This window comes from Segatella albensis DSM 11370 = JCM 12258, from assembly GCF_000426565.1.
Taxonomy (GTDB): Bacteria; Bacteroidota; Bacteroidia; order Bacteroidales; family Bacteroidaceae; genus Prevotella; species Prevotella albensis.
In genome coordinates this window covers 1-111,188 of the sequence record NZ_AUFP01000010.1, presented here as the reverse complement: position 1 = coordinate 111,188, position 111,188 = coordinate 1, and the positions used below count along the sequence as shown (strand labels likewise).

The window sequence follows — 111,188 nt, the reverse complement described above, 5'->3', positions numbered from 1 at the left end:
GACGTCAAAGCCGAGCACTACTAATTGCCCGAAACTTTCTAAAGAGTTTATGCTTTTTGTTGTTGAGTAGAAAGTAGATACAGGTTATTTTATAAGCTGCTTGTGTGCAAGGATGTCATAAGCCATATCAGGTGGTTATTGTGGTGGGGTCCCACCTCTTCCCATTCCGAACAGAGAAGTTAAGCCCACTTACGCCGATGGTACTGCAATGCAATGCGGGAGAGTAGGTAGCCGCCTCCTTTTAAATCAAGCCTCGATTACGAAAGTATTCGGGGCTTTTTTCGTTTCATATAACTCGGGATATTGCTGGGGTGGCTGGTGGCGTTTGTTTTTGGGGCGTTACTGCAATATCTCTCAGGCTTTTTCGTTTTCTCTATATGATGCAGGGGATTGATAAAAGTCATAAAATAAAAATCTTACTTGTGGCATCTGCGATTGCTATTGCCATAGTGTCTTTGATAGTCTCTCATTTCTTAGTTCGCGATTTGGCTAGAGAGGAGAAAAGTCGTGTCCAGATGTGGGCACAGGCTATGCGTTCGTTGAATTCTGCTGATGAACATACAGACCTTAATCTTGTCCTTACTGTTATTAATGAGAATCATACGATTCCTGTAATTGTCTTAGATGCTAATAACCGTGCTCAGATTTTTAGAAATATAGACCTTTGGGGTAATAGTCGTAAGGATAGCTTGGATTATGCTTCTTCGTTAGGGATTCTTTGGAAATCGAATGGTAAATGTATTCATATAGCTCTTAATGATTCTACACGTGATTTCGTCCAAGTGTGTTATGATGATTCTGTTATGATCAAGCGCCTTGAAGTTTATCCTTACATCCAGTTGGCTGTAGTTTTTCTTTTTGTGGTCTTTGCAATATTCTTTTTGACAACATCGAAAAAGTCGGAGCAAAATAGTCTTTGGGTTGGATTGTCTAAGGAAACAGCTCATCAACTTGGAACTCCTATTTCTAGTATGATGGCATGGATCGAAATTCTTAAAGATAAATATCCTCAAGATGATATGATTTTAGAGATGGACTATGATGTAAATCGATTGCAGTTGATTGCTGATCGCTTCTCTAAAATAGGTTCTTTGCCTGAGTCTCAGAAGGCGAGTCTTAAAATTTTAATCGCCGATGTAGTGGATTATATGAATCGTAGGACATCTCGTAATATTGTTATAAAAAAAGATTTTCCGGATGCAGATGTTTTCATCAATATGAATGCTAATTTGTTCGGATGGGTGCTCGAGAATCTGCTAAAAAATTCCATAGATGCTATAGGTGCTGCTAATGGTTGCATTACAATATCTCTACATGAGCAGGATCAAACTGTGATAATTGATGTTACAGATTCGGGCAAAGGAATTCCCGCTAAGGATTTCAAACATGTTTTTGTTCCTGGATTTACTACAAAAAGCAGAGGATGGGGGCTTGGATTAAGTCTGGTTAAAAGAATCGTTGAAGAATATCATCATGGGAAGATATTTGTAAAATCATCAGAAATTGGTTTAGGGACAACATTTAGAATCGAGCTAAAAAAATACTAAAAGTGAGTTTTTTTGCTTTAAAATTATCTTTTATCAAAAAATATTCGTAACTTTGCAACCCGAAAACTGTATATGAATAGTTTAGAGCCATTCAAAATCGACTTAAAGGCTTTGCCTCAGGGAGTTAGTTCTTTTAGGTTTAAGCTGGACGATGAATACTTTAAGGCTATCGATGCCCCAGAGATTCAGAAGGGAAATCTTGTGTCTTCTCTGTCAATCAGTAAGATGGAAGATTTCTATGAATTGAATTTCCATACAGAGGGTGTTGTTACAGTGCAATGTGACTTATGTCTGGATGATATGGAACAGCCAATTTGTTCGGATGATAGATTAGTCGCTAAATTTGGAGAAGAAAGCTCAGAAGATGATGACCTGGTAATTGTGGCCGAGGACGAAGGAATACTCGATGTTGCTTGGTTCATCTATGAATTTATAGTAGTTAATATTCCTATCAAGCATGTGCATGCTCCTGGTAAATGCAACACGGCTATGATTGAATTGTTAGAAGAACATTCGGCCGCCCGAAGCGGTAAGGAAGATGACACAGAAACTATAGATCCTCGCTGGGATGCTTTGAAAAAATTGAAATTAAAAGATTAAAATTAAAAATTAAAAATTATGGCACATCCTAAAAGAAGACAGTCTAAGACTCGTACACTTAAGAGAAGAACTCATGATAAAGCTGTAGTTCCTACATTGGCAGTTTGCCCTAACTGTGGTGCTTACTATGTTTATCATACAGTATGTCCAACTTGTGGTTACTACCGCGGTAAGGTTGCTATTGTAAAGGAAGCAGCTGAATAATGGGAAAAATTAACGCTATCATCACTGGTGTCGCTGGATATGTACCAGACTATGTCCTGAATAATGAGGAATTGTCTCGTATGGTCGATACCAATGATGAGTGGATAGTTACTCGTACCGGAATTAAGGAGCGCCGAATCCTTACTGAAGAAGGATTGGGCACTTCTTATATGGCACGTAAGGCAGCCAAACTCTTATTAAAGAAGACTGGTATTGATCCCGATAGCATTGATGCCCTAATGGTTGCGACAACCACACCTGATTATGTTCATCCATCTACTGCATCTATCGTATTAGGTAAGCTTGGATTGAAAAATGCTTTTGCTTTTGATTTCTCTGCTGCTTGTTGCGGTTTTATGTATGCACTCGATGTTGCTTGTAATATGATTCAGAGTGGACGCCATAAACATATTATTGTTATTGGCGCTGATAAAATGTCGTCGATTACTGACTATCAAGATCGTTCTACATGTCCATTGTTTGGTGATGGCGCAGGTGCTGTCTTGGTAGAAGGAACAGAAGAAGAAAATATTGGTTTGATAGATTCTTTTCATCGTACAGATGGCAAGGGTCTTCCTTTCCTTCATATTAAAGCTGGTGGCTCTGTATTCCCGTCTTCTCATTTCTCTGTTGATCATCGTATGCATTACACATATCAGGAAGGACGCTTTGTGTTCCGTTATGCTGTAACAGCCATGGGTGATGATTGTGAAGAGATATTGAAGCGTAACAATTTAACCATTGATGATGTAGACCATATCGTTACTCATCAAGCCAACTTGCGAATCATCGAGGCTGTAGCCAAGAGAATTGGTGCGCCGATGGATAAGTTGTTGGTTAATATTCAGCGTTATGGAAATACTAGTGCTGCTTGTATGCCTCTTGTTCTTTGGGATTATGAAAAGGAACTTAAGAAGGGTGACAATATCATTCTGACAGCATTTGGTGCTGGTTTCGTAAATGGTGCCTCTTATTTAAGATGGGCTTACGATGGTGCCAAGGCCGCGTTGGTGAAATAGATATTATATCAATAAAGACAGAAAGACGCATCCTTCTTTTTGATAAGATGATGCGTTTTTTTTATTTTGAATATCAATCAATTCTTTTATGCATAAAGCAGGTTTTGTAAATATTGTAGGCAACCCAAATGTGGGTAAGTCGACTCTGATGAATCAATTAGTCGGAGAGCGAATCAGTATTGCGACTTTCAAGGCTCAGACAACTAGACATCGTATCATGGGTATTGTCAATGATGAAGATTGTCAGATTGTCTTTTCGGATACTCCTGGTGTCTTGAAACCGAATTATAAGATGCAAGAGATGATGCTTGCATTTTCTGAATCGGCTTTGGCAGATGCTGATATCTTGCTTTATGTCACCGATGTTGTGGAAAATCCAGAAAAAAATATGGATTTTTTGGACAAGGTGAAGAAGATGAGTATTCCTGTTCTCCTTTTGATAAATAAAATAGATGAGAGCAATCAGGAGACATTGGGAACTATTGTTGAAAAATGGCATGGACTGCTTCCTAATGCGGAGATTCTTCCAATCTCAGCTAAGAATAAGTTTGGTACAGATATTCTAATGAAGCGTATTAAGGAACTGCTTCCTGAATCGCCAGCTTATTTTGATAAGGAACAGCTTACAGATAAACCTGCAAAATTCTTTGTCAGTGAAATTGTTCGTGAGAAAATTCTCCGTTATTATGACAAGGAAATACCTTATTCTGTGGAAGTTGCTGTAGAGCGTTTCAAGGAGGATGATAAACATATCCATATTAATGTTGTTATCTACGTAGAGCGCGACAGTCAGAAAGGTATTATCATAGGCCATCAAGGTATGGCATTGAAGAAAGTTTCTTCAGAGGCACGAAAGAGTCTCGAGAAGTTCTTTGATAAGAAGATCTATTTGGAAACTTTTGTAAAAGTGGACAAAGATTGGCGTAATTCCGAAAGAGAGCTCAATCATTTCGGATATAATCCAGAATAAATTAGGCTAGGAGTTTTCTTTGAGAAGAAACCCCGAGTTTTGCTCTGAATGTATTGAGAGCATACTCTCCCGATAAGGAGGGCCGAAGAATGTATAACTTCAGAAATTAAACAGAAATGGCAAATTTAGTAGCTATTGTTGGCCGCCCAAATGTGGGTAAGTCAACGCTTTTTAATCGTTTGACCCAGTCTCGTCGTGCTATCGTTAGTGATACTGCTGGTACGACTCGTGATCGTCAGTATGGAAAATGTCAATGGAATGGCCGTGAATTTTCAGTTGTTGATACCGGCGGTTGGGTTGTAAAGTCAGACGATATCTTTGAGGATGCTATTCGTGAGCAAGTAATGATTGCAACAGAAGAAGCTGATTTGGTGTTATTCCTCGTTGACAATGAAACAGGTGTAACCGACTGGGATGAAGATGTTGCAATGATTCTGCGCAGAACGAAACTTCCTGTAATCCTTGTAGCAAATAAAGTTGATAACAGTGCAAGTTATTATGAGGCAGCAGAATTCTACAAGTTAGGACTGGGCGATCCTGTATGTATCAGTGCAGCTACAGGTGGTGGTACAGGTGACTTGTTGGATATGCTTTTGGATAAGTTGAAGGATAATCCTGAGGAGACTATCGAAGAAGACATTCCACGTTTTGCAGTTGTAGGTCGTCCAAATGCAGGAAAAAGTAGTATTATCAATGCCTTTATTGGTGAAGAGAGAAACATTGTAACCGAAATAGCTGGTACAACTCGCGATAGTATCTATACACGTTATGACAAGTTTGGTTTTGATTTTTATTTGGTAGATACTGCAGGAATTCGTCGTAAGAATAAGGTTACGGAGGATTTGGAGTTCTATTCTGTGATGCGTAGTATCAGAGCTATTGAGAATAGTGATGTTTGTATTCTGATGATCGATGCCACTCGTGGTATTGAGACACAGGATATGAATATCTTCCAGTTGATTCAGAAGAATAACAAGAGTTTGGTCGTTGTTGTAAACAAGTGGGACTTGGTAGAGAATAAGGACCAGAAGGTGATAGCAACTTTCGAAGCAGCTATTCGCAAGCGTATGGCACCTTTTGTTGACTTCCCGATAATTTTTGCTTCAGCACTTACGAAACAGCGTATCTTCAAGGTTTTAGAGACAGCTAAGCAAGTCTATCTAAATCGTAAGGCGCATGTGGGAACTTCGAAGTTGAACGAAGTTATGCTCCCAATTATCGAAGCATATCCTCCACAGAGTGTGAAAGGAAAGTATATCAAGATCAAGTATTGTACACAGTTACCAAATACACAGATTCCTTCTTTTGTATTCTATGCTAATCTTCCACAGTATGTAAAGGAGAATTATCGTAGATTCCTCGAGAACAAGATACGAGAGAACTGGTCTATGCATGGTTGTCCAATAAATATTTTTATACGCCAGAAGTAAATGAAAAAAGTTGTATCTTTCATTATTCTATCGATATTAATCATTTCTGGATGTGGCAAGGAAGCTCCAGATCAAGGCGAGTTGGCAGCTATTGCAGCCAAGGGCTATTATGATTTGTTGCTTGAAAACAAATATTCAGAGTTTGTGAAAGGGATGAATCAGCCAGATAGCATACCTGCAGGTTATCGCGAACAATTAGAAACAAATGCCAAGATGTTTGTATACCAGCAAAAAGAAGAACATCAAGGTATTAGCAACGTAAAGATAGCAGATGCAAAGGCTGATACCGCTCATCATACAGCCATGGCTTTTCTCGTTCTCGACTATGGAGATAAAACGAGCGAAGAAATCGTTGTGCCAATGATTGAAGTGAAAGGAAAATGGAAAATGCAATAAATTGAAAATAGAGGCGATATTTTTTTTATCACCTCTATTTTTTGTCTTGTTCCAGTTCTATTTCTTTTACTTTCCTAAACAGATCAGAAGCAAATACCAAATCATTAAGTTTGCTATTGTTACTATTGATGACCTGATCCTTATTACCCTGCCATTCCTTGTGTCCTTTGTAGATAAAACAGATATTTTCTCCGATACCCATCACAGAATTCATGTCGTGAGTATTAATGATAGTCGTTATTCCGAATTCGTGTGTGATTCCGGAAAGAAGTTCATCGATGACGAGAGAAGTCTTAGGGTCCAGACCGGAATTTGGTTCATCGCAAAACAAATATTTTGGATTTTGTACTATAGCCCGAGCGATAGCAGCACGCTTCTGCATACCTCCCGATATTTCACTTGGATACTTATCCTGTGCCTCCAGTAGATTTACACGAGCCAAACAGTCTTGCGCCTTTTTTACGCGATCCCGATAGTTTTCATTAGAAAACATATCGAGAGGAAACATAACATTCTCCAAGACTGTAAGCGAATCGAAAAGTGCAGCACCTTGAAAAACCATTCCCATTTCACGGCGCATCATAGCCTTTTCCTTTTTGTTCATGCTAATGAAATCACGTCCGTCGTAAAGAATTTCACCTTGTGTCGGTTCGAATAGTCCAATCAAGTTTTTCATTAAAACAGTCTTTCCCGAACCACTTTGACCGATAATCAAGTTGGTCTTCCCTGTTTCAAATACTGTGTTTATATTGAAAAGCACAGTTTTGTCTTCAAAAGATTTTGTAAGATTCTTAACTTCTATCATAATGAAATTTTACTTTATGAGAGTAGTTGTGTAAGGAACACATCCGAGAATAAGATAAGCACACTAGAACATACGACAGCATCAGTACTGGCTTTTCCGACCTCTACAGAACCACCCTCCACGGTATATCCGAAAAAGGAAGATACACTGGCGATGATAAACGCAAAGAACAAACTCTTGATAATACTCATCCAGATAAACCATACATTAAAAGCATGCTGTATACCCGATGTAAGGTCTTCTGGAGAAATGATATGTCCTATATATGCCGTAGCATAAGCACCGATAATACCAAGTGTGGAAGAGAAAATCACAAGGAAAGGCATGATGGTGATCAATCCTAGTATTTTAGGCAGAATCAGATAACTCGCAGAGTTTACACCCATGATGTCGAGAGCATCAATTTGCTGTGTTACACGCATAGTACCCAGTTCAGATGCAATGTTGGAACCAACCTTACCAGAGAGGATAAGACACATGATAGAAGAAGAAAACTCCAAAAGCATGATCTCGCGGGTCGTATATCCTGCCACCCAGTGAGGCATCCAAGGACTTTGGATGTTTATTTTCATCTGAATACAGATCACAGCGCCGATAAAGAAAGAAATCAGCATGACGATGCCAATAGAGTCGACACCCAACTGCTCCATCTCTTTCGCATATCTTTTAAGGAACATGCGCATACGATCTGGACGCGATAAAGATCGGCCCATCAATATCAGATAACTGCCGAAAGTATTAAGCCATTTATAAATCAACATGTATTTTTGCCGTTATATCGTTGCAAAAGTAACCAAAATCCACTAAAAAACTGCAATATTTTCAAGAGTTTTTGATTTTATCAATGATATTAGCTTGTTTTTTAGTAATTTTGCACACAAATATTCCGAGAATGAGTGAGACGAAAGAAAGCTTAGAGAATTTGGATCCGGAAAGATCTATTCTTAGAACCGAAGGATTAGTGAAACGTTATGGCAAACGTACCGTTGCCAATGGCGTGACGATAAACGTAAAGCAAGGCGAAATCGTTGGATTGCTAGGACCAAATGGTGCTGGTAAGACCACTTCTTTTTATATGACGACAGGTCTTGTCGTACCTAACGAAGGACATGTGTATATAGACGACCATGAAATTACCGATTTCCCAGTGTATAAACGTGCTCGTGCAGGTATTGGATATCTTCCACAGGAAGCAAGCGTATTTCGTAAGATGAGTGTGGAAGACAATATCATGTCGGTTCTTGAGATGACAGGTAAACCTCGCCAGTATCAGTTGGATAAGTTGGAAAGTTTGATCAAAGAATTTCGATTGACCAAAGTAAGGAAGAACAAGGGAGACCAACTGTCTGGAGGAGAGCGTCGTCGTTGCGAGATAGCCCGTTGCCTGGCCATAGATCCAAAATTCATTATGCTTGATGAACCGTTTGCCGGTGTCGACCCTATTGCAGTAGAGGATATTCAGCATATAGTATGGCGTTTGAAATATCGGAATATAGGTATTTTGATTACCGACCATAACGTGCAAGAAACCCTTTCTATTACAGATAGAGCCTATCTGTTGTTTGAAGGTCGAATACTGTTCCAAGGTTCTCCGGAGAGTCTTGCCCAGAACCCTGTGGTACGAAAGAATTACCTGAGTGAGAATTTCGTCTATCGCAAGTTTAAACCAAACGAAGAAGACGAGAAAGCAGAGGAAAATGCACTGTAAACTAAGGGGATAAAACAGAATATTTGGTTAAAAAAACAAATTTTTCTCTTATATATTAGGTATATTCACTAAATATGAGTAATTTTGCCACTCGTTTGAAAACAATAATAACAAAATAAAACAAAAAATCAAAGATGAAAATTTCATTTGAGAATCCTGACAAGATTAATGGTCTGATGACTATTGTTGTCGAAGAAAGTGATTTCCAGAGCGAAGTCGAGAAGACTTTGAAAGACTATCGTAAAAAGGCTAACGTACCAGGTTTCCGTCCAGGACAGGTGCCAATGGGTATGATCAAGCGCCAGTTTGGTACATCTGTAAAGATGGATGTTATCAACAAATTCGTTGGTCAGCAAATTTACAAATATGTACAGGACAACAAGATCCAGATGTTAGGTGAGCCATTAGCTTCAGAGAAGCAGACTCCAATTGATCTAGAGAAGGATGCTCCTTATACATTCCTTTTTGATATTGCAGTAGCTCCAGAGTTCAAGGTAACTTTGACCGGTCGTGATAAGGTAGATCACTACACAATCAAGGTAGATGACGCTTTGATCGATAAGCAGGTAGATATGTTCACCTCTCGTATGGGTAGCTATGAGAAAGCTGAGGAATATCAGGAGAATGATATGCTGAAGGGTGACCTTCGTGAACTTGATGAGAAGGGTAATACTAAGGAAGATGGTATCACCGTAGAGGGCGCAATCCTTATGCCTAGCTACATCAAGGTTGATGATCAGAAGAAACTTTTCGATGGCGCAAAACTTGGTGATGTAATTACATTCAATCCAAAGAAGGCTTATCCAGATAATGATACAGAAGTATCTTCACTTTTGAAGGTAGAGCGTGAAAAAGTTAAGGATTTGACAGCAGACTTCAGCTTCCAGGTAACAGAGATTCAGCGCTTCAATAAGCACGCTGTAGATCAGGAACTTTTCGATCAGACATTCGGTAAGGATGCTGTAAAGAGCGAAAAAGAGTTCCGTGAGAAGATCGCTGAAGGCTTGAAAGAGCAGTTGGCTGCAGATGCAGACTTCAAGTTTATCCAGGACGTACGTGCACACTGCGAGAAGAAGGTTGGCAAGTTGGCATATCCTGATGAGCTCTTGAAGAAGATCATGCTTAACAACAACAAGGATAAGGGTGCAGAGTTCGTAGAGAAGAACTATGAGAATAGCATCAAGGAGTTGACATGGCACTTGATCAAGGAGCAGTTGGTTGCTGCTAACGATATCAAGATCGAAGATAATGATATTAAGGAAACAGCTAAGGAAGCAGCTCGTGCTCAGTTCGCTCAGTATGGTATGACAAATATTCCAGAGGAGTATATTGAGAACTATGCAGAAGAGATCCTCAAGAAGGGTAATTCTACAGATGCACTCGTAGATCGCTCTATCGATCGTAAGTTGACAGAGATCCTTAAGAATGTTGTTAAGTTGAACGAGAAAGAGGTAACACTCGACGAGTTTAACAAAATGATGGAATAATATAGTTTTTTGAAAAAAAACCTTCTTTTGTAAGAGGTTATCAACTTTTTTTATTATCTTTGTTCCTACGAACGAGAAATAATAAGTTGATAACCTCTTTTTCTTGTTTATAAAAGAAAGGATAATATAAAGATTATGAACAGCGATTTTAGAAAATTTGCTACTAAGCATTATGGAATGAATGGCATGGTCCTGGACGATGTCGTTAAGGCTCAGCAACAGTATCTGAATCCTTATATCTTGGAAGAACGTCAGTTGAATGTTACTCAGATGGATGTCTTCTCAAGATTGATGATGGACCGTATTATATTCTTAGGTACAGAGATTGATGATTATACAGCAAATACATTGCAGGCACAGTTACTATATCTAGACTCAACAGATCCAGGTAAGGATATCTCTATTTATATCAATAGTCCTGGTGGTAGCGTAACAGCAGGTTTGGGTATTTATGATACCATGCAGTTTATCACGAGCGATGTGTCTACCATCTGTACAGGCATGGCCGCTTCTATGGCCGCAGTTTTGCTTGTTGCAGGTCAGGAAGGCAAGCGTTCAGCACTTCCTCATAGCCGTGTCATGATACATCAGCCTCTGGGTGGAGTTCAGGGACAGGCTTCAGATATTGAGATAGAGGCAAAAGAGATTCAGAAATTCAAGAAAGAATTATATACCATCATATCAAATCATTCTCATACCCCATTTGAGAAAGTATGGAACGATAGCGACCGTAACTATTGGATGACAGCGGAAGAAGCTCGTGAATATGGTATGATTGATTCTGTGTTGACAAGAAAGAAATAATATGCCAAAGAAAGTATGTAGTTTCTGTGGAAGAAGCGAGAAAGAAACAAAGCTTCTGATAACGGGCTTAAATGGATATATTTGTGAAAATTGTGCTCAGCAAGCCTACGAAATTGCTTTGTCTGCAGGCGTCTTGAATCCACTTCCTTACGAAGCAAAGGAAGATGCTAATAAGAAATATGAAATCAAGAAAGTTCCTAAGCCAAAGGAGATAAAAAAATATCTTGATCAATATGTTATAGGACAGGATGATGCAAAGAAAACATTGGCAGTTTCCGTATATAACCATTACAAACGTCTGCAACAGTCTGTAGAGGATGATGGTGTCGAGATTGAAAAGAGCAACATCATCATGGTTGGAAGCACAGGTACGGGTAAAACCCTGTTGGCTCGTACTATTGCCAAAATGCTAGAGGTACCTTTTACCATCGTAGACGCAACGGTGTTTACCGAAGCCGGATATGTAGGAGAAGATGTAGAAAGTATCTTGAGTCGATTATTACAAGTGGCAAACTTTGATGTAGCGGCAGCAGAAAAAGGAATAGTGTTTGTAGATGAAATCGACAAGATTGCCCGTAAGAGCGATAACCCATCGATCACAAGAGATGTCAGCGGTGAAGGCGTTCAGCAGAGTCTGTTGAAGTTGCTAGAAGGAACTATTGTGAACGTTCCACCTCAGGGAGGCCGAAAGCATCCGGATCAGGAATATATCCATGTAGATACTAAAAATATACTTTTCATCTGTGGAGGAGCCTTTGACGGAATAGAGAGCAAGATTGCTCAGCGTCTGAATACTCATGTTGTCGGATATAACTCAGTTCAGAATGTGAGAAGACTCAATAAGAATGAGATGATGCAGTACGTGTTGCCTCAGGACTTGAAGAGTTTCGGACTTATCCCAGAGTTGATAGGTCGTCTCCCGGTTCTTACATATCTCAATCCATTGGATAAACCAGCCTTGAGAAGAATATTGGTAGAACCGAAGAACTCTATTGTAAAGCAATACATCAAATTGTTTGAAATAGACGGCATAGAACTAACCTTTACAGAAGAGAGCCTAGACTTTATTGTTGATAAGGCCATGGAATACAAATTAGGCGCGCGCGGTCTGCGTTCTATCGTTGAGGCCGTAATGATGGATGCTATGTTTGAGAAGCCTTCAAGTAGAACTAAGAAATTTGAGGTGACACAAGAGTATGCCAAGACACAGATTGAAAAAGCACATTTGCAGAAATTAGAATCTGCATAAACTATAAGTTGACAGGGAATATCCCTGTCAACCCAATTCGAAAAACGACACCTAATAAATGAAGGAATAAGGAGCTATTTGTTATATGACAGAAAACGTTGATCTTACCCAACAACTTAAACATTATTTCGGCTTTGATAAATTCAAGGGCGACCAGGAAGCTATTATCCGTAATCTTATGGACGGAAACGATACTTTTGTATTGATGCCTACTGGTGGAGGAAAAAGTTTGTGTTATCAGTTACCTTCGCTATTCATGGATGGTATGTCTATAGTTATTTCGCCACTGATTGCTCTCATGAAGAATCAGGTAGACGTTATCAATGGATTAAGTGAAGAGGAAGGAGTTGCTCATTATCTGAACTCTTCCTTGAATAAATCAGAAATAGAACGTGTGAAGACAGATGTCTTGAGTGGGAAGACTAAACTTTTGTATGTTGCTCCTGAATCATTGTTAAAGGAAGAAGAGGAAAAAACAGAGAGTGGCTCAACTGTTGTTGTAAAGAAAGTAAAGTTCTCCTTCCTTGAAGATGTAAAAATCTCATTCTATGCTATCGATGAGGCCCATTGTATTTCAGAATGGGGACATGATTTCCGTCCGGAATACAGAAATATCCGTAAGGCCATAGACATCTTAGGAAGAGCTCCTATCATGGCCCTTACTGCTACAGCGACGGATAAGGTGCGTTCTGATATTAAGAAAACATTGGGTATCAATGATGCCAATGAGTATAAGAGTTCTTTCAATCGCCCGAATCTGTATTATGAGGTTCGTGCCAAGTCTAAGGATATAGACACACAAATCGTCAAGTTTATAAAACAGCATCCCGGAAAGAGTGGTATCGTCTATTGTTTGTCAAGAAAGAAGGTAGAGGAACTCGCCGAGGTGTTGAAGGTAAACGAGATAAAGGCTGCTCCTTACCATGCAGGACTTGATTCTGCAACTCGTTCGCAGACACAAGATGACTTCCTGATGGAACGTATTGATGTCATCGTGGCAACAATAGCGTTTGGAATGGGTATTGACAAACCTGATGTGCGATTTGTAATCCATTATGACATACCAAAGAGTCTGGAAGGATACTATCAGGAAACTGGTAGGGCAGGTCGTGATGGAGGAGAGGGCATCTGTATCGCCTTTTATGCTCCTAAGGATTTGAAGAAACTCGAGAAATTTATGGAAGGCAAACCTGTCGCTGAGCAAGACATTGGTAGACAGTTGCTGCAGGAAACTCAGGCCTATGCCGAATCTTCTGTTTGTCGACGCAAGATGCTACTTCATTATTTCGGTGAGGAGTATCCTAAGGATAATTGTGGAAATTGTGACAACTGTCTCCATCCAAAGAAGAAGATCGAAGCCCATGAGGCACTCGTCGTTGTCTTGAAGGCTATTGCCGCTGTAAAGGAAAATTTCCGTCAGGATTATATCATCGATTTCGTCAAAGGTCGTGCAACGGACAACATCGTTTCTCATAAGCATAATCAACTGGACGAGTTTGGCTCTGGTGAAGATATGGATGATAATCTGTGGAATCCTACCATACGTCAGGCGATGATAGCAGGCTATATCAAAAAAGATGTCGAGAATTATGGCTTGTTGAAACTGACAGCAGCAGGAAAGAAATTTATCAAGTCTCCGGAATCATTCATGATTGTTGAAGACAATGAATATAAAGATGACTATGAAGAAGATAGCGAAGGGGGAACATCAGCCTTAGACCCAGCATTGTTCTCAATGTTGAAGGATCTTCGTAGAAAAGTTGCGCAGAAGCATAACCTCCCTCCTTATGTAATCTTCCAAGATGTCTCTCTGGAACAGATGGCAACGATGTATCCAATAACGATGGAAGAACTACAGCAGATACAAGGTGTAGGCGCAGGTAAGGCACATCGTTATGGTAAGGAATTCATTGCCCTTATCAAGAGCCATTGTGAGGAAAATCACATCGAACGTCCGGAGGAACTTCGCGTCCGTACCGTTGCTAAGAAAAGTATGCTTAAGGTGAGCATCATCCAGAGTATTGACCGACAGATCGCTTTGGACGACATCGCTGATGCCAAGGGACTCGACTTTGATGTCTTGTTGGATGAAGTAGAGGCAATAGTATATAGTGGTACCAAATTAAATATCGACTATTTCATAGAAGAAGTCGTAGATGATGACCATATTGATGATATCTATGATTATTTCATGGAAAGTGAAACCGATGATTTGGATACGGCTATGGATGAACTGGGCGAAGACTATACAGAAGACGAGATCAGACTTGTAAGGATCAAGTTCCTTTCAGAACAAGCCAACTGATATTCTCTTGCTGACAGAATATAGATGAATAGAGGAACTCTGTGATATTTGTAACTTCTTGATTGTTATGCTGTTGCAAATATCGTAGAGTTCCTTTTCTTATGTTTTGAAATTCCCATGTCCTGGTATGTCATTATATGCAGTTAACTTCATAGCCTTGTGTAGTTAACAGCATCGCCTTATGCAGTTAACTCTATAGCCTTACACAGTTAACATCATCAGCTTACGCAGTTAACTTCGTAAATCATACGTATAATATAAGGTAAAAGCGATATGCCAGAGTAATTTCAGAATCCTCGTACTTACGATTAAATAATCGCGTTAAATTGAATTAATTCAGAGAGAAAAACCAAAAAAGGAGGCTGTATATGGAAAATTATTGGTATATTTGCACGCAATAAATTTTTAAAGTTACAATATGTCATCATTTGTTGCAGATAAAATTGTAATGGACGGTCTCACTTTTGACGACGTCCTCTTAATCCCTGCTTATTCAGAGGTACTACCAAAAGAGGTAGAGTTGAAAACCAAGTTTACTCGTAACATCGAGTTAAATGTTCCTTTCGTAACGGCCGCAATGGATACAGTTACAGAGTCTTCTATGGCTATAGCAATAGCCAGAGAGGGTGGTATTGGTGTTATTCATAAGAATATGACCATCGAGGAACAGGCTCGTCAGGTTGCTATCGTAAAGCGTGCCGAAAACGGTATGATTTATGATCCTGTTACGATTCGTCGTGGACGTACCGTAAAGGATGCTCTTGATATGATGCACGACTATCATATTGGCGGTATTCCTGTCGTAGATGACGAAAACCATTTGGTTGGTATCGTTACAAATCGTGATCTTCGTTTCGAGCGTCACATGGACCGCTTGATCGATGATGTTATGACGAGTGAAAATTTGGTTACAACACATCAGCAAACTGACTTGACCGCTGCCGCTACTATTCTTCAGGAGAATAAGATAGAGAAATTACCTGTTGTAGATTCTCAGAACCACTTGGTAGGTCTTATTACCTACAAGGATATCACCAAGGCTAAGGATAAGCCAATGGCTTGTAAAGATGACAAAGGTCGTCTTCGCGTTGCAGCAGGTGTAGGTGTAACAAATGATACAATGGATCGCGCTCAGGCTTTGGTAAATGCTGGCGTTGATGCTATCGTAATTGATACAGCACATGGACATTCAAAGGGTGTCGTAGAGAAATTGCATGCTGTGAAAGCTGCATTCCCTGATCTTGATGTTGTCGTTGGTAATATAGCAACTGGTGCTGCTGCAAAATATTTGGTAGAAAATGGTGCTGATGCCGTTAAGGTTGGTATTGGTCCGGGCTCTATTTGTACAACGCGTGTCGTTGCAGGTGTAGGTGTACCTCAGTTGAGCGCTGTCTACGATGTATATTCTGCATTGAAGGGTACCGATGTACCTTTGATTGCAGACGGTGGTCTTCGCTATTCCGGTGATATCGTGAAAGCATTGGTTGCCGGTGGTAGCTGTGTGATGATCGGTTCTCTTGTAGCAGGTACTGAAGAGTCTCCAGGCGAAACAATCATCTTCAACGGTCGTAAGTTCAAGAGCTATCGTGGTATGGGTTCTCTTGAGGCCATGGAACAGAAGAATGGCTCTCGCGACCGCTATTTCCAGAATGACATCAGAGATGCCAAGAAGTTGGTTCCTGAAGGTATCGCTGGTCGTGTTCCTTACAAAGGTACTGTCCAGGAAGTTATCTATCAGTTGGTTGGTGGCTTGCGTTCTGGTATGGGATATTGCGGTGCCCCTTCTATAGACAAACTGCACGATGCTAAGTTTACTCGTATCACAAATGCTGGTGTCCTGGAAAGTCATCCACATGATATCACAATCACCAGTGAGGCGCCAAACTATAGTCGTCCTGAGTAAAAGAAAATATGAAAATTAAAATATTGTTGATGACCATGCTCCTTTGCGGGAGCATGGTTTATGCTCAAAATAATCCGATTATTATGCGTGTCAACGGTCATCCGGTGACTCGTTCGGAGTTTGAGTATTCATACAACAATAATAATGGTGGAAAAGCTGACAAGAAAAGTATCAAAGCATATGTTACTGCCTTTGTTGACTATAAACTGAAGGTACAGGCAGCCCTTGATGCAAAACTTGATACGATTTCTTCATTGAACTGGAGGAATCTCCTGACCAAGAAGAATCCACAACAATCATCATATATTTTGAATGCAGATGCAGAAAAACAAGCATTGAAGATGTATGAGAATCAACGAAGATATGTGGTATCCCATGGTGGTATGCGCAAACTTTCACATATCTTGTTGACTGTTAACCAGAGAGCATCATATACAGAGGAAAATAAAGTAAAGGAAAAAATATATTCCCTATATAGAGCTATAAAGAAAGGGGCAGATTTTGGTGAGATGGCAAAGAAATATTCTCAGGATATGATGTCTGCTCAACATGGTGGCGCCTTACCTTGGATGTGTAAGGGGACGACCTTCAAGGAATTTGAGGATGTCGCATGGAATTTAAAGAAAGGGGAGATGAGTTCACCTTTTCAGTCTCCAGCAGGCTATCATATTATACTCATGAATGACGCTTGTGACTTCTTACCTTTCGACTCTGTGAAAAGTGATCTCTCAGAAATCATAGAATATCAAAATGCCCGAGAGCGTGTGATGGCCGAGATGCAGGATCGTTTACCTTTGGACATGAAAAAGAATAATGAGGCTTCCCATGTGAACGGTATCGGTTCAACGACCGAGGAAACAGAGAAAACAAAATATTTGCTTAAAGAATATCAAGAGGGTATACTTCTGACAGAAATGAGTAATCGTATCTTCAGAGACCGGATTTCTAAAGACGGAAGTCAAATAGAAAAGTTCTTTTTAAAGCATCGGAAACAATATAAATGGGATAGTCCTCGTTTTAAAGGTGTTGCTTTCAGATGTAAAAGTCGTAAAGACGAACGTAAGTTAAGCAAAATATTGAAGAATACACCTTATAATAAATGGGGAGATAAGATAAGATCCTTGAACCATGACTCCTTGTATTATGCAGATGTAAGAGTCGGTATTTTTAAGATGGGTGACAATTCCATTGTCGACCATGAGTTCTTCAAGAAGAATTGCCAACAGGTAAAGAATAAACAATATCCATATGAATATGTATATGGAAATAAGCTGAAGAAATACCCTGAGACGTATCAGGATGTCAGGGATTTAGTTTTAGCTGATTATCAGGAAGAAATCGAAAAGGAATGGGTTAAGCAACTGCGAAAACTCTATTCTGTCAAAATATACGAAAACGTGCTTAGCACAGTTAATAACCATGAATAATTGAATTATGAAAATTGGATATAAAACATTTTTGGGCTTCGTAGCTCTTCTCTTGATAGCAGGCATGAGCGCTAATGCTATGAAAACTGGTGCAGTGAAAGCTATGCAGCAGAAATCAATGCAAGCAGACAGCGACTCTATAAAGACAGAAAAGATAAAAGCTGAAGTTCCAGCAGATCCTAACAGTATTATCGATGAAGTAATCTGGATAGTAGGTGATGAACCAATCCTTAAATCGGATGTGGAGAATCTTCGTCTGCAAAGTGAAATGGAAGGAATAAAGTTCTCGGGAGATCCAGATTGTAGAATCCCGGAGCAGATAGCTGTGCAGAAACTGTTCTTGCATCAGGCCCAACTAGATAGTATCAATGTCACGGAGTCTGAGGTTATGCAGCGTGTGGATCAGCAGATCAACGGTTGGATTCAGTTGATTGGCTCAAAGGAGAAACTGGAGGAATATCGTAAGATGACAATTTCACAACTCCGTTCTCAGTTGCATGATGATTTCAAGGACAGACTCCTTATCGATAAGATGCAAAGACAACTGGAAGAAAATGTAAAGGTTTCCCCATCTCAGGTACGTGCATATTTCAAGAACCTTCCGGAAGATAGTATACCTTTCGTTCCTACAGAGGTAGAAGTGGAGATTATCACACGACAGCCTAAGATTTCTCAGGAAGAGATAAATCGTGTAAAGGAAGAACTCCGAAATTATACAGACCGAATCAATAAGGGTGAAACAACCTTTGCTACATTGGCTCGTTTCTATTCTGAAGATCCCGGTTCAGCCCGTCAAGGTGGTGAGTTGGATTATATGGGACGTGGTATGCTAGATCCTGCGTTTGCAAATGTAGCCTTCAACTTGACAGATCCTAGTAAGATTTCAAAGATTGTAGAGAGTGAGTTCGGTTACCATATTATCCAATTGATAGATAAACGTGGAGACAAAATCAAGGTTCGCCATATTCTGCGTAAGCCTCGCGTCTCTCAGGAAGAAATAGATGAAGCCTTCCTCCGGATGGATTCCATCGGTAATGATATCAAGAAAAAGAAATTGTCTTTCGAACTTGCAGCATCATATTTCTCTGATGACAAAGATACAAGAAGCAATCATGGTTTGATGGCAAACACATCGGAAGGTACGCGTACCTCACGATTCCAGATGAAGGATTTACCAACAGAGGTAGCTCGTGTCGTTGACACATTGAAGGTGGATGAAATCTCTGCTCCATTTCAGATGGTAAATTCCAAGGGCAAGACCGTTGTCGCTATCGTCAAACTGAAGAATCGAATAGAGGGACATCGTGCGAAGATAACAGAAGATTTCCAGGTGATGCAGGATGTCGTCTTACAGCATGAGAAAAAGAAGAAAATCCACGATTGGGTGGTCAATAAGATAAAGAACACCTATGTGAAGGTGAATGACAGGTATAAGAATTGTGACTTCGAATACGAAGGATGGGTTAAATGAAAAAAATAACATATAATAATATATTTGGGCATAGAATACTCTTCATGATTATTCTATGCCTATTTGGGCTATATTTGGTAAGTGCTGTAGCAGGACCAAGAAAACATCGCAAAAAGGTAGACGAACGTGTTTATCTGTTGCATGCTGATGTTCTGAAATTCGATCAGTATGGACCTAACCCTGGTGCTCAGATCGTAAAAGGTCATGTCGCTTTCAAGCATATGGGAGCGTCTTTGCGATGTGATAGTGCTTATTTCTACCAGGAATCCAATTCCGTAAAAGCTTTCGGTCATGTATTTTTCAAACAAGGAGATACTTTGTCGTTGAGTTGTGAACGGGCTTTCTATGACGGACAATGGCAGAAAATGGAGGCTCGAAAGAATGTTGTGCTGCACCATAGACATCAGGTGCTGAAAACGGATAGCTTGGATTTCGACCGCTTGTATAATATTGCCAACTTTATGGATGGTGGTACCCTTATTGACGGAAAGGAACGCCTTGTCGCTGATTGGGGAGAATACAATACGGATACCCGTCAGGCGGCCTTCTATTATAATGTGAAGTTGAAGAGCCCTAGACAGACAATCACAACAGATACCTTATATTATGATGTCGCCAAATCCAAGGCCCATATCGTCGGTCCCGGATCGAAGATCAAATCAAAGCAATCTGTTGTTACAACGCAGAATGCCTATTATGATACAAAGAGAGACAAGGCCGAACTGTTTGGGCGCTCTACAATAGTTGATGGCGATAAAACCATAACTGCCGATACCCTCTATTATGTGAAGGATGGAAATAATCGAGCTTATGGTAATGTCATCTATAAGGACTTGAGAAATAAGAATTCTCTTACATGTGGTTATCTGAGATATAACGAGAAAAAAGGTTATGGATTTGCCACGAAGACTCCAGTTGCCAAAGAGTATTCTCGCAAAGATACGCTCTATATGCATTCGGATTCTATGAAGATATACACCTTTAATATAAATACGGATTCTGTGTATCGTAAGGTACATGCCTTTCCACATGTGAGGGTGTTCAGAAATGATGTGCAGGCAGTTTGCGACTCTTTGGTCTTTAATACTTCAGATTCTTGTATGACAATGTATAAGGATCCAATTACCTGGAACGGAAAGAATCGGCAGTTGCTGGGTGAACAGATTAATGTTTACATGAATGATTCGACAGTTCGGAAGGCTGATGTTCTGGGACAGGCTCTCTCCGTGGAACTTCTGTCTGATGGTGAGCATTATAACCAGATTACATCTAAAGTGATGCATGCATATTTTGACCATGGAAAGATTAAGGAAGGTGAGTCTATAGGTAATGTGCAGTCTATTTATTATCCGATAAACGATAAGGATAGTTCCTTGATGATGCTCAATTATCTGGAGACAGACACCATGCGAGTCTTCATGTCTCCAGAACAAAAAGTGCAGAAGATATGGACTTCTAAGTTCTCGGGAGTAGGATATCCGATGACCCAGATTCCTCCGACAAGGTCGAAACTGCCCAACTTTGCTTGGTATGACTATATCAGACCAATAAACAAAGATGATATTTATGAATGGCGCGGTAAACGGGATGGTAACCTTAAGATTGTACAACGACATGCTGCACCATTACAAAAGATAGAAAGTTCCGAAGAAAAACCTAAAGAGAAAGGAAATAATAATGAGTGATATCATTCAGCTCTTACCAGATTCTGTTGCAAATCAGATTGCTGCAGGCGAAGTTATCCAGAGACCAGCTTCCGTTATTAAGGAGTTGGTGGAAAATGCTGTCGATGCGGGAGCTAAATCTATCCATGTCTTTGTCGTGGATGCCGGAAAGACTTCCATACAAGTTATTGACGATGGCAAGGGAATGTCAGAAACTGATGCCCGACTTTCTTTTGAACGTCATGCCACATCGAAGATACGAAAGGCCGAGGATTTGTTTGCTCTGCATACCATGGGATTCCGTGGCGAGGCCTTGGCTTCTATTGCTGCTGTTGCACAAGTGGAGTTGAAAACTCGTCAGGAAAAAGATGAGGTTGGCACACTTTTGACTATCTCGGGTTCTAAGGTTATGGGACAGGAACCATGTTCGTGCCCGGTAGGAAGTAATTTCAAGGTTGAAAACCTGTTCTTCAATGTCCCTGCCAGAAGAAAGTTCCTGAAGTCTAATACTACGGAACTTAATAACATCCTGACAACTTTTGAGCGAATCGCATTGGTTTATCCGGAAATCTGTTTTTCCGTTCATAATAATGATGTCGAACTTTTCAATCTTCGTGCAGGAAGTGTTAAACAACGAATTATCGATATCTTCGGTAAAAAATTAAATCAAGATCTACTTCCAGTAAAAGTTGATACCACCTTATGCAAAATCTCAGGTTTTGTAGGTAAACCGGAATCATCCCGTAAGAAGGGTGCCCATCAATTTTTCTTTGTTAACGGACGATATATGAAGCATCCTTATTTTCATAAGGCTGTCATGAATGCTTTCGATCGTCTCGTACCAGAAGGAGAACAAATTCCATACTTTATATATTTTGATGTCGCACCAGAAGATATAGATGTCAATATTCATCCTACAAAGACTGAAATTAAGTTTGAGAATGAACAGGCCATCTGGCAAATCTTGTCGGCATCAGTGAAGGAATCCATCGGAATGTTCAATGATGTTCCGTCGATTGATTTTGATACCGCAGGAAAACCTGATATCCCAGTGTATAACCCCGGCCAGCATATGACAAGCAGTCCCAAGGTGGAATATAATCCACAGTATAATCCATTCCAGCAGACTACCTCTGATATCAAGAATTCCCATCAGGTGTCACAACAATGGGAGAAATTATATGAAGGATTGGGAGAAGGAGAACTGCAAAATGCGCCAAAGAATCTATTTGATGATACTCAGGAATTTGATTATGGAGAAATAGAAAGTTCTGTAGAAACATCGCATGAGATTATAGACGAGAAATCTCCTAGTCATTATCAATATAAGGGCAAATATATCATGACGGCTGTAAAGTCTGGCTTGATGATCATCGACCAGCACCGTGCACATATCAGAATCCTGTTTGATATGTATCTGGAACAACTAAAAGAGAAAAAGATAGAATCTCAGAAAGTACTGTTCCCAGAGGTCGTTCAGTTTTGTGCTTCCGATCAAGTCATGTTGCAGCATATCCTACCAGAGTTGCAGGAGATGGGGTTCGAATTGACCGATCTGGGTGGTAACAGTTATGCAGTTAATGCAGTACCGACAGGATTAGATGGCATAAAAATCATGAACCTTGTCAGTGATATGGTTCAGGCAGCTATAGAAAAGGGAGCTACCGTGAAGGAAGAAATCTGTAAGTCATTGGCTCTGTCGTTGGCCAGATATGCCGCAATCCCTCAAGGTCAGGTGTTAAGCAATAGTGAGATGGAAAATATTGTAAATCAACTCTTTGCTTGTAATAATGTAAATTATACTCCTGACGGGAAAAATATACTGTGTATATTAAAACAGCAGGAAATAGAACATTTATTAGGATAAAAGTAACAAAGAAAAGGAAAATTTTATGTTTTTAATACTTTTGTTGTCATTTTCTTTCTAAAAAAAGATGTTTTATGAAAATAATTATTAACTTTGCAGCGAACTATAGGGTAAATAGGTAGAATTTTTTTTTGATTTAAACAAATAAGGTTATGAAAAAATTATTGATCGTAATGGCAATGGTCGGTCTTACTTTGAGCGCAAACGCTCAGGAAGACGCAACACCAGAATTGAAGTACAGTGTTGCTACTAATTCATTCTGGAGCAACTGGTTTGTCGAGGTAGGTGCAGATTGGAATGCATGGTATTCTAACGAGGAGCACGGACAGGATTTAAGAAGATTACCTCTTCGCAAGTTCCGTTCTAATCCAGGTGCTGCACTTGCTATTGGTAAGTGGTTCACTCCAGGTCTTGGTCTTCGTACAAAGGCTCAGGGTATTTGGGGTAAAGCAGTTGTTGATGGTGATAACTATGGTAACTGCAACAAGTATTGGACTTTGAACGAGCAGGTAATGTTCAACTTGAGCAACCTGTTCTGTGGTTACAATGAGAACCGTGTATGGAATGTTATCCCATTCGCTGGTGCTGGTGTTTCTCGTTCAATGACTTATAACAGATATGGTTTCGTAGCTAGCGTTGGTGTTCAGTCTTCTTGGAAGGTTGCTAAGCACCTTAATGTATATGCTGAAGGTGGTTGGAACCTTATGAGTGGTGATGCTGACGGTGTTGCTGCTGCTCCACGTCATCGTGGTTGGGACAACCAGGACAACCAGCTTTATGCAGAGGTTGGTCTTCAGTTCAACCTTGGTAAGTCTACTTGGAACAAGGTTCCTGATGTAGATGCTTTGAACGCACTTCATCAGTCACAGATCGATGCTCTGAAGAACCAGCTTAACGATGCTAATGCAGAGAACGAGCGTCTTAAGACTCTTCTTGCTAACCAGAAGGCAGCTGAAACAACTAAGGAGTTCGTTAACACTCCAATCTCTGTATTCTTCAACCTTGGTAAGTCAACAATCGCTTCTCAGAAGGATCTCGTAAACGTACAGGCTCTTGCTAAGTATGCAAAGGACAATGGTTCTAAGCTTGTTGTTAACGGTTATGCTGATAAGGCAACTGGTTCTGCTGAGTTCAACAAGAAGTTGTCTGAGGCTCGTGCTAACACTGTAGCTAAGGAACTTGTTAAGATGGGTGTTGATAACGCTAACATCGAGGCTAAGGGTAACGGTGGTGTTGAGGAGCTTTCTCCAATCTCTTTCAACCGTCGTGCTACTGTACAGGTTGCTGAGTAATATTGATATTATCAACTCAACTAATATAAGAGAGTGGTTCTTCCGAATCACTCTCTTTTTTGATAAAAAAGTATCTGAAAAATTTGGTAATTCCAAATAAAATCAATACCTTTGCAATCGCCTTACAAAAGTAAGGGGCGTTTAGCTCAGTTGGTTTAGAGCATCTGCCTTACAAGCAGAGGGTCGGCGGTTCGAATCCGTCAACGCCCACTAGGGGTGAGCCTTGTAATTCTTCGGAATTGCAGGGTTTTTTTGTTTTTTCTGAGTGTGTATATTTGCTGAGCCCAGAGAGAACATCTGTTGTGATTGTATGGAGCCTAAATCGTGTTAAGTATTAAAATATGTAAAAATATAGACGACGATTTGGTAATTTCAAATAAAATCAATACCTTTGCAATCGCTTTACAAAAGTAAGGGCGTTTAGCTCAGTTGGTTTAGAGCATCTGCCTTACAAGCAGAGGGTCGGCGGTTCGAATCCGTCAACGCCCACTAGAAGAGTCTTACTGATGTGAGACTCTTTTTTTATGTTTTTAGTTTAACAGAATTCTATTTTTAATTTTATTTATCATTATTAATAAGGCAATTCTCGTTTTAAATGGTTATATTTGCAGTCTATTAATAATACGTATTAGTTATGACCCTTGATCAATTAACAGCCGTATCTCCGATTGACGGACGTTACAGAAGTAAAACGGAACCACTTGCGAACTACTTTTCAGAGTATGCACTTATTAAGTATCGTGTTCGTGTAGAAATTGAGTATTTTATCACATTATGTGAATTACCATTGCCGCAACTAGCAGAATTCGACCATGCTTTATTTGATCGTCTTCGTGATATTTATCGCCATTTCGACGAGAAAGATGCAGCTCGCGTAAAAGATATAGAGAAAACCACAAATCATGATGTAAAAGCCGTAGAGTATTTTATTAAAGAAGAATTTGATAAAATTGGAGGACTTGAAGCATTCAAGGAATTTATCCATTTCGGTCTTACATCACAGGATATCAATAATACCAGTGTACCTCTTTCTATTAAGGAAGCTCTTGAGCAGGTTTATTATCCTCAGATTCAAGAGTTGATCGATCAGTTGCAACAGTATGCAGAAGAATGGAAAGAAGTACCAATGCTTGCCAAGACCCATGGTCAGCCAGCATCACCTACTCGTTTGGGTAAGGAAATCGAGGTCTTTGTTTATCGACTTACAGAGCAGTTGGACCTGTTGAAATCATGCCGTTTCACTGCCAAGTTTGGTGGAGCGACGGGCAACTACAATGCACATCATGTAGCATATCCAACTTATAACTGGAGAGAGTTTGGAAATAAGTTCGTTTCAGAAAAGTTAGGTTTGGAGCGTGAACAATGGACAACCCAGATTAGCAATTATGATCATTTAGGTTCTATCTTCGATGCTATTCGTAGAATCAATACCATAATCATCGATATGGATAGAGATTTCTGGATGTACATCTCTATGGAATATTTCAAGCAGAAGATTAAGGCCGGAGAAGTAGGTTCAAGCGCTATGCCACATAAGGTAAACCCTATCGACTTTGAGAATAGTGAAGGCAATCTCGGTATTGCAAATGCAATTCTACAGTTCTTGGCAATGAAGTTACCAGTGAGCAGATTACAGCGTGACCTTACCGACTCTACAGTTCTTCGAAATATAGGAGTACCACTCGGCCATAGTGTTATTGCCATCCAGAGTACCTTGAAAGGATTAAGGAAATTAATCCTTAACGAAGCAAAGATAGAAGAAGATCTGGACAATACATGGGCAGTCGTTGCAGAAGCTATCCAGACCATCTTACGTCGTGAAGCTTATCCGCATCCTTACGAAGCCTTGAAGGCTTTGACGAGAACGAACAAGACCATGACAGAGGAGACTATTCATGAATTTATCCAAGGATTGAATGTCAGTGAAGAGGTAAAGGCCGAACTTATGGCCATCACCCCTCATAATTATACGGGAATGTAGTATTCTACAAATATAAACATTAAACTAATAAATAGTACAATTTAATTATCAACAGGCCGTGAGGCTAAAAAGAGAAAAGAAAATGGATACAGAATTTGAAAACAAACCTCAGGATTCGTCTGCAGCAGACAATAATGAGAGCAGCCGTGAAGGCTACAACCCAGCAGGCGGTTATCAACGAAATTACCGTGGAAATGGGCGTCCATTGCGTCCACGTATTCACAGTCAGCGCACATACAGTTCATCAAGAAGTATGAGCAACGACGAAGGTGGTTTCCGTCCAGAAGGCTTTGGAGCAGGTCTCCAGAGTGGTAATGAGCGCCCACAGCGTAGTTTCCAGCCAAGAGGCGGATACAACAACAATCGTGGTGGTGGCTATCAGTCAAGGGGTGGCTACAATAATAACCGCGGTGGTTATCAGTCTCGTCAGCAGGGAGGTTATCGTCCTCGTTACAACAATAACGAAGAGGAAGGTGGCTACCAGCCAAGGGGTGGATATAATAACCATGGTGGTTATCAGTCACGTGGCGGTTATAACAACAGCAATCGTGGTGGCTATAACAACAACCGTTCAGGTTATGGAAACAATCGTGGCGGCTATCAGTCACGCGGTGGTTACAACAGCAATCGTGGAGGTTACAACAATAATCGTGGCTATCGTCCGCATTCAGCAGATTACGATCCAAATGCTAAGTATAGCATGAAGAAGCGTATCGAATATAAGGAAGAGAATATCGATCCAAATGAGCCAATTCGTTTGAACAAATATCTTGCCAATGCAGGTGTTTGCTCACGTCGTGAGGCAGATGAATACATCCAGGCAGGAGTTGTTTCTGTAAATGGCGAAGTCGTTACAGAACTTGGTACAAAGGTTGTTCGTACCGATGAAGTTAAGTTCCATGATCAGACCGTTTCTCTGGAGAAGAAAGTTTATGTATTGTTGAACAAGCCAAAGGATTATGTTACTACAAGTGACGATCCACAGCAGCGCAAGACCGTTATGGACCTTGTCAAGGATGCATGCCCAGAGCGTATCTATCCAGTAGGTCGTCTCGACCGTAACACCACAGGTGTACTTCTTCTTACCAACGATGGCGACTTAGCAAGTAAGTTGACACATCCAAAGTTCTTGAAGAAGAAAGTCTACCACGTACATCTCGATAAGAATGTTACAGCTCATGATCTTCAGCAGATTCGTGATGGTATCACATTGGAGGATGGAGAAATCCAGGCAGACGCAGTAGATTACGCAGATGAGCGCGACAAGAGCCAGGTAGGTATCGAGATTCATAGCGGCAAGAACCGTATCGTTCGTCGTATTTTCGAGAGCCTAGGCTATCGTGTAGTAAAATTGGATCGTGTACAGTTCGCAGGACTTACCAAGAAGAATCTTCGCCGTGGCGATTGGCGCTTCCTCACAGAGAAGGAAGTAGATATGCTTCGCATGGGAGCCTTTGAATAAACAAACACAAACAGATACAAATGAAAAGAACAAAAGTTGTTGATGCTCTTCAGAGTACCGACTTTGGTAAAGACATTAATGTAAAGGGATGGGTACGTTCCCATCGAAGCAGCAAAGCTGTCGACTTCATAGCTTTGAATGATGGCTCTACAATAAAGAATATCCAGATTGTAGTAGATCCTGCTACAATGGACGCAGACGCTTTAAAGAGCATAACCACAGGCGCTTGTATCAGCGTAGTAGGTACACTCGTAGAGAGTCAGGGTAAGGGCCAAGCATCAGAGATACAGAGCAAGGAGATAGAAATCTATGGACTTTGTCCTAACGACTATCCAATGCAGAAGAAAGGCCAGAGTTTCGAGTATATGCGTAAATATGCTCATCTCCGCCTTCGTACAAATACCTTTGGAGCAGTTTTCCGTATTCGTCATAATATGGCAATTGCTATCCATAAGTATTTCCACGAGCATGGATTCTATTATTTCAACACCCCACTGATCACAGCAAGTGATGCCGAAGGTGCCGGTGAGATGTTCCAGGTAACAACACTAGACTTGAACCGTACCGGTAAGGATGGTGAAGTTGCTTACGACCGCGATTTCTTCGGTAAGAAGACCAACCTTACCGTAAGTGGTCAGCTTGAAGGCGAGCTTGGCGCTACAGCCTTAGGAGCTATCTACACCTTTGGTCCAACCTTCCGTGCAGAGAATTCCAATACACCTCGCCACTTGGCAGAGTTTTGGATGATTGAGCCAGAGGTAGCCTTCCTTGATCAGGAAGGACTGATGGATCTCGAGGAAGACTTTATTAAATACTGTGTACGTTGGGCACTTGATAACTGCAAGGACGATCTTGAGTTCCTGAACAAGATGATCGATAAGACCCTTCTTCAGACACTGGAGTCAGTAGTCAAAGAAGACTTTGTACGTCTTCCTTACACAGAAGGAATCAAGATTCTTGAGGAAGCAGTAAAGAACGGTCACAAGTTCGAGTTCCCTATCACCGGTTGGGGTATGGATCTGAGCAGTGAGCACGAGCGCTATCTCGTAGAGGAGCACTTCAAGCGTCCTGTTATCATGACCGATTATCCTAGTGAGATCAAGGCCTTCTATATGAAGAAGAATCCAGATGGCAAGACCATGCAAGGAACAGACGTACTGTTCCCACGTATTGGTGAGATCATCGGTGGATCAGTTCGTGAAGAGAGCTATGATAAGTTGATTGGTGAAATCGAGTCACGTGGAATGGAGAAAGAAAGCTACAGTTGGTATCTCGATACCCGCAAGTACGGTTCTTGTCCACATGCAGGATTCGGTCTTGGTTTCGAACGACTTATCCTGTTTGTTACGGGAATGCAAAACATCCGCGATGTTATACCTTTCCCTCGTACTCCGAAGAATGCAGAATTCTAAACATAACAAAAAACCTTTCCTCGAGAAGAGGAAAGGTTTTTCTTTATAAGATAATGGTTCTGAACCAGTCTTTTAATATTCCTTTATATTGGTCTTGACTGTCCGCACATAAGATAACCACCTGTCTTCCATCCTTAAGTTTCGGACCGAGACACATACCTTCATAGTTTGCCAGATTATACGATGTGAAATTAATTCGCGTCTTCCATCTTGCCACGAATTGCTTCCTGTGATGTCCGGGCAATATACGATACACCTTGTTTTGCACCCAACTGCCCACCTTAAGGTCAGTTACATAAAACTCCCTTTCCAGTACGAGTAGAGTACCATCACCGAGAGCCAGCAATTCCGACACCCCATAAGCATGCTCGTTTACCGGTTTGTTATCCTCTATTTCAGGAGTATCCATGCGATAACTGTATTCCTTCACCTCATTCAAGTCCTCATCCAGTTCCTTCAGTCTCAACAGATATTTCTGGTCACCCTTCAGTGTACTCTCATTGATGGTATAGAAATGTCTTTTGTTCGCATCAAAACACAAACTTTCGATGATACGGTTATGCTCACCATACTTCTTGAAGTCCTCAATCGTTACAGTCTTCAACACCTTATCCCCTTCAACCTCCTGGATTGTCGAGTTCTCCTCGTTGCCGATATACAGATGCTTGTTGAACGGATTGAAAGCGATAGCCTCCTCGTCCATGTTCTTATCACCAGTTTTGGTGAACCCCATATTCCTGACATTCACGATCTGCCCCTCCTTATCAAAGGTGATATCAAAGATATAATATCCGGCACTAGGAAATTTATCAGTGATCAGCGCATACCTACTTCCCTTGATATGCGTGATACCGCTATAATTTCCCGGTGGAATACTCGGAAAATATTTCTGTTTGTTCACCTTTACCGACTTAGAGATATCAGCATCCTGTATTGTACCATTCCATACGATCGTGTCCACTTTGTTCGACCTGTTCGCATAAACGATAATCTGAGGCAATTGCACATTAAGTTCAATCTCCTTGTTTTGTGCAAAAGTCGTGAGAGGTAATAATGTTAATCCTAAAAATACTAATCTTTTGAACATAACCTATTGAATTCTAAATTGGCTACAAAGATATATAAAAATGTAACAAATACCATTAGAAATACCATAAATTTAAAAAAACTTCTATTTATTTTGTATTCCGGTCAAATTGCCGTATCTTTGCAATTCAAGAAGAAAAAGGAAAAATAAAACAATAATGGGAAAGATAATTTTGACGGGCGACCGTCCAACTGGTAAACTTCACTTAGGTCATTATGTAGGAAGTCTTCGCCGCCGCGTAGAACTCCAGAACGCGGGTGATTACGACCGCATGTTCGTATTCATGGCTGATGTGCAAGCCCTTACCGATAATGCAGATAATCCAGAGAAGATACGCCAGAATATCATAGAGGTAGCTCTCGATTACCTGTCAGCAGGACTTGATCCTACCAAGTGTACGCTTTATATCCAGAGTCAGATACCAGAGCTTGCCGAACTTACCACCTATCTGATGAATATCGTTAGTGTGAGTCGAGTACAGCGTAATCCTACCGTCAAGACAGAAGTAAAGATGCGTGGTTTCGAAGGTGATTCCATCCCATTGGGCTTCTTCTGTTATCCAGTATCTCAGGCCGCGGATATCGCAGCATTCAAGGCAACGACGATTCCTGCCGGTGAGGATCAGAACCCAATGATTGAACTTTGTCGCGAACTTGTTCGCCGTTTCAATGAAACCTATGCACCTGTATTGGTAGAACCTAAAATCATGTTGCCGGAGAACGCCACAGCACGTCGTCTTCCGGGTACTGATGGAAAGGAAAAGATGAGTAAGAGTCTTGGCAACTGCATCTATCTTAGCGATGACAAGGACACCGTATGGCAGAAGATTCGTGGTATGTATACCGATCCAACCCATCTGAATGTCAGCGACCCAGGTCATGTAGAAGGAAATGCCGTATTTACATATCTCGACGCCTTCTCTACCGATCAGGATTTTGCCGACTTCTGGCCGGAATTCAAGAATCTTGATGAACTGAAGGCTGCCTATACAGCCGGTGGCATTGGTGATATGAAATGCAAGAAGATGCTTAATAATGTCATCAACCGCATGCTTGATCCTATCCGTGAGCGTCGTCATGAGTACGAGCAGGATATTCCGGAAATCTATAACATCCTGAAGAAGGGTAGTATCGAAGCTCGTGAGACCGCTGCACAGACTATGGACGAAGTTCGCAAGGCTATGCAGATTGACTATTTCAACGATGCAGCTTTGATTCAGCAACAAGCAGAAAAGTTCAGAGCAAAGTAAATAAAAACTGAAGATATCGAGAAAGTGGATTCTACTGTTAGAATCCACTTTTTTATGATAAGAATCCTTTCTGATAAGATATTTTAAGAATTCAATACATTATTGTTAAAAAAACAAATAGCTAACAGGGTAGTAGTATTTCTGTTAGGAAAGTAATAATTTTGTATTTACTAAAAGAACATACATCGTTTTCTACGATATAAAGATTAATCCACAATAAATTATAACATGAAGACAAAGTTTATACAAGTTGCCACCTTTTTATCCATGTTCCTCGCTATTCCCGCTTATGGTCAGACAAACAAGCATGAAATTCGCGCCAACTTTGGAATGGGAGTAGATTCACATGTCAAGGACGTATGTAATCAATACATAGAAAACTTTGATATGGAAAATTCATCACCATTCGGTTTGAGAGGTTTACAAGCGGCAGGCACCCTAGAGTACTTCTACCATCTAAATAAACATTGGGCGATAGGAGCCAACCTTGGTATAGCAGAGTCCGAAGCCGAAGCCCGAGTAAAGTGGGGTGACAAGGCAAAGGATGGCGATACCTTCTCATATGTCTTTGGTGGTATAATATATTGTTTATTTCCAACATCGGATATACAAATCCACACCAATTCCCAGTTCTTGATGCCCTCTGTGAAATATTCATGGATAGCCAGCAACCATTTCCGATTATACACAAAAGCAGCCTTAGGAATTCAACATTATAAGTTGGATGCAATAGGAAAAAGCAACTCCTATCCCGAGACCCATGAGAACAATTGCAAAGTAGCTTATCAGTTCTCACCGGTCGGAATAGAAGTTGGTGGAGAGCGCATGCGCGGATTTCTCGAATTAGGTTATGGTAAGCAGGGACTATACAATATCGGTATATTAGTGAACCTATAACAGCGAAGACATCTTCTGCGCATCGCGATACTTCGATCAGAAGAGAGTGACCGTGAACAATCTCCTATTCCGTGACATTTGTCTAGAAGTGTTCCGAAGATCATAAAAAGTAATTGGAAGAAGATTTTGAGGAACAATATCTCGAGGCATTAAGAGTATAGTTTTTATGCAGTTAACTTCATCTGCTTATGTAGTTAACAGCATCGCTTTACGCAATTAATTGCGTAGCCTTACGAAGTTAACTGCATCAGCTTGCGCAGTTAACTACGTCAACAAAGACATTAAGACAGGTTATATCATCTTGATAGCCTTTTCGAGTAATTCGATGATTTGTTGCACCTCCAGGTTAGGTTCGAGGAAGATGACGCTCCATCCCGTAAGTTGAAAATCAGTTCCCAGTCGTAAGTCATTAATCTTACCACTTCTCAGAAACATTCGAGCCTGTTCCCGGTTTCTATTATAATAGAATTCAATATAATACTCCTGGTTATCAGCCTTACCAAACATTTTATCATCGAGGATAGAATCATGTTTAGCAAAATACACATTTACCGAGAAGCGTTCCGGGTTGATACAGAAATTATTATTTTCGAATCTACTCTTTGCCCCCTCCTGCTGCCATACAGCATATTTACGAACCTCCTCTTTGAGGATTCTCACAAAATCGCGAGCACTATTCTTATTGAATTCCAAGAAAGCCCGTTTATCATAGTCGAGCGAATACACCTCCATATAGATTCTACAAGGATATTTTTGTGCTTTAATATCTTTCCCTTCATATTCCGCATATTTAGCATCCGTACCAATCTTGAACGCCTTGTCAAACGCTTTAGATTGATATTCGCCAATAACCTGTTGTGCATAGAAGTTTGTGCAGACCAGCAATAAAGATAGTAATAATGCGATACGTTTCATGATATTTGTTTTTATATGGCAAATATAATGTTTTTATACTAATTATTTTATAAACACAGCATTATTTTACTTTTTGATTTCAATTTAATGAATAGCCATGTTCAGAAGTTTAAGTTCCTCATTATTCATGCGGATTCATTTCTCCCAGTCTTCATCTAATACGAAGTTTATTGATATCATTTTTAGTGCATCCTAATAAATAATACGAAGACAATACAAACACACAATATCTTTTTCATCTTCTTATAAGATGTTGAAATTATAGATATTATTTGGGCAATGTCTTTGTTTTCCTACATCAAACCGCAACCTCATTGCATCACATATCATTGAACAACTGTTGTATATCTTTGTTTTCCTACATCAAACCGCAACTCATGAAGTTGGTGAGAAGATAGGTAGCTGTTTAATTATTAAGATTTCGTAAAATTATCATTATTTTTTGGAAATTCCAAATTTATTTCTCATATTTGCAATCAGATAAGTATTTTTCCTACATCTTATCGCAATAAGGCAGTAATTGCCGAAGGATGTTATCCTATACTCCCGCTTTGGTGGGAGTTTTTTTATGTATTTTTGTATCACATGAATACGAGAGATTCTCAAATACTTCGTTTGGCATTGCCTTCAATCATTTCCAACATCACAGTACCTCTTCTGGGATTGGTAGATGTTGCTATCGTTGGACATATCGGTAATGCACGTTATATCGGTGCTATTGCAATAGGATCGATGCTCTTTAATGTTATCTACTGGATATTCGGCTTCCTGCGCATGGGTACGGGAGGTATGACCTCGCAGGCTTATGGGCGTAGAGATCTCGGGGAGGTGTTGCGTACTCTTATCCGTACATTGACCATCGGCTTTGCTATCGGAACTCTGTTCGTCCTTTTACAATGGCCTATACTTCATGTGGGTATGTTGGCGATGAAGCCGGAAGCGAATATGCTCAGTTTGGCTTATGATTATTGTCGTATCGTGATATGGGGCGCTCCCGCTATGCTCAGCCTTTATGGACTTACCGGTTGGTATGTCGGTATGCAGAATACTCGTATACCGATGGTGGTGTCTATCATCCAAAATGTGGTGAATATCATAGCTAGTGTGTGCTTCGTCTTTGTCCTTCATTTGGATATCCAAGGGGTGGCCTTGGGAACGGTGATAGCACAATGGAGTGGGGTGCTCCTGGGACTCTTGTTGTTGTGGAGAATCTATGGGCGACGTCTGCGACCGTATCTGTATCAGAATACGGATGGGGATGGTATAGCGATATTCTCGAGAGTCGCTTTGTCGCGTTTCTTCTCCGTGAACCGTGACATCTTTGTGCGCACCTTGTTCTTGGTGGCCGTATTCCTGTTCTTTACGGCAGCCGGTTCTCGGCAGGGGACAATGGTATTGGCGGTAAATACGTTACTTATGGAGTTCTTTACCATATTTTCTTATTTCAGCGATGGCTTTGCTTATGCCGGTGAAGCTCTTGCCGGAAAATATTATGGAGCACGAAACGAGAAGGCTTTTCATGAGGTAGTGCGCCGACTGCTCAGAATCGGTTTTATCATCACGATATTCTTTACCTTATTATATGCTATAGGTGGCCGACAATTTCTGTCACTCCTTACGAGTGACACCGCTGTCGTAGAGTCTTCTATGGAATTCTTTGGTTGGGCTGTTGCTATTCCACTGGCCGGAATAACAGCATTTATGTTGGATGGTGTGTTTGTTGGTATCACCGATACCAAGGCCTTATTGTCATCATCAGTCTTGGCATCGGTAATATTCTTTATCGTTTATTTCTCTTGTCGCAGTATGTTGGGCAACCATGCGCTTTGGTTAGCTTTTATCCTCTATCTTGCCACAAGAGGAATCGTTGAGGCTGTTGTGTACCGTAGGTATTAGACGAGTTTGATGCTCATCGGACTTACGGTAATCAAGTGTCGCTTGTACAGGTCTCCAACGGCACGTTTAAACACTTTCTTACTTACGTGAAAACGTTCGTAGATATCATCGGCTTCGCTCTTGTCACCTAAGTCGCATACACCCTCGTTATCCTTCAGATATTGTAGGAGCTCCTCCGAGAAGTTTTTGGTCTGTGCCATTCCGGTCTGTTGCAGGGCAACATCGAGTTTGCCATCCAGACGTACTCTGCTGATGTATCCCTTCACTTTATCACCCGTATGGATGTATTGGAATATCTGGTCTTTGTAGAGTAGACCGCTGAACTTGTTGTCGACGATGACCTTGAAGCCCAGATCGGTTTTCTGCCATACCAGTAGGTCAACGGCATCACCATGCTTGTATTGTGGACGTTCCTTTGATAGGTAGCGTTCTATCTTTGCCGATGCAACGATGCGATAGCTCTCTTCATCGATATGGATGTGTACGATGTAGCTATTGTCGATTTCCATCTTCTTCTTCATCTCGCGGAAAGGACAGAACAAGTCTTTCAGTACACCCCAGTTGAGAAAAGCACCATACTCGTTGACCCAACTGCATTCTAGATAGGCAAAGTCGCCTACCTTTGCGAGTGGTTGCTCGGTGGTGGCGATAGGTCGCTCCTCCTGATCGAGATATACAAAGCATTCTATCTCATCGCCTGGTTTTACTCCTTCGGGAACATATTTCTGTGGCATGAGGATGTCTCCTTCATCGCCTCCTTCCAGATAGAGTCCGAAAACTTCTCCGAATCCTTCTCGTAATGCCTTTTCCTTGACTTTGAGTGTGTTGTAGTCGCCTATCTTTACTTTTTTCATATTATATCTCGTTTATCTCGTCATTGTTATGTTCACGATCTCCATCCTTTGTGGTCTCCCCGATGATGAGGCCATCCTTCAGGTGGATGGTGCGGTCGGTGGTCTTCGCAAGTTCTTCGTCATGTGTCACGATGACAAAGGTTTGTCCGAACTTATCTCTCAGGTCGAAGAAGAGTTGGTGCAGTTCTGCCTTGTTTTTCGTGTCCAGACTTCCAGACGGTTCATCAGCCAAGATCACGGCTGGATGGTTTACCAATGCACGGGCTACGGCGACGCGCTGCTTCTCACCACCCGAGAGTTCCGCCGGTTTATGGTTGGCTCTCTCTGATAGGTTCATGAAGTCGAGCAACTCTTCGGCACGGGCTTTCGCTTCGCTTCGGCTCTGTCCGCTGATGAAGGCTGGAATCATGATGTTTTCCAGAGCTGTGAACTCTGGCAGAAGTTGATGAAACTGAAATACGAAACCAAGATGTTGGTTGCGGAAGTCGCTCAGCTTCTTGGTAGACAGTTGGCTTACGTCGATGCCATCGATGGTGATGTCGCCGGAGTCAGGCTTGTCTAGTGTACCGATGATCTGCAGTAAAGTAGTTTTGCCGGCACCAGAAGGTCCGACGATACTTACCACCTCACCTTTATTTATATGTAGGTCGATGCCTTTCAGCACTTCCAATTTTCCAAAACTTTTGGTTATACCCTTAATGTCTATCATATTTATAGTATTAATGTATTCTGTTTATATTGAATCGTTTCCTCAGCCAAGCAATCAACAGCTCATAAGCACTTTGCTGCTCCTGATGTTGTGACTCAGCGAAGCTCATGGTGTCGTTGGCCTTTCCATATTGGTCAGGGAAAAGTATGATGAGATTCTTCCCGGAGAAATATCTGGTGAGTTCATCCGGTAGTCGTTCCAAGGCAGACTTATACGACACGGTGCCTTTGCGCGCTGTTATGACAACGAAGAGATGATCTTCGGCAATACTACTTGCCAGTTTAGGCATCTCGTTCCAGTGTTCCATCTCGCGATATTCCGCTCTAGTCTCTGCATATTGGTTCTGAACAAATTCATTGATGAGAGCCAGCGTATCCCTTCTTCCATGAAATAGAATTCTGCAATCAAGGTTTCTTGCCAGTCTTACCAGTCGTTCTATCCATCGGTAGAATCCTGGTTCGAATTCTGCCCTTGATGGTACAGCCACCTGTATTCTGCGAATCGTATTCAAAGGTTGGTTGAGGCGGGCCATGATGATCTGTCTGCTTAGTCCGTTGAACAGACTCTGATGGAATTCTCCCCAGAACCTTCTCGAAACTTCCTTGTGCATGTGCATTCCGATGATGATCTCACTCGCCTGGAATTCCTTGAAGGCATGCTTGATGCCATTGGCGATGTTGGCGGCGATTCTCACCTGCGTCTGCATCTTCACATCGGCTGATGCTGCATGTTTCACGCATTGCTCCAGTAGTTGTCGCCCTTGCTGTTGGTTGTATCTCATATCCTTGTCGTCATATACGACATTGAGAGCTACAAGTCCCCTGTTCAGTTTCTGGTTTCTCATCAATATCGCCAGACTGATCAAGTTGTCGGCATATTCCTCATATCGAACAGGTATGAGAATCTTCTCATCGTCCGATTTCTTGTCATCTTCTCCGGGAAGTGTCTTGTCGTGAAGTATGATCTGGCGAGATGACCAGTCGGTGACGAGTGACGAAAGAATACAAGTTACTAGAATCATTCCCACAACACCGTTGAGCATATCGTTGTCGACGAGATATTTTCCGTTGCCGACGGGCAGTTTCATTCCTACCATTACGATGGCGATGGCTCCGGCGGCATGGGCCGAGGTGAGTCCGAACATCATGTGGCCTGAAGATAAGGGCATGCGGAAGCCGATACAGGCTATATAGGATGCTAACCATTTGCCTAAGGTACCGAAAACGACGATACAGAACATCACCCAAAGAATATGACTGCCCGTGAATAACAAGCGGACATTGATGAGCATGCCTACACCGATAAGAAAATAGGGGATGAAGAGTGCACTACCGATGAACTCCAGTCGATTCATGAGTGGAGACACGTGTGGGATGAAACGGTTTAGAATGAGACCGGCAAAGAATGCTCCGAAGATGCCTTCTACTCCTGCTAATTGAGACAGTGATGCACTCATGAAGAGCATGGCCATCACGAAGATGAATTGCATCACGGCATCGCTATATTTGCGCAGGAAGCGGCGCGTAAACCTCGGTATCAAGAAGATCATTGCCGCACAATATATCGCAAACTTCAATACGAAGATGGCCCAAAAGGCGATTCCGTCTTCATTTTTGAAGGAGGCCACGATGGAGGCTAGTGTTACCAGTGATAGTAAAAGGGAAAGCATGCTGGAACCCACGCTGAGGGATACACATAACTTGTTTTGCAGTCCGTATCTTGTCACGATGGGGTAGCTTACTAAGGTGTTCGAGGCCATGATACATCCCAGTAGCAGGGCGGCAGTAGGAAGGTAGCCGAGAAGGAATGTCCCCATCCAGTAGGTGAGGGCAATGGGAATCAAGAATGTGAGTAGTCCGAAAACAAGCATCTGATATTTAGAACGCTTGATACCTTCCATGTCCATCTCCAGAGCCGCCAGAAACATGATATAATACAATCCCACTTTTCCGAAGAGTTCAAAGGAATTGTCTCTCTCCAGAATGTTGAGACCATATTTTCCCACCAATATTCCTGCCAATACCATACCGATAAGATGCGGAATCCTCAACTTACCCATGATGATAGGTGAGAAAAGGATGATGAGCATCACGACAAAGAAGATGAGTGTCGGGTCGGTGATTGGAAAATATTGTGATATGTTAAGCATTTATTGTCTTTTGTTTGCAAAGATACTCTTTTTTTTTATCAGTATCGCTTTTCCTCTTAAGTTTTTTATGTGTGCGCGCGAAGATATGACTTGTGTTACATAAGAATATTATGGTTAAATATGCAATTTGATAGAGATTCATACAAAAAACTGACAAAGTATTGCTTTTATTCATTTAATTTGTTTATTTTTGCAACCGATATACTTCAAACAACTAAAAATAAAGATTATGAAAGTAGCAATTGTTGGAGCAAGTGGAGCTGTAGGACAGGAGTTCCTACGTATCCTTGCAGAGAGAAACTTCCCGATGGACGACTTGGTATTGTTTGGCTCTAAGCGTAGTGCTGGCCGAAAATATACCTTCAAGGGAAAGGAGTATGAGGTAAAACTTTTGCAGCATAATGATGATTTCAAGGATATCGATATAGCATTTACATCAGCTGGTGGCGGTACTTCGGCAGAGTTTGCCGATACAATCACTAAGTATGGTGCTGTAATGATTGATAATAGTAGTCAGTTCCGTATGGATGCTGATGTTCCTTTGGTGGTTCCGGAGATCAATCCGGAGGATGCATTGAATCGTCCAAGGGGTATCATTGCCAACCCTAACTGTACCACAATTATGATGGTTGTAGTGCTCAATCCTATTGAGAAACTCAGTCATATTAAGAAAATCCATATCTCTTCTTATCAGAGTGCTTCTGGTGCCGGTGCCGTAGCAATGGCCGAATTGCAGCAGCAGTATAAAGAGATGGTAGAACTAGGTGAGGTGAAAACTATCGAGAAGTTCCCTCATCAGTTGGCTTACAATGTCATTCCTCAGATTGATAAGATGACGGAAAATGACTATACCAAAGAGGAGATGAAGATGTTCAACGAGACTCGCAAGATTATGCACAGTGATGTTCGTACCAGTGCTACCTGTGTTCGCGTTTCTTCACTTCGCTCACATTCTGAGAGTGTATGGTTCGAAACCGAGAAACCACTTTCTGTAGAAGAGATTCGTGATGCGCTCGGGAAGGCTCCGGGTGTCACCCTTGTTGATGACCCTCAGAATTATATCTATCCAATGCCTCTGGAGAGTGCTGGTAAGGATGATGTCTTCGTGGGTCGTGTGCGCAAGGATCTTGCCGACGACAATAGCAATACTTTATGGCTCACCGGTGATCAGATTCGTAAGGGTGCTGCCCTTAATGCCGTTCAGATTGCAGAATACCTCATCAAGGTGGGTAATGTAAAGTAGGCGATTATAGCTTTTCAGTATAAGAAAAGGTCGGGATTCTTTTTAGATTCTCGGCCTTTCTCTTTGTATTGGTCTGTGCTTACAGCATCTTCTCCAGTTCATCGACAGCGCTGGCGATATCCTGTGCGAAGGTCTGATGGTTGCGAAGGAAATGCTCGTTGCCGTGCGCAAGTAGACGATAGAGTTCTTGGTTCATCTCTATGGTATATTGGTCGATGGCATATTCTATATCATCTTTCTGCCAGTTTATGGATGACTTGGCATAAATATTCCATTTTTGGTGGAAGAAGCAGTAAGCTGATTCTATACTGTCTTTACTAATCATTTTTCTGTTTGTCTTGAAATCTATTGTTGCGCAAAGATACGAAAAAACTGCTTATTCAGAAACTTTGTGTCGATATTATTTTGTATCTTTGCGCCTATGATGAAAACCAGAATCCAGAATCTCCTCACAGAGATGAATAAGAGTATCTATGAGAAGAATAACGAGATAGCACTTTCTCTGTTGGCCGCTTTGGCAGGCGAAAGCATTATATTGTTGGGACCTCCGGGTGTCGCCAAGTCTATGGTGGCTCGTCGCCTGAAGGTTGCTTTCTCTGATGCCAGATCTTTCGAATATCTCATGTCGCGTTTCTCAACCCCTGATGAGATCTTCGGACCGGTGAGTATCTCTAAATTAAAGTCCTCTGACCGGTATGAACGTGCTGTCGACGGATATCTTCCTACCGCCGATGTGGTCTTTCTTGATGAAATATGGAAAGCTGGTCCGGCTATCCAGAATACATTGCTTACCGTGATCAATGAGAAACTCTTCCGTAATGGATCTGCTGAGATGCATCTTCCGTTGAAACTCTTGGTAGCGGCAAGTAATGAGTTGCCTGCTAAGGGCGAGGGACTTGAGGCTTTATGGGATCGTTTCATCATTCGACTGGAATGTCGACCGATCCTTCGGGAACAAAATTTTATCGATATGCTCACGGATGGAACTTCGGAGGTGAAAACTGGTGATACTCAGAAACCTGATGATGCCGTTTCCTTTGAGGCTATCACCAATGATGAATATGCAACGTGGAGCAGTATGATAGATAAAGTTATTCTTGCTCCTGTTGTCATCGATGCAATTCTAAGTATTCGACGGGCTTTGCACAATGTGAATATTGACGATGCAGAGGAACGACGCGATATCTATATTAGTGACCGAAGATGGAAAAATATCGTACGACTGATGCGAACTTCTGCGTTCATACATGACCGTGAACAGTGTGACCTCACGGATGTTATCCCGATGTATCATTGTCTGTGGCAGGAACCAGAGGAGCGTGATGCTGTGCGTAATATTGTTATCCGCGTCGTCTTTGCGCCTTTGGCACAGAAACTTGCAGATTTAAAACAGCAGGTAAACGAGGATATCACTTATCATCGTCAAGAGCATGTGCGTAGTTTCGAGGATGTTATCGAGCAAATTGGTGACGATGTGCGCCATCTGGATGAATCTATCTCTGATAATCTTTTCGTGAGTGAGGATGACTGCTCAGAGATTCGTTCATATCTGAAAGACTTTTACAAAGAGATAGCTTTTACACGCCAAGACCTTGCCAAACTCTACTAATATATATCTTAAGGTTCTGTTGGATTACTGTCAGCATGGTGTAATCCCTTCGTCTCAGAATACAGCTTTCCTGCGTGCGCCGTGGGATAAGCAACGTGATAGACTGATGGATTATCTGTTGGAGTTGATGCGGGATGAACATTATCATACACAGGTGATGACGAGTGCCTTGCGTGGTAAGATGTTCTACTCACAGGTGGGCCATTTTATAACCGACTGCGCTAATCATCAGAAGTTTCAACAGCAACGGGCGTGGACAGAACACCATCGCATAGAGAAAATGTTGGCGATGAGTGAGGTGGAACGTATGGATAAATCTCGTTTCTATGCGCTCCTCGCAGAACTGGACGATAAGCATAGTGAGGATGGCTTTGATAAGGTCTTCTTTGAGGAATTATACCATACTTCCAATCCTTTGGATGAGGCTCTTTGGCAGCGCTTGGCGCATGATTGGCAGGAGTGTATTGACCGGCATGTTGACCGTAAGCTCTCTGAATATATCGCTATCCGTAAGGCTAACTTTGAAACTGCATTACATCGGGTTATGGATCAAGTGTCGCATTATATGAAGCGCAACAATGTAACAGAGGCACAGGCGGCACAAGCATGGGACTTGATGGATGGAATGTGGACGGAGACGGAGTTTGAGCGGCAACTTCGTACGGTGAAGATACAAGACCGTTATCCGGCTATAGGTGAAATCGTGGCCCGTATGGGACGTGTGGCTGATGCTAAAGGAAAGTCGAGACTTACGGTTTCCTCGGGGTTGAGCATGAAGATGGAACATTCCAGTGGCAGTGATATCGAAGGCATCACTATTGGTGATGACTTGAACAGTCTGTTGCCTTCGGAGTTGGCTCAATATACCGATGATGATATGGAGGATATCTTCATCTACAAATATCGTACGCGCCGGTTGCAGACTTTCCGCTATAAGTCGGAGATGAGTAAGCCTTCGCGTAAACTCGGTTTTACGCATGCTTCGCGACGAGGCCCTATGATCGTTTGTATCGATACCTCGGCAAGTATGTATGGTGTTCCTCAGCGTATCACTTCTTCTTTGCTGTCGTTGGTCGAGGAGACAGCAGAACGACTGAACAGGGATTGCTTTCTAATAGACTTCTCGGTATCTGTAAGGGCCATCGACCTGATGCAGCGCCGCAAGGAGAAGCGTATGATGAAAGTAGGCTTTAAGGAGGAAACTGCCAACTTTGAACGTGGCAAGATGCCGTTTATCGGTGGAGGAACGAGTGCTGTCCGCATGATGGAGGTGATGTTTGATTTGTTGGATGATGACAAGCGACATTATGTGAATGCTGATGTACTATGGGTGACGGATTTCATGATACCGATGCCACCGTCACATTATATCCATAAGTTGCACGAATATCGTGAGACGGGTACTAAGTTCTATGGCTTGAAAATCTTATCTCGGGAGGATGAGGAAAGTCATGACTGGGAGCAGTTCTTCGCCCATATCGATACGATTACTTATCATCGGATACGAAGATATTAAGATATTAAGTATAAAGAAACATAAGGGATTATGCAATTTAGATATAAACAGTTTACAATACAACAGGATTATGCCGCTATGAAGGTGGGAACGGATGCCGATCTGTTGGGTACACTTTCTGAGGGTGGAAGAAAGATCCTTGACATCGGCACGGGTACGGGTGTACTTTCATTGATGCTGGCACAGCGTTATCCGCAGTCGGAGATTACGGCCATAGAGATAGACGATCAGGCTATACGCGATGCCGAGGTGAACTTTCGAAACTCTCCGATGGGACAGCGTATCACTCTGCATCATCAATCGTTCCAGGATTTCTATGCTTCGAAGAAAGCCTGTGGAGAATTGGGTATCTTTGATAGTGTCGTGTGCAATCCGCCGTATTTTGACAAAAGTCTGGAGTGTGACAACTTGAGCAAGACGCGAGCACGTCACACCTCGAGTCTTCCTTTTGCCGTTCTCATTCGTGGAGCCTATGAATTATTGCAAGATGGTGGCGTATTCTCCGTATGTATTCCAGGTGAGGTATTGAGCGACTTTTCTGCCGAATGTCTGTTGCAAGGTTTCAGATTGCAGAATCTCTACAAGATCAAGACCGTGCCGCGCAAGGAACCTAAACGATTTGTCCTAGTGCATAAGAAAGGTTGGGTGGATAATCCACAGGAATACGTCTATTGTATGCGGAATGCCGATGGCACCCGTTCGGATTGGTATCTCAATCTGATGAGTGATTTCCACGATGTAAAAGGATAACTATCGATAGATAAAATAGCTGCCACCGTCAGACTGACAATATTTGCGGATTAGAGTCTGTATATATTCAGCATTGGCTCTTACCTGCTCTTCATTGCCGTCGTATCCATTGATAAGTACTACGAAATGTGTAGTGTCGATAGTCATCTTCGTGCGCTCGTTGTCACTTGTTGGTGTTCCGACACCACCTTTCCTGTCACGATATACCGGTAGTCCTTCGATGTTGATCATTCCTCTGCCGATGCCTTCATAAGGTTCGCCGGCTTTTCCAATGCCCAAGGTAAGTGTGTCGCCCTCAAATTTGTCAGCATCAAATCCACCGATACTATATCCATAGGCGATAGAGGCCAAGTTTACCAAGTCGACAAGTGTATCGATTTGATAAAGTTCTTTGTCCTTGAGCATTCTTCGAATGAGCGCCTCGGCAGCAGGGCGATAACGTGAAGGATCTTTACCACAGGCACGATATACACGTCGGGTAGCGGCGATACCCGAAATCTCTTTTAGACTCTCAGTCGTGAGCGTAGCTTTAAACTTTTCACCTAAAGCATGGATTTCATCCCAAAGAGGCTGACAGTATTTACTGTTTACGACCTTTGCCTCAAGACAGGCTCCCACGAAATCAGGACATACAGATTCTATCTCATTAGATACTATTATCTTCATGGTTATATGTGATATGTGTTATCGTAAAAACAAAAAATGCTAAGTGTTGAGAACAACAGCTTAGCATTTGACTCGTGCGCCTGATAGGACTCGAACCTACACGGCGTTCACCACTAGATCCTAAGTCTAGCGCGTCTACCAATTCCGCCACAGGCGCGAGATTCGTTTGCAAAGGTACAAAAATATTTTATACTGAGAAATTTATTGGCGATAAATTTGCATTTTAAGCTAAAAAAGCTTCTTTTCTTGATAGTTTTCTCTATATTTGCACGTGTAAATCTGGTATTTTGAAGAGTTCAATAATAAAATTATAGAATATGAAGAAACATACCGTATTAACCTTAGTGTTTGCAGCCTTTGCGATGTTGACAGCGAAAGCTCAGTCAGAAAAAGTATCAACGACTCTTCCTGTGGAGGGTACCATCGTGAAGGCCAGTGACCCGAATATCCAGTATATGGGACGTGTGCGGATGGAAGATGGCAAGGCCATGTTCAATTTCCCGGGTGTCACGATCCTGTCTAATTTCGAAGGTACGTCTATCAAGATGCTTTGTCGACCGAAGACAGGTTATTTCATGGTCACGATAGATAATAGCAAACCCTTTAAGGTGGGATTCAATGCCCAACGGGATTCTCTCGTGACACTTGCGGTAGCCTTGCCTCAGGGGAAACATACGGTAAGAGCTATGTATTGTATGGAAGGCTTGTTCACTCACCCGGAGTTCAAGGGTTTCGTACTTGATGAGGGTGCCCGTCTGTTACCTCCTCCTGCAATTCCTGAACGTAAGATTGAGTTTATCGGTAATTCGATAACCTGTGGATATGGAGCAGAGAGTGTTGAGAAGACCGATCCTTTCGAAGATGAGACAGAGAATCACTATCTCACGTATGCTAACATTGTGAGTGACTCACTTCATGCCTGGCACACCAGTATCTCAAGAAGTGGAATAGGGGCTTATCGTAATTATGATGGTCCGAAGGAAGGGTCATCAGACAATATGCCTTGGCAATATGAATACACGTTGTTTAATGATCATTCGGAGAAATGGGATTTCTCGAAATATCGTCCACAGTTGGTATGCATCAATTTAGGTACTAATGACCTGTCTACACCTAATTATGATGTCAAACTCTTCGAGAAAAGTTATCGCTCTTTCTTGACTTTGGTGAGAAGTAAATATCCGGAAGCGAAGATCGTTCTCCTTACCGGTTCCATGCTTGAAGACAAGGAAGCAAATATACAGAAGGACGTCTTGAATAGAATCTGCAGAGACTTTAACAAGAAAGGTGATAAGCAAATCTATCGCTTTGATATGAGTCATCAGATGGGTGATTTGGGCTATGGCGCAAGTTGGCATCCGAGTAAGGCGCAACATCAGAAGATGGCCAGTGAACTACTGCCTTATCTCAAGAAACTGATGAACTGGTAAATCGTGTAAGTGGCACGGTGGAAAATAAAAAGAGAAATGACATCCGTCATTTCTCTTTTTATTGTATATGATATCTTTCGTTTTATTTCGTCTCAGGGTCAAAGTCCTTGTCGGAGAAAAGTTCCGTCTGACCGGTAATCTCATCGGCAACCTCGCGCTCCGTCTTTCCCTTATCGGGATCAAGGTTTTCCACCTCTTCGTCCTCAGTATCCTCTTCAGGTTGCTGTTCTTCAGCAGGAGGTTCAGGGAAGCGCAAAGGTTCTAACTCCTTGATTTCTTCAATCTTGTAAGTGGTTAGACGTTTTCCTTTCGCCTTGAAACTCTTCTGAGTAATAAACTGTTCTGCATCAATTTCCTCGGCCGGACGTACAGCATCATCACCTCCGAATGTCATCTGGATGCGAGGATAAACGGTATCCGTGAGCAGAATCAACTGAGAGTTCGCATTGTCGCCCAAGAAATTTTGATGACGCTTGGTAGCATCCATCGTGAAGCGCTTGATGTATGGATACCCTTCGTTGTCAGCATCATAGAGTACGGCTGTCCACAACTTGTGCATATCCCACTTCTCCAGACGTAGGATGTTGTCCTCGTAGTGGTTGTTGGCATCAAAGTTGCTCACATAGAACTCACCATTGTCTAATACAACGAGAATCTGGTCATCATCAGCGAATTCACCCAAGAATCGACCATGTTCATCGTAATTGAGTCGTTTGATATCAGGATCGAACCAAACCTTTCTACCACCGAGAGTAGAGTGACCGTGACTCTTCAGACCGATGCGGTGGATACCCTTCTTCGTGAGCAAGTTACCTTTGGCGGCACGTCCCTTGATAAGGATATCAGCAAAGTCGCGTTCCATGAAGATATTCTGCTTCTTTTTCTTAGGATCAGGGTTGAGAGTAATCTTGATGACCTCAGCTTCTCCGTTTGGATTAGCTGTGAAGTAGATGATACGAGAACCAGGAGTACCCTGAGTGATATCATATTCCTTATCACGGGTCATAGAAGTGACATTGAAGCGCTTGATGAAATAACTACCGAGTTTACCATCACGATAAACACAGTTGTATATGGTACGTTTGTCGTTCTTCTTGAAGACCTGAACCCATAGGATATTCTTGCCTACGAAAATCTTGTCAGCCACCTTGATGACTTTAAACTTACCATCTCGGTAGAAGATGATGATATCATCGAGGTCGGAACAGTTACATACAAACTCGTCCTTTTTGAGACCCATACCGATGAAACCCTCAGAACGGTTAATATATAGCTTCTGGTTAGCCTCTACAACCTTTGTCGTATCTATAGTGTCGAAACTACGAATCTCAGTAAGGCGCTGATGATCTTTACCATATTTCTGTTTGAGATATTCAAACCAGTTTATGGTAACATCAGTCATGTGAGCCAAGTCGTGCTTGATATCCTTGATTTCCGCCTTGATTTTGGCAAGCAGTTCATCAGCCTTATCCTTGTTGTATCTCAAGATACGTTGCATCTTGATTTCCAACAGTTTGAGATAATCCTCACGCAGAATCTCGCGAATCATATCCTTCTTGTAAGGTTCGAATTTCGTGTCGAGGAATGCAACAACCTCGTCTTGGTTCTTGGCCTGTTCGAATTTCTTCTCCTTATACATGCGCTCCTCGATGAAGATACGCTCGAGCGAATTATAGAAAAGTTGCTCGTTGAGTTCGTTCATGCGGATCTGCAGTTCCTTGCGGAGCAGTCCCATTGTGCGGTCGACACTATGTTTCAGTACCTCGCTGACGGTAAGGAACTGCGGTTTGTTGTCTTCGATGACACAGCAGTTAGGTGAAATGTTGACCTCACAATCGGTGAAAGCATATAAGGCATCAATGGTCTTGTCAGATGAAGTTCCCGGAGTAAGTTGTACTTGGATCTCCACCTCTCGTGCAGTCATGTCTATTACCTTTCGGGCTTTGATCTTACCCTTCTCGATAGCCCTCGTGATAGAATCCTGAAGGGAACTCGCCGTCTTCCCGAACGGGATCTCACGGATCACGAGCGTCTTATTGTCGAGTTTCTCAATCTTAGCTCTTATCCTTAGCACACCACCGCGCTGACCATCGTTGTATTTGGCCACGTCGATAGCGCCACCGGTAGGAAAGTCAGGATAAAGATGAAACTCCTCACCCTTGAGATAATGAACGGCAGCATCGCATAGTTCGTTAAAATTGTGTGGAAGAATCTTTGACGACAGACCCACGGCGATACCTTCGGCACCCTGAGCCAACAGCAACGGGAATTTTACAGGGAGCGTGATCGGCTCCTTGTTTCTTCCATCGTAAGAAAGTTGCCATTCTGTAGTCTTAGGATTGAATACCGTCTCGAGGGCAAACTTACTAAGTCGGGCTTCTATATATCGAGGTGCAGCAGCACGGTCACCTGTAAGAATGTTTCCCCAGTTACCCTGTGTGTCGATCAATAAGTCTTTCTGTCCCAACTGCACAAGAGCATCTCCGATAGAAGCATCACCGTGAGGATGGAACTGCATGGTATGTCCTACGATGTTGGCCACCTTGTTGTAGCGTCCATCGTCCATTCTTTTCATAGAATGGAGGATACGTCTCTGCACAGGTTTCAGGCCATCCTCGATGTGCGGAACGGCACGTTCAAGGATAACGTATGAGGCATAGTCAAGAAACCAGTTCTTGTACATACCCGAAAGGTGATGAACGGCAGAAGCGTCGAATCTGTCGGCAGGCTTATAATCGGAATGAGTATCCGTGGATAATTCCTCCTCGAGTTCTTCCTCTTCCCCGTTGAGTTTGTTTTTCTTATCGTCGTCCATAGATGTCTTTCAAAATTTTATGCAAAGATAAGAAAAAAAATCGAAACGGCAAAATTCAGGGTATAGATGAACTTAATTGATGTTAACACATACATTAAATAAGGAAATTCGCTCGTCCTTCCGGAAAAAATTTGTATCTTTGCGCCTAAATTATTAAAATATATAAAGTCATGGCAGAAGATGTTTTCAAGAAGATAGTAAGCCATTGTAAGGAATATGGTTTCGTCTTTCCAAGTTCAGAAATTTATGGTGGTCTCTCAGCCGTTTACGACTATGGTCAGAATGGTGTCGAGCTCAAGAATAATATCAAACAGTACTGGTGGCAGAGTATGGTATTGCTGCACAGCAATATCGTAGGTATCGATGCCAGTATCTTCATGGACCCTACCGTATGGAAGGCCAGTGGTCACGTTGACGCGTTCAATGACCCATTGATCGATAACCGTGACTCTAAGAAGCGTTATCGTGCTGATAACTTGATAGAAGATCAGATCGGTAAGTATGAGGAGAAAATCGAGAAGGAAGTCAAGAAGGCTGCCAAGCGATTTGGTGAGAGCTTTGATGAGGCTCAGTTCCGTGCTACTAATCCTCGTGTTCTTGATTATCAGAAGAAGCGTGATGACTTGCACGCCCGCTACACTCAGGCTATGCAGGGACCAGACTTGGTTGCTCTGAAGCAGATCATCGAGGATGAGGGCATCGTTTGTCCAATCTCTGGAACAAAGAACTGGACAGATGTTCGTCAGTTCAACTTGATGTTCTCTACCGAGGTGGGTTCTACAGCAGAGGCTGCCAGCAAAATCTATCTTCGTCCAGAGACCGCACAGGGTATCTTCGTGAACTATCTGAATGTTCAGAAGACCGGTCGTATGAAGTTGCCTTTCGGTATCGCTCAGATTGGTAAGGCATTCCGTAACGAGATTGTTGCTCGTCAGTTCGTCTTCCGTATGCGTGAGTTTGAGCAGATGGAGATGCAGTTCTTCTGCCAGCCGGGTACAGAGATGAAGTGGTTCGAGTACTGGAAGAAAGTACGTTTGGCATGGCATGAGGCTCTCGGCATGGGTGACGAGAACTATCGTTATCACGATCACGAGAAGTTGGCTCACTATGCTAATGCAGCTACCGATATCGAATTCAAGATGCCTTTCGGTTTCAAGGAAGTAGAGGGTATCCATTCTCGTACAGATTTCGACCTCTCTCAGCATGAGAAGTATTCTAAGACCAATATCAAGTACTTCGATCCTGAGAAGAACGAAAGCTATACTCCATACGATGTAGAGACCTCAATTGGTGTAGATCGTATGTTCCTTTCTGTTCTCTGTCATTCTTATACCGAGGAGAAACTGGAAAATGGTGATACCCGTATCGTATTGAAGTTGCCAGAGGCATTGGCACCAGTGAAGTGTGCTGTGTTCCCATTGGATAAGAAGGACGGTCTGCCAGAGTTGGCACAGAGCATCGTGAACGATCTGAAGTTCCACTTCAATACTCACTATGGCGATCCTAAGGATTCTATCGGTAAGCGTTATCGTCGTCAGGATGCAGTAGGTACACCTTTCTGTGTCACCGTAGACCATGATACTCCAAACGATCATAAGGTAACATTACGTTATCGTGATACGATGAAGCAGGAGCGTGTAGACATCGATCAGTTGCGCTCTATCATCGAAGACCGTGTAAGTATCACTTCTGTATTGAAGAAACTAGGTAAGAAAATCGAAGGATTAGATAAGTGATGAATCTTAAGAACCTAAAATATTATATGTTCGCAGGCATGATGGCAATGGTATCATTGACATCATGTAGCGAGGATACCGATGAGGACACGACTTATGCCAATTGGCAGGAGCGTAATGTGAAGGCTTTCAGTGATACGCTGAAGATAGCCAGAAACAATACGGCTGACTGGAAAGTCTTGCTGAAGTATTCATATGTTGGACAGACCTCAAACAGTACTAACAAACTCGTTTATAATGATGAGGATTATATCGCTGCGAGGGTGCTGAAGAGTGGAACGGATACGATGCGTGTGATGTCGACAGATTCCGTGGTTGTCCACTATGCCGGTTATCTGATCAATGGCCATTGCTTTAATAAGTCGTGGACAGGAAAGTTCAGTGAGCTGACAGCACGTCCTAGTAAGAACTCAGTATTAGGATTTATTGATGGCTTCTCTACAGCCTTGTTGAGTATGCACAAAGGTGACGAATGGGAAGTCTATATTCCTTATTCGTTGGCTTATGGTACAAGCGATCAAGGTACCAAGGGCACGTCCGCATATATTCCAGCTTATTCTACACTGAAGTTTAATATCAAACTTGTAGGTATTTTCAGAGCAGGAGAGAAGGTATATATTAAATAAGGTATAATATCACATATAATATAGATATAGTATAAGGGTATGCCATTACGGCATACCCTTATTTTTATTTGCAACCCGAACGAGTCCACTTCGGCTTCACAATTTTTAAACTTTATCGCGGAACTGTTAAAGAAAAAATGTTCCGAATTTTGCTTCATCTAGAGCATATAACTGCATTTTCACTCTCAAAAAGCATCGAAAACAATCCTCAAAAGGTTGTGTTTTTGAACGAAGTTAACTTCATCAGCTTACGCAGTTAACTTCGTAAACTTACGCGAATAGATTTGTAGCCTTATGCAGTTAACTAAGAAATGCTACAAATCCGGTATTTTCCGAGAATAAAATCAAATGCCGAAATCTCAACTCGCTGATAATCAGTCAAATACATTTTGTTCATATTTTAAATATTCATGATAAACCCGTTATTATTTCTGAATTTGCGAATTATGAGCCTCTTTCTTCGGTTGAATGTTAAGGAATAGAAAGGTTTGTTAACTTGAGCAGGGCTTGCAAAATACAATATATGGGCAGTAAGTAATTGAACTTAATATAAGATTAGGGCATCTAGAAAGTCTAACATAATCAGTAAACTATAGAAAATGCCCACAACTACTAATTGCATTAATACATTTTGAATATCTGCTGCCACAGCGTTTTGTCGCTGACAACGATACGGGCAGAGACCTTCAATCCAGGCTGTACGTTGCTTCCATTAGAACGGATGTAAGTCTTAGCGGTAAAATAATGGTTTCCGTCTACGACGAGCAGCTTGTCGTTGTGGTTGGTGATGGAACACACGATTGGGGCAACGTCATCGTCCTGTCCTTCAAGGGTAATGCGTGCCGTGCGCGGCTCATCAAAGAGATAGAGGTATTTGTAAGGAACAAGGACTTCTACAGTATCGTTGGTGGTGACTTTGCCCTGCGCCTCTATCGTGATGGGATAGCGGATGGTGTAGAAAGCGATGGCAAGGGCGATGACGACAAGGGAAATGATCAACGTTCCGGTTCGTACAAGGGCTGGAGGCACCTGCCCGATGATGTGGCGCACCTTCTCACTCCGCAGTTCTATGTTGTCTATGTCATTCTTGTTGTTGTCCATATTTCAAAGTCTTGTTGCGGTTGGTTGTATCTTTTTTCGTTTGCTCTTCTGCTAAGCGATAGCAGATGACTTTCGTCAGTTTCCCAACTCTAACTGATTCTTGACAAGATTGTAGTATGCACCACGTTTTGCTGTCAGCGTCTCGTGGTTGCCCGTCTCGACGACCTTTCCATGGTCGATGACGACAATCTGGTCAGCATTCCTGACCGTGCTCAGGCGGTGGGCGACGATGACGACGGTCTTGCCACGATAGAACGTGTCGAGGTTCTCCACGATAGCCCGCTCGTTGTTGGCATCGAGCGAGTTGGTGGCCTCGTCGAGGAAGATGTAGTCGGGATTCTTGTACACCGCACAGGCGATAAGGATGCGCTGCCGCTGTCCCTGGCTCAGTCCCACGCCGTCACGTCCTATCTTCGTGTTGTACTTCAGTGGCAATGACATAACATAGTCGTGGATGCACGCTATCCGTGCGGCCTTCAACAATACTTTCCATTGATTTTAAAATTTTCTTTTCCATTTTTTTTAAGGATTAGAGTTATATGCTTACTCTTTTATAGATTTTCAGCTACCTCTATTTTTATATTTAAAATGCGCATAAATTAAATATCTAATCAATCATAGCTATACCTTCTATTTGCTTCCTGACAAAATGCCAGAATTGGTATCACTATTATTTATTCGTTTGTTTACATTGTTCTTGTGTTTACCGAAGTCTACGTTGATATATGCTTCAAGCATGAATATTCTGTTCAGGTCATGCGAAAAAGCATCCTGCCTGTTAGGAGCCAGCTTTGACCAGTTTTCTACATACTGACTATACCTGCTACTGAAAGGATTCAACATCTGAGCTTGTATACCCCAGTTATCCTTATTATAGCCGACAGATATCGAATGTAGAGTTTCCTCCTTGGTTAAAGTCTCTCCCCATAGTATTTTATGCCCTTTGCTGGCATTAGCCATCAGGAACCAATTACCTTTTAGAAAGGTAACAGAACCATTTACACCGAAATCAGAATAGGTGTGGGTATAATTATTCCCCTCACTTATGTATCTGTTGAAGTATGTGCTGACATTAATCTGAAAATTTTCACCGAAAGGAATCAGCTTCAAATTTAAATTATTCTGCAATCGATGAAACCCCCTCTGATTTTCCATTGTACGTATATACTTGTTATTCTCGAACAATGTCGTCTCCATCAAAGGCTTGTCATCAAAGCTGTATCTGATAAGATAATCCAGATCCAACCATTTATACTTCCAGTTGATGGTCAAATCATTAGAGAAGAACATCACGGTCTTAAGATTAGGATTACCTCGTCTAACTTGATAATTATCTATATTCTGGCTCACATCATTCATATCTGATAATGATGGAGAATAACCTGAAATATAGCCAGTGTATCTAACAAGTAAATTCTTGGTCAGATTGTATGACAATTTAAGTGTTGGCCGAAAAATAATTTTACTCTGGCTTACATCTCCCTGACTGTTATATGTTCTCATTACACCACTACCCATGGTGTATACCAATTTCCCTACCTTAGACATAAATTCCACATACCCATAGGTCTCAGCTGTTCGCATGCTTATATTCGCATTGATGGTTCCACCGTAATTATTGGAAACGAAGGCCTGATTATGTTTTATGCCAAGTGATAACATGGAATTTTTAATCTTTTGCTCATAGATAGCCTCAGCGATGAGCGAATATTTATTACCTTTCGTCTGCGATGCATATTCCTCAACAGAATTTACTCCTCTTTGAGCAAAATGCCTATTGTCCTTAGTATTGATATAGGTTCCTACCACATCAATAAATAGATTCTTACCTTTAGCCAATTCTGTCTGGTAATAAATATCTAATGAAGGTATATTTTCCCTCGAATTCTCATGATCGGATATTCTATATTCCTGTCCAGCACTTGTAAGCTCGGATTCTCTGTCTGATATGGAATAGGGCATATCCATATATGACTGTCTGTAGTTGATACTTAGTAGATTGTTGTTTTTACTATAGTCATAACCTAACAGGAAATTCATCCTGTCATACTTTACCTTTGTAGGCAAGCCTGTTTCCACATTGTATAGTGAAGTCGCTGTTCCATTAAAGGTTTCAACATTCTCGCGTATCCATTTCAAATCTCTGCGTTCCCAATTAGACATAAACTTGAAAGACGAACTTCCAAAATGATAATTAGCGGAAACATTATAATCTCCTGTTCCGATTTTATTTATGCCATTGGTTAAATCGACTGAGAAATTTCCACCTGAGTTCCTCCGTTTCAGAATAATATTAATGACAGCTCCCACATTTCCATAACGCAATCCCGGATTATCATGGTATTCCACCTTTGCTATATCGTCAGGTCTTAGAGATTTCACCTCAGGAAGCTTTGCCTTTACTCCATTAATTTGTAATTCAACTGTCCCTCCTGTAGTCATCTCTATGCTATTGTTAATAGAATTGATCTCAATGCGTGGAAGACTTAAATTCTGCAGTAACAAAAGTCCATTACTGGATGCCTTCCGTTGCAGACTGCTAGGAATAAGTATCTGTCTGTCAATTTTCTGAATTTTATTACTACCAATGACTTTTACCTCACCTAAAGTCTTTGGTAATACCATCAGTTTGATCTTTCCCATATCAACATCATCCGATGCATTTTTACAGGTAATATATTGGTCTTCATAGCCTACATATGACAGATGAACGATAAAGTTATTCGATTCTATACCTTTAATATGGAATTCACCCACATCATTTGTTACGCCACCAAATAAGAATGTTGAATCTGACGACAGAATTCTGACAGAACATCCAAATACTTCCTTGTCGTTCTCATCTACAATGTTTCCTTTTACACTCATTTGAGAGTATGCTCCTTTGGAAAACATCAGAAACAGGAGCATCATAAAAAAATGCTTCATTATTTTATAACATTTAAATAATTTCCCTCATCATATTACATTTATATCTTTAGCCCTTGTACATCTGGAATCTGGCATAGAAAAAGATTTTCTTCTGCTATCTTTGCAATGTCTAGATAATAGGCTTATTTTCTGTTGCAAATATATTTATATCTCCAAATTATATCGTTACACTTTTGTGTAATTCTGAATTTGTTGTCTGAAATATTACACAAAAGTGTAATCATGCAGCCTTGCAAAGTTCACCATATTTGGAAAAGAATCCCTTGATACCTCTTTTACTGGAACATACAGGAACAGTCTCCGATGTCAGGTAGTCTATGGATTCCCCTATTTGACGTGTGCCAAATCCCAATACCTTCATTACTTTCAGTAGTTTGCTGTCAATCTCTGCTATCATATAACTGTACTTGTCCTCAACTATCGGCTTTACTGCCAATGCCATCAACCGCTTGAACAATGTCAATGTAGATATTCCCGAATCCTTTGCAACGGCAAAGCGTCCGATATGCCAATAGTTATATTTTGCTTCCTTATGTATAGCAGATAAAGGGTTTATACCATATACCTTTTCTATTGGAAGAATCTTGTGCTTATCCCAATGGAAACTCCTGATGCAGCCAATCATTTTCCCAAAGGAATCTCTTGCAATATAAATGTGAGACTTGTCTTCATACAGATATTCCTCTTCTTCAAGCACGGATTTAATATCTTTGTTTATATCTTCCCCTGTAAATGAAGACATGTGGTGGGAGTAATTCTCCCTGACTACGAAATTGGCGATTTCATTCAGACTGGATTTATCTGCCATGAATATCTCATACTCGTTGAATGACGCGACTTTCTTTTCCATAATAATCCTTTTATAGTTATTTTATACGGCAAAAATAGTGGCTCTTCAAATATGGGATACTACACTTTTGGGTAATTTTCCTTTTTCTGCTTTACTTTTTACACTTTAGTGTAGTCTTTTGATGTCATTCCGAAAAAAACATATATCTTTGCTAACAGCTTAGAGTAAAGCTTCTAATATTATTCATCATATGACAGATGTAAAAGACTTCTTTATCGCATCGAATACCGTACGTAATGCACCGGATTATGATTCAAAAGTGCTTTCCACTTTGATTCATACAGTAGAGGCTTTTGCGCGTGTAACCTATCAGAGTGTTTACTTGATAGACTATTATAAGCAGGAGTTTCTTTATGTATCAGATAATCCTTTGTTCCTTTGTGGTCATACGGCAAAGGAAGTTAAGGAACTGGGGTATAGTTTTTATTCGAAGCACGTGCCAGAGGAAGAGCAGAAAATGCTCGTGGAGTTGAACAGCAGTGGCTTTAAGTTCTTTGATACCTTCGATGATGTTGACAAATACCAGTGCTCTATGTCATATCATTTTCATCTGAACAGTGGGGCAAAGAGCAAACTAATCAACCACCAACTTACTCCTATTCTATTGACCGATGAGGGCAAAATATGGATTGGAATGTGTGTCGTATCGCTGTCTTCGTATAAAACTGTCGGGCATGTTGAATTTCATAAAAAAGGGCTCTGCAACTATTGGAGATATTCTTTTGAAAGTCATTGGTGGAAAGAATGTAAGGGTGTATTGCTCAAAGAAGAAGAGATTGAAGTGCTACGGTTGTCGGCAGCAGGACTTACCATGACGGAAATTTCGGATAGGATGTGCCGTTCATTGGACACTATTAAATTCTATAAACGCCACGCCTTTGAAAAATTAGTCGTGGCGAATATTACAGAAGCTATTTCAAGGGCAACTTTAAACAAATTGTTCTAAAACGATATTTCACTTTACTGCAAAAGTGAGGAGAAATAGAATTTTGGAAAATAGTTCACAGGTTTTCCAGTGGCAAGATTGTACATTGCCGTTGTACATAATCCCGCTGCAATCCATGATGCTATGGACAGTTGCGGAGGTGGGAGCGTTTCGCTTTCTTCCCTGTATTGAGTAACGATTTTATCCAACCATTCTTTTGGCTGATTCCAGAAAGCCCCGTGCCCGATTACATACTCAGCCACCTTTAGCTCAAATCCCTTAGGCTCGTCTGCCAGTTCGGATAAAGAATGTCCCAATGGGTCAACGACCGTAACAAAACCTGCCCACCCAAAATTATATGGATGGAGTACGGGGATTTTTCTTTCCTTGCAGATTTTGTCAAAAACAAAAGGCGTATCGTCCTTGAAGTCCAATGCATTGATGGCTACATTATGGCCATTCAACATTTCTTTTATGTTATCAGGGGTAAGGAACTCCGTATAGTAATCTATCTGCGCATTTGGATTGATACTTAGCAAACGCTCAGCCAAACACTCTGCCTTGTATCTGCCAATGTCATTCTCCGTATAGTTCTGCCTGTTTAGGTTGCTTTTCTCAACCTTATCACCGTCGACAATTGTAATATGCTCAAAACCAAACCGCAAGGCACATTCAGCCACGATACAGCCTATACCTGCACCACCAAGGAATATTTTGTAATCCTTGATCAAACTTTGTTCTTTCTCGCTCACATAGAGCCTGTTTCTACTGTATCTTTGTTCCATAACTAAATAATTGTTTGTGGCAAAAGTAAATGCTATAATACATACATGCACTACACAAAAGTGTAAAAAACTCTCATCCCACGGATTTTTTAGATTTTATAACATATTCAGAAGGTAAAGTAACTATTCAGCGATAGATACGACCGTGCTGTCCGTGGCACTAAATAGTGCTCGGATTGCCTCAAATGGTATCTGCTTATGTTTCTTCGCCGTTTCTATGATGGAATGTAGGTCAAAGAAAGCATCTGCACCTAAGTCTGATCTAGAAGTACCAGAGTTCTTCAATTTAATCTTCAACTTCCTTATGCCGCGTTCGCTTGCATTGTTGTCAGAAGGAATCAAAGGATCTTCCAGAAAGTTGAAAAATGTAATCCCTGCATTTTATAAGGCCGTTCTTGAGACGTTGAAACTGTTCCTTAAATCCTTCCAATTTCTTTTTGAGCAGAGCGTCATGCCTTTTGAGCCACTGTTCTTTTTCGATACACTAGTCTGGCCTTGTATTCCTTTCGTGGATTGCCTCCTTCAAAAGCTGCTCAACTTCTCCGGACCATTGCTGCGTTGTGTCAAGCTTGTCCAGATATTGCAGTTCCCTAAATATAGATACAAGACAAACCTGATGATTCAATAAGTGTAAGGCAAAATAGGCACTGTGTCGATCTGTTACTGCTATCATCCTCTCAAGGCTTTCACCAAAGCGGTTTTCCAACTCCTTCGAACTTCTCCATCCTGCACGGAACAAGAGACCGGGGTAGTTTAACGTTTTTGGTTGACTACTTTAAGCCTTATTTTTAATGTTGGTTGACCCGGTTAAACATTACTTTTATATTTGGTTGATACATGTGCGGCTTAGTCACGTTAATGGTTGATACAGCTGCTGCGTTAGCAAAATACATAACAGAACAAGAGAGGGATTAAAAGCGGAGACCTCACCTCCTGCTCTCGTTCCGGTCTCGCATAAAGCAAGACATTTTTCTTGGGTCACCCCAAAGTTACGGATTTTTCCACAAGAACAAGCACTATGGGAAAGAAAAGCGAAACACAACTTAACAGTTCGGGCGGCAGCGTTGTCAACGTAAGTCTGCGGTAGGAGTTCTATCGTCCGCGGTAGGTGGCTGAACTGCTCGGCATCAGCCTGAGAACTTATTATACGATGGTCAGTCGGGGAAAGCTACACCCGGTCAAACTCTCGGAGCGAGTGACAGTCGTCGCACGGAAAGAGATTCTTAGCATGATAGAGACGGCACTTGGCGCGACGCTTTCGCAGTCGATATTCTCAAAAGACAAAGAGAATGATTGTAAGGGGAAGGACTGCAAGGGAAAGGCGAATGAGGTCGCCCATGAGTTTGGTGTCGAAGAACGACATCGGCAGTTTCAACAACTTGATGAAGAAGTCGCTCACCAGCGAGATGTTGACCCTCATGGAGATATGCAGCAACAGCCACCGGCGGATGAAGCCGATGCTCTGGTTCTTGATGCCCACGTCGACGATGGGCTGGGTGAGGAAAGGCAGGACAAGCTGCAACAAACTGCCCAAAACCATGCCTAAGACGACCTGTCCGAAATAGCGCTTGTACTTCTTCACATAGCCGAAGAGAAAACGGAACGACCGTGGATTCTTATTCTTTTCACCATCTCCGTCCTCCTTACGGGAATAGAAAGCGGGTGTAGGCTCCAAGAACATCGCTATGCCTGTCTCCTCACCATTAGACCGTGTACTGATCCAATGACTCTTGAACTCCTTAAGATTATATTTTACAAGTCCCTTGCCAGGGTCTGCGACATAGAATTTTTTGTTTTTTTTTACTTTATACAAAACCACGAAATGATTTTGGTTCCAATGGAGGATGCATGGAGTTTGAACTTCGCAGAAATCACTCAATGAAAGTTTGTAACAAATTGGTGTTAAACCGATTTTTTTTTGCTGTTTCAGATATACTAAGTAAAGATGTTCCTTCATTTGTACAACCGCACATATTGGAAAGAAAGCTAAAAGACACTTCCTTTCCAAAATTTTGGCATATCATTTTTAGACAAGCTATGCCACACTGCATAGAGTCATGTTGAAGAATAATCTCCATAGTTCTAAAATCCTAACCTGTCATTCACAATTGTCTTCCTTTCTTTTGCCTTATATCCATTGAATATGTAACGTAGCCTAAGACTGAAAATGCGACTATCCCCATAACTACGGAAAGAAAAACTCTGTTGGGGTACATTCGATTGAACTCGACTTCTGAGCGTATTAAACATATCGTCGACCTTTATGGAAACCGACATTCCTTTGATAGGAGTTTTCCAGCTTACTTTTGATGTTATATTCCACATAGCCTTAACGTCATAAAGTCCTTGAATAACCGGTAGCTGCACCCATCCATCAATCTCTGCCATCAATTTGTTGCCTAATAAATTGATAGTATTAGAAATGCTCGCCCTTCCAGAGACCTTTGTTTTATCCAATGTAATTTCATCAATGCTTCCTTCTTGATGCATATAAAACCCCATTAAAGTAAACTTGCTTTCAAAGCCATGTATCAAATTTAGCGGAACTATTGCCATCACCCCAAACCGTTGACTCTTATGTATGTTGTAATATTTGTAGGCTGCTGCTATCTCATCGTTTTTCAGTTTCAACAGTTGAGTGAAGTAGTTCTGATGGCTTTCACCAAACAGACCAATGATATACTTACCTCTCAAAATATAGTTTACGTTGAGCGCATATTTTCTTGATGGATTCAGTTGAGGATTACCTTCTATCCTACTGTAATTATCAATGTACGAACTATAGCTTGCATTGGCCCAATAAGAAGGATAGTATTTAGTGGAAGACAGGCTGGCTTGGATAATGTGCAGGGGAGTGAACCTATACATCAACATGAATGTGGGATATATGTCAAAATCTCGCCATAATTTCTCCTTATATCCATTATTTCGCTTATATGTAGAATTGATAAACTCACCCTGTATGGATGTATTGATGAATCCCTTCTTACCAAGTGGAATTCGAATTCCCAGATAAGCTGTCGTTTCAAGTTCTTTTTGTTTCATCAACGATTCTGAACTCCCGTTTTCGCCTACGTAGTTGGTGGTATTTCTCAGTGTTCCGTCAATACCATATTCTATTGTATGATTGAACAACTCAGACTCACCATTGAAATATACATTTAACCCTCTATACGATTGGTTGTGGTCATTGTCTATTTTTTGTTTTTTGTCGAGCATAACAATTTGGTCCGCATCTTCTTTGAAGTGCTCATATTCTCCACCGATCTCTATATCTTTATACGTCAAGGCTACTCTGACATTGTGAGTATCCGAACCATACCGACTAAACGTATTACCATTAATAGATTGCTGATCTATCAATGAATTAAAATCAATGGTATTTCGCGGTGACTTATGCAAGAAAACATAATCAACATCCACCCCCACATTATCATTTGGACTAGCTGTCAGATTCATAACAACCGTTTTATCTTTTGATATGGACGATGTTTGGGTTGTCTGCAAAACATGATGTTCCACACCATCAAGTGTACGCACTGTCTCGAGAGTTTGATTACGAAGCTTGGCAGTATTGCTTTCAGTATATCCAGCATTCAGCGACCATTTCTTGGATGACAAACTAAAGTTGGTGCCCTCATCAAATTTCATACTGTTACCATAATTGGCAGACACGAACCCTTCGCCACGAAAATGCAAGTCTTCATGTTTCGGAGCAGACATAACAATGTTGACCGAAGCACCTCGCACACCGAACTTAGGAGGCGTGCTATAGTACACATCAAGTGACTTAACCTCTGATACAGGTATGGTTTTCAAGTAGTTTGCTAATTGCTCATCAGACAATATTTTTTTCTTCCCATTTATAAGAATTGAAGTTTCAGTCGCCCCCATAAGCATCAGACTTTCTCCACTTTTCATCATCATAGGAAGTGCCTCTATCATATCAAGGGCTGTTTCGACCGGTCTGCGCTGCCTGATTTGCTCGCCCGAAAATGCAATTCCGCCATCACTTGTTGTTTTCACCATAGGACGGTTGGCTTTAACAACGACCTCACCTAAAGTGTTGTCCTTCTCCTTTAATACGACACGTACATTTGACAAACTATCCTTCACATATGAATCTGAATACGACATATGCTGAATGGTAAGTTGATATGGAGAAGGAACGGAATGGAAGAGAAATTTTCCATCCACATCAGTTACAGTAATCTGTACATTACGCTCAGCTGTATTACTTGACTGAATAATCACAGATGCTGACATAACAGGCTGCCCGTTGGTGTCAACGACAAGACCCGATAATTGTTTTTGAGCCTTGCCACCGACAGCAATGAACATAGAAAGAGCCAATAGGATTAATTTTATTGATAATTGGCTACTAAGAATTTTTAATCTGCGTCGTTCCATAAGTCATATACTATAATCTCTTGTAGCGTTCCACCATCATAGGTTTTTGTTGCTTGACGCTTTCCGCCCAACACGGACTCAAGCTCAGAAGAGTTGAGTACTTGTTTTTTAAAAACTTGGCTTTTTGTTTTCATCATTGTTATGTTAATGTTAATACTAAACCGCTCAAACTTTTCGAGCTTACTGCAAAGTTATGCGATATTTTTTTTCCATTACTATATAATTTTGCTTGTTGTGTGAAATCTATGCTTGGTTTTATAAAAGGCTTATATTCGCTAAAATAAAAGGAAAAATTGGAGAGAAACAAATCTATAAATAACATTACGTAAAATAATCCACTCATTTCGCAAAAAACAGGAATTTGAATAAACGATTTAACTAATAAATATTGTATCTTTGCATTGAACAAATTTATTCAATGAGACAACATAACATCATTATATCAAATACAAGTCAGATGGCTAAAATTCCATTAGATTGTTTATTATGTGTAACGTCTGATGGCAGCTACTCCAACTTCAATCTCATTGATGGTACTAAATATACTTTTTCTTTCAATCTTCATACTTTTGAGAAAATGTTAGAGTCTCAATTGGGATTGGAAGCGGAAAGATTTATAAGGGTTGGAAAAAGCTTAATTATTAATCGTGATTTTATCTTCATGATAGACATTCAACGAAAAGAAATCACCTTGGCTGATAGTGAACTAAGATGCAAAATCACAATTGGGGCATCTAAGGATGCAGTGAAGAGTCTAAAGGACATCATGGAGAGATACTTTAACTTTAAACGTATAAAGATATGATTCATAAGGTAGACAACGAAGATCGTGTGTACATCATTGGACAACACACTAAGTATACAAAGAATGTGTTGCTTTTTATAGCATTTATTGTAGCGGGAATATTAAGCGTGATAGCAGGTGTATATTTATATAACAAACAGACTTGCCCCCAAAAAACTTCACAGGGAAAATCGTTAGAAGAAGTTGAGGTAATTTCAAGGGATGCTACTGCCCCTAAATTTATGGGTAATAAAAATTTTCAACAGTTTCTCGTATGGGTTGGCAAAAACCTGAAATATCCACATGGGCATGAGAATGAAAATGCCGAAGTAATAGTAGCGTTCACTATTAGCAAAGAGGGAACCATCACCGATATACAGATATTGCTAGAGCCACAAAATAAGGCTTTCGGGCAACAGGTGGTTAGTCTCTTGAAACAATGTCCACGGTGGTCTCCGGGCCGATTGGCGAATGGTACAGCTACCGACATCAGATACACATTACCTGTAAGATTCAGTAAAACCAGAAAATGAACCATATTTATGAGATATTTTACCGTCATCATCTTTTGGCTATTCACCATTGGTGTTCAAGGCCAAATCAAGAGTCTTCACGTTGCCGATAGTCTTTTCTCGGCCTTCAACTACTCGGCAGCAGCATCGCTATACACCCGGTTGCAATGTGGCTACGATTCTGTTGCCGTGTTTAGGCGTTTGGCTCAGTGCTACCACAAACAGGGCGATTACCAGTCAGAGGGCCGCACTTTATTGCGTATACCAGCAGACAGCTTGACGCACAACGATATGCGACAGCTCTACTATGCTCACTCCTATACACAAGATTCAATGGCCATGGAAATATGGGGGCGACGAATTCTTCAGCAGTATCCTTATGATGCTGACATCATTACATCGGTTGCAGCAGACCTGATGCAGAAGAACAAAATAGATTCGGCTCGACAACTTACAATGCGTTATTTAGAGACTGATACTACCAACTTAAATGTATGGCGACAATACGCCTATTCGAGCTACTTGTTAGGCGATTACGCCGAGGCGCAACGTTCTTATCTCAAGCTCTACCGTAAAGGATGGAAGGGTTTGGAGGTAAGCTTCATACTTGGCGTTTGCTATGGCGAAATGAATGATGCCAACAATGCATACGACCATCTTGTAAGAGCCAACCAAATAAAGAATGGCAGAGACATACTTATACTCAAGTTGCTGGCCAAAAATTGTATGAAAATAGGAATGCCAAAGGAAAGTGCAGAATACATGGAGCAAGCCATCGAACTTTCCGTTCCCGATAGCCTAACATTGTTCGGCATGTATAATGATTTGGCTGAGGCCTACTTCTATCTTCATGACTATGAACATGCCATCTCTGCTTTTCAGAAAGCCTCGAAATGTCAGCCAACAAAAGCCATTACCTATTATAACATAGCCCAGATGTACAGCGGTCTGAAAGATTCTGTCGGTATGACGAACTACTACAAACTCTTTCTGAAACACTCTTCAACTTTAAAAGATACAGAAAGCAATCGTGAAATGATAGAAAAGGCCAAAGCTTTCGTGAAAAAATCGAAATAGCGTTTTGTATTTACGATTGTCAAATTCTCAGTACGCCTTGGATTCAAGTTAATAACGCAACAAATGTATGAAAGGCGTTAGTAAACGAATGTATGAAAGGCGTTAGTAAACGAAGAAAATGCAAAAGGGTACTGCGATGCATCGTTAACGACCAAAATGGTATCTTATGTTGCTATTCGCGCTTTATTCTAAGTCCGAAAAAGTGTTATGGCGTGTAGAATAGTTACGATACACTATGGAACTGCAAAACTGTCTTCAAGTGAACAATCGCAATACTTACAATAAAAGGTTTAAAAACAAAATCATGAGTGAGGATATTAAATTATTGCACTTAAAGCCGAAGAGTATGACAAAGCGGAGCGCCCCAAGAAATTTAATGATACCTATGAGATTTGTCTACAAAGTCCTCAGATATTCGGTGACAATGAGACACATCGCATGAAATGGTATATTAGCGTTTCCGGTCATATATACGATGCATGTCAGTGAGGTGTTGAAGGTCAAAAGATTTGTTGAAGAAATATGCTATATAACACGTTGTGTGCGGGCACATCACTTGATTTATATCAAGTAATAAGAGCTTTTACGTATAATATTTGTAAAAAACGATGGCCGTTTGCAGAAGTTGCCGTATCTTTGCAGTGTCAAAAGGTTAATAGAGGTATTAGATCAGGTAAATATAGATTGTTAGTTAGTTTTTAGTTTATAAGGTAATTAGGATTGTAAGAGAAGGTGTTAGTTGAGGTAAAATAAAGATTGTTTAGGATCAGGGTATTAGGATAAGGTAAAGATTGCAGGACTAACGATGAGGTTATAAGAATTTGAGAGTAGTTGAAGTTATTATATGGCGATTCCTTTGCGGAACCGCCTTTTTTGTTTATTTTTGTGCAGAGAAAGAAAATTAGGCATGAGTAAGAAATCAGACAGTTTGTTGGAGCGTATTCGTAATGGTATGGAACTTACGAATACAGAAAAGTTGAATCTGATTGTAGGGTTGAGTATTCCGAGTATTCTGGCCCAAGTTACCTCTGTGCTTATGTTTTTCATTGATGCCTCCATGGTAGGACATCTTGGTGCGAAAGCATCAGCAAGTATTGGACTGATAGAATCCACCACATGGTTGATGGGATCATTGATGGGAGCCTTTGCGACAGGTTTTTCCGTTCAGGTGGCACATTTCATCGGAGCAAATGACTTCCAGAAAGCCCGACAAGTCTTTCGTCATGCCTTGATATGCGGCGTGTTCTTCAGTATACTCCTTGTCACTATTGGTATCGGCATACACCATTCCTTACCATATTGGTTAGGTGGAGGAGCAGATATCGCCAGCGACAGTTCCAAATATTTTCTGATATTCTCTCTCACCCTACCATTCATCCTACTTTTCCACATCTCGGCAAGTATGCTGAAATGCGCAGGAGATATGAAGACCCCATCCATGATGAGCATCATCAACTGCATCTTTGATATCGTCTTCAACTACCTATTTATATATATACTCCATTTAGGAGTTGTGGGAGCAGCCATCGGCACATCCTTATCCTTTATCATCACCTCCGGTGTGATGGCCTATCTTGCCATCTTCAAGAGCAAGATCCTTGCCCTCCGTATCGACCATATCCCCTTTGTATGGGTGTGGGGATATCTTCGTAATGCACTGAAGATATCAGCACCAATAGCAGTACAGAACGTACTGATGAGTGGAGCCCAGATCGTGAGCACCCTCATCGTGGCACCTTTGGGAAATATAGCCATCGCCTCTAACAGTTTCGCCATAACCGTGGAGAGTCTCTGCTATATGCCAGGATATGGTATTGGTGATGCAGCGACAACATTGGTAGGACAGACCCATGGGGCAGGGCGTATGGACCTTTGTCGGAACTTCGCCCATCTTACCGTGAGATTAGGTATGCTTGTTATGGCCTTCATGGGACTGGTGATGTATATCTTCGCCCCAGAACTGATGAGTCTGTTAAGTCCCATTGACAGCATCTGCGAGTTGGGTACTACCGTCTTACGTATAGAGGCTTTTGCCGAACCATTCTTTGCTGCAGCCATCATTACAGCCTCAGTATGTGTCGGTGCTGGTGACACCTTGAAGCCCGCCATCATCAATCTGTGCTCGATGTGGTTTGTGCGTCTAACCTTAGCCTATTGGTTATCGCAGAGTATGGGATTGAAGGGGGTATGGATAGCAATGGCTATAGAGTTGACTTTCAGAGGAGGGATGTTCCTAATACGCTTGTATTGGGGAAATTGGTTGAAGGGATTCCGGATACAGAAGATTTAAAACCTAATACGCCCAATACATATAGGTGTGCTATCAAAGTAGTACACTAATTCTTAAAAAGTATTTCATTTCTCGCTTTTGTATGACTTTATTTCTAAAATAAAGTTAATATACAGCATACTTTTACTCAAAAAACTTGGAGGATAACAAAGTAGTATATATCTTTGCAGTGTCATACAACAGTAGTACACTGCTACAGAAATGACAACAGAGAATAATAAACCATAAAGACTCACCCCTGGCTGAATTAAATCAGCCGCTAAAAACTAAAGAAAATGGAAGTAATTATCACAGCAGCAACAGTAGCATCAATGTTTTTCAACATGGCGAATGCTCCGGAGCAGAGTGGCTTTGCCTATAATGCTCAGATGAATGGCAACAAGGTGGAGACTGTACGTGTACTAAAGTCTACAGATGAAGGTCTCTTCAATAAGTTGCAGTATGCTTATGATTATGATTCTGAGAATCGCTTAGTGAAGAAGACTGTTAAGAGATGGAATTCAGTCGCTAACACTTGGGAGAATGCTTACGAACTCAAATATACCTATGCGCCTGACGGATATATACTTGTAAGGCGCGATTGGAATAAGAAGACACAGAAGTTTGACGATGCAAAACAGATGATGAACTATAAAATGATTATGAACAACGTTATGGCTGTGAATACTTACGAACTTAATAAAAATAACGACTATGTCATGGTAAACAATGTCTTGATCATGAATCCGCAAGAAGATTTACATTATGCCGTGACAGGAAACTTGGGAAAATAAGAACTCTATCTTACATACTTTGACCACTTACATTTATCATTAGTAACTAGACGATTATGATTGAAACAAGAAATTTGACATTTGGGTATAAGGGACAAGACCGGAAAGTCTTTGTACATCTTGACCTGGAAATCGCGGAAAACAGCATCTATGGATTGCTTGGGCAGAATGGAGCCGGTAAGACCACACTTCTTGCTCTGATGAATGGACTTTATCGCCCGACAGTCGATGACTTAGGAAATGTAGGTGAGGTGCTTATCGATGGTGAGAATATAGCCGAGCGTCAAATATCTACACTGGAGAAGATATACTTCTTGCCAGATGAATTCGAACTACCCGAAGTTTCTTTGAAGCAATATCTCGGGATGCGTTCGGGATTCTATCGGGATTTCTCTTATGAGATGATGCAAAACAATCTGCGTGAGTTCGGTATCTCGGAAGGTGTGGTGCTCAACCGTTTGTCGTTGGGACAGAGAAAGAAGGTGATGATAAGCTTCGCTTTAGCCACCCGCTGTAAGATTCTGATGATGGATGAACCGACAAATGGTTTGGATATACCTTCAAAGAGCATCTTCCGAAAGATGGTGGCACGCTGTATGGGCGAAGATCAGACCATCATCATCTCTACCCATCTGGTACATGATGTAGAAGGCCTTTTCGACCATGTCGTTATCCTCGATGACAATAGATGTGTGGTCAATGCATCGATGGCAGATATTGCAGAAAAGTATACATTTGAATATCGCAGTCTTGGAGATGTAGACGATAATGTGATCTATACAGAACCATCTTTACAAGGCAATGCAACGATCTCTCTCAATAAAAAATGCGCTGAAGAGACTCCGGTTAATCTGGAGCTCTTCTTTAACGCTGTAATCAACAAAAAAATCAAATAAGATACCGCTATGACACAATTCAACAGAAATAGATTCCTGAGACTCCTCAAAAATGATTTCTTACTCAATAAAAAGAAAATCCTAATCATCCTCGGAGTCATCACAGGTCTTGTCTTTGCTATTTATACGCTTGTTGGTTTTGGATTTGTCGGTGCCGATAGTATAGCAGGCTTAAACACGGATATTACGAAAGCTCCGGAGAGTCTCAAGAAGTTCTTGGCCTTCTTTACTCATGAAAACGTGATGGCCGTATTGACAGCAGCATCGTATGCTTCGTATGTCTGGGGAATAGCCTCTTTCGTTATCATGACCCGTGTGTTTGCAAATCTCCAAGACAGAAAACAGGAGATCGACTTCCTTACCCTTCCTGCTACTAATCTGGAGAAGTGGAGTAGTCGTGTCGCCTATGTCTCACTGATAAGTTTAGCAGGCCTGGTAGCCCATAGTCTAGGCTATGCCATCAGTTTACTCGTCATCTATCCTTTTAATAGTGGTTTTGTAAACGAAAGTCTCGCCTTGTATGGTTCTTCCGGTGTGTTGGAAGAATTGGGAGTCACAGGATTTTGCAAAAATATGTACCTACCGATGGTTTATATCAGTTATGTTGGTTTAGGTATGATATTGATTTGGGCCGGAACCCGTTTCCGTCGCAATGCATGGTTGTATACAGCATTATGGGGCTTAGGCATATATTGTGCCTTATTCGTGTTTGGAGCCTTGGGTATGGGAATTTACATAGCAACTTCAGGTGTATTCGATCATGTCAGCGATTCCGGAATCATATTTACTGAGATTGTGAATAGCGTCATGAGAATAAGTGTTGTGCTTATGGGATTGTCTTTCGTCGTCGGATTGGTACTTCTTCCACGTTCGTATAAGAGGTTCTGTCGTCGTCAACTGGAAATGAACAAATAATCCTAAAAGCAAAGAATCAGGAAACGTCTCTTAAAAATAGTATATAGTATATGAATTTTAGTAGTGACAAAGCAATATATATTCAGATGGCCGAGCGCCTTTGCGATGACATCATCGCGGGCACGTATAAAGCCGATGATCGTATCCCCAGTGTGAGGGAATATGCGGTGACACTAGAGGTTAATACCAACACCGCCGTGAAGGCATACGATTTACTGGCTCGGAATGAAATTATCTATAACAAGCGAGGACTGGGATACTTCGTGAGTCCGGGTGCCCATGACCAGATACTCGTGTCACGTAAGAAAGATTTCATCAACAACACGTTGCCGGAGCTCTTTCGCCAGATGAAGTTGCTTCATGTAGATATCAAGGATATCGAAGAAGCATGGAATAAACAAAAGTAAAAAACTTACATTCGTAAAAAAATATGATAGAGATTAATCACGTAGCTTTTAATTATCCTGGTAGCAGTCATCACGTATATGATGACCTGACATTGAACTTACAGGAAAATTGTATTTATGGCTTACTGGGTAAGAACGGTATGGGTAAAAGTACATTACTTTATCTTATTGCCGGTTTGTTGAGAACGAAAGGTGGAAATATCATAGTAGATGGTAAGGATATGAAGAACCGTGATCCGGAGGCTCTTCGCGATATCTTTATCGTACCGGAGGAATATGAGATGCCTAACGTGTCGATGAAGCAACTCGTATCTATGCATAAGATGTTTTATCCGAATTTCAGCGAAGATGTACTCTATAAGTGTCTGATGGATTTTGAGATAAGTCGCAACGTCAACCTCAAGGAGTTGTCTATGGGACAGAAGAAGAAGGTATATATGAGTGTTGCCCTGGCCTCTGGAACCCGTTATCTTTTGATGGATGAGCCTACCAACGGACTCGATATTCCTTCAAAGAGTTTGTTCCGTAAGGTTATCGCACAGAATATGCGCGAAGATCAAACCATTATCATCTCTACTCATCAGGTGCATGATGTAGAATCCATGCTCGACCATATCATCGTCTTGGACAATGGACAGATCCTTCTCGATACATCAACGGTGAATATCACAGACCATTACTGTTTCTCATATCGCCAGCCAGGTGAACTGGATGGAGTTGTCTATAAGGAATCGTCCTTGCAAGGTTATATAACGATGAGTGAGCGCAAGAGTGGTGATGAGGAAACCCAACTCAACTTAGAGTTGCTCTTCAATGCATTGACACGTGAAAGAATTACATTAAAATTATAAGAACGTCATGATAGATTTCAATATACATAGATTCAGAAATGTGGCCGAATGGTCGTTGATAAATAGTAAAGGTACATTGATAAAGAAGTTCTTCGGTATCTATTTTACCCTCTTCTTTTTTATGATGTTCTTTAGCAGAGTAGGTGGAGATGGGGATGTCGTACCAGTGCTTACTACTGTTATGGGATCGGTATTTTTGGTCATCAGCGGTGGCGCTATTGTAGGAAATATGAAGACCAAGCAACAGCGTATCAGTTATATGATGCTTCCAGGTAGTACCTTGGAGAAGTTTGCCGCCAACTATCTGATGGTGACGGTAGGAAGTATACTTCTTCTTGCAGTTGGAATCGTGGCAGCCGATGTTAGTCAATGGCTATTGAACTCTGCTATCGACAGAACCGTTTCCAACAGTTATATCATAGACGCTTTGTGGCATTCAAATAGTAATCTGGTCATTAAAGGCGATAGAATGACATTAGGGGAAGCTATCCTAATCCTCTACTTCTGGGGTCATTCTCTGTATATGGTAGGAGGTGCCTTGATACGTAAGCATGCTTGTCTTGTTACCACGGCGATTATCTTTGCTGTAACAACATGTTTAAGTATTGTTGCCGTATGGATAGGAGGAAAACTCTGTGATTATGGGTATGCAGTATACTTCTATGATAGTGCATTGACCAATATACTTACCGACCTCGGTTTCTTTGTGGTAATACTTTTCAATTATTATCTGTCTTACCGCATCATGGGTCGTATACAAGTAATCAATAATAAATGGATTAACCTTTAAATAAATAGAGAGATGAAGAAATTTTATTTTATAGCCATGATAGGAATGGTTTTGGCTTTGACATCATGTCGTATAGAATGTAGTGCAGATACGGATAAGAGTCCTAAGGTTACGAAGGTAATTGATGTCGCTGATTTCAATGCTCTAAGAACTTATGGTGCCTTTGATGTAGAGTATGCATATGGTGAGAAACCACAGGTGAAGATCGTTGCTAGTCAGAAATCAATTGAACAAGTTGAAGTAGAAAACGAGAACGGAACAATTGTCGTCAAAAGAAAAGAGCGTTCTTCGAAGTTTGATAGAAAAGGTAGCTGGGTGAAGATCATTGGCAACGAATACTGTAGTGGTACAATCTATATAATAGGTCCACATCTATCTAGTGTAAGTTTGTCAGGAAGTGGTAACTTTGTATCCAAATCCCAGATGAAAGGTGATAAAGCTTACTTCTCAATAGAAGGTTCCGGAGACATCACCGTCCCATCAGTTGTTTGTAAGAATCTAGAAAACTCTATAGCCGGCAGTGGCAGTATAACCATGAAACGTATCAAAGCAGAGAATGTGGAGAACTCCATAGCAGGAAGTGGAGACCTCGATTTGTTTATGGATCATGTAGGTTATGTACAAAACTCCGTTGCAGGCTCTGGCGATATCACCCTCAAAGGAACCTGTAAGAGTGTTAATAATAGTGTTGCCGGTTCCGGTGACATCGAAGATAAAACCACGAAGTGGTAACAATAAAAGGATAAACCATCCGTTTTTTGATTATGTAAGTTTTCAGGGTTGATGCTATATAGCATAGCCCTGATTTCTGTGTGAGTAATGAGAGAAAAAAATAAGAATACCTAATTTTAATTATTATTTATGAGATTAAAACGTTTATTTGTTGCCGCCGTAGTATTGCTCGGCGCAGGCAATCTGATGGCACAGCAGATGCCATTGATTCCTGTTGACAAGAATGTGAAGATCGGTCGATTGGATAATGGACTTACCTATTACATTCGTCACAATGCTTATCCTGAACATGTCGCTAGTTTCTACATCGCTCAGAAAGTAGGCTCTATCAATGAGAATGATGACCAGCGTGGTCTTGCCCATCTTTTGGAGCATCTTGCCTTTAATGGTACCGACCATTTCAAGGATAATGATCTGCAGGAGTATCTGCAGAGTATCGGTGTAGAGTATGGTCGTAATCTGAATGCTTATACCAGCATCGACCAGACCGTCTATTACTTTACCGATGTACCTACCGTTCGTCCTACAGCAGTAGACTCATGTATGTTGATTCTGAAAGACTGGTCTAATGGAATCTCCCTCACCAAGAAGGCTATTGATGATGAGCGTGATGTGGTACATAACGAGTATCGTATGCGCATGGTAGGACAGCAGCGCATGCTTGAGCGCTCACTCCCAGCACTCTATGCCGGTAACAAATACGGCTATCGTATGCCAATCGGACTGATGAGTATCATTGACGGATGCAATCCGGAAACCCTTCGTGCTTATTATCGTAAATGGTATCGTCCGGACAACCAAGCTATCATTGTCGTAGGTGATGTCGATGTGAATAAGATAGAAGCCAAGATCAAGGAACTCTTTGGTGGTATCAAGGTGCCAGCCAATGCAGCTAAGGTAATCCCTGTGATGGTACCGGACAATGACAAACCTATCTATGTAGTAGATAAGGATAAGGAGATGCAGTTTGATGTTATCCTTACCATGATGAAGAACGAAGTTCGTCCAGACTCATTGAAGGGTACTGTCGACTATCTCATAGAGAACTATATCAAGGATGTTCTTAGCAGTATGATCAATGCCCGCTTTGCAGAAAAGGCAAACGAGCCAAATTGTCCATTCCTTCAGGCAAGTGCCGGTGAGGGTGATTTCCTGATATCTCGTACCAAAGGCGCTTTCCAGTTGCAGACAGTTGCTAAGTCGGGTCTTACCAAGGAAGCCCTTGAGGCAGCATTGCTCGAACTGAAACGTCTGCACGACTATGGCTTCACAGCTACAGAATATGCCCGTGCCAAGGCCGACTATCTAAGTTCTTTGGAGAAGGCTTATACCAATCGTGACAAGATGAAGAACGAACAGTTCACCAGTCAGTATGTTGCCAACTTCATCGCCAACGAACCAATCCCTTCTGTAGAGGATGAGTATAAGTTGATGAACATGATAGTGCCAAACATTCCTGTTGAGGCTGTCAACGAATATGCTAAGAATTATATCTCAGAGAGCGACACCAATCTCGTAACCTTTGCTATGCTTCAGGAGAAAGATGGTAATACCTATCCTACAGAGAAGGAACTTGCCGATGTTGTCGCTAAGGTTCGCAATGCCAAGGTAGAAGCTTATGTGGACAACGTAAAGCAAGAACCACTGGTGGCACAGATGCCAAAGGCCGGCAAAATCGTCAAGACCTCAGAGAATCAGAAGTTGGGTTATAAGCAATACGTTCTTTCTAATGGTGCAAAAGTAATTCTGAAGAAGACCGACTTCAAGGATGACGAAGTTCGCTTCATGGCAGTCGATAAGGGTGGTGCTGTAAATTATCCGGAGAAAGATGCTGCCAACTTAACCTTTGCTTCGATGGCCTTAAGAGCCAGTGGACTTGGTAATTTCTCTAATACCGAACTCGACAAGGCTCTTGCCGGTAAGCAGGCTTCTGCTAATATCTTCATGAATAACTATAACCACGGCCTTTCTGGTGCTTCTACTCCAAAGGATCTGGAGACCCTCTTCCAACTCATCTATCAGAAGTTTAATGCTGTCAGCAAGGACGAGAAGAGTTTCGAGAATCTGAAGAATACCTATGTAACTTATCTGGCCAATCAGAGCGAGAACCCAGATATGGTATATCAGGATTCTGTCAACAGTACAATCTATAAGGGCAATAAGTTCTTCCGTACTCCAAAGAGCGAGGATGTGAAGAAACTCGACTACGATTTTATCATGAAGGCTTACAAGGCATTCTTCAATAATGCCAAGGACTTCACCTTCTATTTCGTCGGAAACTTTGATGAGGCTGTTATCAAACCATTCATCGAGCAATATATCGCATCGCTGCCTACTTCTAAGAGTAAGTTTGCTGTGAAAGAGTTCCAGACCTATAAGGGTGAGCTGAAGAATAATTTCACCAAGGAGATGGCTAATCCACAGAGCCAGGCTACCGAAGAGTGGCGTTCTAACAAGGTAGATTATACCCTGCAGAACAATGTAGTCGTAGATATTGCAGGTCGTCTGCTCGAGATGAAATACAATCGTAGCATCCGTGAGAACCTGAGTGCAGCTTATCATGCAGGTGCTTCTAGTGATTATGATGTAGATCCTAATGCCAACAAGGCCGTATATACTATTACCGGTAGTGCTCAACTCAATCCGGATAAGCAGAAAGAGGCCGTACCATGCTTCTTCACAGGTATGGACGAGACTATCGCTAATCCTGATGCTGCCGACTTGGTTAAGGCTCAGCAGATTCTCCTGAAGCAAGCTGATGTAGATGCCAAGACTAATGGCTATTGGTTAGGTGTCCTCCGCACTTTCGTGGAGCGTGGCATCGACATGCATACCGATTACAAGAAGACCGTAAGTGCTACAGATGCTAAGGCAATATCAGCATTCCTCAAGAATGTGATCCTCGCCGGTGGCAATCATGCAGAGATCATTATGACCGCAACTCAGAAGAAATAAGTCGTTGTCATATATTTTAATACAAAAATCGAGTTGAGGCCGTAAGGATTCAACTCGATTCTTTTATGTGCCGGTATCTTCTGTTGCCGGCACTTCTTATATTTCAGAAAAATTACTTCAAGAGTTGATTCTTCTCTATCGTCCATTTCTCTCGCTTCAATATCTCAGGTTTATCACCGGTGAACATCTTGGCAGCCTGCTTATCACCTTTCAGTTGCCAGTTAAGCCAAGCGATGGCAGGGAAACGGAACTCTCCACCATGAGCCTCACGGTAAGTACCACCATGTCCCACAGGATAGTTTACGGCTACGGCAGGTTGATGCAAGATGCGATGGAAGTCATCCATACCATTTTTGTATGCGATATCAGTTTCGCCACCCAAGATATAGATGATAGGTCCGTGTACCTTCTTCAGTTGTTCCTTGCCCGGCATGGGCATGTTAGGCATGGCAATGGAAGGATCGATGAACAGACCACTGTTGCAGATCATATAGCATGAGATGCGAGGATCACCGCAGTTGAACAGAGTCTGTAGGCCACCGCATGACATCCCCGACGCACAGATAGCCTTTGTGTTGATCTTATGATATAAAGGACTCTTCTTATCATTGTTCTGGCTGATAGCCCAGTCGATAGACTGCATCTGCTGGTCAGGTGTCGACATCTCACCCTCGTAAGGTGTATCGTCTTTAGGAATAAAACCAGTAGCAATGACGAGATAGCCCTGTGAAGCAATATCATTGAGGAAACGGTAATGCTCCCAAGGAGAGTTCGTACAAGCACCATTTCCCCAGACAAGGACAGGCAGAGGATTCTTGGCATTAAACTTAGAGAGGTCTTGTGGTACGAAGACGGTGTGGGCATCAAAGCCTTTCACTTCTTCCATGATAGCCTTGTAGTTACCCGTTCCGCCATCTTCTACGATACGTGAATAATTGATTTCGCATTGGGCCTGCATAGATAGGGCAGAGGCCACTCCCATGATCGTTGATAAAATGAGTTTTTTCATGTTTTGTTAGATTATAATAAATTCGTAGCAAAAATACAAATTTATTCTGCTATCCCCAAATCATGAATGTAAAATTATTGCAAAATCGACATGAGATCTCTTTCCAGTTGTTGAGCATCCTTGAAGACGATACCTTTCATACCAATATTTTTGGCTCCCTCGATATTCTTCGGTTTGTCATCAATGAAGACACATTCATCGGCTTTGATACCAAACTTTTGGATAAACGACTGATAGATTTCCGGTGCGGGTTTCAGTTGATGTACCATATAAGATACGAGATATCCATCGAGCAATCGGAAACAATCAGGAAACTTCTTCATCACATCATTCACCTTCGACGACCAGTTGGAGAGGCCCAGCAGTTGATATCCCTGTGCTTTCAGTTTCTCCATCAACACCTTCATGCCCACGACTTCACCTGTGAAAATATCCGTATAATGTAAGTTGAAAAAATCCAGTTCGTGGGCATATTCAGGCCATCTTGCCTTCCACTCCTCGATATATTCACCGAACGGTTTCAACTGCATATCCAGTTTATTGTTCATCTCCTCAGTGAACACATTATCGAGGAACCACGTAGCCCTCTCCTCACTACCCAGAAGATGAGCGAAGAAATTCTTGAAATTATAATCTACGAGGACACCCCCGAAATCTAAAACAACATATTTAATCATACATATTCGTCTTTGCTGCAAAGGTACGAATAATCTTTGAGAAACAAGAAGTCCATTAACAACTATCCTATTCATGATATTTTTGTATCTTTGTCAGCAAAACAAACCATCATGAGTAGGATCAACTTAGAAGAGTTTCGTCAGTCCGTTTACGACATTGTGGCAGTGATACCCTCAGGTCGCGTGATGACATACGGTCAGATAGCCCTGTTGGCAGGTTATCCCGACTACGCCCGACAGGTAGGGCACGTACTTCATGGCTCCGGTCATCTCAACTTGCCATGTCATCGTGTCGTGAACGTCCAAGGACGTCCAGCTCCTGGATGGCTCGAACAGCGCAAGTTTCTCGAAGCCGAAGGCGTCCAGTTTAAGAGTAATGGATGTGTGGATATGAAGAAATACCAATGGAAATTTGAGGAAGAAATTAAGATGGATATATGATAAATTGTAAATGATACGGTAAAAGAGAAAGAGTTGGTGAAGAAGTACCCCAAAAATGCAGAAAAAGCATTTTTTATAGGTACAAATAAATTATTGAGCCAACTCTTGTTACAGCAAAGTAATGCAAAAAAACTCATAATTGTATAACTCAACATCGCACGAAATGCGACTAACTCCACATTCGAGATTCCTTTAGGATGCCTTTAGGATTCGTTTAGGATGAATTACCTTTTTACTCTTTTACCCTTTTTACCCCTTTACCCTTTTACTTTTTTTATTATCTTTGCAGATATGAATATAAGCAGCATTTTCAGCAAGTATCATTTGGTTCGGCATTGTTCCTTGGCATAATAGCCACCTTTGGCGCCTGTGGTTCATCGGGTGTTGCAGGAGGTTCGTTGCTGCTCATACCAATGGCTTGTGCATTTTTCAACATTGGCAACGATATTGCTATGCAGGCTGTTGCTGTGGGATTCATTATCGGTGTGATACAAGACAGCGTGGAGACAGCTCTCAACTCAAGCAGCGATGTGTTCTTCACGGCTACGGCAGAGTATCATGAAGCCTCACATAAGAAAACAGCAGCACGTGACAAAAGAAAAAAAAATGTTTTCATCAACACCCTAAAAAACAGTAAACAGAAGTAATGGAAACATAAATAAAAAATGGGTTCAAAATACTACTATTTCGAACCCATTTAATTTATCTCCTAACAGAGATGCTTTACTCATTTACCGAGCTACTTATCTCTCTAACTTTTTAAAACTTGAATCTCTCTGGTATTTCTGGCATAGCACCATTCTGAGTACATACATAGGCACTCACATTAACCGCTAACTTATGAGCCTCTTCAACCGATTTTCCATTAAGAATAGCAGCACAGAATGTTCCTGTAAAAGAATCTCCTGCACCAACAGTATCAGCAACCTCAACCTTTGGAGTAGGCTGATAATACACCTTACCAGGGGTGAACACATAACTACCATTGACACCACATGTGAGCACAAGCATATCAAGATTATACTTACCCAAAATCAAGAAACACTTGTTTTCAATATCCAAACCAGGATAGCCAAACATTCTGCCTATAAGGATAAGTTCCTCATCATTAATCTTTAGGATATTGCAACGCTTCAACGATTCCTGGATAACTTCCTTGGTATAGAACTGCTGACGCAAGTTGATATCGAAAATCTTAATACAATCAGATGGAGTGTGATCGAGGAACTTCGATATTGTTTCTCTGCTTACCACATTGCGCTGAGCAAGCGAACCAAAGCATACTGCACGACTATTACGAGCAATACCCTCAATAGACTTAGAGAAAGGAATATTGTCCCATGCTACATTCTCTTTAATATCATAGGTAGGAACACCCTCGGTGTCAAGCTCAACCTGCACAGTTCCTGTTGGATAAGGAACGTGAGGCATCTCATATCTCAGCTTTTTCTCTTCTAACTGCTGGATTGTTTCCTCAGCCAAAGCATCGTCTCCAAGAGCACTAACAGCAATGGTATTCAAACCATACTGTCCTGCATGATATGCAAAATTAGCTGGGGCACCACCCAATTTCTTTCCTTCAGGAAGCACATCCCAAAGTGCTTCACCTAAACCGACTACATAACGATTATCTTTTTCCATAATCTCGTATTTTTTTTCTCAACTGTGAGAATTTATTTTTTTCACTTGTGGAATATAGCAGAAAAGATAAGCCACACCAACTGCCATAACTATTACCGCACCAACCTGTCCGATAGCATCACTTGCAAGTCCCATCAGGAGTGGGAAAATTGTACCGCCAAAGAGACCGATAATCATCAAACCACTCACCTCATTCTTCTTCTCGGGTACACTCAGAATTGCCTGAGAGAATATTATTGAGAATACATTTGAATTGCCATATCCAACAAGGGCGATAGCAATATAAAGAACAACCTTGTTGTCGCCAATAAAAAGTCCCACCATTGACAATGCCATCATTATGACAGAGATAATGAGGAAACTCTTTGAACTGAGCACACGCAAAAAGAAACTACCTGTGAGGCAACCTATTGTACGGAAAATAAAATAAAGAGATGTTGCAAAAGCTGCATCATTAAGAGTCATGCCCAAACGCTCCATCAAAATCTTAGGAGCTGTGGTGTTGGTACCAACATCGATACCCACATGACACATTATACCGAGGAAGCTAAGCAACACGATTGGTTTAGCAAGAAGCTTGAAACAGTCGGCAAACTCCTTGAGAACACCACCATTGCTCTCTGCTTTTTCAGCTATTTCTTCATTAATAGTTGATGCACCAAGCAACAATGTTGCCAACACACCAATTACCATATAAATTGGGAACAACACACGCCATCCAAGACCAAAGGTAGGAATTGAAGCCATTGCACCCCACATTGCTATATAAGGAGCCATAAATGAAGCTATGGCCTTAACAAACTGACCAAATGTTAATGTTGACGCCAAATTAGCATCGCCACTAACCTGAGAAACCAATGGATTAAGCGATGTCTGCATCAAAGCATTACCAATACCCAACAATGAGAACGAGATAAGCATTAATGTGAAGTTCTCACCCAAAATAGGAAGAAGTAATGAAACAACAGTAACAATAAGTGACAGCATAACCGTCTTCTTACGCCCAATCTTATTCATCAACACACCAGTAGGCACGCTGAAAATAAGGAACCAGAAGAATACCAAAGAAGGAAAAATATTGGCAACAGTATCTGTTAAATTTAAATCCTCCTTTACATAATTAGAGGCTATTCCAACCAAATCAACGAATCCCATCGCAAAGAAACATAACATCACAGGGATTATCGTCAGTTTTAGATTTTTACTCATAGGTATTTTAAAATTTTTAGTTATCGTTGACAAAGATAGTTAATACTATTAAAACTATAGCCCTAATTTTGTTACAAAGAAAGCAACTTTTCGTTCATGTAACAAAATTAGAGCTATACTTTACAATTATTTAGCCAAATTGAACACTTTGGCCTTTCCGCCCTTAACCTTAACTATATTGTAAGGCTCTGTTGGGAACACTATATTAGTCATTGCAACCTTACCTGCTGCATCGAAAATCTCAATACTTGAGCTATCGATGAAGATTTGCAAAGTCTTTATCTTACCATAAGTTGGTGATGTAGTAACCACTGGGAATTCAGCGCTAAAACCAACTTCACCACTCTTGGTGCGATCCATTGATATCTTTTCGTTCTTAGCATTATAGCTGATAACAACCTGCTCGCCTTTACTATTTGAAAGAGTTATTGTGGCATTACCCTTTAACTGCACATCAACTCGACAAGCATTTGAAAGGTGTCCTGTTGCCTTCTTTGAAAAAGCTGCATATACCTCCTTACTTGGTTTTACTGACAAATAGGTTTCACCCTTATAATCGAATGAACTAAGGTCACGAGGAATACCGTTAGCCGAGCGATACTGCTTTGTTGGAACCTGAGCAGCATACTGCCAGTTGCTCATCCAAGGAATAACAACAATTCTGCCATCAGGCGCATTGTTGAACGAAACTGTAGCATAGTGATCCCTACCATAGTCGAGCCACTTTGTTTCGGTTGGTTCATCTTCGCAAGTGAACTTATGTCCATCGAAATCACCAACAAAATATTGAGTTGCAGAACCACCGAAAGGACCTCCGGGGTTAATATTCAGCAATATAAACCACTTACCATTGATTTCAAAAATATCTGGACACTCCCAAACACCATCATGATTACCATATTCTTCACCAAAATTGCTCTCAAATGTCCAATTCTTCAAATCGGTAGAAGAATAGAACTTAACATGAGTTTTCTCAGCAAGGATAAGAATCCAGCGCTTTGTTGCTTCATGCCAGATAATTTTTGGGTCACGGAAATCAGGAATCTCTGAGGTGAGCACAGGATTAGCAGCATACTTTGTGAATGTTTTACCATTATCAGTAGAATAAGCCATGCTCTGTGTCTGCGACTGACCAGCTGATGTATAATAAGAAATTATAGCACCCTTACCAAAGCCAGCAGTGTTGCTTGTGTCAACAACAGAAGAACCAGAGAAGATTGTACCAAAAGCATCACGCTCTATTGCTTCACCCTCGTAGTTCCAATGAATAAGATCCTTTGAGGTTGAATGTCCCCATGTCATATTCTCCCACTGTGAGCCATAAGGATTAAACTGGAAGAAAAGATGCCAAATGCCATCTTTGTAGAACATTCCGTTAGGATCATTCATCCAACCATAATTAGGTGTGTGATGATAAACAGGACGCCATTTCTCACGATTGGTAATATCAAATGTGTTTGAAACCTTTGTTCCTTTCCAACATGCAAAGTTTCTTATTGGCATCCTACCACCAGGATTACCTGTGCTACGATTGAAAGTGATGTCAATAACTATTTCGCCCTTTGCATCCTCACTACCCTTTTCTTCTTTAATAACGCGAGCAAGATTCAAAGGAACAGTATAGTCAATCTTGTTGACTGCAAGTTTACAGTTAAGTTCTTTAACCAACTTGTTATCAACCGAAACACGGATATAATCATACTCCTGACTTTCCTCAACAGGCATCAATAGGTATTTATGTCCTGCAGGAATACGCAGCATAGCATGGTTTTCGCTTAGAACTAATAGTTCTTGAGCATTGGCTGCAGAGAATACAGCCAATGCACAGATTGTAAAGAATAGTTTTAGATATTTCATTTTAATACTGACTTACAGTAAGATCGGTTACATCAATATTTCCACCATAATTATTGATGCTCCAGCAGTTCTTTGCCATACCATAGATGCGCTGGGTGTAAGCACAAACATCATTAATATACATGGTGAGCACAGAGTTATCTGTATAGATTGTCACATTGTAAACATTGTTGGCAGGACGCGCAAACCAATAACCATCAATACCCTCGATAAAGCCCTTGCCTTCGGCACCTTCTTCCTCGAAATTAATTTTACGGTTATTTTCATCCTCTGGATTTACTACGATGGTATAATACTTCTTAGAATCACCACCACGAACAAAAGAGATACCAAACTTATCCCAGTTATTATCTGTCTTAACAGTGAAAGAAATCTTGTTGTGATTACCAAGACGTGCAAACTGTGCAAAAGCATTGTCGCCAGAAAGTTTGAAACTTGTTGCTGAACCTGTGTAACCATTGTTAGCTACAACTTTCACATCCTGTGCATTAGTATATTTTGCATCAATAGCATCTACCTTACCTAAGGTAAGAGTACCATCAGCATGCTGAATAATCTTATGGCAAACCAAAGCACCACTCCAGTTTGGTTCTTTCTCACCTACATTAATATTCTTTTCCCATACATTAGCACCTGAACGGAAAGGACACCAGCCCCAGATGAGACGCTCGCTACCATTAGAAGCTGTTTTACCAGCATAGAAAGCACGGCTGTCAAGAACACCTTCATGACCATCTTTTGGCCAGTTAGCACCTGGGTCGCCAAAGCAAGCCTTCAAGCCTTCAAAGCTCTTTGCCATCATATATTTCACCTTACGGCTCCATGTCGTCTGATAACCCTCGCTATAGATGAAGTACCACCAATCGCCCATCTTGAAAATATCAGGGCACTCACACATACGATCCCATACTGCATTGAAAGAACCAGCAAACTCCCAATTCTTCATATCTGTAGAGGTGAAATCAGCAAACTTAGGGTCGCCCTGACGGGTTGCTATTACCATGTGATAAACACCATTATCCTCAAAAATCTGTGGATCGCGGAAATCATTCTTTGAAAGGTTGTAATCAGCACCCTTCAACGACCATGAGTTGTCGCGAGTCCAAGTTTTATAATCGGGTGATGTAGCACGAAGCACTACTTCAGTATTCTCACAATTTGGATTATGACCTGTATAATAGATATAATACAAACCATCCTGCTTGTTGTAATAGCAGCAACCTGTACCAAGAGCAGCATCCTGCTGGAAATCACTTGAACCAACACCAAGTGTTTCACCAAGCGAATGATAGTTAGCACCATCTTTTGTTGCTACTGTCCAAATTGGATGGTAGCGGAAAGGAGCATTGTTGTTAAACTCCTGAAGATAAAGCACTTTATACTCTCCAGCCTTCTCGTCATAAAAAGGCATTGGATCACCAACACGACCTATAGCTGGTGTGTAATATGTAGAATAACCATTTTCCTCTGTAGAGTTAAAAAACTCTGTTGTTGCTGCCCAATCTTTTGCAACGTCACCTTCAAATTTATCGTCGCTGCAACCTGTCAGCGTTACAGCTGACAGTGCAATTGCGATTGAATATATCATCTTTTTCATAAGCATTTACAATTTATAATTGAAGTTGTCTCTATGCAAGCATAAGCCTTACTTGGTAAGGTAATCGAATGCATTACCTGTCATAATACCTACATTATCATGATAATAAGAGGTATATGAAGTTGGTGACCACCAGTCGTAACATCCTGAACCAAAGCAGATGATACCACCCTTACCAAAAGTGCCATTATAAGCAGGAGCCTCCCATACAGAGATTGCACCATCGCCACCATGACCAAGGATACGACCACCAGTGAGGTTAATCCACTTCTCGTGACCTACGGTATAAGGCTGATCAAACTTATCATAGTCGCCCCACATACCCCACTGTGAAGTACAGTTAGAAATGGTGTAACCTGCATCAACAGTCTTAATTTCACCATCCTTGAGTTTCATATTCTTCCATACTGGGTGGTTGGCGTCTTTCATCATGAAGCCCCATTCTCCACCAGCACTGATAACATCACCACCATCATCGCTGGCGCCCCAACAGTTGTTTGCGCAACGATTATCTTTGATAGCACCAAGCTTAGCAGCGAAATTAACAGCAGCACGACTAAGAATGAATGCACCACCATTCCTATAGAAATCGGTAAGAGTATTTAGTGCACCCATAGCTGTTGAAGTTGCAGCGCTCTCGAAGTCACCAATGGTTTCAGATGGCTGATTCTGCCAATGCCACCAGATTATCTTACACTTAGAAAGATCTACATTGCCAGCTTTCAGCTCATCCCAGCTCACGAACATTGAGTTTTCAATGTTAGCAAGCATCCACTTACAAGCCTCTTTCTCCTCAGGAACAAGTTCGTCCATGGTTGTTGCTTTAGCACCACCAAGGAAGATAGCAGAAGGAGCAGATACTGTTTTGATAGTAGCAACATAGGTTGCTGTAGCAGTATTGTCGGTAACAGTATATGTTACAGGCTCAGAGAAATCTGTCTGCACACCACTCAATGGAGAGATTGTTGCATCCTCACTATAGGTGATAGTAGGAATAGCTTTCTTTATATCAACAGTAGCTGGAAGGAACGCAGTTATAGTGTGCTCTTCCTCATTGATACTTGCTTTGTATGTATCGTTGATGATGAACGACTTTATTTTTGCCTCATCATTCTTAACGTTGATAGTCCAGTCGAGATAAAGATCACCACGAGTAATATGCATGACCTTGGCTGCACTGAAATCAACTACATCACCAACAGAAATATTTGCCTTAGCACCTTCTGAAATATTCAGTGCGGTAACTTTCATGGCACTCTTATTCAAGAAACTTACGGGCACCTTTATTTTTACGGTACGTGAAACAGGATCAACTACACCTGTATATTTTCCATCAAGTTCAATAGACTCAACAGCACAATTACCTGCAAGTTGAAGGTCGCTCAAATTGTCGTTGCTACAAGCTGCCAGCAACAGCAAAAGGCATAAGGTAAAAGGTATAAGCGCAAATACCTTAGCTGCCTTGTTATATAATTTGTTTGATTTCATAATTTGATGATTCTAAATTCATTAGCGAAATATTTTCCCTAACACTAAACTGCAGATTACCAATTACCTACATTCTGCTTGTAGTGACCATTAGAAGAAGAAATCTGTGTATGTGGAATAGGCAGATATTCATTCTTGTTAGCTGTAAACTGTGCATCACTCAAGAATGTAACACGTTCTTTCTCTTTCGCAAAATAATTGGTTAGAACGCTCTGTGCATCACCCCAACGAACAAGGTCGAAGAAGCGCTCGCCTTCCATTGCCAACTCCAAACGACGCTCCATCTTAACAATCTTGATGGCTTCATCCTTTGAGTAAGAACCTGTGTAGTTCTTGCAATAGAAATGAACGCCATACTTGTTAGGATAATCAGCTATCATCTGAGTAGAACCAGCAGCACGACTACGAATCTGGTTAACAAGATCAATAGCCTCTTGAACATGGCCTAACTGTGCCTCTGCCTCTGCACGTTCAAGAACAACATCAGCATAACGGAACACAATACGATTCATTGAACTTGCCCAATAAGAGCCCTGGATGAGATATGTGCCAATGAGTGCAGGATCAACATTCTGCTTCAATGTTACATTATATCCATAAAGACCACCAGAACGACTCCATGCAGAACTTCTGTCCATAATGAAATCTTTATTGAACTCATAAGGCAAACCAGTGATACCTACAGTAAGGAAAAGGCGTGGATCGGCATTATCAACAGCCTTATCATAATTTTTATTGTTATAGGTGTCTATCATTGGTAAGCCATCAGCATTTGTCTTGAAAGCATTAACAAGATTCTGTGAAGGCTTATAGAAATCGCATCCACCATTTGTTACATCTGGAATATTTGGAACAATAAGACCATAGCTCCAGTTCAGATTACCATAAGTAGAACCATCGTTGCGAGAATACTGCATAGCCCAGATTGACTCACAACCATTCTCGTATTGGTCTTCAGGACGGAAGTTGTTATGAATATCGGTTTCCAATCCATAACCAGCCGATGTGTAGATAGATGGATTAGAATACTCTAACACTTTCTCCAAATCGTCTTGATTGATAGAGGTTATCTGATTTGAGTTAGCATCGTCCTGGCGATATGCCTTATAAAGATAAACCTTTGTAAGGAATGCTGCTGCAGCAGCCTTTGTAGGACGGCCCTTATCAGCCTGCTTTACAGGAAGCACCTTATAAGCCTCTTCCAATTCCTGTGCTATAATTGCCCAACCTGCGTCATTACTATACTCGGTGTTTGACAGATTATTATAATCTTCACGAGTAAGACTGGTTGACATTACAAAAGGAATATTCTTGTAAAGACGCTTTGCAAGGAAATGACCATAAGCACGCAAGAATTTCATCTCTGCCAAGCGCTCTGCCTTGAGGGCATAAGAATCATCTGTTGTTTCAATAGCCTTAATAGCTGCATTTACACGTGAGATAGCATTATAAAGGCGCACCCACATATCATTGATGTTCCAGTTGGTGGTAAGAATACCCTGCCCTACTTCAAGCTGATGAAACACATCACCATCATTAGTTGTTGAACCACCTTTATATGCATCGTCAGATCGAACATCATAGTTCCACATTGAGAACGATGAGTTGATATCTTCTGCAGTTGTAAAGATTGCATAAGCAGATGTCACCATATTGTCAACGTATGCAGGCTTAGAAACTTCCTCGTCAGACAATGTAGCCTGAGGCTCCTGGTCGTCGAGGAAAGATTCACAGCTTGACAACAATGAAACGGCAAGAAGACATGATGGTATCAATGCTGCCTTCATAACCTTTGTATATAATGTATTTGATTTCATAATTGTAATCTTTAATTCTTTGTTTTCTAAACTATACCATTTATTAGAAAGAAACATTAACACCAAATGTAAGGTTCAGAGGAATTGGATAACCAAAGAGTGCATTCTCAGGATCAACACCTGTGAAGTTCTTACTCTTGATTGTGAGCAAGTTCTGTGCTGAGAAGTACATACGAACCTTTGTCAAACACAACTTCTTTGCAAATGCATCTGAGAAATTATAACCTAACTGAATGGTGCGCAACTTCAAGAAACTGCCATCTTCAACATAGTAAGAAGAGAAACGCTTTTCATTGTTGTTGTCGTAAGTAGAGAGAGCAGGAATATTAGAACCCATATTATTAGGAGTCCAAGCATCAAGAACACGATCACCCTTATTAAGGAATGGTACGTTTACACCTGCCCAAAGATCGGTCTGCACTTTGTAACCACCATTAGTGTCATCACCAGGACGCACTGTAGTTAGTACATCTACTCCCTGCACACCCTGCCAGAACATTGTGAGGTCGAAATTCTTATACTGCAGATAAATGTTCAATCCATAAGTGAAAGATGGGTTTGGATTATAGATCCAATCTTGGTCGGCTGTGTTGATAACACCATCTTTGTTAAGATCCTTAAAACGCATACGACCTACGCCTGCTCCTTCCTGAACAGCATGATTGTCAACTTCTTCCTGACTCTTGAAAATGCCATCATAAACATAGCCTACATAAGAGTTCATTGGATGACCAACAACGCTGAACACGCCGCTACCACCAAAGGTACCTGCAGCTGCTATTGTCTCTGGAAGTTTGGTTACCTCATTATGGTTTGTACCAATATTACCTGTAATGTCATAACTAAAATCGCCAATGTGGTTACGGTAGCCTGCATTAAACTCAAAACCACGGTTGAGCATTTCACCTGCATTAATCCACATGCTGCTACCTTCGCCCATTACACCAATACCTGGCATGTTTACAAGAATGTCGGTAGTTTTCTTGTGATACCACTCGATACTACCATAGAGAGCTTGATTGAAGAAACCAAAATCAAGACCTATATTAGTCTGGGTTGTTGTTTCCCATTTAATATCATCGTTACCCAACTGGTTACGCTTAAAGCCTGAAGCAAGAGCCTGTCCGCCGTTTGTACCAGCAATGTCATAAGATGTACCGTAGCTCTGTCCACCAAAGTTAGCTTCGCCATAGTTAGAAACATAAAGAGTGTAGCGAGCTGTGTTGCTGATTTCCTGATTACCAGTCTGTCCCCAAGAAGCACGGAGCTTCAAATCAGAAAGCCATGATGATGCTTTGTGCATGAACTTTTCCTGACTAATGCGCCATCCAAGAGACACTGATGGGAATGTACCATAACGGTTGTTCTTACCGAAACGGCTTGAACCATCACGACGTACAGTAACACTTGCCATATAACGATCAGCATAGTTATAGTTCAGCTTACCGAAGAAAGAAACAAGTGAGAAACCGTCACCAGCACCAAATGCGCGCTGCTCTCCAACACCAGCATCAGGCCACATATAGTCTGGAGTGTTTATGGCAAAACCATAACGCTTACCGCTGAACCATGTATTGTCTTGACGGTTTAACTCCATACCAAGAAGAGCATCAGCACGATGCTGTCCTATTTCAAGATTATAAGTAGCAACAGCATTCCACATCCACTTTGTCCAATGTTCCTGTTTTGCTTCAACGGCATTCTCGTCGTTGGCTACATTACCATTAGCAATAGGATAAGTGAAGAAGCGCTGTTCTTTCTGTGCATAGTCAATACCTGCTGTGGTGCGAATAACAAAATTCTTGGTAATGTTGAAATTCAAATGAACATCGCCAAACAAACGCCAATATGTGTAGCGGTTGTCTTTGTTACGCTGCAGAACCTCTACTGGGTTTTCACGATCTGAGAAACTACCAGTAAGGTTTGCATATTCACCCTTTGTATTATATACAGGGAATGCAGGATGATACTGAAGCACATTACCCAGGAATCCACCAGGAGCACCTACTTCAGATGTGCGATTAATTGTGAGATTTTCACCTATTGTAAGGAAATTGCCCAAGAGTTTGTAATCTGTATTTACACGGGCTGAGATTCTATTGAAATCGGTGGTTTTAATAACACCTATATTCTTATAGTAACCTAAAGAAAGATAGCTTGAACCTTTCTCGTTACCATTGCTTACACTTACATTATAGTTTTGAATGAAACCCGTACGAGTGGTTTCGTCCATCCAGTCAGTATCAGAAGCTGGGATTGTACTACCCGCATCAAGATATTTCTGCATAGAGATGCCATTAAGCTGTGGAACACCATTCTGATCATAAGCCCAATCAAAATGATAACCCAAAGAATTGTTGTTAGGATCGAGGCCATCGTTTACATTTGCCTGCCAGAAAGCCTGTCCCCACTGCTTGGCATTAAGCACTTTCATCTTGTGGGCATACATTGATGCTGAGATACTTGCATCGAGGTTTACACGTACAACACCCTCTTTACCTTTCTTTGTGGTGATAATGATTACACCATTGGCAGCACGTGAACCATAGATTGATGCCGAAGCGGCATCCTTCAAAACCTGGATGCTCTCGATATCATTACCATTCAACTCGTGCATACCCGACTTTGTTGGCACACCATCAATAATGTAAAGTGGATCATTGTCGTTCAATGTACCATTACCACGAATACGAACAGTTGCTGCACCTGATGGTGATCCATCGGCAGAAATGTTCATTCCTGGTACACGACCTTGCATTGCTTTAATAGGGTTGTTCTCATTTTGCTTTGCAATGTCTTTCATGTTAACGACCGAGATTGCACCTGTGAGATCAGCCTTGCGCTGAGTGGTGTAACCTGTTACAACAACTTCGTTAAGGTTGTTTGCCTCTTCCTGTAATGTGATACGAAGATTTGGAGCAGCAGCTACTTCTTGAGTAGCAAACCCAATATAAGAAACTACAATTACCGAACCTTGAGGAGCTTTAAAACTAAATTTACCATCAATATCGGTCACAGCACCATTATTTGTGCCCTTTTGCATGACAGTGGCTCCAATTACCGGCTCACCTGTTGGTTCCAGAACTGTTCCGCTGACATCAATGCTCTGTGCGCTTGCAGCAACACATACCATCATGAGTGCAATACTCATTAGGATTCTCGTTAGATTCTTCATTCGAAACGTTTTTAGTTATTAATGTAATTAGCTTTTTTTGGCAAATTTACATCAGTTATATTACATTAACTCTCTAAAATCGTTCGAAAGAAGCAACAAATGTTACATGCAACAATTGTTGTTAATAAAGTAAAATGTGTTACTTTCTTACATCGGTAGGATATTTATCGTATTGTTTCTTGAAACATGATGAGAAATAGCTTGGCGTTCCAAAGCCCACCTCATAAGCTATCTCTGATATTGTCATATCGCTGTTAAGCAGCAAGGAATAGGCTTTCTGCAATCTTATCTTACGCAACAATTCCACTGGCGACAAGCCTGTAAGTGCCTTTACTTTTCTATAAAGCTGCACTCTGCTCATACCAAGTTCTTCGCCCAAATCGTCCATTTTCAAATGGGTGTCTGAAATGTGCTTATCTACAACTTCTTTAAGCGAATCAAGGAAACGACTTGCAGGAGTGCTCAACTGTTCGGCTGGAGTATCTGTTAAGAGTGGGGCTTTTTCTGCTTTTTCGCTGAATGCTTTACGAAGTTTTTCGCGTCCCTGCAACAAATTCACAATGCGAACAAGTAAATATTGCGCATTGAATGGTTTGATGAGATAAGCATCGGCACCATGTTCAAATCCTTCTATCTGTTGTTGCTCGTCACTTCGGGCTGTTAGAAGTATCACAGGAATATGACTTGTTATGCTATCTTCTTTTATGCGCTTGCAGAATTGCAATCCGTCCATAACAGGCATCATCACATCGCTGATGATCAAATCGGGCACGCTCTCACGTGCAAGACGCAATCCGCTTTCACCATCTGAAGCTTCAATGATATAGTAGTTATTAGAAAGCAATGCCTTGAGGTATTTGCGCATATCGGCATTGTCGTCAACAACCAATAACGTTGCCAGTTCTTCGCTATCAGCACGCAGCAACAATCCGGTGTGGCCTTCTTTAACATCATCGTGTAATACCTCTGGTTGTTCAATGGCTGAACTAACTGTGTCATCGGCAATGGCATCGTCAACCTGCTTGCGGAAATTGATAACATCAGACACCAAAGCATCGAGATTTTCTACATTTCGGGTTAGTATATCAAAGAGTTCATGCTCATCGCCTGTCATTGATTTTTTTTCAGCCAACACCTTCAGTGGGCCAGTGATAAGGGTCAAAGGTGTTTTCAACTGATGACTTGCGTTAGTATAAAACTTTGTCTGTTCATCATTGAGCTGTTTCATCTTTTCGCTCATCTCACGATATTTCCTGTTTGATCGCTTAATGGCTTTCACAGCTTTCCATATGATAATTAATGCTATCAACAGCAAAAAGATAGCTACTACAGCTATATATAATATGTTGCGCTGAAGGTGATAAAGTCCAAGATAATTATCAAGTTTCTTTTGAATGGTGACAAGATAGTCGTTCTGCTTTAAAAGCTGGTCGCTACTCATTATTATATCATCAACATTCTGTGGAGTTACCACAAAACTTTTGATGAAGCTGTTTTTCTTAAAAGGTTTCTTGTCAAGAATATCAAGAGCCAACTGAATAATTTCCTCACCATGAGTTGGATAGATATATGTGCCGGCGAGTATTCCGTCTTTAACCTGCTGCAAACCTCCATCGTGGCCTGGAATGCCATCCACTCCCAGGAATTTTATGTTTTTCTCTTGTCCCAGTTCCTTTGCTGCATTGTATGCAGCAACGGCACAGATGTCGCTATGGCAGAACACTATGTCAACTTGCTTTCCTTCTTGCAGATATTTTTTCATCTGTCGATAGCAATCTTCAGGTGTCCAGTTGGTTTCGGTATAAAAATAATCTATATCATGCTGCTTAATGACCTTGCTAAAGCCTTTATGGCGATCCTGAGCAGGCGACATCGACAGTTGCCCTGTCATTTCCCACGCGATAGGTTTTCTGCCAACAGGGTTCACAATATTATTCTCTATCATGTGCACAGCATAACTTGCAAGTTTGTTTCCTGCATCTTCGTTGTCACCACCGATAAAGGCTGTATAGTTGTCAGACTGTGTTTTTCTATCAAACAACACCACTGGAATGCCTTTCTTCTGCGCTTTTTCAAGAGAAGAAGCAAGCTGGGTGTATTCATAAGGTGCCACGATAAGCAAATCAACATTGGCATCAATCAAACTGTCGATCTGCTTAACCTGCAAAGAAGGGTCTTCGTGACAGTTGGCTATAGATATGTCGGCCTCGCTATCATACAAACGGTGAGCAGCCAACAGTTCCATGTTCATTTTATCGCGCCATGCACCACTTGAACATTGAGAAACTCCAATATTGTAGGTTTTATGCTTATTGCATGCGAATAATAATGCGACTAAAAATAACCAAACATATTTCTTGATAAGGCTCATAATCACTTATTGTTTAAGAAAGATTCACTATGGGTTTTAAATGTCTGTCCCATCATGTGTTATCTTTAAAATAATGAATAACAACGATTAAAACATGACAAAAATACAAATTAAATCGAAAATATTCGTGCATCTTGCAGTTTTTTTATCTTTTTGATTACTAAGGGGGAGGAAAAAGACTACCCAAAGGCGTCCGACTGCTCGGACGATGAAAAAGCGAGTCTTTTGAGTGGAAAACACAATAAAAACACTTTTTGTCCACCCTTTTTTAGTATTCTATCTACTCGAATAATAACTATTTTTTAATATCTTTGTGCCCGAAACTACAAAAACGAAAATAACATGAAACCCAAAACATTATTAATCTCAACCCTATTGCTCTCGGCAACCTTTGCACAGGCACAGGTGAAAGTTGACATCTATCCCAACACGCCAGGAGCCAAAGTATCACCCAATTTATATGGTATCTTCTATGAAGACATTAACCATGCTGCCGATGGTGGTCTTTATGCCGAACTCATAAGAAACCGCTCGTTTGAAGATGATGAGAAAGATGTTAGTTCATGGAAAGCGCACAACGGCGCAACCATGCACATTATTAATGATGCAAGAAAACAACTGAACAAAGCACAGAAAAACTTTCTCGAAGTGAACTTCACAGGCAAAGAAAACTCTGGAATAAGCAACGAAGGTTTCTGGGGCATAAACGCTGTGCAGGGACGAACCTACAAACTGTCATTCTGGGCTAAAGGCAAGCTCAATGGCAAGCTCAAGGCATTTCTATCATGCAACTGCGGAAAGAAAATAGTGGCATGCACCGAAATAAACGAAAAAATAACAAATAAGTGGAAAAAATACTCTGTTGAGCTAACAGCCTTAGCCAACAACGAGAAAGCCCGTCTGTGGATAACCTCTGATGGTAAAGGAACTGTTGATTTCGATGTTGTGAGCCTTTTCCCTCCAACATTCAACAACCGAGAGAACGGTATGCGTCCCGACTTAGCCTCAATGCTAAAGGCTCTTCATCCAAAATTTTTCCGCTTCCCAGGAGGTTGTTTCGTTGAAGGACAAAACAGTCCAGACAATGCCTTTCGTTGGGAACGCACCATTGGTCCTATCGAGCAACGCCCGGGCCATTGGAACGTGAACTGGGGCTATCGCACCACCGACGGCATTGGCTTCGACGAATATCTACAACTTGCCGAAGACCTTGGTGCCAAGCCACTCTACGTTGTCAACGTTGGCATCTGGCACGGAGGTTTCACGCCCGTTGACAGCATTCAGCCATGGATTGACGAAACACTCAACGCACTTGAATATGCCAACGGAGATGCAACAACAAAATATGGAGCACTTCGCGCAAAGAACGGACACCCAGCCCCCTACAACATCGAATACATTGAGATTGGCAACGAAAACAATCAAGACGACCCAACACAACAAAGCGACAACTACTACAAGCGCTTTAAACTCTTCCGCGATGCCATTCTCGCCAAATATCCTAACATGCACATCATTGGCAACGTGATGGCATGGGGCACCGACGACCCTAAATGGAAATCAGCCGAAAGCGTTGAATTGCTCGATGAACACTACTATCGCAACCCATCATGGTTTGCAAGAAACTTCAACAAATACAGCAACTACCCACGAGGCACACACGGCATCTACGTGGGCGAATATGCCGTTACACAAGGCTTCGGCATCAACGGCTCACTAAATGCCGCATTAGGCGAAGCTGTGTTCATGATGGGAATGGAAAACAACAGCGATGTAGTGAAAATGGCAAGCTATGCACCAATTTTTGCCAACCTGAACGACCTGAGATGGCGCCCCGACATGATACAGTTCAACCATAAACAAGCATTCGGCACACCATCATACTACGTTCAGAAACTCATGGCCGACAACATTGGCACACGCATTCTCAAGGTGAACCAGCACAACCCTTACGCCGCAACTATAGAGCAAAACACCATTGCACCACAAAAAAGCAGCATCGGCTTTGCTACATGGGCAGCACAATCATCTTTCGAACTGAAGGAAATCAACGGCAAACCAGTCAACATCACCTTCACACCAAAGAAAGGACAATGGCAACAAACCGACAACATCTACACCCAGAACAGCAACGAAGAAGAGTGCCAAAACATAGGAAACATCACCGTGGGCAACAACGCCACAATAAAGATGCGAGCACGAAAGAACTCGGGAGCCGAAGGATTTGTACTGGTGTTCAACTACGTTGACGAAAACAACTATTGCTGGCTCAACCTCGGTGGATGGGGCAACACCCAGCATGGCATCGAACAGATTATTAACGGCGACAAGATGCAGATAGCCGCAAAGAACGGAAAAATAGAAACAGGACGCTGGTATGACATAACCCTGCAGCAAAACGGCGACAGCCTGAAAGCATGGCTCGACAACGAACTGTTATTCGAAACAAAACTCATTCCAAACACAACACAAGGACTTTTCACAACAGCAACACTCGATGAGACAACAGGAAAGGTTATCGTGAAGATTGCCAACACCAGCAGCGAGGCTACAACATGCAGCATCAACCTCAACGGATACAACGTGCACACAGCCAACGCTACTCGCCTCACGGCACCAAAAGCCACAGATGAAAACTCCATTGAACACCCCACACGTGTTTACCCCGTAACCGAAACTCTTTCACCTGTCAACGACAAGCTCGAACTTCATGTTCCTGCTTACTCGTTAAATATTGTAACCTTAAACAGATAGAATCATAATATCAATTCCCAATAGGTTTATTCTACAAATATGCCTTTATGTCTGAGCAACGAAAATGTTGCTCAGACATTTGCATTAAAGTATGACAAAGTTTTTCTTATTACTAAAAAAGTGCTGGATTAGTGAGAGCAATTCAAACTTGTTTGAGAATTGCCGAACGTGAAGCGATTGGGCTAATGCCAAATCGCTCATTAGTTCACTGCCAATCTTTTCAGGGTTATAAACCTATCAAGGGTATTCCTGTCACACTTGCATATCTTCGCTATTTTTCTTTTAGAAGTGCCGTTCTTCAGAAGTTCTTTGATAAGGACTTCCTTGCCCGATAGCTTATACTTGTCTGGACTACTCTTTTTCCCTTTTGGACGACCAAGCACCACTCCCTCTGCCTTCTTCCTCGCCAAAGCCTCTTTGGTACGCTGGCTGATAAGGTTACGCTCTATCTCTGCTGAAAGACCGAAGGCAAAAGCAAGAACTTTGCTTTGAATGTCATCCCCCAGGCGGTAGTTGTCTTTGATAGTCCAGACACGGCACTCCTTGGTCATGCAGATATTCAGTATCTCCATAATCATAAAGAGGTTTCTGCCCAGACGTGACAACTCACTACAGATGATAATGTCATCCTTGTTGACTTTCTTCAGCAGGTTACCAAGTTGCCTCTTGGTATAATTCCTTGTCCCACTGATAGTTTCTTCTATCCAGTCGTTAATCATTATGTTCTGCTTCTCACAGAACTTGTTAATCTCAAAGCGTTGGTTCTCAACCGTCTGCTTGTCACTGCTTACTCTAATGTAACCGTAAACCATATATATATAATTTTAGTTATTGATGGTTCCTATTAATATATAATGGTAAGAAGAGCGCTATAAGGATTGGAAACAAACTATTTCTAATCCTTATTTACAAGCAACTATCGATGCAGTCCCCTTGTTTTTTGAGGTTTCATCATGTGCCGTGCCTTCTTGGCACGGCGAACTGCTCCAAGTATAATGAAATCAATAAAGGGTGTTATCCAGAATGATACTCAAGGTGGTACTTAAGATGACACTCAAGATGGCACTCAAGGAGTTGCTAAAGATGTTACTCAAGGTGTCCCCCAAGATGAGGAACTTGATGGTTGGATAGAGAAACAAATCCGAAACAATCCTCAAGTCTCGACAGAAGACTTGGCCAAATTGAGTAATCGAAGTTCAAAAACCACCAAACGCCACCTTGTCAAAATGCCACATATTCGTTATGTAGGTAGTGGTTATAGTGGTCATTGGGAGGTACTTGACCAAGAGTAAAAACACCGTTGCGATTTACGATAATAAAAAAGAGGTGCAGATTCATTGTCTGCACCTCTTTAATATATAATTAATCTATTTTTACTTCACCTCCTCAAAAACAACTTTAACTGACTATCAATGCGTTAGCACCGGATGTTGCACACATGTCGCAAAAACGGAAATAACCATTGATAATCAATATGTTACAAAATCGCTGTAAAGGTACAGATTTCTCCCCAAACAACCAAAAGAAAACACAGAAAAAACACAAACCTGGCACATTTTCTTGATTCGGGCTGGTTATACATGGAAGAGTGAAAATGTCTATCTTCATAATTATAATGACTTTATTTTCTCCTGTGCAACGATAATAGCATCGTTGCACAAGTCCCGCTCTTGCTCATCATCAACAGCATCAATGAACTTGTCTGCCAGCCATAAGGTAAGCATTTCCTTTTCATCCTGATGCAGATATTTTGCAAGTTTGATGACTTGCTCACGCTTTACTCTTCTGTCGCCACGCTCAATCTTACTGAACATCGGTGTGTCAATCTCTAAGAATGCAGCCAACTGTCGTTGCAACAAACCTTGTTCTTCTCTAAGCTCTTTTATCTTATTTCCGAATAACATATTTTACATAAAAAAGGGAATCGAATCTGACCGTCCAGACAATAGTGTGTGAGCCTTCGCCCTCAGTTAACCTCAGTAGCGACACATGTCTATGATATCATCAGCAACGTCGGTCTCCTGTATGTACCGCCACCTCTACTACAGCAAATAGTTTCAGTGTTGGACTGCTTTTCGGCCTTCTCCGATCCCCCTAAATTTTATTCATATGGTGAGTGATATTCTTTTTTCATTAATATTTCATCTATCTTGTGGTTCCTGTCCCAATCAAAGAACCAACGACCAGGTTTGGTTATCTCTCTCAGCCTTTCGCCTTCCTTACCTGAAGCGCAACCAGTACAAACCTTTGTCAGTTCTAATTTCGTAGCCTTCGATATATACGGACACGTGCAGCAATCAAAGAATAGCATAGCCATTTCCGCACGTTTCATAACCGATCGGGAATCAAACCGTCTTTTCAATTCCGTTTCAATCAAATCTATTGTGGCCCTGAAATTACTTAAAGCACCAAATACGTACAGCAACGTACAGATTTGGAAATAATCCAATTTGTCATATCCATTGTTATTGACATCCGTTATTCCAAACAAGGACAACACTCTCGCTGAAGAGAGTTTATCGGGATATAATCGAGACGTCAAAAGAAGGATATTCTGTACTTCCAGATTTGAATTGGCTTCTGTATTCGTATTTTCATATATATCCAGCACTCTTTTCAGTTCACGACAGACCTTGGATTGTAATTCTTGTTTACAATTGCATTCAGTCAAAGAATCAGTCCAATCAGACAATTCCTGTAATATGGAGCAGAGGCGATAAGACGCTGTTGTGTGCATATCCAAGGAAAATACATACATTGCAATCTCTACATACGTCAACAACAAACCAGTTGAGGGAAATGCCTCCGTTTCCTTTTCCGACCGAATCTGTCTGAGCAATTGTGCAAGGAAGTATTTATTCAATGTGCCATAGGTTAAACTGTATTTGTGGGTCGTGGTACGAAAATCATTAGCTATGCGAGAGAACACCTTCATTTCGTTGGATATCGAACGTGTGTACTTCCCATCATCATCCTTCTTAAGGTAAGTAGCTCTAAACTCTTTTAATAGTTGTCTCAAATCATCCTTCGCATCATTGATGTCAGATCCAAACGGACGACTCGCATACTCCAGCTTATTTGTATTGATATCCAATTTATACTTGGATAATTCATCAGCAAATGTCTGTCTGATCTTATCCAATATATCCTTGGAATTTGCGTATACGTACGAATCATCGACATATCGTCTCACCTCATAGTCCTTACCCAATGTGAGTCCCTGCGTTTTCAATCTCTCTAAGATATCTATATCCACTCGCTGCAGTATAATTTCTGCAAAGATGCGCGACATCTCAGGACCAACAACTATGCCATTTGTCTCATTGTAATTGACATGCTGCATCAAAGAGTCAAAATCTTTCTCGAAAGTTTGAACGTTTTTATCTGTATGTTCCTTCGCAAACTCCTTTCCCTTTATGGCCCAAGCAACCGAGTGAGTATAGATATGATAGAAACAACACGATATATCCAACTTCATCAGTTGTGAGTATTTTTGTTCCAGGCGTAAGTTATCACCACTGTCAAAGAACTTATACATCAGGTCATATTTTTTGTAACTGAAGTACGAGCGATATCTCGGATCTATTTCACTTGCCGTCAATTCTATTCGATTGTCATCAGCCTCTTCTTGCTGTTCATCTTCGGCCGGGAATATACATCTTGCCTTTTTGTCAATATAGCGAATGGAGAATGGACTACGTGAACACAGACTGAGCATGTAGTCATCGTATTTTTCATACAGAACAACACATCCCAATTGTGTCAGAGGATGTATCAGACTGAGGCGACGACTCTTTTCTCCGCCTATGCGTCTTATACTGTAGTCGAAAGGTATAGACCACTGTCGTGACTTCAGAACGCCATCAAAAGTCTTCTCAAAGACCTTTCTTGTCTCATCATCCAACATGTTCTGATAGAAGGCCTCATTGTTCAGCATGATAGGTAGTTCATACGGGAGCACTTCGGTCAGCAATACACGATATTTATTATTTAATGCATCACCACCACTCATACCCAGCAATTTTTAATTTTTGTCATCTGTTTTGTCGTGAAATGGTGAACGACCTTATGGCTGTAGCCAAAAGCAAAAGAGTATTTCTCTAAATCATGACACTGTGCCTGAGTCATGTGAATACGAGCCCCCAAACGGCCGTTTCTGCAATGCAGAATCCTCTGATAATACTTATCCAGTTCTTGCAATACAGAATGATCCGTGGCAAAACGGTAATTATAGAAAATACCCACTCTTATCGGCAACAACGTGGAGTTGCTATAGAGTGTAAAATTACCCGTCAGGTACTTCACCCTTAGCTTCAGCATGTCAAAATTGCCATCCTTAGAATAGCGCACCAAGGAGCGCGTGATGCGAGTCTTGATTACATTCACCTTTTTCTGGGCAATGGATACTGTCACATTCTTTTCTTGGACATTATTTTTCGTAAAAGTATAACCTAGATAAGTAAGGCTCTTATCCATTTTCGGTTCCCAAGTATATGATTTCTCATTATTTAATTTCAAGCCCAACTTTTGCAACATCGTTGAAACCTCATTCCACATTTTATCTCGTGCTTTCTTGCTACTGCAGAATACGATGATGTCATCCACGAAACGTGCATAATAATATACGCCATCCAACTTTCGTACATTGAGATCAAAGTGTTTCATAAACAACTCCGACATGGCAGAACTAATACCTAGACCACGGGGCAAACCATTACCAGCACTTACGGCAGGATTAGCAAACAGATTTCTCAGGAATTGCAAAGATTGATAATTCAACCTCCCCCCTTCCTCCAGATTGTCTAATACGGCGTTCCTATCTATGGATTCATAAAAATGATGCACATCAAAACGCGCCACCCACATAGGAACATTTTCCGAAAACAATGTGATTATTTGCTTGACAATATCATTGCGATTCGCCTGTCGTACGTTATATATACGGCGGATATTCCGATAAAGCTTACGCAGTATAAGGTCTTGACACGACCTACGTTCTTCTGTCGGTTGATTATTCATGTACATATCATCCACCTTCTTAATCTCAAAGGCATACGTTCCATCTGTCAGCGATATTCCAATTGTCCTCGCAATGCTCTCTATATATTCATCCTTACTCAATCCGGAATTTCTTCTCTCAGACTGAGTTGTACAAGTATATAACGCTTTCGGTGTGAATGATTGACTATACATGAAATGTGCTAACTTTCTTGATAAATGTTTGACACAAAACCAGACTTTTCCTATCGAGAATTGTCAATTTTTGAACACAAAGGTACATATAATTTCGCAAAGAAAAGTAAGAATCAATGAAAATCTTTGATTCCTAAGCGAATTCTATATGAAATGTCATGTCAATCGGTCATTTTGAATGGAAAATTGTGGTTCTCAAGTTAGGTAGATATCAAACTTAACAAATCGCAATTTTCTTGCAACATTTTCGATTTAGTCTGTTGGTATGTAGAAGTGGCAAAATAGAAATACAGTTGTAGAATATAGTGGAATGTTTGTTAGAAGTGATAATTAGCGACAAGAAATTGGTAAGTATTAAGGTATAAAAGTGAAGAAAAAGATATAAAATTGACTGTATTTTACAGAAAAATGGTTTTCTTTTCTCGTTTTGCGGAAATTTAATTAATTTTGTACGCGTATTATTATATAATAAGGTACAACTCATCTGAAGAAGAATGGATAATAGAATCAAAGTGGTTCTCGCAGATAAGAAGAGGACAAACAAGTGGCTATCCGAGCAATTGGAATGTGCACCAACTACCGTAAGTAAATGGTGTACCAATTCCAGCCAGCCACCTATGGAGACATTCGTCAAGATTGCGGAAATTCTCGAAGTCGATATTAACGAACTGTTGAGGATTGAAAAGAAATGATATGTCTTTAGTATCTATGGCAAAATGAAATCCACGTCATTGCATAAGACAAAAGCGTTATAAACAAGAATAAAAAAAAGAAAATCATATGAACGAACGTTTAATAGTAAAATCATTCGGTCCTGTTAAAGACCTTGACATTTTATTCAAGAAAGTAACCTTGTTCATAGGAGACCAAGGCACAGGCAAAAGTTGTGTCGCAAAACTTTTCTCCATGTTTAAGTGGATGGAAAAGGTTTTAAGTCAAAAGAAATACAAACTTTCATACTTTGAACAATATAATAGGTTCAAGACAAAACTATGTGCATATCATAGAATAGAATCCTTCATCAATGAGAACTCATACATCAAATTTGAAGGAAATCTATATGATTTTTTGTATGAGAACGGCAATTTCAGCGTAACCGAAAAGAATCGTGATATAAAAGGCATCTCAAAGGTAATGTATGTTCCGGCAGAACGTTCAATAGTAAGTGTCGCTGAGAACAAGTCAAAGCTATTGAAAGAGTTGCCAGATTCAAGTGAGACTTTCTCAGACGAATTTGTAAACGCAAAGAAATTCTTCCAGAGCGGGTATAATCTTCCGTTTGAGGGATTACGTTTTGAATATGACAGTTTGAATGATACAGGCTGGATTCAGGGTACAAACTATAAGGTTAGACTCACCAATGCTTCCAGCGGTATACAATCATCTCTGCCCATGTGTATAGTCTCTGAATATTTGAGCAGTAAGATTTCCGACAAGGAAGAAGTTAAGCTCTCAAAAGAAGAAAAAGACAAACTGGAAAAAAAGGTAGCTGAAATTATGCAGAATGAAGAATATTCTGACAGTATCAAGGATATGATGATCCGTCAACTGTCATATGCCAACAGATATGATCGACTTATAAACATTGTGGAGGAACCAGAGTTGAACCTTTTCCCTCGTTCGCAGATGGATGTGCTCAAATCTTTGGTTCTCAACAATGCAAGTTCTGACGAGAATATGCTTGTGCTCACTACTCATAGTCCATATTCATTGGCTATTATCAATACAATGATTATGGGTGCCAAGGCGTATGCTAATGCGAATGAAGAATTGAGGAACCAGATAGAAAGCATTTTGCCTGTAAAGTATCAAATAAATGACGATAATATAGCAGTTTATCGTTTGTCTTCTTCTGATGCAATCTATTGTCAATCTGTTATAAATCCGAATACGGGACTTGTATCAAAGAACGAATTAGATTCTGCATCAGACGATATTATGCGAGTATTCAACTCTTTATACCAGTGCTATGCCAAGACTCTCGCCAAATAATATTTTGCCTGCTGCCATCACAAATCTTAGATTGTGCACCGCATTACAAAACTGTGGTGCTATTGGTGTAGATAATGCTTTCGACAAAAGTTCCGCAGAAAATCTTTACGTTTATGATGATGGTAGTCTTGGCTATACAGATTGGACTGATGTGGTACCGGAGTTTGTTTCGAAGTGTTTCGTTGCAGCCAATCCCAACAATAATACGATTGCTTTGCTGCCACTTGACGGCAGAATCCTTACTGGACCGAGTGTTATTGCTGGCGGTGTATGCGATGGAATGCTTTTGACAGATAAAGAGATGTGTTTCATTGAGTTCAAAACAAATGTTACATCCTCCAACTATCAGACTATTACTCAAAGGGCAAATGACGCAATCGATCAACTATGGCACACATTTGATGGTATTATCAATCCAAAATGTGCGACACAATCAATTGCAGGACAGCCCATAGATGTTGAGCATAAACTTTTCGTTGATTTCCATGTTGTCTTTGATAAAGACTTAGAAGTAACGGGGGCAAGCTCAGAACTAATGGATTTACAGCTACAGTTTTTAACGGACAAAAGCCATCCTCTCTATTTTGATGATGGGAAAGTTTTCCAGTAAATCATTATAGACCAAAGAAAGAATTCTATCAAGAGAAATAAGTCGAAATGACGCACGAAGCAAGAGCAGAGCTAAAGCTTGTTTTGGCTATGCCTTGCAAGAAGGAAGAAGACGAAGTCAAATGATAACAAAAGACGAGATACAAGAACTGCTGCATAGCACGGAAACCTATCGTGTGGAGCGAACCACGTAAACAGATGACATGGATAAGTTTCAGGAGGCCATTTGTGCCTTTGTCAATGACCTGTCTGGTTCGCTCAAGAAGGGCTACCTGATACTGAGGGCTTACGACAATGGCGGTAATGTTGACGGTAAAATGGCGGTGATAATGTCCCCAGTTTGTCCCCAGCTTTGTCACAAGTTGTCACAAGTCTGTCACAAGTTGGAAGGAGATCGTCTTAAAGTTAAACATGAATCCTGAACCCTGAGCCCAAAGTAGGCTTATGCCTTCGAAGATGGTTCGGAGTGGGTTCGAAGATAGAAGAGGGCTAGAAGGCTGCAAGTAAGCGAGGGCAGAGACAAACGAGTTTGAACTATGCCAAACAAGAGCTGGTTCGATCGAAGGTCAAGATTGTAAGAAGTAAACAGAAGAATAAAAACAAAAAATGAAGATATGATTGCATTTATTGATACAGAGGTGAATCCGCAGACGAAGAAGGTGGCGGATTACGGAGCAGTTAGGGAGGATGGTGCCGTGTTGCACTCTCATTCCAAGGCTGACTTTGATGCCTTTGTGTCAAAATGTGATACGGTATGTGGGCATAACATCATCAATTTCGATCTTAAATATATTTCATTGAGAGGCAATCCGACTATTGTTGATACGCTGTTTCTTTCACCACTGTTGTTCCCTAAACGGCCCTATCATCATTTGGTAAAAGATGATAAGTTACAAGTAGACGAACTGAACAATCCGGTGAATGATTCGATAAAAGCTCGTGATTTGCTGAATGATGAAGTGGTAGCTTGGAATCAGTTATCGGATAATAGAAAGGAAATCTATTTTTACCTGCTGAAAGAAACACAGGAGTTTGGAGGTTTTTTCAAGTATATAGGATATTCGCCAAATGTCAGTTGGATCTCAGCAATATTTGCATCTAAACCAGATTGGAAACAATTAATTCTAAAGGAATATGAGGGGGAAGTATGCAGTCACACAGATTTTGAGACCTTGGTCAAACAGTATCCTATCGAGTTGGCATATTGTTTGGCAGTAATCGGTGCTGACGATATATTTTCTATCACTCCAGCATGGGTGATACGGAATTACCCACAGGTGGTGAATGTGATGAACATGCTGTGCAACACATCTTGTGGTGATTGCGAATATTGTCATCAGCGTTTAGATGCTCATTACGGGCTGAAAGAGTTCTTTGGCTATGATAAGTTCCGTATCTTCGATGGCGTTCCTATGCAACAGCAGGCGGTGGAATCTGCTATTCGAGGAGAATCCTTGCTTACAATATTTCCTACAGGTGGTGGCAAGAGCCTCACATTTCAATTGCCAGCTTTGATGGCTGGACGAAATTCCCATGGTCTTACTGTGGTTATTTCGCCTTTGCAGTCGTTGATGAAAGACCAGGTGGATAATCTTGCTGCTCGTGGTATTAGCGATGCGGTGACCATCAACGGGCTGTTAGATCCTATTGAACGTGCAACGGCGATAGAACAGGTGGCTGATGGAACTGCCAATTTGCTATACATCGCTCCAGAAATGCTGCGTAGTAAGACTATAGAGCGATTGTTGATGGGACGCCATGTTGTTCGTTTTGTGATAGATGAGGCACACTGCTTCTCTGCTTGGGGCCATGACTTTCGTGTAGATTATCTGTATATTGGCGATTTTATTCGTCAGTTGCAGGAGAAGAAACAATTAGAACAGCCCATCGCCGTTTCATGTTTCACAGCGACAGCCAAACAGAAGGTAATCAGTGATATTTGCGACTACTTCAGAGCAAAGTTGGGCTTGGAACTGAAGGTGTTTGCCGCCAATGCAGAGCGTAAGAACCTTCGCTACTCCGTGCTACATGCTGATACGGCTGATGAGAAATATAACCTACTTCGCTCATTGATTCTTGGGCATAATTGTCCCTCAATAGTATATGTGTCACGTACCAAACGTACTCGCGAATTAGCACAGCACTTAGTTAACGACGGCATAAGAGCTTTGCCATTCAATGGAAAAATGGAGTCTGCTGAGAAAGTAAAGAACCAGAACGCTTTTATGAGTGGCGATGTTCAGGTGATTGTAGCCACTTCTGCATTCGGTATGGGCGTTGACAAGAAAGACGTTGGACTGGTAGTTCACTATAATATCAGTGACTCGTTGGAGAACTATGTGCAGGAGGCTGGTCGTGCAGGAAGAGACCCACAAATGCAGGCAGAATGCTATGTACTATTTGCAGATAGTGATCTCGACAAGCATTTTATTCTCCTCAATCAGACAAAACTGAGCATAAGTGAGATTCAACAGGTATGGAAGGCCATTAAAGATCTTACAGCCAAACGCGATAAAGTTAGTTGTTCACCATTAGATATAGCACGCCAGGCTGGATGGGGTGAAGATGTAGAAGATATAGAAACACGTGTAAAGGCAGCCATCGCTGCACTTGAGGATGCCGGATACATACAGCGAGGCAGCAACTCCCCTCACGTTTTTGCTACTGGCATTGCTGTGAAGAATATGGATGAGGCACGTCGAAAATTGACTGTTTCACCACTTTTTGATGAACAGTCTCGCGAAGAAGCAGCCCGTATCATTAAGTCACTTATCAGTGCTCGTGCTACAGCTGAAGGCCGAGGAGCGGAAGCTGAGAGTCGTGTTGACTATTTGGCAGATATCCTTGGAATGAGCAAGGCAACCGTTATAAGGAACATCAACCTGATGCGACAGGATGGCTTGTTGGCAGACAGTCGCGACATGCAAGCCTGGATATCCAAGAGTACTTCTCGACGCAATCTTGACATCATCTTAAAGTTAGAGCAATTCCTTCTGCAACGATTTGGTGGAGAAGCACAAAGAATAAATCTAAAAGAACTGAATGAGGAAGCTCAAAAGGTCGGTCTTACATATTCAAATGTCAAGCGTTTGAGGATGTTGCTTCATTTCTTGTCATTGAAGGGTTATATCCACAAACAGGAACATAGTTTCAGCGATAGCTTGAGTGTACGTCTGCAAGCTTCGCAAGATGTTACGAAGGCTCGATTCGAACGACGTATGGAGATATGCCGCTTTATTACGGAAACGCTCAATGTCAGTCGAGACCCCAATAAAGAAATGACGCTTGTGAACTTCTCTATTGTAGAGTTGCTTCAACAATTTATTTCCAGTCGTCAGGAATCAATGTTTGCTGACCAAGAGAAACCTGTAATTGCTGATATTGAGGAAGCGCTGCTTTATCTTACCAAGACGGAACTGATGAAGATTGAAGGTGGGTTCATCGTAATTTATAACACCATGCAGATAGGTCGAATCGCCGACCGTCGTACAAGATATGGTAAGGAGCAGTATCGCTTATTGGATGAATTCTACAAACAACGTATACGCCAGATCCATATCGTAGGTGAGTATGCCAACCTGATGGTTCGTGACTACAATGCTGCACTTCGATTTGTGAACGACTACTTCACAATGGACTTCCGCAAGTTCATCAATCAGTATTTCAAGGAAGAACGGCGTGCACAGATAGATCAAAATATCACACCTGCCAAATACAACAAACTCTTTGGTGAACTCTCGAATCGCCAATGTGAGATTATTGACGATAAAGAGTCGAAATATATCGTGGTGGCAGCAGGACCAGGAAGTGGAAAGACGCGAGTATTGGTACATAAACTTGCCTCCCTCTTGCTGTTAGAAGACGTGAAACATGAGCAACTACTGATGCTTACTTTCTCAAGAGCAGCTGCTACCGAATTTAAGAAACGACTCATTGATTTGGTTGGCAACGCTGCAAACTATGTGGAGATTAAGACTTTCCACTCCTATAGTTTTGACCTTATCGGTAAACAAGGAAATCTGGATGAGGCAAAAGATGTGGTAAGACGTGCTGCTGAGATGATAGAAAATGGCGAGGTGGAGCAGTCGAAGATAGCTAAGAGTGTACTGGTTATTGACGAAGCTCAGGATATGGATGCAGATGACTTCCGCCTTGTTCAGGCTCTGATGCACCAAAATGAAGAAATGCGTGTCATAGCAGTGGGCGATGATGACCAGAATATCTATGCGTTCCGCGGTTCAGATTCCAGATACATGCAATCGTTAGTTAGTGAAGAGGGTGCCAAGTTGTATGAGATGACGGATAACTATCGTTCCTCGAAAGTCGTAGTTGACTGCGCTAATCGCTTTGTGCAGCGGATACCAAGTCGTATGAAACGTACACCCATTCAATCTGCTACAGGAAAAGATGGAAAGGTATTGGCATTGAAATCACTCCTTGATACTGAGATAAAAGTCCAAGGAAGTACAGCAATACTGACCCGCACCAACGAAGAGACAATGCAGGTAGCCTACGAACTGGAGCAACGAGGCTTGCATGCTACTGTTGCTCAGTCGATGGGAGGATTCCGCTTTTGTAATCTTGCTGAAGTCCGTTATTTCCTCAAACATCTTGACAGGAATGAAATATCAATATCAAAAGAAAAGTGGCAGGAAGCAAAACAACGTACGTTCGAAACATACGCATCAAGCACTTGTCTGAACGTCATAAAGCATTTCTTTGCTGACTTTGAGGCAACTCGGCAGGTATATTATCGCAGTGATTTGCGAGAATTTATCTTCGAGTCGAATATTGAAGATTTCATCGCAGCTGATGACCAATCGGTGTTTGTAAGTACAATCCATAAGGCAAAAGGACGCGAATTCGATACCGTTTATCTCTTGTCACCTGTACCCGACGGTAGGGACATCAATGATATGCGAGCCTATTACGTAGGTCTAACTCGTGCCAAGCGGAACCTGTATCTGGTAACCAATCCTCCCACAGAGTATTCTTCTATATCAATTGCATTAAACATGCATGATGTTATCCTTAATTTCTTCAAGGGAAGAAAGGACATTGTGCTTCGTTTAAGAAGTGGTGATAACCTGCAATACAAAGACGGATATTTGCAGAATGAAAATAAAACCAATGTGGCAGCCTTGTCTGCATCTGGAAAAGATAAGCTGAAGGTATGGACGGACAAAGACTACGAAGTGACAAGTGCGAAGGTAAGTTATACTTTAGCTTGGAAACCTCAAGACTCTGAAACTGAATATGCAGTTTGTTTGGCAAATATTGTTCTGTCTAAAACGGATACAGAAAAAGAAAATTATATTATATCGTAAAAATTATGGGTACTTTGAAATTTCGACATACTACAATAAATTCTCAAGAGTTCTTGCTTTCCACAAAAGAAAAAAAAGAAGAATCATATCTCGTTGCTTACAACTTGGTTCGTAATTTGCTAATAGGAATGGCAAAAAGAGCTCGTGTATTTTGCTCTAACAAATACGATTTTGCTGATTATCCTTTTACTTATCGAGAAAGGCAATTAGATAGTATTCTGCTTCCAGAACTATCTAAATTATGTAATGGATATGTTTTTACAGAATATCCTGTAACAAGAAATTGCAAGAAAAAAGGATTGGAAGCAAATAATTCTAAGGGACGAATTGATTATTGGTGTATTTACAAAGGGTATAGTTTTGCCATAGAACTAAAACATAGCTATGACAACTACAATACAGAAAAAACGAAGGAAGAAACTCTTCGAAGATGGAAGACGATGAACTTTTATCAATTACATAGTATTAAAAAGGAACTAAAGTCTTTTGAAGAAAAGACAAACGGCATTATCCCTTTGGCATTACATTTCATTACTTCTGAATCTAGTATGGAACCAACAGATGAGCAACGAAATGAGTACAAATTAAGAGAAAGAGAAACATTAACACGATTGTATAATGATTTAAGACATATTTCTGAACCAGATTTTATTTCTTTATGGGAGATAGAAAGAGATATGTATGTTGACTATCAGCCTAAAGGATCATCATATCCTGGACTTATTCTTGTTTCGAAGTTTTATGATCTGATTCTACATTCTGGATCTAAGCGATAGATTGATATGCTGAAAGAATCGTGTGAATCAGGGGACGGTTCTTTGATCCGCTGAAGATGGCTGATGTGATAATAATGAACGGAATAAAAAACGTTATAGAAATAAAGTAAGACGAGATATGAGCGAAAAGAACGATAAGGAGCTATACTTAAACTTTGACGAGTATATTCGTCAGGGAGAGCCGTCGCAGCGTGAAGCTGCATACGCCTGGAGTACGGCTATTGGACTTCAGGCGGTGGATGGGCTGAAAACGTCAGAGTATCTGAACGGCTTGGCTCGCAGAAACATCGAGGGTGAAATCACCATCGATGAGGTGGAACAGTTGCTCAATAGTTATTACGAGAATAAAACGACTCTTGAAGCTGACGATGATGACAAACAGGAGGCTGACAAAGCCTCGAAGAATATCAAGCGCATACTCTCGGTAAAGACATGCGACTTCTCGACAAATGGCTACATATTCTTGCATCGCAGAATCTTCGAAGGCGTAATGAAGCACGTTGGTGAAATGCGAAAGTACGACATTACCAAGCGTGAGTGGGTATTGGAGGGTGACACCGTGAGCTACCTGAATTGGGAAGATCTGCGCAGGGCTGTTGATTATGATATCCAGCAGGAACGTGATTTCAGTTATAAGGGCATCAGTAATGATGAGTTAGTGGCTCATATTGCCAATTTCGTATCTGGACTTTGGCAGATACATGCCTTCGGTGAAGGAAACACACGCACTACGGCCGTATTTACTATTCAGTATCTTCGTTCACTGGGTTTCAATGTGGAGAACGACTTGTTCGCTAAACATTCTTGGTACTTCCGTAATGCACTTGTGAGGGCCAACTACAAAAATGCCATAAAGGGTATCGACTATAGTCCTGTTTTTCTGGAACGTTTTTTCCGTAATCTACTGCTTGGAGAGCAGTGGGATCTGCGCAATCGTTATCTGCATATTAACCCGCCTGAAGAATGGAAAGAACAGCCAAACCTTGCAGTTCCTTCAAAACAACCGACAAGTACCCCGACAAGTACCCCGACAAGTACCCCGACAAGTTTTATTTACACCAATAATAAAAATATTATCAGATTAGTGAAAGCTTTGGGTGAAGAGCAACTCTCCGTCAAAGTGATGATGGAGAGGATTGGCTTGAAAGATAGGGAAAACTTCCTTGACTACTCTCTTAATCCTTCTATGAACGAGGGCTATATCCGTATGCTATATCCTGATTCGCCCCGTCACCCTCGCCAGAAATACCTGCTGACGGTAAAAGGACTGGCTCTTTACAATAGCATATGCCATGGGGACAGTTGATATATAGAAGGCTGATGGCTGAGGTCTGAAAGTATTACGGATATACGGACTCACGAAATATAAAAATGGGTAAAAACGTTAAAAGAATATGGAGCAAAATTCTAACAACATCCCTGAACTCCAATCTCCTTTCGAGCAGTTGAGAGAGGTTGATGCTGATGGCAAGGAATGGTGGAACTCACGCAAGTTGGCGCGAGTGATGGGCTATGGCAAGTACTGGAACTTTGAACGTGTCATAGCCAAAGCACAAGCGTGGACTTCACAGAAGGACTACCATCTTGGTGAGCATTTTGTGGAGATAACTGAAATGGCAGAATTAGGAAGTGGCGCAGTCAGAGAGGTGACAAGCATCCGACTGTCTCGTGCTGCTTGTATGGCTGTAGCTATGAATGCCGACCAAAAGAAAGAGATGGTGAAGGCAGCACAACAATATTTCAGTGCAACCATGACTCCTGACGTTGCTGTGAGAAGCATGGAGTCTTCTATTTTGATGTATAAAGGTGGACACGGAAAAGTACAAGTGCAAGTAGTCTTTGATACCAATACTTTCTGGCTTTCACAACAGAGGATGGCAGAACTGTTTGGAGTGACTGTGCCAACAATTAACTACCATTTAGACCAGATAGAACAGAGTGGAGAAATACATTTGTCCGATGCTATTAGAAAAATTCGAATACCTTCGGACAAATGGTCTGGTGAGGTGATGATTTGTAACCTTGATGTTGTCATTGCCGTGGGTTATCGCGTGAATAATTACAAGACCACCCTGTTTTGTAATTGGGCAATACAAGTCTTGAAAGAGTACCTCACCAAAG

General features: G+C 41.3%; 85 protein-coding genes, 3 tRNA genes, 1 rRNA gene and 5 pseudogenes. 60 read left to right on the top strand and 34 right to left on the bottom strand.

The genetic code is table 11. The features are described from left to right. The first annotated feature begins 127 nt into the window (after positions 1 to 127). The 8 genes from rrf to K333_RS0107480 all read left to right on the top strand — a co-directional run bounded on the left by rrf (position 128) and on the right by K333_RS0107480 (position 6,166). A 5S ribosomal RNA gene (gene rrf / locus K333_RS0107515) occupies positions 128 to 240 on the top strand. 140 nt (positions 241 to 380) lie between these two features. Continuing rightward, positions 381 to 1,547, top strand: a complete 1,167-nt coding sequence (locus K333_RS0107510) for a sensor histidine kinase (protein WP_024990360.1) — start codon at positions 381 to 383, stop codon at positions 1,545 to 1,547. Positions 1,548 to 1,619: 72 nt separating this feature from the next. Next, positions 1,620 to 2,147 carry a YceD family protein gene (locus K333_RS0107505; RefSeq protein ID WP_024990359.1) on the top strand — a complete coding sequence of 176 codons (528 nt, stop codon included), beginning with the start codon at positions 1,620 to 1,622 and terminating at the stop codon, positions 2,145 to 2,147. Positions 2,148 to 2,165: 18 nt separating this feature from the next. Beyond that, positions 2,166 to 2,351 (top strand): 50S ribosomal protein L32, encoded by a 186-nt coding sequence (gene rpmF / locus K333_RS0107500; protein ID WP_024990358.1) that lies wholly within the window; start codon positions 2,166 to 2,168, stop codon positions 2,349 to 2,351. Further along, positions 2,351 to 3,370, top strand: coding sequence for a beta-ketoacyl-ACP synthase III (locus K333_RS0107495; protein WP_024990357.1), 1,020 nt, complete (start codon positions 2,351 to 2,353; stop codon positions 3,368 to 3,370). Before rpmF ends, K333_RS0107495 begins: the two co-directional genes overlap by 1 nt. Before the next feature lie 88 nt (positions 3,371 to 3,458). Next, entirely contained in the window at positions 3,459 to 4,340 is an 882-nt protein-coding gene (gene era, locus K333_RS0107490; protein ID WP_024990356.1) for a GTPase Era, read from the top strand. A 116-nt stretch (positions 4,341 to 4,456) separates the two neighbouring features. After that, on the top strand, positions 4,457 to 5,770 hold the full coding sequence (der, locus tag K333_RS0107485) for a ribosome biogenesis GTPase Der (RefSeq protein WP_027452524.1): 1,314 nt from the start codon (positions 4,457 to 4,459) through the stop codon (positions 5,768 to 5,770). Further along, the gene (locus K333_RS0107480) at positions 5,771 to 6,166 is read left to right on the top strand and encodes a hypothetical protein (protein ID WP_024990355.1); all 396 of its coding nucleotides are present in this window, start codon (positions 5,771 to 5,773) and stop codon (positions 6,164 to 6,166) included. It abuts the gene before it with no gap. A 34-nt stretch (positions 6,167 to 6,200) separates the two neighbouring features. On the opposite strand, the gene K333_RS0107475 is transcribed toward K333_RS0107480, so the two are convergent. Both K333_RS0107475 and K333_RS0107470 read right to left on the bottom strand, forming a co-directional pair. After that, positions 6,201 to 6,971: an ABC transporter ATP-binding protein gene (locus K333_RS0107475; RefSeq protein WP_024990354.1), complete on the bottom strand. Its 771-nt coding sequence runs from the start codon at positions 6,969 to 6,971 to the stop codon at positions 6,201 to 6,203. Positions 6,972 to 6,985: 14 nt separating this feature from the next. Continuing rightward, a complete protein-coding gene (locus K333_RS0107470) occupies positions 6,986 to 7,732 on the bottom strand; it encodes an MlaE family ABC transporter permease (RefSeq protein ID WP_024990353.1) in 747 nt (248 codons plus the stop codon). Between the two features lie 131 nt (positions 7,733 to 7,863). Between K333_RS0107470 and lptB the strand changes: the two genes are divergently transcribed. The 16 genes from lptB to asnS all read left to right on the top strand — a co-directional run bounded on the left by lptB (position 7,864) and on the right by asnS (position 29,003). Next, complete coding sequence (gene lptB, locus K333_RS0107465) at positions 7,864 to 8,679, top strand: LPS export ABC transporter ATP-binding protein (RefSeq protein WP_051230895.1); 816 nt, start codon at positions 7,864 to 7,866, stop codon at positions 8,677 to 8,679. A 134-nt stretch (positions 8,680 to 8,813) separates the two neighbouring features. Beyond that, positions 8,814 to 10,166 (top strand): trigger factor, encoded by a 1,353-nt coding sequence (gene tig, locus K333_RS0107460; RefSeq protein WP_027452523.1) that lies wholly within the window; start codon positions 8,814 to 8,816, stop codon positions 10,164 to 10,166. A gap of 135 nt (positions 10,167 to 10,301) precedes the next feature. Next, a complete protein-coding gene (clpP, locus tag K333_RS0107455; protein WP_024990351.1) occupies positions 10,302 to 10,970 on the top strand; it encodes an ATP-dependent Clp endopeptidase proteolytic subunit ClpP in 669 nt (222 codons plus the stop codon). Position 10,971: 1 nt separating this feature from the next. Then, on the top strand, positions 10,972 to 12,219 hold the full coding sequence (gene clpX / locus K333_RS0107450) for an ATP-dependent Clp protease ATP-binding subunit ClpX (protein ID WP_024990350.1): 1,248 nt from the start codon (positions 10,972 to 10,974) through the stop codon (positions 12,217 to 12,219). 85 nt (positions 12,220 to 12,304) lie between these two features. Next, positions 12,305 to 14,524 (top strand): DNA helicase RecQ, encoded by a 2,220-nt coding sequence (gene recQ / locus K333_RS0107445; protein ID WP_027452522.1) that lies wholly within the window; start codon positions 12,305 to 12,307, stop codon positions 14,522 to 14,524. A 418-nt stretch (positions 14,525 to 14,942) separates the two neighbouring features. Further along, on the top strand, positions 14,943 to 16,427 hold the full coding sequence (gene guaB, locus K333_RS0107440; RefSeq protein WP_024990349.1) for an IMP dehydrogenase: 1,485 nt from the start codon (positions 14,943 to 14,945) through the stop codon (positions 16,425 to 16,427). Between the two features lie 8 nt (positions 16,428 to 16,435). Next, positions 16,436 to 17,854 carry a peptidylprolyl isomerase gene (locus K333_RS0107435; protein ID WP_024990348.1) on the top strand — a complete coding sequence of 473 codons (1,419 nt, stop codon included), beginning with the start codon at positions 16,436 to 16,438 and terminating at the stop codon, positions 17,852 to 17,854. 7 nt (positions 17,855 to 17,861) lie between these two features. Next, positions 17,862 to 19,325: a peptidylprolyl isomerase gene (locus K333_RS0107430; protein ID WP_024990347.1), complete on the top strand. Its 1,464-nt coding sequence runs from the start codon at positions 17,862 to 17,864 to the stop codon at positions 19,323 to 19,325. After that, positions 19,322 to 21,010, top strand: a complete 1,689-nt coding sequence (locus K333_RS0107425) for an OstA-like protein (protein ID WP_036889112.1) — start codon at positions 19,322 to 19,324, stop codon at positions 21,008 to 21,010. Before K333_RS0107430 ends, K333_RS0107425 begins: the two co-directional genes overlap by 4 nt. Next, a complete protein-coding gene (gene mutL, locus K333_RS0107420) occupies positions 21,003 to 22,856 on the top strand; it encodes a DNA mismatch repair endonuclease MutL (protein WP_024990346.1) in 1,854 nt (617 codons plus the stop codon). The genes K333_RS0107425 and mutL overlap by 8 nt, the downstream gene beginning before the upstream one ends. A 152-nt stretch (positions 22,857 to 23,008) precedes the next feature. Beyond that, the gene (locus tag K333_RS0107415; RefSeq protein ID WP_024990345.1) at positions 23,009 to 24,148 is read left to right on the top strand and encodes an OmpA family protein; all 1,140 of its coding nucleotides are present in this window, start codon (positions 23,009 to 23,011) and stop codon (positions 24,146 to 24,148) included. Between the two features lie 135 nt (positions 24,149 to 24,283). Further along, positions 24,284 to 24,358, top strand: a tRNA-Val gene (locus K333_RS0107410). Positions 24,359 to 24,562: 204 nt separating this feature from the next. Beyond that, a tRNA-Val gene (locus K333_RS0107405) sits at positions 24,563 to 24,637 on the top strand. Positions 24,638 to 24,782: 145 nt separating this feature from the next. Beyond that, positions 24,783 to 26,129, top strand: a complete 1,347-nt coding sequence (purB, locus tag K333_RS0107400) for an adenylosuccinate lyase (RefSeq protein WP_024990344.1) — start codon at positions 24,783 to 24,785, stop codon at positions 26,127 to 26,129. 82 nt (positions 26,130 to 26,211) lie between these two features. Further along, positions 26,212 to 27,591: a pseudouridine synthase gene (locus K333_RS0107395; RefSeq protein WP_027452520.1), complete on the top strand. Its 1,380-nt coding sequence runs from the start codon at positions 26,212 to 26,214 to the stop codon at positions 27,589 to 27,591. Positions 27,592 to 27,611: 20 nt separating this feature from the next. Then, positions 27,612 to 29,003 carry an asparagine--tRNA ligase gene (gene asnS / locus K333_RS0107390; protein WP_024990343.1) on the top strand — a complete coding sequence of 464 codons (1,392 nt, stop codon included), beginning with the start codon at positions 27,612 to 27,614 and terminating at the stop codon, positions 29,001 to 29,003. A gap of 43 nt (positions 29,004 to 29,046) precedes the next feature. Here asnS and K333_RS12090 read toward each other — a convergent pair whose 3' ends face one another. Continuing rightward, a complete protein-coding gene (locus tag K333_RS12090; protein WP_024990342.1) occupies positions 29,047 to 30,090 on the bottom strand; it encodes an esterase-like activity of phytase family protein in 1,044 nt (347 codons plus the stop codon). Between the two features lie 157 nt (positions 30,091 to 30,247). On the opposite strand from K333_RS12090, the gene trpS reads away from it, so the two are divergent. Together trpS and K333_RS0107375 are read left to right on the top strand one after the other, a co-directional pair. Next, positions 30,248 to 31,339, top strand: coding sequence for a tryptophan--tRNA ligase (gene trpS, locus K333_RS0107380; RefSeq protein ID WP_024990341.1), 1,092 nt, complete (start codon positions 30,248 to 30,250; stop codon positions 31,337 to 31,339). A 228-nt stretch (positions 31,340 to 31,567) separates the two neighbouring features. After that, entirely contained in the window at positions 31,568 to 32,236 is a 669-nt protein-coding gene (locus K333_RS0107375) for a hypothetical protein (protein WP_154653009.1), read from the top strand. A gap of 291 nt (positions 32,237 to 32,527) precedes the next feature. Here K333_RS0107375 and K333_RS0107370 read toward each other — a convergent pair whose 3' ends face one another. Beyond that, the gene (locus tag K333_RS0107370; protein WP_024990339.1) at positions 32,528 to 33,151 is read right to left on the bottom strand and encodes a hypothetical protein; all 624 of its coding nucleotides are present in this window, start codon (positions 33,149 to 33,151) and stop codon (positions 32,528 to 32,530) included. 585 nt (positions 33,152 to 33,736) lie between these two features. Here K333_RS0107370 and K333_RS0107365 point away from each other — a divergent pair. Further along, on the top strand, positions 33,737 to 35,047 hold the full coding sequence (locus K333_RS0107365) for an MATE family efflux transporter (protein ID WP_027452519.1): 1,311 nt from the start codon (positions 33,737 to 33,739) through the stop codon (positions 35,045 to 35,047). Here the strand turns inward: K333_RS0107365 and K333_RS0107360 are convergent. From K333_RS0107360 to K333_RS0107350, 3 genes are read right to left on the bottom strand one after another with little or no spacing between them, the layout of a single operon-like run. Further along, positions 35,044 to 35,901, bottom strand: coding sequence for a CvfB family protein (locus K333_RS0107360; protein ID WP_024990338.1), 858 nt, complete (start codon positions 35,899 to 35,901; stop codon positions 35,044 to 35,046). The genes K333_RS0107365 and K333_RS0107360 overlap by 4 nt on opposite strands. Before the next feature lies 1 nt (position 35,902). After that, entirely contained in the window at positions 35,903 to 36,610 is a 708-nt protein-coding gene (locus K333_RS12085) for an ABC transporter ATP-binding protein (RefSeq protein WP_024990337.1), read from the bottom strand. A gap of 10 nt (positions 36,611 to 36,620) precedes the next feature. After that, positions 36,621 to 38,759 carry a cation:proton antiporter gene (locus K333_RS0107350; protein WP_027452518.1) on the bottom strand — a complete coding sequence of 713 codons (2,139 nt, stop codon included), beginning with the start codon at positions 38,757 to 38,759 and terminating at the stop codon, positions 36,621 to 36,623. Positions 38,760 to 38,988: 229 nt separating this feature from the next. Between K333_RS0107350 and K333_RS0107340 the strand changes: the two genes are divergently transcribed. Then, positions 38,989 to 40,002 carry an aspartate-semialdehyde dehydrogenase gene (locus tag K333_RS0107340; RefSeq protein WP_024990336.1) on the top strand — a complete coding sequence of 338 codons (1,014 nt, stop codon included), beginning with the start codon at positions 38,989 to 38,991 and terminating at the stop codon, positions 40,000 to 40,002. A 79-nt stretch (positions 40,003 to 40,081) separates the two neighbouring features. On the opposite strand, the gene K333_RS0107335 is transcribed toward K333_RS0107340, so the two are convergent. Continuing rightward, entirely contained in the window at positions 40,082 to 40,327 is a 246-nt protein-coding gene (locus tag K333_RS0107335; protein WP_024990335.1) for a hypothetical protein, read from the bottom strand. A gap of 99 nt (positions 40,328 to 40,426) precedes the next feature. Between K333_RS0107335 and K333_RS0107330 the strand changes: the two are divergent. The 3 genes and pseudogenes from K333_RS0107330 to K333_RS0107320 form a co-directional block, all read left to right on the top strand. Then, positions 40,427 to 41,425 (top strand): annotated as a pseudogene (locus K333_RS0107330) (AAA family ATPase); the annotation flags it as partial. 169 nt (positions 41,426 to 41,594) lie between these two features. Beyond that, positions 41,595 to 43,127, top strand: a complete 1,533-nt coding sequence (locus K333_RS0107325; RefSeq protein ID WP_024990333.1) for a vWA domain-containing protein — start codon at positions 41,595 to 41,597, stop codon at positions 43,125 to 43,127. A 30-nt stretch (positions 43,128 to 43,157) separates the two neighbouring features. Further along, positions 43,158 to 43,877: a tRNA1(Val) (adenine(37)-N6)-methyltransferase gene (locus K333_RS0107320; protein WP_024990332.1), complete on the top strand. Its 720-nt coding sequence runs from the start codon at positions 43,158 to 43,160 to the stop codon at positions 43,875 to 43,877. Here the strand turns inward: K333_RS0107320 and K333_RS0107315 are convergent, their stop codons facing one another. Together K333_RS0107315 and K333_RS0107310 are read right to left on the bottom strand one after the other, a co-directional pair. Then, positions 43,878 to 44,543, bottom strand: a complete 666-nt coding sequence (locus K333_RS0107315) for a B3/B4 domain-containing protein (RefSeq protein WP_024990331.1) — start codon at positions 44,541 to 44,543, stop codon at positions 43,878 to 43,880. A gap of 75 nt (positions 44,544 to 44,618) precedes the next feature. Then, positions 44,619 to 44,700: transfer RNA gene (locus K333_RS0107310), tRNA-Leu, on the bottom strand. A gap of 160 nt (positions 44,701 to 44,860) precedes the next feature. Here K333_RS0107310 and K333_RS0107305 point away from each other — a divergent pair. Continuing rightward, positions 44,861 to 45,973 carry an SGNH/GDSL hydrolase family protein gene (locus tag K333_RS0107305; RefSeq protein ID WP_024990330.1) on the top strand — a complete coding sequence of 371 codons (1,113 nt, stop codon included), beginning with the start codon at positions 44,861 to 44,863 and terminating at the stop codon, positions 45,971 to 45,973. A gap of 82 nt (positions 45,974 to 46,055) precedes the next feature. Here K333_RS0107305 and K333_RS0107300 read toward each other — a convergent pair whose 3' ends face one another. Beyond that, positions 46,056 to 48,788 carry a DNA gyrase/topoisomerase IV subunit A gene (locus K333_RS0107300; protein WP_024990329.1) on the bottom strand — a complete coding sequence of 911 codons (2,733 nt, stop codon included), beginning with the start codon at positions 48,786 to 48,788 and terminating at the stop codon, positions 46,056 to 46,058. A 170-nt stretch (positions 48,789 to 48,958) separates the two neighbouring features. Here K333_RS0107300 and K333_RS0107295 point away from each other — a divergent pair, with 170 nt between their 5' ends. Next, the gene (locus K333_RS0107295; RefSeq protein WP_024990328.1) at positions 48,959 to 50,524 is read left to right on the top strand and encodes a glycine--tRNA ligase; all 1,566 of its coding nucleotides are present in this window, start codon (positions 48,959 to 48,961) and stop codon (positions 50,522 to 50,524) included. Continuing rightward, positions 50,524 to 51,150, top strand: a complete 627-nt coding sequence (locus K333_RS0107290; protein ID WP_027452516.1) for an FKBP-type peptidyl-prolyl cis-trans isomerase — start codon at positions 50,524 to 50,526, stop codon at positions 51,148 to 51,150. The genes K333_RS0107295 and K333_RS0107290 overlap by 1 nt, the downstream gene beginning before the upstream one ends. 621 nt (positions 51,151 to 51,771) lie before the next feature. Here the strand turns inward: K333_RS0107290 and K333_RS0107285 are convergent. From K333_RS0107285 to K333_RS0107270, 4 genes and pseudogenes are all read right to left on the bottom strand, one after another. Next, the gene (locus K333_RS0107285; RefSeq protein WP_238314470.1) at positions 51,772 to 52,179 is read right to left on the bottom strand and encodes a hypothetical protein; all 408 of its coding nucleotides are present in this window, start codon (positions 52,177 to 52,179) and stop codon (positions 51,772 to 51,774) included. Between the two features lie 147 nt (positions 52,180 to 52,326). Further along, positions 52,327 to 52,734, bottom strand: a pseudogene (locus K333_RS0107280) (ATP-binding cassette domain-containing protein); the annotation flags it as partial. A 147-nt stretch (positions 52,735 to 52,881) separates the two neighbouring features. Continuing rightward, a complete protein-coding gene (locus K333_RS0107275; RefSeq protein WP_202900237.1) occupies positions 52,882 to 55,164 on the bottom strand; it encodes an outer membrane beta-barrel protein in 2,283 nt (760 codons plus the stop codon). Between the two features lie 238 nt (positions 55,165 to 55,402). Next, complete coding sequence (locus K333_RS0107270; RefSeq protein WP_024990325.1) at positions 55,403 to 56,032, bottom strand: hypothetical protein; 630 nt, start codon at positions 56,030 to 56,032, stop codon at positions 55,403 to 55,405. Between the two features lie 190 nt (positions 56,033 to 56,222). On the opposite strand from K333_RS0107270, the gene K333_RS0107265 reads away from it, so the two are divergent. Then, a complete protein-coding gene (locus K333_RS0107265; RefSeq protein WP_027452514.1) occupies positions 56,223 to 56,978 on the top strand; it encodes a helix-turn-helix domain-containing protein in 756 nt (251 codons plus the stop codon). Between the two features lie 14 nt (positions 56,979 to 56,992). On the opposite strand, the gene K333_RS0107260 is transcribed toward K333_RS0107265, so the two are convergent. Next, complete coding sequence (locus K333_RS0107260) at positions 56,993 to 57,742, bottom strand: ThiF family adenylyltransferase (RefSeq protein WP_024988952.1); 750 nt, start codon at positions 57,740 to 57,742, stop codon at positions 56,993 to 56,995. Between the two features lie 123 nt (positions 57,743 to 57,865). Next, the gene (locus K333_RS13475; RefSeq protein WP_238314134.1) at positions 57,866 to 58,039 is read right to left on the bottom strand and encodes a hypothetical protein; all 174 of its coding nucleotides are present in this window, start codon (positions 58,037 to 58,039) and stop codon (positions 57,866 to 57,868) included. Between the two features lie 61 nt (positions 58,040 to 58,100). On the opposite strand from K333_RS13475, the gene K333_RS13465 reads away from it, so the two are divergent. Together K333_RS13465 and K333_RS13630 are read left to right on the top strand one after the other, a co-directional pair. Beyond that, positions 58,101 to 58,370, top strand: coding sequence for a hypothetical protein (locus K333_RS13465; protein WP_244870416.1), 270 nt, complete (start codon positions 58,101 to 58,103; stop codon positions 58,368 to 58,370). Between the two features lie 480 nt (positions 58,371 to 58,850). Next, positions 58,851 to 58,967: pseudogene (locus tag K333_RS13630) on the top strand (helix-turn-helix domain-containing protein); the annotation flags it as partial. A 96-nt stretch (positions 58,968 to 59,063) separates the two neighbouring features. Here the strand turns inward: K333_RS13630 and K333_RS12080 are convergent. From K333_RS12080 to K333_RS13155, 3 genes and pseudogenes are all read right to left on the bottom strand, one after another. Continuing rightward, a pseudogene (locus K333_RS12080) lies at positions 59,064 to 59,820 on the bottom strand (cysteine peptidase family C39 domain-containing protein); the annotation flags it as partial. A gap of 4 nt (positions 59,821 to 59,824) precedes the next feature. Continuing rightward, on the bottom strand, positions 59,825 to 62,083 hold the full coding sequence (locus K333_RS0107245) for an outer membrane beta-barrel protein (protein ID WP_027452512.1): 2,259 nt from the start codon (positions 62,081 to 62,083) through the stop codon (positions 59,825 to 59,827). Positions 62,084 to 62,133: 50 nt separating this feature from the next. Next, a complete protein-coding gene (locus K333_RS13155; protein WP_154653008.1) occupies positions 62,134 to 62,289 on the bottom strand; it encodes a hypothetical protein in 156 nt (51 codons plus the stop codon). Positions 62,290 to 62,609: 320 nt separating this feature from the next. Between K333_RS13155 and K333_RS0107235 the strand changes: the two genes are divergently transcribed. From K333_RS0107235 to K333_RS0107180, 12 genes are all read left to right on the top strand, one after another. Then, positions 62,610 to 62,957, top strand: a complete 348-nt coding sequence (locus K333_RS0107235) for a LytTR family DNA-binding domain-containing protein (protein WP_161624555.1) — start codon at positions 62,610 to 62,612, stop codon at positions 62,955 to 62,957. After that, positions 62,954 to 63,469, top strand: coding sequence for an energy transducer TonB family protein (locus K333_RS0107230; RefSeq protein WP_024988957.1), 516 nt, complete (start codon positions 62,954 to 62,956; stop codon positions 63,467 to 63,469). Before K333_RS0107235 ends, K333_RS0107230 begins: the two co-directional genes overlap by 4 nt. Before the next feature lie 9 nt (positions 63,470 to 63,478). Further along, on the top strand, positions 63,479 to 64,525 hold the full coding sequence (locus K333_RS12070) for a tetratricopeptide repeat protein (protein WP_027452510.1): 1,047 nt from the start codon (positions 63,479 to 63,481) through the stop codon (positions 64,523 to 64,525). A 907-nt stretch (positions 64,526 to 65,432) separates the two neighbouring features. Then, the gene (locus K333_RS0107220; protein WP_024988960.1) at positions 65,433 to 66,815 is read left to right on the top strand and encodes an MATE family efflux transporter; all 1,383 of its coding nucleotides are present in this window, start codon (positions 65,433 to 65,435) and stop codon (positions 66,813 to 66,815) included. Positions 66,816 to 67,090: 275 nt separating this feature from the next. Next, a complete protein-coding gene (locus tag K333_RS0107215) occupies positions 67,091 to 67,588 on the top strand; it encodes a DUF3836 domain-containing protein (protein ID WP_024988961.1) in 498 nt (165 codons plus the stop codon). Positions 67,589 to 67,644: 56 nt separating this feature from the next. Next, positions 67,645 to 68,484: an ABC transporter ATP-binding protein gene (locus K333_RS0107210; protein WP_024988962.1), complete on the top strand. Its 840-nt coding sequence runs from the start codon at positions 67,645 to 67,647 to the stop codon at positions 68,482 to 68,484. A 9-nt stretch (positions 68,485 to 68,493) separates the two neighbouring features. Next, entirely contained in the window at positions 68,494 to 69,399 is a 906-nt protein-coding gene (locus K333_RS0107205) for a hypothetical protein (protein ID WP_024988963.1), read from the top strand. 50 nt (positions 69,400 to 69,449) lie between these two features. Beyond that, entirely contained in the window at positions 69,450 to 69,806 is a 357-nt protein-coding gene (locus K333_RS0107200) for a GntR family transcriptional regulator (protein ID WP_024988964.1), read from the top strand. Between the two features lie 23 nt (positions 69,807 to 69,829). Beyond that, a complete protein-coding gene (locus K333_RS0107195; RefSeq protein ID WP_024988965.1) occupies positions 69,830 to 70,657 on the top strand; it encodes an ABC transporter ATP-binding protein in 828 nt (275 codons plus the stop codon). A 7-nt stretch (positions 70,658 to 70,664) separates the two neighbouring features. Beyond that, positions 70,665 to 71,447 (top strand): hypothetical protein, encoded by a 783-nt coding sequence (locus K333_RS0107190; RefSeq protein WP_024988966.1) that lies wholly within the window; start codon positions 70,665 to 70,667, stop codon positions 71,445 to 71,447. Between the two features lie 12 nt (positions 71,448 to 71,459). After that, on the top strand, positions 71,460 to 72,179 hold the full coding sequence (locus K333_RS12675; RefSeq protein ID WP_024988967.1) for a GIN domain-containing protein: 720 nt from the start codon (positions 71,460 to 71,462) through the stop codon (positions 72,177 to 72,179). A gap of 129 nt (positions 72,180 to 72,308) precedes the next feature. Beyond that, positions 72,309 to 75,134, top strand: a complete 2,826-nt coding sequence (locus tag K333_RS0107180) for a M16 family metallopeptidase (protein WP_027452509.1) — start codon at positions 72,309 to 72,311, stop codon at positions 75,132 to 75,134. A gap of 112 nt (positions 75,135 to 75,246) precedes the next feature. On the opposite strand, the gene K333_RS0107175 is transcribed toward K333_RS0107180, so the two are convergent. Together K333_RS0107175 and K333_RS0107170 are read right to left on the bottom strand one after the other, a co-directional pair. Then, complete coding sequence (locus K333_RS0107175) at positions 75,247 to 76,143, bottom strand: alpha/beta hydrolase (RefSeq protein WP_024988968.1); 897 nt, start codon at positions 76,141 to 76,143, stop codon at positions 75,247 to 75,249. Between the two features lie 74 nt (positions 76,144 to 76,217). After that, positions 76,218 to 76,820, bottom strand: coding sequence for an HAD family hydrolase (locus tag K333_RS0107170; RefSeq protein WP_024988969.1), 603 nt, complete (start codon positions 76,818 to 76,820; stop codon positions 76,218 to 76,220). Positions 76,821 to 76,856: 36 nt separating this feature from the next. Between K333_RS0107170 and K333_RS0107165 the strand changes: the two genes are divergently transcribed. Both K333_RS0107165 and K333_RS0107160 read left to right on the top strand, forming a co-directional pair. Further along, positions 76,857 to 77,261 carry an MGMT family protein gene (locus K333_RS0107165; RefSeq protein ID WP_373276986.1) on the top strand — a complete coding sequence of 135 codons (405 nt, stop codon included), beginning with the start codon at positions 76,857 to 76,859 and terminating at the stop codon, positions 77,259 to 77,261. Between the two features lie 335 nt (positions 77,262 to 77,596). Next, positions 77,597 to 77,908, top strand: coding sequence for a hypothetical protein (locus K333_RS0107160; protein WP_027452508.1), 312 nt, complete (start codon positions 77,597 to 77,599; stop codon positions 77,906 to 77,908). A gap of 112 nt (positions 77,909 to 78,020) precedes the next feature. On the opposite strand, the gene K333_RS0107155 is transcribed toward K333_RS0107160, so the two are convergent. The 8 genes from K333_RS0107155 to K333_RS0107120 all read right to left on the bottom strand — a co-directional run bounded on the left by K333_RS0107155 (position 78,021) and on the right by K333_RS0107120 (position 92,416). Then, entirely contained in the window at positions 78,021 to 78,902 is an 882-nt protein-coding gene (locus K333_RS0107155; protein WP_024988972.1) for a carbohydrate kinase family protein, read from the bottom strand. An 18-nt stretch (positions 78,903 to 78,920) separates the two neighbouring features. Next, positions 78,921 to 80,111 carry an MFS transporter gene (locus K333_RS0107150; protein WP_024988973.1) on the bottom strand — a complete coding sequence of 397 codons (1,191 nt, stop codon included), beginning with the start codon at positions 80,109 to 80,111 and terminating at the stop codon, positions 78,921 to 78,923. A gap of 126 nt (positions 80,112 to 80,237) precedes the next feature. Then, complete coding sequence (locus K333_RS0107145; RefSeq protein WP_024988974.1) at positions 80,238 to 81,968, bottom strand: DUF4980 domain-containing protein; 1,731 nt, start codon at positions 81,966 to 81,968, stop codon at positions 80,238 to 80,240. Position 81,969: 1 nt separating this feature from the next. After that, a complete protein-coding gene (locus K333_RS0107140; protein ID WP_027452506.1) occupies positions 81,970 to 83,565 on the bottom strand; it encodes a glycoside hydrolase family 32 protein in 1,596 nt (531 codons plus the stop codon). A 48-nt stretch (positions 83,566 to 83,613) separates the two neighbouring features. Continuing rightward, the gene (locus K333_RS0107135; RefSeq protein ID WP_024988975.1) at positions 83,614 to 85,053 is read right to left on the bottom strand and encodes a DUF4960 domain-containing protein; all 1,440 of its coding nucleotides are present in this window, start codon (positions 85,051 to 85,053) and stop codon (positions 83,614 to 83,616) included. Positions 85,054 to 85,109: 56 nt separating this feature from the next. After that, positions 85,110 to 86,840, bottom strand: a complete 1,731-nt coding sequence (locus tag K333_RS0107130) for a RagB/SusD family nutrient uptake outer membrane protein (protein WP_024988976.1) — start codon at positions 86,838 to 86,840, stop codon at positions 85,110 to 85,112. Between the two features lie 73 nt (positions 86,841 to 86,913). Beyond that, on the bottom strand, positions 86,914 to 90,045 hold the full coding sequence (locus K333_RS0107125; RefSeq protein ID WP_027452504.1) for a SusC/RagA family TonB-linked outer membrane protein: 3,132 nt from the start codon (positions 90,043 to 90,045) through the stop codon (positions 86,914 to 86,916). Between the two features lie 139 nt (positions 90,046 to 90,184). Next, the gene (locus K333_RS0107120; RefSeq protein ID WP_036889108.1) at positions 90,185 to 92,416 is read right to left on the bottom strand and encodes a substrate-binding domain-containing protein; all 2,232 of its coding nucleotides are present in this window, start codon (positions 92,414 to 92,416) and stop codon (positions 90,185 to 90,187) included. A 342-nt stretch (positions 92,417 to 92,758) separates the two neighbouring features. Here K333_RS0107120 and K333_RS0107115 point away from each other — a divergent pair, with 342 nt between their 5' ends. Beyond that, positions 92,759 to 95,170, top strand: coding sequence for an alpha-L-arabinofuranosidase C-terminal domain-containing protein (locus tag K333_RS0107115; protein WP_027452502.1), 2,412 nt, complete (start codon positions 92,759 to 92,761; stop codon positions 95,168 to 95,170). Between the two features lie 200 nt (positions 95,171 to 95,370). On the opposite strand, the gene K333_RS0107110 is transcribed toward K333_RS0107115, so the two are convergent. From K333_RS0107110 to drt3a, 4 genes are all read right to left on the bottom strand, one after another. Beyond that, positions 95,371 to 95,982 carry a master DNA invertase Mpi family serine-type recombinase gene (locus K333_RS0107110; protein ID WP_024988977.1) on the bottom strand — a complete coding sequence of 204 codons (612 nt, stop codon included), beginning with the start codon at positions 95,980 to 95,982 and terminating at the stop codon, positions 95,371 to 95,373. A 798-nt stretch (positions 95,983 to 96,780) separates the two neighbouring features. Beyond that, on the bottom strand, positions 96,781 to 97,074 hold the full coding sequence (locus K333_RS0107105; RefSeq protein ID WP_024988978.1) for a helix-turn-helix domain-containing protein: 294 nt from the start codon (positions 97,072 to 97,074) through the stop codon (positions 96,781 to 96,783). Between the two features lie 197 nt (positions 97,075 to 97,271). Then, the gene (gene drt3b / locus K333_RS0107100; RefSeq protein WP_024988979.1) at positions 97,272 to 99,182 is read right to left on the bottom strand and encodes an antiviral reverse transcriptase Drt3b; all 1,911 of its coding nucleotides are present in this window, start codon (positions 99,180 to 99,182) and stop codon (positions 97,272 to 97,274) included. Continuing rightward, positions 99,179 to 100,363 carry an antiviral reverse transcriptase Drt3a gene (gene drt3a / locus K333_RS0107095; protein WP_024988980.1) on the bottom strand — a complete coding sequence of 395 codons (1,185 nt, stop codon included), beginning with the start codon at positions 100,361 to 100,363 and terminating at the stop codon, positions 99,179 to 99,181. The genes drt3b and drt3a overlap by 4 nt, the downstream gene beginning before the upstream one ends. 494 nt (positions 100,364 to 100,857) lie before the next feature. Between drt3a and K333_RS0107090 the strand changes: the two genes are divergently transcribed. The 8 genes and pseudogenes from K333_RS0107090 to rhuM all read left to right on the top strand — a co-directional run. Continuing rightward, complete coding sequence (locus K333_RS0107090; protein ID WP_024988981.1) at positions 100,858 to 101,055, top strand: helix-turn-helix transcriptional regulator; 198 nt, start codon at positions 100,858 to 100,860, stop codon at positions 101,053 to 101,055. Between the two features lie 88 nt (positions 101,056 to 101,143). Next, positions 101,144 to 102,355 carry an ATP-binding protein gene (locus K333_RS12060; protein WP_024988982.1) on the top strand — a complete coding sequence of 404 codons (1,212 nt, stop codon included), beginning with the start codon at positions 101,144 to 101,146 and terminating at the stop codon, positions 102,353 to 102,355. Continuing rightward, positions 102,333 to 102,965 carry a hypothetical protein gene (locus K333_RS0107080; protein ID WP_027452501.1) on the top strand — a complete coding sequence of 211 codons (633 nt, stop codon included), beginning with the start codon at positions 102,333 to 102,335 and terminating at the stop codon, positions 102,963 to 102,965. Before K333_RS12060 ends, K333_RS0107080 begins: the two co-directional genes overlap by 23 nt. Before the next feature lie 121 nt (positions 102,966 to 103,086). Beyond that, a pseudogene (locus K333_RS13675) lies at positions 103,087 to 103,263 on the top strand (transcriptional regulator); the annotation flags it as partial. Between the two features lie 315 nt (positions 103,264 to 103,578). Further along, the gene (locus tag K333_RS12055) at positions 103,579 to 108,291 is read left to right on the top strand and encodes a RecQ family ATP-dependent DNA helicase (RefSeq protein ID WP_024988985.1); all 4,713 of its coding nucleotides are present in this window, start codon (positions 103,579 to 103,581) and stop codon (positions 108,289 to 108,291) included. A gap of 5 nt (positions 108,292 to 108,296) precedes the next feature. Then, positions 108,297 to 109,067: a hypothetical protein gene (locus K333_RS0107065; RefSeq protein ID WP_154653006.1), complete on the top strand. Its 771-nt coding sequence runs from the start codon at positions 108,297 to 108,299 to the stop codon at positions 109,065 to 109,067. Positions 109,068 to 109,185: 118 nt separating this feature from the next. Next, a complete protein-coding gene (locus K333_RS0107060; protein ID WP_024988987.1) occupies positions 109,186 to 110,373 on the top strand; it encodes a Fic family protein in 1,188 nt (395 codons plus the stop codon). An 88-nt stretch (positions 110,374 to 110,461) separates the two neighbouring features. Then, positions 110,462 to 111,188 (top strand): RhuM family protein (gene rhuM, locus K333_RS0107055; protein WP_027452499.1); only part of this gene is annotated, 727 nt, incomplete at its 3' end.

Coding starts and splice junctions, on each gene's coding strand:
- K333_RS0107510 (WP_024990360.1), top strand. CDS start 381: ATGCAGGGGATTGATAAAAGTCATAAAATAAAAATCTTACTTGTGGCA.
- K333_RS0107505 (WP_024990359.1), top strand. CDS start 1,620: ATGAATAGTTTAGAGCCATTCAAAATCGACTTAAAGGCTTTGCCTCAG.
- rpmF (WP_024990358.1), top strand. CDS start 2,166: ATGGCACATCCTAAAAGAAGACAGTCTAAGACTCGTACACTTAAGAGA.
- K333_RS0107495 (WP_024990357.1), top strand. CDS start 2,351: ATGGGAAAAATTAACGCTATCATCACTGGTGTCGCTGGATATGTACCA.
- era (WP_024990356.1), top strand. CDS start 3,459: ATGCATAAAGCAGGTTTTGTAAATATTGTAGGCAACCCAAATGTGGGT.
- der (WP_027452524.1), top strand. CDS start 4,457: ATGGCAAATTTAGTAGCTATTGTTGGCCGCCCAAATGTGGGTAAGTCA.
- K333_RS0107480 (WP_024990355.1), top strand. CDS start 5,771: ATGAAAAAAGTTGTATCTTTCATTATTCTATCGATATTAATCATTTCT.
- K333_RS0107475 (WP_024990354.1), bottom strand. CDS start 6,971: ATGATAGAAGTTAAGAATCTTACAAAATCTTTTGAAGACAAAACTGTG.
- K333_RS0107470 (WP_024990353.1), bottom strand. CDS start 7,732: ATGTTGATTTATAAATGGCTTAATACTTTCGGCAGTTATCTGATATTG.
- lptB (WP_051230895.1), top strand. CDS start 7,864: ATGAGTGAGACGAAAGAAAGCTTAGAGAATTTGGATCCGGAAAGATCT.
- tig (WP_027452523.1), top strand. CDS start 8,814: ATGAAAATTTCATTTGAGAATCCTGACAAGATTAATGGTCTGATGACT.
- clpP (WP_024990351.1), top strand. CDS start 10,302: ATGAACAGCGATTTTAGAAAATTTGCTACTAAGCATTATGGAATGAAT.
- clpX (WP_024990350.1), top strand. CDS start 10,972: ATGCCAAAGAAAGTATGTAGTTTCTGTGGAAGAAGCGAGAAAGAAACA.
- recQ (WP_027452522.1), top strand. CDS start 12,305: ATGACAGAAAACGTTGATCTTACCCAACAACTTAAACATTATTTCGGC.
- guaB (WP_024990349.1), top strand. CDS start 14,943: ATGTCATCATTTGTTGCAGATAAAATTGTAATGGACGGTCTCACTTTT.
- K333_RS0107435 (WP_024990348.1), top strand. CDS start 16,436: ATGAAAATTAAAATATTGTTGATGACCATGCTCCTTTGCGGGAGCATG.
- K333_RS0107430 (WP_024990347.1), top strand. CDS start 17,862: ATGAAAATTGGATATAAAACATTTTTGGGCTTCGTAGCTCTTCTCTTG.
- K333_RS0107425 (WP_036889112.1), top strand. CDS start 19,322: ATGAAAAAAATAACATATAATAATATATTTGGGCATAGAATACTCTTC.
- mutL (WP_024990346.1), top strand. CDS start 21,003: ATGAGTGATATCATTCAGCTCTTACCAGATTCTGTTGCAAATCAGATT.
- K333_RS0107415 (WP_024990345.1), top strand. CDS start 23,009: ATGAAAAAATTATTGATCGTAATGGCAATGGTCGGTCTTACTTTGAGC.
- purB (WP_024990344.1), top strand. CDS start 24,783: ATGACCCTTGATCAATTAACAGCCGTATCTCCGATTGACGGACGTTAC.
- K333_RS0107395 (WP_027452520.1), top strand. CDS start 26,212: ATGGATACAGAATTTGAAAACAAACCTCAGGATTCGTCTGCAGCAGAC.
- asnS (WP_024990343.1), top strand. CDS start 27,612: ATGAAAAGAACAAAAGTTGTTGATGCTCTTCAGAGTACCGACTTTGGT.
- K333_RS12090 (WP_024990342.1), bottom strand. CDS start 30,090: ATGTTCAAAAGATTAGTATTTTTAGGATTAACATTATTACCTCTCACG.
- trpS (WP_024990341.1), top strand. CDS start 30,248: ATGGGAAAGATAATTTTGACGGGCGACCGTCCAACTGGTAAACTTCAC.
- K333_RS0107375 (WP_154653009.1), top strand. CDS start 31,568: ATGAAGACAAAGTTTATACAAGTTGCCACCTTTTTATCCATGTTCCTC.
- K333_RS0107370 (WP_024990339.1), bottom strand. CDS start 33,151: ATGAAACGTATCGCATTATTACTATCTTTATTGCTGGTCTGCACAAAC.
- K333_RS0107365 (WP_027452519.1), top strand. CDS start 33,737: ATGAATACGAGAGATTCTCAAATACTTCGTTTGGCATTGCCTTCAATC.
- K333_RS0107360 (WP_024990338.1), bottom strand. CDS start 35,901: ATGAAAAAAGTAAAGATAGGCGACTACAACACACTCAAAGTCAAGGAA.
- K333_RS12085 (WP_024990337.1), bottom strand. CDS start 36,610: ATGATAGACATTAAGGGTATAACCAAAAGTTTTGGAAAATTGGAAGTG.
- K333_RS0107350 (WP_027452518.1), bottom strand. CDS start 38,759: ATGCTTAACATATCACAATATTTTCCAATCACCGACCCGACACTCATC.
- K333_RS0107340 (WP_024990336.1), top strand. CDS start 38,989: ATGAAAGTAGCAATTGTTGGAGCAAGTGGAGCTGTAGGACAGGAGTTC.
- K333_RS0107335 (WP_024990335.1), bottom strand. CDS start 40,327: ATGATTAGTAAAGACAGTATAGAATCAGCTTACTGCTTCTTCCACCAA.
- K333_RS0107320 (WP_024990332.1), top strand. CDS start 43,158: ATGCAATTTAGATATAAACAGTTTACAATACAACAGGATTATGCCGCT.
- K333_RS0107315 (WP_024990331.1), bottom strand. CDS start 44,543: ATGAAGATAATAGTATCTAATGAGATAGAATCTGTATGTCCTGATTTC.
- K333_RS0107305 (WP_024990330.1), top strand. CDS start 44,861: ATGAAGAAACATACCGTATTAACCTTAGTGTTTGCAGCCTTTGCGATG.
- K333_RS0107300 (WP_024990329.1), bottom strand. CDS start 48,788: ATGGACGACGATAAGAAAAACAAACTCAACGGGGAAGAGGAAGAACTC.
- K333_RS0107295 (WP_024990328.1), top strand. CDS start 48,959: ATGGCAGAAGATGTTTTCAAGAAGATAGTAAGCCATTGTAAGGAATAT.
- K333_RS0107290 (WP_027452516.1), top strand. CDS start 50,524: ATGAATCTTAAGAACCTAAAATATTATATGTTCGCAGGCATGATGGCA.
- K333_RS0107275 (WP_202900237.1), bottom strand. CDS start 55,164: ATGATGCTCCTGTTTCTGATGTTTTCCAAAGGAGCATACTCTCAAATG.
- K333_RS0107270 (WP_024990325.1), bottom strand. CDS start 56,032: ATGGAAAAGAAAGTCGCGTCATTCAACGAGTATGAGATATTCATGGCA.
- K333_RS0107265 (WP_027452514.1), top strand. CDS start 56,223: ATGACAGATGTAAAAGACTTCTTTATCGCATCGAATACCGTACGTAAT.
- K333_RS0107260 (WP_024988952.1), bottom strand. CDS start 57,742: ATGGAACAAAGATACAGTAGAAACAGGCTCTATGTGAGCGAGAAAGAA.
- K333_RS0107245 (WP_027452512.1), bottom strand. CDS start 62,083: ATGTTCATTGCTGTCGGTGGCAAGGCTCAAAAACAATTATCGGGTCTT.
- K333_RS13155 (WP_154653008.1), bottom strand. CDS start 62,289: ATGATGAAAACAAAAAGCCAAGTTTTTAAAAAACAAGTACTCAACTCT.
- K333_RS0107235 (WP_161624555.1), top strand. CDS start 62,610: ATGGCTAAAATTCCATTAGATTGTTTATTATGTGTAACGTCTGATGGC.
- K333_RS0107230 (WP_024988957.1), top strand. CDS start 62,954: ATGATTCATAAGGTAGACAACGAAGATCGTGTGTACATCATTGGACAA.
- K333_RS12070 (WP_027452510.1), top strand. CDS start 63,479: ATGAGATATTTTACCGTCATCATCTTTTGGCTATTCACCATTGGTGTT.
- K333_RS0107220 (WP_024988960.1), top strand. CDS start 65,433: ATGAGTAAGAAATCAGACAGTTTGTTGGAGCGTATTCGTAATGGTATG.
- K333_RS0107215 (WP_024988961.1), top strand. CDS start 67,091: ATGGAAGTAATTATCACAGCAGCAACAGTAGCATCAATGTTTTTCAAC.
- K333_RS0107210 (WP_024988962.1), top strand. CDS start 67,645: ATGATTGAAACAAGAAATTTGACATTTGGGTATAAGGGACAAGACCGG.
- K333_RS0107205 (WP_024988963.1), top strand. CDS start 68,494: ATGACACAATTCAACAGAAATAGATTCCTGAGACTCCTCAAAAATGAT.
- K333_RS0107200 (WP_024988964.1), top strand. CDS start 69,450: ATGAATTTTAGTAGTGACAAAGCAATATATATTCAGATGGCCGAGCGC.
- K333_RS0107195 (WP_024988965.1), top strand. CDS start 69,830: ATGATAGAGATTAATCACGTAGCTTTTAATTATCCTGGTAGCAGTCAT.
- K333_RS0107190 (WP_024988966.1), top strand. CDS start 70,665: ATGATAGATTTCAATATACATAGATTCAGAAATGTGGCCGAATGGTCG.
- K333_RS12675 (WP_024988967.1), top strand. CDS start 71,460: ATGAAGAAATTTTATTTTATAGCCATGATAGGAATGGTTTTGGCTTTG.
- K333_RS0107180 (WP_027452509.1), top strand. CDS start 72,309: ATGAGATTAAAACGTTTATTTGTTGCCGCCGTAGTATTGCTCGGCGCA.
- K333_RS0107175 (WP_024988968.1), bottom strand. CDS start 76,143: ATGAAAAAACTCATTTTATCAACGATCATGGGAGTGGCCTCTGCCCTA.
- K333_RS0107170 (WP_024988969.1), bottom strand. CDS start 76,820: ATGATTAAATATGTTGTTTTAGATTTCGGGGGTGTCCTCGTAGATTAT.
- K333_RS0107155 (WP_024988972.1), bottom strand. CDS start 78,902: ATGGAAAAAGATAATCGTTATGTAGTCGGTTTAGGTGAAGCACTTTGG.
- K333_RS0107150 (WP_024988973.1), bottom strand. CDS start 80,111: ATGAGTAAAAATCTAAAACTGACGATAATCCCTGTGATGTTATGTTTC.
- K333_RS0107145 (WP_024988974.1), bottom strand. CDS start 81,968: ATGAAATATCTAAAACTATTCTTTACAATCTGTGCATTGGCTGTATTC.
- K333_RS0107140 (WP_027452506.1), bottom strand. CDS start 83,565: ATGAAAAAGATGATATATTCAATCGCAATTGCACTGTCAGCTGTAACG.
- K333_RS0107135 (WP_024988975.1), bottom strand. CDS start 85,053: ATGAAATCAAACAAATTATATAACAAGGCAGCTAAGGTATTTGCGCTT.
- K333_RS0107130 (WP_024988976.1), bottom strand. CDS start 86,840: ATGAAGGCAGCATTGATACCATCATGTCTTCTTGCCGTTTCATTGTTG.
- K333_RS0107125 (WP_027452504.1), bottom strand. CDS start 90,045: ATGAAGAATCTAACGAGAATCCTAATGAGTATTGCACTCATGATGGTA.
- K333_RS0107120 (WP_036889108.1), bottom strand. CDS start 92,416: ATGAGCCTTATCAAGAAATATGTTTGGTTATTTTTAGTCGCATTATTA.
- K333_RS0107115 (WP_027452502.1), top strand. CDS start 92,759: ATGAAACCCAAAACATTATTAATCTCAACCCTATTGCTCTCGGCAACC.
- K333_RS0107110 (WP_024988977.1), bottom strand. CDS start 95,982: ATGGTTTACGGTTACATTAGAGTAAGCAGTGACAAGCAGACGGTTGAG.
- K333_RS0107105 (WP_024988978.1), bottom strand. CDS start 97,074: ATGTTATTCGGAAATAAGATAAAAGAGCTTAGAGAAGAACAAGGTTTG.
- drt3b (WP_024988979.1), bottom strand. CDS start 99,182: ATGAGTGGTGGTGATGCATTAAATAATAAATATCGTGTATTGCTGACC.
- drt3a (WP_024988980.1), bottom strand. CDS start 100,363: ATGTATAGTCAATCATTCACACCGAAAGCGTTATATACTTGTACAACT.
- K333_RS0107090 (WP_024988981.1), top strand. CDS start 100,858: ATGGATAATAGAATCAAAGTGGTTCTCGCAGATAAGAAGAGGACAAAC.
- K333_RS12060 (WP_024988982.1), top strand. CDS start 101,144: ATGAACGAACGTTTAATAGTAAAATCATTCGGTCCTGTTAAAGACCTT.
- K333_RS0107080 (WP_027452501.1), top strand. CDS start 102,333: ATGCCAAGACTCTCGCCAAATAATATTTTGCCTGCTGCCATCACAAAT.
- K333_RS12055 (WP_024988985.1), top strand. CDS start 103,579: ATGATTGCATTTATTGATACAGAGGTGAATCCGCAGACGAAGAAGGTG.
- K333_RS0107065 (WP_154653006.1), top strand. CDS start 108,297: ATGGGTACTTTGAAATTTCGACATACTACAATAAATTCTCAAGAGTTC.
- K333_RS0107060 (WP_024988987.1), top strand. CDS start 109,186: ATGAGCGAAAAGAACGATAAGGAGCTATACTTAAACTTTGACGAGTAT.